Consider the following 113,045-nt stretch of genomic DNA (forward strand, 5'->3'; position numbering starts at 1 on the left):
GCAAGCTGAACGCGGTTTCCAGCGGCGGCAACCACGGTGATGACTCGGTGCTCGCAGCGCCAGCCGGCCCGGCCCCCGTGCCAAAGGCCTGCGCGATCGACGAGCCGGATTGCGAAGCTTGCCAATAAGCTGAGCCGCTCCTGGGCTTGAACGCCCCGGATTGAAAAAGCCCGATAGACCCCGACTGCATAGGGTTTATCGGGCTTTTTGGTTTCCTCATGTACACCCCGCTGGGCACCTCCAGACGAACGCCACATACCCGCCCTGCACTTGACTGGTGAGCCCACCGGCCCCTGACCTGATCAGTGGCGAGGCGGATATGGTGCACGCCTCATACGCGTTTTACGCATCGTTACTTGCGTCACGGCATGTTTTCCTGCGCCCACAAAAAAGCCCCTCTTACGAGGGGCTTCTTGTGGAGCATGACCGCATCAGGTCATCTGGATGATGGTCTGCATGATGGTGCTCTGGGTGGAGATGGTCTTGGCGTTCGCCTGATAGTTGCTCTGGGCCTTGATCAGGTCCACCAGCTCGTTGGTCAGGTTGACGTTGGAGTTCTCCAGGGAGTTGGCCACGATCGAACCCAGCGTACCGGATTGCGGTGCGTCGTAACCCGGCTGGCCCGAGGCGAACGTCTCTCTCCAGGCGGTGCCGCCGGATGGCTGCAGGCCCTGCTCGTTGTTGAAGCTGGCCAGAGAGATCTGGCCGATGGCCTTGCTCTGCTGGTTACTGAAGGTGGCGAACAGCACACCGCTGCCGTCGATCTTCAAGCCGGTGATCTGGCCAGTGGCATAACCGTCGGTGACCGGCGGGTTACGGTAGCTGGCCGAGTTGTACTGGGTGATGTTGGCCATGTTGACGGCAATACCGCCGGCATTGGCAGCCGCACCGTTAGGCGTCCAGACACCATTGACCAGGCCGCCCGGCTTCCAGGTGGAAATAGTCAGGGTGGTATTGGACGTTGTGGCTGGCGGGGTGACGATCCCGGTGAGCTTGCCGGCGGTGTCAAACGACAACGTCGAGGCTACGGGCGCCGTGGAACCGGTGCCGCTGATCGGGGTGCCGTCAGGGTTACGCCCGTCAATCAGGGTGTAGGAGTTCCAGGTGTTGGAACCGGTTTTCACCAGGTACTGCACCATAGGATGCGCATTGCCCTGCGTATCGTAGAGCGTGGTGGAGTATTGAGTGTTGAAGCTGTCCGTCTTGGTCGGATCAAATGGGTGCAACGTCTGATCGATCGGCAGCTCGGACGAGTTCAGGTTACTGGTGGAGTCCACTTTGCTCGAAGCCTTCGGCGGCAGGTTCGACAGGTTCAATTGCAGGTCGGTCAGGCCGCCCTTGATGATCTTGCCGTCAGCATCCGCCGCATAACCCTGCAGGCGCGAGGTACCGGTGTTGTTGGTGATGTAGCCGTCCTTGTCCGCACGGAAGGCGCCGCTGCGGGTGTACTCCAGGGAGCCGTCGGTACCCTTCTGCACGAAGAAGCCGCCGCCCTGGATCGCCATGTCCAGGATGCCGCCACTGTTGTTGACGTCGCCCTGGGTGAACTGCTGGGACACTGCCGCCAGGTTCACACCGTTGCCGATGCTGTTCTGGCCGGTACCCAGTTTGGAGGCCGCGTAGATATCCGCGAATTCCGCACGGGACGATTTGAAGCCAGTGGTCGCGACGTTGGCGATGTTGTTGCCGGTCACGTCCAGTTGTTTGTTGGCCGCATAGAGGCCGCTAAGGCCGATGTTAAAAGACATGTTTCTCTCCCTCTGCCGTATTTAGCCGGCTCTATGTACCGATAGTCTGAATTTGCGACAGCTTGATGCTGCCCATGCCGCCCGCCAGGTTCAGCAGCATTTCGCCGCCGGTCTGGCTCAGGGTCACGCTCGTTACCGTTGCCGGCAGCGACGTGGCCAGGGCAACCGCATCGCCCGCGTCGTTCTTGGTGGTGGCATTGAAGGTGTAGGTGCCGGCTGGGGCGACCGCGCCGTTGTCGTCCTTGCCATCCCAGATAAAGCTCTGGTTGCCGGCAGCCTGGGCGCCCATATCGAGGGTGCGCACCACGTTGCCGTCCTTGTCGGTGATCTTGACGGAGACGTTGCCCACCGCCGAAGTCACCGCCACCGAACCGGTCATGCTCTTGCTCGTGTCCACGGTGGACTTGTCGGTCTGGATGACCACCGAACGCCCTACCAACGACGACGCTTGCAGTGCTTGCGACGAGCTGAAGTTGCTGGAGATCGCGTTGACCGAGTCGTTCAGGGTGTTGATGCCTTCCAGGCTGCTGAACTGAGCCAACTGGGCCACGAACGCACCATTGTCCTGGGGCGACAGCGGGTTCTGGTTTTTCAGCTGGGTCACCAGCAACTGCAGGAACGCATCCTTGCCCAGCGACTGGCTGCCTGTCGCCGCCTTGGTAGCGCTGTTAAGACTGCTGTTGTCCGTTGCGGTCTTGACCTTGGAATTGAAAAGGTCCTGGACTGCCGAGTTGTTTGACGTATCAACGATGGCCATTATTTGGCGCCCCTTATCACTGACCCAGGGTCAGGACCTTCTGCATCATGGTTTTGGCGGTGTTCATCATTTCCGCGTTGGTCTGGAACGAGCGGCTGGCGGAAATCATGTCGGCCATCTCCTCGACCACGTTGACGTTGGGGTAGTAGACATAACCCTTTTCGTTCGCGGCGGGATGGTTAGGCTCGTAACGTGCTTCGAGGTTGCTCTGGTCTTCGACCACGCCGAGCACCTGCACACCCTGGCCGGCGGCGTCCTGGTTCTGGAACAGCGAATCGCTGCCGCCGCTCTGGCCGCCCTGGAACATGGTGGCAAATACCGGGTGGCGGGCGCGGTAGGTCTGGTCAATGCTCGAAGACACGGTCTCGGCGTTGGCGATGTTACTGGCGACGGTGTTGAGGCGCGTGGTTTGAGCGCTCATGCCACTACCGGCAATATTGAAAACACTGGACAGGGACATGGCTTACTCTCCACGCAGGGCTGACATCAGCCCTTTGAATTTGCTGTTGAGCAGGGTAAAGCTGGCCTGGAAGTTCACCGAGTTTTCGGCATAGGCCGATTGCTCCAGCTGGGCGTCGACGGTGTTCTGGTCGATGGATGGCTGCATCGGCGTGCGATACAGCAGCGACTCGTCACCACTGCTCAGGCCTTGCGCTTCAATATGACGGCTGTTGGTCATGTTCAAGGCGAAGGTGCCGTTCTTGGTCTTGTCCTGCTGTGCTGCGAGCACGGCGGAGAAGTCCAGGTCCCGAGCCTTGTAGTTCGGGGTATCGGCGTTGGCAATGTTGTTGGCCAGGACTTCAGCGCGCTGGGCGCGGAAGCCCAGGGCTTGTTCATGGATACCGAGCGCTTTATCGAAGCTGATGCTCATGGCGGAAACCTTTAGGCTGACCTGCTGTGCGTTAACAGGGTTATAGCAAGGTGCATGCCAATCTTGTGAAAGCCCGGATATCAAGGGGTTGCGGGGAGCTTGCCGACGGCAATGCCAGAAAAGCGGCAACCGTTTTCCGCGTGACGCCAGTAAAGCGGCAATGGGGAGTTGCCGCTTTCTTCAACTTTGCCGCAAAAAAAATGTAGGAGGGGGCTTGCCCCCGATAGCGGTGTATCAGTGATAGATACATCAACTGAACCACTGCTATCGGGGGCGAGCCCCCTCCCACATTCTTTATTACTTGGCCTGGTAGATGATCCCCGGGCTGCACTGCACCATCTGGAAATGATCGGGCAGGCCGTTCAACGCTTCGGATGCACCGAGGAACAGGTAACCGCCGCGCTTGAGGGTGCCGTGGATACGCAGCAAGATGTCTTTCTTCACTTCGGCAGAGAAGTAGATCAGCACGTTGCGGCAGAACACTATGTCGAACTTGCCCAGGCTGGCGTAGCTGTCGAGCAGGTTGAACGAGCGAAACTCCACTCGGTTCTTGATCGGCGCCTTGACCGCCCAGCGCCCCGCCCCTTTCGGGTCGAAGTAACGTTGCAGGCGCTCCTGGGACAGGCCACGCCCCAGGGCCAGGCTGTCGTACTCGCCGGTCTTGCAGTTGGTGAGCATGGTGCCGGATAAATCCGTCGCCACAATTTGCGCACCGGCCTTCAGCTGGCCCATGTTGGTCCGCTCGAATTCATCGATGGTCATCGAGATCGAGTACGGTTCCTGCCCCGAAGAACAGGCTGCCGACCAGATGCGCAAGCGCTGGCCCGGGCTGGCCTTGATAGCCTCCGGCAACACTTTGCTCTTGAGCACCTCGAAGGGGTATGTATCGCGAAACCACAGGGTTTCGTTGGTGGTCATGGCATCGACCACCATTTCCTTGAGCCCACTGCGCGGCTGGCCCTGGATCCGCTGGACCAACTCACCCAGGGACTTGATGCCCTGCTGTTCCATCAGCTTGTTGAGACGGCTGGATACCAGGTATTGCTTGTTTTCACCAAGCAATATGCCACAGGCTTTTTCCAGGAAGACCCGGAACTGTTCGAAATCCAAATTACCCGTAGACAAAGATACCGCCTCTTAAATCGTGTGACCGCCAGGGAAAAAGCCCCTAGCCGTGATCTGCTGCCTTGATCCGGTCGACTACCCGGGATGCCAGGTCATCAGGGCGGAATTTGGCCAGAAAGTCGTCGGCACCGACCTTCTTGACCATCGCCTGATTGAATACGCCCGACAACGAAGTATGCAGGATGATATGCAATTTTTGCATGCGTGGATCGTTACGTATCTCAGCCGTGAGGGTGTAGCCGTCCATTTCCGGCATCTCGATGTCGGAGATCATCATCAAGAATTCTTCTTCAGGCTTCTTGCCTTCATCGACCAGCTTGCGCAGGTAATCCAACGCCTGGCGACCATCATTGAGCGCCACCACGTCCACGCCGACGGTTTGCAGGCAACGGGTCACCTGCTTACGCGCCACCGAAGAATCGTCCACCGTCAGTACGCGCAAGGAAATCGCCTTGTGCGCGGTATCGGCGTCCACCACACCGACCGAAATCGATTCAGAGGTGGGCGCCACTTCGGCGAGGATTTTCTCCACGTCGATAATTTCTACAAGCTGGTTGTCCACCCGCGTCACTGCCGTGAGGTAGTGATCGCGACCGGTGCCCTTGGGTGGCGGATGAATTTCTTCCCAGTTCATGTTGACGATGCGTTCCACCGAGCGCACCAGGAAACCCTGGGTCTTGGTGTTGTATTCGGTAATGATCACAAACGGGTTCTCGCGATCCTGCAGACCGGACGACCCTGTCGCCAAGGCCAGGTCAAGAATCGGGATGGTCGCGCCACGGATGTTGGCCACGCCACACACCACCGGACTGGACTTGGGCATGATCGTCAGCTTGGGGCACTGCAGCACTTCCCGCACTTTGAACACATTGATGCCGTATAGCTGCTTGCCGTCCAGACGAAACAGCAACAACTCCAGGCGATTCTGCCCTACCAGCTGTGTGCGCTGGTTTACTGAATCCATTACACCTGCCATGCCCAGACTCCTACGCTAAAACCTTCGGGGGTACGACGCGTACCCAATACTAAACGGCACGAGCTTTGCTATTTATTGGCTATGGACATTAAAACGACAGTTTCCCGACGCCTTCGCCTCCCACGCAGCCGCAGATTGCTCTGCGTCTCGATGGCGTTGCTTGCCTTGAGCCTGGGAACCACGGCCCGCGCAGATAACGTCACCTTGCCTGATCTACTTATCGGCGTCACTCAAGGCTTTCTTGAGTTCACTGTAGAAGATTATCTGGCGACCACCCAGACACCTGGGCGCTATGAAATCCAGGTCAACCAGCTAGACCCGCGCTTGCGCATGCCAATGTGCGACAAGGAATTGACAGCGTCCCTGGAAAGCCCCGCACAGCCTATCGGCCGTGTGACGGTGAAGGTTCGCTGCGAGGGCGCCGCGCCCTGGACCGTGTTTGTGCCAGCGCAGGTCAAGTTGTTCCGCGATGTCGTGGTGGTGGTAAGACCGTTGAAACGCACTGGCATCATCGGTTTCGAGGACGTGGCCTTGCGTGAACGCGACATCAGTTTGATCAACCAGGGCTATCTGACGTCGGTCGATCAGGCCATCGGGCAGAAACTTACCCGACCAATGGTCACCGATCAGGTCATTACCCTGGTCCATCTGGAGCAGGCCGAGGTGGTTCGCAAGGGTGACCAGGTGGTAATTTCCGCGAGCAGCGGCGGCTTGAATGTGAAAATGCCGGGTGAAGCGCTGTCCAACGGAGGCATGAGTGAGCAGATACGCGTCAAGAACCTCAACTCCAATCGTGTCATCAAGGCACGGGTGACAGCCCCCGGACAAGTCGAGGTTGCTTTATAGATCACTGGAATAGGACGCCAGCTTTTCCTACACTGTGTGCCAGATGTTGCGCGTGCAGGTTTATTGTCAATCGAGCCTAAAGTTTGTCCGGGTATGGCCGAAAACATGGCAAGCGTCCAAATACCCAGAGGTTTTTAATTATCATGGTCATCGATTTCAGTCGTTTGAATAACTCCCCGGCATTGCCAGGCACTACGCGCACCAGCGGCACCAAGGACAGCGTAGAAGCCAAGGCCCAGCCTCTGCCTGCCAAGACAGAACAGGCCAGCGCCAGCCAAAGCGGGGAATCCGTATACCTGAGCAATGAGGCTCAACAGTTGCAGAAGGTCACTGACTCGCTGCGCGACCAACCTGTGGTCAATAAAGCCCGCGTGGCCGAATTGAAACAGGCTATCGCCGATGGCAGCTATAAAGTCGACAGCAACCGTGTAGCCAGCAAGCTGCTTAACTTCGAAGCCGAGCGCTAGGCAAAGGCCTGCGCAGGGCTTTTGGACGCTTAAAACCAAGGCCAGCCATGCACCACGACGAAACCTTGCTTCAACTGATCATTGATGATCTGGCGCCGACGCAACAATTGCTCGAGCTGCTGAAAGAAGAGACCCTGGCCCTCTACGGCCGGGATATGCCGCTGCTGGAAGATATCCTGGCGCGCAAACAGTCGCTGATTGTCCTGCTGGAACAGCATGGCAAGAAGCGCAGCCAGATTCTCACCAGCCTGGGCCTGCCGGCCGATCACGACGGCCTCGCCCAACTGGCCAGCCACTCCTCGGTCGGCGATCAACTGCTGGCCCAAAGCAAAGAACTCAACCAATTGCTCAGCCAGTGCCAGGAAGTCAACCTGCTCAACGGCCAGTCGATCCAGCTTCAGCAAGCTACGACCGCCAACCAGCTGCGTATACTCCACGGCGGTGAGCCACCGGCGCTGTACAACGCCCAAGGCTCTACCTCACGCTTGGTCAAACCAAGCACCCGCAGCCAAGCCTGACGCCCGTTTTCGGCACAGCCTATCCAAGGCCCGCCACATACTGGCAAAATGCCGGTTCTTGCGTGTAGTCGTATTTTGTCTGGAGATGGAAGAACCGTGTTCAACGCCCTTAATGCGGAAGATGCTCCGCAGCCACCCAAGGTGCTCACCACGCCTCTGGAAATCGCCGGCACCTTGCGAATGCTGCAAGAAAGCCATGATCCGCTGATCATCACCTTCCACGAACGCAGCCAGCGCTTCCAGAGCTACCTGGTCGATGTCGATCGGGACAGCAAGACCCTGGCCCTGGACGAAATGATCCCGCGTGATGGCGAACGCCACCTTGAGAATGGCGAACCCTTCCGCATCGAAGGCTTTCACGACGGCGTACGCGTCGCCTGGGAAAGCAATGGCACCCTGACCATCAGCGAAAAAGATGGCCATCGCATCTACACCGGCGCCATGCCGGGCGAGGTGGTCTACCACCAGCGCCGCAATGCCTTCCGCGCGGCACTGAAGCTGGCCCAACTGGTCAATATCGAGCTGGGCGGCGAGAAACTCAAGGCCCCGGTCAGCGGCAAGCTGCTGGATATTTCCGCCACCGGCTGCAAATTGCGCTTCGAAGGCGATATCTCCGAACGCCTGCAGTTGGGCCAGGTCTACGATCGCTTTATCGCTGCCCTGCCGTTCGGCAGCATGACCACCTCCGTCGAACTGCGTTACCTGCATTTCGAAGAGAAGATCAACACCACCTTCGCGGGCGTGCGCTTCCACAACATGAGCGGCCTGGTACAGCGCCAGGTCGAACGATTTGTGTATCAACTGCAACGCGAAGCGCGACGCTTCGACAAGGACGACGACTTCTAAGTGTGAAGATCGCGACAAAAAAACGGGCAGACCCTTTCAGGATCTGCCCGTTTTTGCTTTCAGGGGCGTGCCCTGCTCAGGTCATGGGGGTGCTCATCCGGACCTATAGGTTCTGGCGGTCCTTCGAAAGGCGGCTCATCTGTCGGTGGTACCGAGTCGACTTCAGGCTCAGGCTCAGGCTCAGCAGCAGCTGTCTGCATCTGCTCTTGCACCACTTGCTCATCGACCCGCGGGTCAAGTGCAGCCACCAGCGGCGAACTGGACATGCTGTCAGGCATGGCCACGTGCTGCAGGGGCGCATCATCGACCTGATGCAGGTTGGTCACGGCTTTAGGACGGATACGCCACACCAGGATCAGCGCACACAGGCTGAAAAACGCGTACAGCATCTGACTGCCAAATAGTTTCATCACTACGCCAGCCAGCAACGGCCCGATACTGGCGCCGACCCCGTAGGTCACCAGCAACATGGCTGTCAGCGATACCCGCCGATCACCTTCAACGTGATCGTTGGAAAACGCCACCGCCAGCGGGTACAGACAGAACTGCACCAACGAACACAGGAACCCGGCCACGAACAGCACCTCCAACGGCACCTTGCTCAGGATGGCCAACGGTAATGCCGCAACCGCCAGACACAGGGCGAAGCAGCGAATCAACAACGCACGATCATAGCGATCTGACAGCCAGCCCAACGGCCACTGCACCACCAAACCGGCAAAAATGCAGCTACCCATGAACAGACCCACCTGCTCGGTAGTCAGCCCCTGCTGGGACGCATACAGCGGCGCCAAGCCGTAGAACGAGCCAACGATCAGCCCCGCCCCCAGCACCGTACTCAACGACTGCGGTACCCGCTTGATAAAGAAGCGCGGCTCCATCGGCGCCGGATGCAGCGGCGCCGGGTGAATACGCCGGGTCATGGCCACGGGTACCAGGCACAGGGCAAAGCACAGCGCCACCAGCATCAATAGCTCAAGGCCCAGCTGGGGATGCATCACCAGGATCAGTTGGCCCAACACCAGGCCCAGGTAGGACGCGATCATATAGCCACTGAACACCACGCCACGCTGCCTGGCGTCCGCCTGCTCGTTAAGCCAGCTTTCGATAACCATGTACTGGCACATCATCCCCAAGCCCACGATGACCCGCAGCACGATCCAGGCCGGCAGCCAGTCGATCAGGCCATGGCCCAGCACGGCTGCACCGACAATGCCCGCACAGGTGGCGTAGGCACGAATATGCCCCACCCGGCCAATCAGGCGATGCCCGATCTTGCCGCCCAGCACCAGGCCGAAATAGTTGGCCGCCATCAAGGCACCCACCCATAGGCTGTCGACATGGTCAGCCGCCAGGCGCAACGCGAGGTAAGTACTGAGCAGGCCGGAGCCGATCAGCATCATCAAGGAGGCGAAATAAAGGGCTCGAAAAGATTTCCAGATCTGGCGCATCGGCGTTCCGAGCGGCTCCTTGCAGTGAGGGTCAGGGCTACCGGCATGATAGTCCTGGGTTGTTGGGTCCGGACAGGCGCTACGCGCTGTTTCCGAGGATTATTTTGTTTAAATTGATTGGCAACAGCTCTGACGTTGCCGGGGGGCGTGCGAGGTACACCGTTAGCAAAAATACACGACGCACCTGCTGTGAACCTCGATCAGCGGCAAGGTTCGACCTGAGTTTGAAAAGACTCTACGCGCACAAAAAAGCCCCGCCAGCGTTCACTGTGCGGGGCTTTGAATCTGGTGTCCCAGGGCCGGTTCGAACGGCCAACCTTCCCCTTAGGAGGGGGATGCTCTATCCAATTGAGCTACTGGGACAAATGACAGCCGTCGCAGCGATGGGCGCTGCGACGGACGGCGTGCATGTTAACGGCCAAGGTCGGATTTGTCATGTCGTCCGTGGGCTTTTTGAGTGTAGGCGCATGCCTGCCAGAAAGAGCAGGGTTTTGCCTCGTAAAACCAGGGTTGCCGAAGCCATCGTGCAAAATGCACTACCCCAAAATGCCAGCATTGCAATTTGCAACCCTCAGCCCCCTAAAAATAGCCTCAAACCATTGATTTAATTGAAATAATAGTTTGGCACGGCATCTGCAATACTTCTTCGACAAAATCCAATTTGGCCCAGTCACCGACGGAGAACATGACCATGAACAGTGCCCTTCTGTTAGCCCTCAATACCGTGGCCCTGGCCGTATTGGTGATGTTCCACTTCCAGCAGTCGCCGACTACCGACGACGACGCCAAGGTGAGCCAGGCCATTCCACACCACCTGCAGCAACGCCCGCAATTGGCAGTGATGACGGCCAACCCGCAATCACCGGTTCGCCTGGCCCAGAGCACACAGGCAGCACCTGCATCCGAACACTGGGTATTCTGAGGAAGCCTTCATGTCCAAATCTGCCTGGCTGTTTCTGTGCCTGACCCTGGTAACCGGTCTGCTCGGCCTGGAAACCTCCTCCCAAGACGGCCAAACCATCGCCTTCATCGCCAGCGCCATGTTCGCCGGATGCCTGGTTCTGACCCTGATTGTGGGCCGCCGGATCAAATTCGATCCCGTGCTGCGCTGAAGCATCGCTCGCCTGCGTTTCGCCCTACCTTATGTCGCCTCGCCTAGTAAATCGGCAAATTGCCACTAGTCTTAAGATTAGGGGCAAAAGGCCACATTGCTATAGGATGTGCGCCCTCAAACCCTGTTGCGGCCTAGGCCTGCGGGAAGATCGCCGAATCTGATCTTCTGCAGGAAAGTTTTCCAACCAGTCCGCAAAAATGCAAATCAGTGCTGGCATAAAGCCTTTAGTCAGTTCAATATTTGTCACAGAATTGACGCCAAGGAACTGGCAAATCTGAGGCATGATGCGGCCTCTTTGCAATTCAGGTTGAACTTTGGTCGTGAGCCTTGTCTTAACACTCATCTTGCGGCCAATTCCAAAAACCGCTCCCCTGAACTAACCGGTTAAATATATGCGCCCATTGAAACAGGCAATTTATTCCAGCCGTACGGCTGACAAGTTCGTCGTACGTCTGCCAGACGGAATGCGGGAACGCATTGCCGAGGTGGCTCGCAATCATCACCGCAGCATGAACTCCGAAATCATCGCGCGCCTGGAACAGAGCCTTATTCAGGAAGGTGCGTTGGGTGAAGAGTTGAGCATGCGCCTGGACAGCCCAGAGCTGTCACTGCACGAACGCGAACTGCTGCAGCGTTTCCGTCAGCTCTCCCACCGCCAGCAAAATGCTCTCGTCTCACTTATTGCACACGATGTCGAGGCGGCCGCAGAAGCCGACTGATCTACCCCTGAAAGCCGAAGCCAGCCTTGTGCTGGCTTTTTTTTGCCTTGAATTTGGGAAGGGGATTATTGCTGGAGCAAACTGGCTTGCGCTGGAAGGGGAACAAGCCCCCTCACTACAACAAGCCAGCCAGGAAGGCGATCAAAGCAGGAAGATGGTTGCCAACCCCAGGAAGATGAAGAAACCACCACTGTCAGTCATGGCGGTAATCATCACGCTGGCGCCCATGGCAGGATCGCGCCCAAGGCGTGCCAGGGTCATGGGGATCAACACGCCCATGAGGGCAGCCAACAGCAGATTGAGGGTCATGGCGGCAGTCATCACCACCCCCAGGGACCAACTGCCATACAGCATGTAGGCCACAATACCAATCACCCCGCCCCACACCACGCCGTTGATCAGCGCTACCGCCAGTTCCTTGCGCATCAGGCGTGAGGTATTGCCGGTGTTCACCTGGTCCAGCGCCATGGCGCGCACGATCATGGTGATGGTCTGGTTGCCGGAGTTGCCGCCAATACCCGCTACGATCGGCATCAGTGCCGCCAAGGCCACCAATTTCTCGATAGAGCCTTCGAACAACCCGATCACCCTTGAAGCAATAAAAGCGGTAATCAGGTTGACGGCCAGCCAGGCCCAGCGGTTACGCAATGAACGCCAGACCGACGCAAAAATATCTTCCTCTTCACGCAGACCCGCCATGTTGAGGACTTCGGTTTCACTTTCCTCACGAATCAGGTCGACCATTTCATCGATGGTCAGACGACCGATCAGCTTGCCGTTCTTGTCGACCACCGGGGCAGAGATCAAGTCGTAGCGCTCGAACGCCTGGGCTGCATCGTAGGCATCTTCGTCCGGGTGGAAACTCACCGGGTCGCTGGCCATGACATCGGCCACTTTCTTCTCTGGGTCGTTGACCAGCAGGCGCTTGATCGGCAGCACCCCCTTGAGAATGCCTTCGTAGTCGACCACGAAGAGCTTGTCGGTGTGGCCTGGCAGTTCTTTCAAGCGACGCAGATAACGCAATACCACTTCCAGGCTGACGTCTTCGCGGATGGTGACCATCTCGAAGTCCATCAGGGCGCCGACCTGATCCTCGTCATAGGACAACGCAGAGCGCACTCGCTCACGCTGCTGGCCGTCGAGGGCCTCCATCAGCTCATGGACAACGTCACGGGGCAGCTCAGGCGCCAGGTCAGCCAGTTCGTCGGCGTCCATCTCCCTGGCTGCGGCCAGGAGCTCGTGATCGTCCATGTCGGCGATCAGGGTTTCGCGCACCGAATCGGATACTTCGAGGAGGATGTCGCCGTCGCGATCAGCCTTGACCAGTTGCCAGAGGGTCAGTCGATCGTCCAGCGGCAAGGCTTCAAGGATATAGGCGACGTCGGCAGAGTGCAGGTCATCGAGCTTGCGCTGCAATTCGACGAGGTTTTGCCGGTGAACCAGGTTTTCGATGCGGTCGTGATTCGGACCTTCCTGGCGGTGCGTGAGGTCTTCGACCACGCGCTGGCGCTGCAGCAGCTCGATGACTTGAGCCAGGCGATCCTGCAGGCTTTCTTGTGTTTTCTTTACTTCTACTTCGGTCATAGGCGAACTCCACTCCCAGCAGCGGGGCACGCCGGAAGGATCAATCAGTCAATTCATGATTGGTAAAACGGGATACTGAGTAACTACTGGGTAAGTCCATGGAGGTATTCCATAAGCCCCGGCGGGGCTGACGGGCGCAATGATACACCGCCCGGCCATTTTTAACGTCAAAAAACTGGAAAGAACAAGCGCTTGCGAGTCAAAGCTCAGCATTAGCCGCATCTATGAACTGCGACGACGCAGCCCGGGAGGAAAACACATGGGGCTGGAGAAAAAGAACACATTCCACATAAACCCCAGACGGCAAAAAGCCCGCACTAGGCGGGCTTTTTGTTTGTATGGTGCACTCGACAGGATTCGAACCTGTGACCGCTCGGTTCGTAGCCGAGTACTCTATCCAGCTGAGCTACGAGTGCAGATTGTGTTTTTAGACCAGATCACAACTGGTTGAAGCCGAACCACCTGCATTACTGCAACTGACTCTTAAATGGTGCACTCGACAGGATTCGAACCTGTGACCGCTCGGTTCGTAGCCGAGTACTCTATCCAGCTGAGCTACGAGTGCATTTGTTGCCGCGCATTATAGGCCGTTCAATCTCTATGTAAAGCGATTTTTTCGAGTAATTTCAACAACTTACCGATAAATCCAGATTGCAACGTACTAAGCAAATAATGGCGGAGAACGGGGGATTCGAACCCCCGACACCCTTTTGAGGTGTACTCCCTTAGCAGGGGAGCGCCTTCGGCCACTCGGCCAGCTCTCCGCAACACGGGGCGTATATTAACCACGTTCATCCCCGTTTGCAAACATAAAAAACGATAAAAATTAAAGGCTTGGTTCTTCGTCCTTCTCTTTCTTGATCCGCAGGTAGATTTCCTCGCGGTGGACCGCTACCTCTTTCGGAGCGTTAACCCCGATACGCACTTGATTGCCTTTGACGCCGAGCACGGTCACGGTGATTTCGCCATCACCAATAATCAGGCTTTCTGCGCAACGACGAGTCAGAATCAACATACCTTTCTCCTCACGCATTTCAGTTCAGGAACAACAGTCTGCAAAAAAAAGGCATTCGACCTACAACCAAAAGGCCGTAGCCCTACCTGCCTAAGTATTGTCGAGCACAGGTAAAAGAACATGGGCCCGACAAAAAAATGAAAGGCGCGGTAAACCGCGCCTTCCTGGCATTGCATCACTCGCCCTGTCGGGCCGGAGCGTCCAGCTCAAAAGCGGTATGCAGTGCGCGTACAGCCAGTTCCAGGTACTTCTCTTCAATCACCACCGAGACTTTGATTTCCGAGGTGGAGATCATCTGGATGTTGATGCTTTCCTTGGCCAGGGCCTCGAACATACGGCTGGCAACGCCGGCATGGGAACGCATGCCCACACCTACGATCGACACCTTGGCGATCTTGGTATCGCCGACCACTTCACGCGCGCCGATCTCGCTCGCGGTGTTCTGCAGGATACGTTCGGCCGCATCGTACTCGTTGCGGTGTACGGTGAAGGTGAAATCGGTGGTGTTATCGTGCGAAACGTTCTGCACGATCATATCGACTTCAATGTTCGCGCCGCTGATAGGCCCGAGGATCTTGAAAGCCACGCCCGGGGTGTCTGGCACGCCACGGATCGTCAGCTTGGCTTCATCGCGATTGAAGGCGATGCCGGAAATGATCGGCTGTTCCATGGATTCCTCTTCATCAATAGTAATAAGGGTGCCCGGACCCTCTTTGAAGCTGTGCAATACGCGCAGCGGAACGTTGTACTTGCCGGCGAATTCCACCGCGCGGATCTGCAACACCTTGGAACCGAGGCTGGCCATTTCCAGCATCTCTTCGAAGGTGATCTTGTCCAGGCGCTGGGCCACGGACACCACGCGCGGATCGGTGGTGTAGACGCCATCCACATCGGTGTAGATCTGGCATTCGTCAGCCTTCAGGGCTGCGGCCAGCGCTACGCCGGTGGTATCGGAACCGCCACGCCCGAGGGTGGTGATGTTGCCCTGCTCGTCAACGCCCTGGAAACCGGCGACAACCACGACACGCCCTTCCTTCAGATCAGCACGGATCTTCTGATCGTCGATCTGCAGGATACGCGCCTTGGTGTGCGCGCTGTCGGTGAGGATGCGCACCTGGCTACCAGTGTAGGACACCGCCGGCACGCCACGCTTATTCAGCGCCATGGCCAGCAACGCAATGGTGACCTGCTCGCCGGTGGACACGATCACATCCAGCTCGCGCGGCAGTGGTTGTTGATCGCCACTGATTGCCTTGGCCAGATCGATCAGGCGATTGGTCTCGCCGCTCATGGCGGACAGCACCACCACCAGGTCATCGCCGGCATCGCGGAATTTCTTAACCTTGTCGGCAACCTGCTCGATTCTTTCGACAGAACCGACCGAGGTACCTCCAAATTTCTGTACGATCAAAGCCATTTCTAAGCCGCCTCAGCCCGTAAAGGGGCGCCCAATAAACCAATCTTCCAGCAACCGAGCGAGCCCATGACTAGACCATGGGCCCGTTACCAGCGCCTTAAATACCTGCCTCGACAAACGGCACGGTCAGGGCCAGGGCCGCGTCCAGGGCACCAGCGTCTACACCACCGCCTTGCGCCATGTCCGGACGACCACCGCCCTTCCCGCCCACTGCCGCAGCGGCTTGCTTCATCAAATCACCGGCCTTGAGTTGACCGGTCAGGTCCTTGGTTACACCGGCAACCAGAACGACCTTATCCTCATGGACACTGCCGAGCAGGATCACTGCGCGGCCGAGCTTGTTCTTCAACTGATCGACCAAGGCCAACAACGCCTTGCCATCCTGACCGTCCAGGCGCGCTGCCAGGACTTTCACACCCTTGACGTCCAGGGCGGAAGCAGACAAATCGTCACCTGCCGCGCTGGCAGCCTTGGCTTGCAACTGCTCCAGCTGTTTCTCCAGCACGCGGTTGCGCTCGAGCACGGCGGACAGCTTGTCGATCAGATTGTCGCGGCTGCCCTTGACGAGCGTAGCCGCTTCCTTGAGTTGTTCTTCAGCCGCATTGAGATAGGCCAGGGCCGCAGCACCGGTCACCGCTTCGATACGACGTACGCCCGATGCCACACCGCCTTCGCTGATGATTTTCAGCAGGCCGATGTCGCCCGTACGGTTGACGTGGATACCGCCACACAGTTCCACCGAGAAGCTGCCGCCCATGCTCAGTACACGCACGTTGTCGCCATACTTCTCGCCGAACAGCGCCATGGCCCCCTTGGCCTTGGCGGTCTCGATATCGGTTTCTTCGGTTTCCACCGGGGTGTTCTTGCGCACTTCGGCGTTGACGATGTCTTCCAGGGCCTTGATTTGCTCCGGCTTGATCGCTTCGAAGTGGCTGAAGTCGAAGCGCAGGCGCTGGCTGTCGACCAACGAGCCCTTCTGTTGGACGTGCTCGCCCAATACCTGGCGCAGTGCAGCATGCAGCAAGTGAGTGGCCGAGTGGTTCAGCGACGTGGCGTGACGCACATCGGCGTCCACCTGGGCGTCCACTGGCGAACCGACGATCAGGCTGCCCGACGCCAATACACCGTGGTGCAGGAAGGCGCCGCCGGTCTTGGTGGTATCGCGTACATCAAAACGACCGGAGGACGCTTTGAGGAAACCGCAGTCGCCAATCTGGCCACCGGACTCGGCGTAGAACGGCGTCCGGTCCAGGACCACCACGCCGTCGTCACCTTCGTTCAAGACGTCGACCGACTGGCCGTCCTTGTACAGCGCAACGACCTTGGCCGCACCGCTGGTGGCCTTGTAGCCGGTAAATTCGGTGGCCACGTCAACCTTGACCAGGCTGTTGTAGTCCATGCCGAACGAGCTGGCGGAACGCGCGCGCACACGCTGGGCCTCCATCTCACGCTCGAAGCCTGCCTCGTCCAGGGTCAGGTTACGCTCACGGGCGATGTCGCCGGTCAGGTCCATCGGGAAGCCGTAGGTGTCATAGAGCTTGAACACCACGTCGCCCGGCACCACGCTGCCTTGCAGGCCGGCGAGGTCTTGCTCGAGGATTTTCAGGCCCTGCTCCAGGGTCTTGGCGAACTGCTCTTCTTCAGCCTTGAGCACGCGCTCGATGTGCGCCTGGTTCTGCTTGAGTTCCGGGAATGCATCGCCCATCTCGGCAACCAGGGCCGCGACGATCTGATAGAAGAAGCTACCGCTGGCGCCCAACTTGTTGCCGTGACGGCAAGCGCGACGAATGATACGGCGTAGCACGTAGCCACGGCCTTCGTTGGACGGCAGCACGCCGTCGGCAATCAGGAAGCCGCAGGAACGGATGTGGTCAGCCACCACTTTCAACGACGCCTGGTCTTCATTGGCACAACCAATGGCCTTCGCAGCCGCGGCCAGCAGGCTCTGGAACAGGTCGATTTCGTAGTTGGAATGAACGTGCTGCATCACCGCACTGATCCGCTCCAGGCCCATGCCGGTATCTACCGACGGCGCTGGCAACGGATGCAACACACCATCGGCGGTGCGGTTGAACTGCATGAACACGTTGTTCCAGATTTCGATGTAACGGTCACCGTCTTCTTCCGGCGAACCCGGTGGGCCACCCCAGATATCGGCGCCGTGATCGTAGAAAATCTCGGTGCAAGGACCGCACGGGCCGGTATCGCCCATGGTCCAGAAGTTGTCGGAAGCGTACGGCGCGCCTTTGTTGTCGCCGATACGCACCATGCGCTCAGGCGGCACACCGACTTGCTTGGTCCAGATGTCGTAAGCCTCGTCATCGCTGGCGTAGACGGTGACCCAGAGCTTTTCCTTCGGCAGTTTCAGTACGCCGGTCAGGAAGGTCCAGGCGAAGTTGATCGCATCCTGCTTGAAATAATCGCCAAAGCTGAAGTTGCCGAGCATTTCGAAAAAAGTGTGGTGACGGGCGGTGTAGCCGACGTTTTCCAGGTCGTTGTGCTTACCACCGGCGCGCACGCACTTCTGGCTGCTGACGGCACGGGTGTAGGCGCGTTTTTCCTGGCCCAGGAAGCAGTCCTTGAACTGGTTCATCCCCGCGTTGGTGAACAGCAGGGTGGGGTCGTTGCCTGGGATCAAGGAGCTGGAGGCGACACGGGTGTGACCTTGCTCTTCGAAGAAGCGAAGGAAGGCTTCACGGATTTCTGCGCTTTTCATTAGGTTCTTCCACGGAGTCTGCGGCCAAAGGCCAGTGCGCAACATCATCAGACGGAGCGACGGCAAAGGGCCGCATTATATCGGCCCTTTGCCGGTGGTACAGCGTGTTTATGTGATAGAAACAGTCAATTAGACGGTCTGCACGCTCATTTGCGCGAAAACTCGACGAATGTTTGCACGACCTGCTCGATTTGCGCCCGGCTGACATCCAGATGCGTGACCATGCGCAGACGCGGTGCGGCGCTCAATTTGACCCCGCGTTCAGCGGCAAAGGCTTTCAAGGCTTCGGCCCGCTCACCGATCTGTACGTAGACCATATTGGTCTGCACCGGCTCCACGGTATAACCGGCCTTGCGCAACTCCTCCCCCAGCCATTGCGCATTGGCGTGATCGTCGGCCAGGCGCTGCACCTGGTGGTCCAGCGCATACAGCCCCGCCGCCGCCAGGGAGCCGGCCTGGCGCATGCCACCGCCGACCATCTTGCGCAGGCGCCGCGCCTTGGCGATCAGCGCCGTGGAACCACACAACACCGAGCCAATCGGCGCGCCGAGGCCCTTGGACAGGCACACCGACACCGAATCGAAGTGCCGCGTGATCTCCCGCGCATCCACCTCCAGCTTGACCGCTGCGTTGTAGAGGCGCGCGCCGTCCAGGTGCAGGGCCAGGCCATGTTCACGGGTAAAGGCCCGGGCTTTCGCCAGGTATTCCAGTGGCAGCACCTTGCCCTGCATCGTGTTTTCCAGGGCCAGCAGGCGGGTGCGGGCGAAGTGGAAATCGTCGGGCTTGATCGCGGCCAGCACCTGGTCCAGGTCCAGGGAGCCGTCCGCCTGGACTTCCAGCGGTTGCGGCTGGATCGAACCCAGCACCGCCGCGCCGCCGCCTTCGTATTTATAGGTGTGGGCCTGCTGGCCGACGATGTATTCCTCGCCGCGCTCACAGTGCGCCATCAACGCCAGCAGGTTGCTCATGGTGCCGGTCGGGACGAACAACGCCGCAGGGAACCCCAGGCGCTTGGCCAGTTCGGCCTCCAGGCGGTTGACGCTGGGGTCTTCACCGTAGACATCATCGCCACTGACGGCGCTGGCCATCGCGTCGAGCATGCCGGGGGTGGGTTGGGTCACGGTGTCGCTGCGCAGGTCAATCACGGTCATGAAACAGGCCTCTGGCGGATTGGATAAGTCCCTTTGTGAGTGATTACTGCGGGCAAAGCCACGGAATATCAAGCCCCACTCGCATTCAATCGAATACCAACCAAACAAACCGATATAGGTTATCGATACAGCGATCGTGCAGTTTTTGAAAAACCATGTTAAAAACTCTCCGCCGCCAGGGTTCTGGTGGCAACGTTCTCAGGGCGGGGTGCAATTCCCCACCGGCGGTAATTGCGCGCAATGTGCATAGCCCGCGAGCGCTTGGCGCCTCGAACTGCTCACGCAGGACGGCGACAAGGTCAGCAGACCCGGTGTGATCCCGGGGCCGACGGTCATAGTCCGGATGAAGAGAGAACGGGATTGGCACCTAAGGGCCGCACGCTGACCGCATGCCTGCATGACTCAGCGGTTCGTACCCTTAAATCCCATTCGATTCATAACGCCCTGTTTTTTTCTTAAACAGGAGTCAGAACATGCAACCCACCGCAATCGACAGCAAAAGCAAAAACCACCACGGCGAGCGCGTCGCGTTTATCCAAGCCTGCTGGCACAAGGATATTGTCGACCAATCCCGTAAAGGCTTCCTCGCCGAAATGATCGCCCTGGGCTACCAGGAATCGGACATCGACTTCTTCGAAGTCGGCGGCGCCTTTGAAATGCCCCTGCACGCCAAACTGCTGGCCAAGACCGGCCGTTACGCCGGTATCGTCGCCGCCGCGCTGGTGGTGGATGGCGGCATCTACCGTCACGAATTCGTCGCCCAGTCGGTGGTCAGTGGCCTGATGCAGGTACAGCTGGAAACCGAAGTGCCAGTGTTCTCGGTGTCCCTGACCCCGCATCACTTCCATGCCGGCAGTGAGCACCACACGTTCTTCTACGAGCACTTCGTACACAAAGGCCAGGAAGCTGCGCGCACTTGCGCCGACACCCTGCACAAGGTGCGTGCGATCCGTCGCAGTGAGCCGCGGGCCCTAGCGGTCTAAGCAACACTGCAAAACAAAATGTGGGAGAGGCGGTGCGACGATTCGACTTGCCCCCTCCCACATTTGGATCCGGATACGCCTTGAGACCTATGCCAGGCCCACGTCCGTGGTCGGCACAATCAATATCCCTGCCCGCAAGCCATTCTTCACCTTCGGGTTGGGGAAGATGATGCGTGCACCCTCCTCCTCGATCACCCAGCGGGTCTTGGCGACGTCTTCGGCCAGCAGATAACCCTTTTCCAGTTCCGAAAAGTTTTCCACGTCCGCCGGCAGGTGCAGCAGGAACGCATCGCTGTGCTTGATGACTTCCCGCGACACGGCGAACAGTTTCAAGCCGTCCAGGCTGTCAGTCTCAGGCTCGCTGCCTTCGATGATCTGCGTGAGGCGCAGCTCCAGGCGGGAAACATTGACGCCCTGGTTCTGCCCGAACGGCCGCGCCTTGCCCAGCTCCAGGGTGAAGGCTTCGGCACCGAGTTGTTCGTAGGTAAAGGCAGTGAAGGTGATCGAGGTCTTGTTCTGCAACAGCACCGCCTGCATGCCGGCAGCGCTCAAGCGGGCCAGTTCGCGCCGCGAGTGCTGGCGCCCGTCCTTCCATGGGTAAAGGGCGAACTGCTCGATCTTCGAGCCGCGAATCGCAGTGTGCAGGTCGTAATGCAGGCGCGAACGGCCAGGCACGCTGAAAAAGCTGCGGGCCAGTTGCTCCAGCTCGGCGGCACGCATGGCCTCGGGGCCGATGTTTTGTTCATGACGGCCGTTGAACAGCCGGTTGACGTCCAGTTCGAGGTAACGTTCACCGCGGCGCATGGCCTCGGGGTTGCCGAACAGGAACAGAATACGGGTGCGGGGCTTGATCTGCCCACGGGCAATGCCATGCAACAGGCGGTCGAGCAATTCGATCGGCGCGGTTTCGTTGCCATGGATACCGGACGACAGCAGCAGGTCGCCGCCGTTGTCGCGGGCTTGCGGCGGGCGTACTTCGAGTGCGCCCTCGCTGAGCCAGCGCATCTGCACGCCGTCGACAGTCAGTTGAATTTTTTGCGCCGGTTCGCGACCGGCGAGGGTCAGTTCAAGCAGTTTGCCGAGGGCGAGCATACGCAGCTTCCTTAGTGGTTGCAGCCTGGGCCGTGGACGTGATCGTCATCATCACCTTCAACGTCGGCCGGTTCCATTTCCAGTTGCAGGCTCATCAGGTTGGTAGCCAGTGGGCGCATCAGCAGGTTGGCGTATTCGGAGTCGCCTTCTTCCACATCCACACCGATCAGCAGCTGGCCACGGCCGTCGTGCTGGATCCAGATTTCCTTACCCTGCCAGACCACGGCGACGCGGGTGCAGGAGGTTTCCAGCTGGGTGCCGTCGGTGTCTTCAAGGATCAGTTGCAGGGTGTCGGTGCTCATAAATAACTCTCAGCCGTACGGCGTTAATTGATCTGGAAAGGATAAACCGAGCCCAGTTTAAGGATTTGCGTCAGTTCATCCAGTGCCGTCCGGCACTCAAGCAGCAATTGCGGGTCAGCCAGGTCGGTTTCGCGCAGGCTGTCGCGGTAGTGCTTGTCGACCCATTGGGTCAGTGTGTCGTACAACGGCGCGGTCATGATAACCCCTGGGTTCACCGCTGCCAGCTCGGTTTCGTTCAACGCCACGCGCAAACGCAGGCACGCCGGCCCACCGCCATTCTGCATGCTTTGCTTGAGGTCGAAGACCTTGACTTCGCGAATCAACCCACCGGACGCCGTCAGGCCTTGCAAGTAGTGCCATACGCGCTCGTTGGCGCGGCATTCTTCGGGCACGATCAGCAACATCGAGCCATCGGCGCGGCTCAGCAGTTGGCTGTTGAACAGGTAGGAACGCACGGCGTCCTCGACACTGACCTGGGCGCGCGGCACGCAGATGGACTGGAAATTGCCGCCCAACCGGCCCAACTTGCCCTGCAACTCGGCAAGCATCTGCTCGGTATTGAGGAACGCATCCTCGTGGTAGAACAGCACTTCGCCGTTGCCCACCGCGATCACATCGTTGTGGAACACGCCGGCATCGATCACGGCCGGGTTCTGCTGGGCGTAGACCACGCCTTCATCTTTCAAACCGTGCAGCCGCGCAACGGCTTGCGACGCTTCCAGGGTTTGACGCGCCGGGTATTTCTGCGGGGCGGGGTAACGGCTGTCGAACGCGCTGCGGCCGTACACGAAAAACTCCACACCGGCCTGGCCATAGTCGCGGCAAAAACGCGTGTGGTTGGCTGCGCCTTCGTCACCGAACTGCGCCACGGCCGGCAGTGCCGCGTGGTGGGCAAAGTGTTTCTGGTCAGCAAACATCGCCCCCAGCACGCGGCTGGTCGTGGGGTGTTCGATGCTGCGGTGGTATTTGCAATTGAGGTTGGCGGCGGTGAAATGCACGCGGCCATCCGCAGTGTCGGCGCTCGGGCTGACGGTGGCGGCATTGGCCACCCACATGCTCGATGCCGAACAACTGGCCACCAGCAGCGGCATGGCGTGCTTGGCCGCCTGCTCGATCACTTGGGCGTCGCTGCCGCTGAAACCGAGGTTGCGCAAGGCGGCCACGTCCGGACGTTCCTGAGGCGCGAGCACCCCTTGCACGAAGCCCATGTCCATCAGCGCTTTCATCTTCTGCAAGCCCTGCAACGCGGCTTCCTTGGGGTTGGAAGACTGCTGGCTGTTGCTCTGGGACGCGACGTTGCCGTAGGACAAACCGCCGTAGTTATGGGTCGGCCCCACTAGACCGTCAAAATTGACTTCATAGGATTTCATCGGCGAGGCTCCACGAACATCTGTTTTTATAGGCTTCAAAAGTCTTCAACACACCACAAATCCAGTGTGGGAGGAGGCTTGCCTCCGATAGCTGACTGTCAGTTGATAAATCAGATGACAGACACACCGCCATCGGGGGCAAGCTCCCTCCCACAGTCAGATCAGTGTGATGCCGGGGGTTAGCGTGGCAGGCACCACCAGGCTCGGGGTCTCCAGCGACGCCACCGGGTACGCGCAATAATCCGCCGCATAATAGGCACTGGCGCGATGGTTGCCCGACGCCCCTACCCCACCAAATGGCGCGGTACTGGCGGCGCCGGTCAGCTGTTTGTTCCAGTTGACGATCCCGGCACGGCTTTCCAGCCAGAATTGCTGGTAACGCGCTTCGGAATCGGACAACAAGCCAGCGGCCAGGCCGTACTGGGTGTTGTTGGCTTCGGCAATCGCCGCGGCGAAATCAGCGTAGCGGATCACCTGCAACAGTGGGCCGAACAGCTCTTCATCTTCGCGCTCGGTCACCCCGGTGACGTCGATGATGCCCGGCGTCAACAAGGCGGCCTGCTCCTGGGGCTGGGTCATTTCCAGCAGGGCCACGGCACCATTGGCCAACATCAGCTCCTGGGCTTGCATCAAGGCTTTGGCCGCCGCCAGGGAAATCACCGAACCCATGAACGGCGCGGGTTGCTGGTCGAAGGCACCGACGCTGATCGATGCGCTGACCGCCACCAGGCGCGCCAGCAACGCATCGCCCCAGGCGCCTTCGGGCACCAGCAGGCGACGGGCACAGGTGCAGCGCTGGCCGGCGGAGATAAACGCCGACTGGATAATGGTGTAGACCGCCGCGTCCACATCGGCCACTTCATCCACCACCAGCGGGTTATTGCCGCCCATTTCCAGGGCCAGGATCTTGTCCGGACGCCCGGAGAACTGCTGGTGCAGATGGTTGCCGGTGCGGCTGGAGCCGGTGAAGAACAACCCATCGATGCCTGGGTTGGCCGCCAACGCAATGCCAGTTTCCCGCGCACCTTGCAGCAGGTTGAGGACGCCCGCCGGCAAACCGGCGTCGATCCAGCATTGCACGGTCAGCTCGGCGACTTTGGGGGTCAGCTCGCTCGGTTTGAACAATACGGTGTTACCCGCCAGCAGGGCTGGGACAATATGCCCGTTGGGCAAGTGACCCGGGAAGTTGTAAGGGCCGAACACCGCGACCACGCCGTGGGGCTTGTGGCGCAATACGGCGGTGGCGTCGCCCAGCGGGCCGCTCTTCTCGCCGGTACGCTCGCGGTAGCTTTGTACCGAGATGGCGATCTTGTTGGCCATGCTGGTGACTTCGGTGGCCGACTCCCACAGCGGCTTGCCGGTTTCTTCGCCGATGCAGCGGGCGATTTCATCGGCGCGGCTTTTCAGGGTATTGGCGAAGGCCTCAAGCACACTGATGCGTTCCTCCAGCGGGCGCCGGGCCCAGCCCGGAAACGCCTGGCGCGCCGCCTGCACGGCGGACTCAACCTGTTCGACGCTGGCGCCATTGCCGGCCCACAGCACTTGCTGGGTCACCGGGTTGCGCGATTCGAACAGCTCACCCTGGCCTGCCAGCCAGCTACCTGCGATATACAGCGAATTCATTATTTCGACTCCCGAGCAGCAGACAACGGTACGGCACGCACTTGATCACCCACTACCAGTTGCAGGCGCTTGGCGGTCAACGGATCCACCACCAGGGTGCCTGCCGCCAGGCGCGCCGGTGCGGCGGTGATGCGGCAGTCTTCGCGCTTGCGGTTATGGATCAGGAACGGCGTGGCGTCGTCACCTGGCGTGCCAATGGCCAACACCAGGGACTGGCTGTCGCGCACCGCACGAATCTTGCTGGTTTCACACTCCACGGCCGGGCCGGCGTCGAAGATGTCGACATAGCCCTGGTAGCTGAAGCCTTCGCTCTTGAGCATGCTCAGGGCCGGCTCGGTGTCCGGGTGGACCTTGCCGATCACGTTGCGCGCGTCTTCGGAAAGGAAGCAGCTGTACAGCGGGAACTTGGGCATCAGCTCGGCGATAAAAGCCTTGTTGCCCACGCCAGTGAGGTAGTCGGCCTGGCTGAATTCCATCTTGAAGAAATGCCGGCCCAGGCTTTCCCAGAACGGCGAACGCCCGGCGTCGTTGGACACCCCGCGCATCTCGGCAATGATCTTGTTGCCAAACAGCTGCGGGAATTCAGCGATAAACAGCAGGCGCGCCTTGGCCAGCATGCGGCCATTGAGGCCAGTGCGGTAATCGGCATGCAGGAACAACGAGCACAGTTCGGAATTGCCGGTGAGGTCGTTGGCCAGGAACAGCGTCGGGATCTCACGGTAGATATTCAGTTCCTGGGAGGCGCTGACGGTCAGGCCCACACGGAAGTTGTACCAGGGCTCACGCAGGCCGACGGCGCCAGCGATGGCGGAAATCCCCACTACGCGGCCTTCGTCGTTTTCCAGCACGAACAGGTAGTCGGCATCGCCGCGCCCGGCTTCGCCGCGAAAGGTTTTTTCCGCCCAGCCGACCCGGTGGGTCAGGCGCTCTTCGTTGGCCGGCAAGGTGGTCAGGCCGGTGCCGGTGCTGCGCGCCAGATCAATCAGGGCCGGTAAATCGCTGCTGCGTACGGGACGAACGATCATGCTATCTCCTCAAACGGGCCGCTTTGCAGCCACCCGCGAAACTCTATTTATACCGCTACCAGGCGCACACTCGCGCCGTCGCCGACACCCAGGGCTTCGGCCGCGGCCAAGTCCAGGGTCACCGGTTTGCCGGGGGCGTAATCCAGTTCCAGCATCACCGCGCGGTAGTCCTGCAACTGGCCGTTGCTCACCAGGTACTGGCGGCCGACGCCCTTGACCATTTCACCGATCTTCACCGGCACCACACGGCTCTGGGCGATCGAGCGAATCCCCGAGACCCGTGCGTGCAACGTCGGGCCACCGTCGAAGATGTCGATGTAATGGTCGGTCTCGAAGCCTTCGCGCATCAGGATGTCGAAGGTGATCTGCGCCCGCGGGTGCACCTGGCCCATGGCTTCCTGGGCTTCGTCCGGCAGCAGCGGTACATAGATCGGGTAATGCGGCATCAGCTCGGCGAGGAAGGTGCGGCTTTTCAGCCCGCACAGGCGCTCGGCGGCGGCATAGTTGAGGTCGAAGAAATTGCGCCCGATCGCATCCCAGAACGGCGAGTCACCGTTCTCATCGCTGTAGCCGACAATCTCGGTCACCACCGAGTCGGCAAAGCGCTCGGGGTGGCTGGCAACGAACAACAGGCGGCCACGGGAATTGAGTTCCGACCACGGCGAACCGACCAGCTCGGGCACCACGTAGAAGCTGGTGAGCAGGCTGTTGCCGGTGAGGTCGTGACACTGGGAAAGCACGTGGATCTTGTTGTGAATCTTCAGCTCACGGGAGGCGTGCACGAAGGTTTCGTTGCGAAAGCTGTAGAACGGCTCCGAGTAGCCGGCCGAAGCGACGATGGCCGAGCAGCCCGCCAGCTTGCCGGTCTCGGTGTCTTCCAACACAAAGAAATAGCTCTCTTCACCGTTGAAACTGACCTCGGCCGCGAAAGACGCTTCGCTGGCCGCGATCTTGTCACTCAGGCGTTCGACATCATCCGGCAAGGAAGTGACACCAATCGGGCTGTCCGCAGCCAGACGCTGTACCTCGCCCAGATCAGCCATTTGCGCGGGGCGCATCACCAGCATGGTGTCACTCCTTAACTCGAAAACTCATAGGGAAAAAATACCGGACAGGTCAGGAACACCACCTATCCTCTTGTGGGGCAAATTTCAATGTGGGAGGGGGCTTGCCCCCGATAGCCGTCTTCCAGTTGTTGCATCAGTGACTGATACACCGCTATCGGGGGCAAGCCCCCTCCCACATTTTTGACACGGTCCAGCCAGCAAAATGTGTCGCTATCAGGCTTGGGTCAGGGTTTTTACCGCACGTTCGAAGCGATCCAGGCCTTCGTTGATGTCCGCCTCGTCCACCACCAGGCTCGGCGCGAAACGCACCACGTCGGGGCCGGCTTGCAGGATCATCAGGTTTTCTTTCTCGGCCGCGTTGAACACGTCCTTGGCCTTGCCTTTCCAGGCGTCGCTCAACACGCAACCCAGCAGCAGGCCGAGGCCGCGCACTTCGGTGAAGATGCCGTACTGCTTGCCGATCTGTTCCAGGCGCGCCTTGAACAGGTCGTGCTTGGCGTTGACGCCAGCCAGCACTTCAGGCGTGTTGATCACATCGATCACCGCCCCCGCCACCGCACACGCCAGCGGGTTGCCGCCGTAGGTGGTGCCGTGGGTGCCGACCACCAGGTGCTTGGCCAAGGCTTCCGTGGTGAGCATCGCGGCAATCGGGAAACCGCCGCCCAGGCTCTTGGCACTGGTGAGAATGTCCGGCACCACACCGTAATGCTGGTAGGCGAACAGGTGGCCGCTGCGGCCCATGCCGGTCTGCACTTCGTCGAACACCAGCAGCGCGTCGTGGGCGTCGCACAGTTCGCGGGCGCCTTGCAGGTAGGCCAGCTCGGCCGGCAGCACGCCGCCCTCGCCTTGCACCGGCTCCAGCACCACGGCGCAGGTCTTGTCCGACACGGCGGCTTTCAGCGCGGCCAGGTCATTGAACGGCACATGGGTGATGCCGGTGATCTTCGGCCCGAAGCCGTCGGAATACTTCGACTGGCCACCGACGTTCACGGTGAACAGGGTACGGCCGTGGAAGCTGTTCAGCGCGGCGATGATCTCGTACTTCTCGCTGCCGAAACGGTCGAACGCGACACGACGGGCCAGCTTGAACGCGGCCTCGTTGGCTTCGGCGCCGGAGTTGCAGAAGAACACGCGCTCGGCAAAGGTGGCGTCGATCAGCTTGTGCGCCAGGCGCAGGGCCGGCTCATTGGTGAACACGTTGGAGACGTGCCACAGCTTGTTGGCCTGTTCGGTCAAGGCACCGACCAGCGCCGGGTGGGCGTGGCCCAATACGTTGACCGCGATGCCGCCGGCAAAGTCGATCAGCTCGCGACCCGCCTGGTCCCACACGCGGGAACCTTTGCCACGCACGGGGATGAAGGCAGCAGGTGCATAGTTGGGCACCATCACCTGGTCGAAATCGGCACGTTGCACCGGGGCTTGCTCAACGGACATCGGAGTCTCCTGAAGAGGAACGCCTGCCTGGAACTGGCGGGCGATGCAGGGATTGTAAGGACAGTTTTCAGTGCGGCCTTGTCGCCAAGCGACAACTTCTTATAGCGCCAACCCGCGATTTTCGCGGGTTTACGCCAATGCGACAAATAGCATCGCAATGGCGCAGTTTAAACGCTGGCGCGTCACAACGGCAGATGGTCAAGCCGGATAGCTGCAACGTAACGGGCGGCCGGTTATCTATCTACCCCCGATGGGCCCACCGAAATTGGTCTGCTCTCACGCCTGTTCATCACACCAAGGCGTCCCCCCCATGACCCAACCGACCTCATCCCTTCAACTCCCGGACCTGGCGGTTTATCGCGACCCGCACATGGACATCCTCACGCAGGCCGTTCCCGACTGGCTGCCCAACCTCTCCCCAGCCAGACGCACTGCGCTGAGCAACGTCCAGCCGGACCTCCCCGCGTGGTACAAAACCGCCACCCCTGAAGCCCATGACACCCTCAAAACCCTGGTGAGCGCTGCCTGGAAGGCGAAGACCGCGGTCGATCAGGCCATGGGCAACCTGAAGTCGCCGCAAGACTTCGCCGCCCCATTGCTCCAAGCGCGCCTCAAGCAACGCTTTGGCGTTGAGCCAGATGTCAGCGCCACCTACTTGCGCCTGTACATTCCCCAAACCATCCCCTGGTTCCCCGTTCGCTCGGGGGCGGCAAGAACCTGGACCGTTTCACTGGTAGACGCCGCCCTGCACAACTTTGAAGCGGGCGAAGTATTCGAAGCGTCATCCGGTTTCATCACCCAGCCCACCCGTACCGGTCAATTCGACAGCCTGCCTTCTCTCGACGCGCACATCGCGGTCGATCAGTTCACTGCCCTGTGCCGGGAACTGGACATCGGCGCCCAGTACCAGCGCTACCTTGAACAATTCTTTGATTTCAAAAACCCGGTGGCCGCAACCCGCCTGCGATTGAAGCTCAAGCAAAGCCAGGTGGCGGACTTGAGCGTCGCGTTGCAGATGGCCCGGATGAAAGGCGATCTGCCTGACGATCAGTCCTTCATACGCTTGCAACGCCTGCTCAACACCGACGACAGCCACAGCACCTGCTACCCGCTGCTGTGCTACAGCCTGAGCATCATGTCGACCACGCTGACCGGCATCGTGCTGTTTGCCGAAAACATTGGCAGTCGTCACCCGGTAGGTGTGATCGCCTATATCCCGGACGACCCCTACGCACCGCTCAAACAGTACCCCACACTCGCCGACTTCATGAGCGCATTGGGCAACCACCTGCGCAACGCCGAGTACCAACAGTTCTTCAGCCGCTTCGTCAATCACGAAGAGCGCGGCCCCTTCTTCGCCGACCTCAACCGCCGGCTCTCCAAGGTCACCTGGCACCCGCACACTCACGGCGACCCGCTGCCGTCCTGGCGTGAGACCCCCATCGACCATCCACACCTGGCGTTCCGCGCCAGCGGCATCAGCGGGGACCTGTTCAGCCACCTGTTCCAGGCAACGCTCAGCAAGGTGTTCAACGATGCCCGCGCCATGGCCGTGTCCACGGCAAGCGTCGATCAGAAAGTACGCTGGGAGCGCTGGGCCATCGTGCAAAAAGTCGCGTCGGCGATCCTGCAAATCGCAGCGTTCATCGTCGCCCCATTTGTCCCTCCCGTGGGCCTGCTGATGCTCGGCTACAGCGCCTATCAAATGCTCGACGACGCCTTTGAATGGATCATCGACTGGGCGGTGGGCGACGTGACCGAGGCATTCGGGCACTTGTTATCGTTCGTGGAGCAAGGCGTGGAACTGGGCTTGTTCATCGCCGGCGCGCCCATGGCCGCCGGCGCCCTACGCGCCTTGCTGCCCTCCGAAGCGGTGAAGTTTTTCAACCGCCTCAAGCCCGTCATGCTGCCCAATGGCAAGGCTCGGCTCTGGAAACCGGACCTCGCGCCCTACGCCCACGATATCCAACTGCCCAGCCACGCTTACCCCGGCCCAGAAGGGCTGCATCCCCATAACGGTAAAGATATCCTGCTGCTGTCGGACAAACCCTTCGTGGTACTGACGGATCCGAAGACCCAACAGCCCTACCTGAAACATCCCACCCGAACCAACGCCTACCGCCCGCCCCTGCTGACCAATGGCAAAGGCGCCTGGCTGAGCGAGCTGGATACCCCCTTGAGTTGGGACAGCGCCACGCTCATGAAACGCCAGGGGCCGAAAACGGCCGGGCTCAACGATGAACAACTGGCCATGGCTCGTCATATCAGCGCCATCGACGACGGCGCCTTGCGCAAGATGTACGTCAACCAGCACCGACCGCCCCCGCTGCTGACCGATACCCTTGAACGCTTCCAGATCGACCGGGCGCTGCAGGACTTCATCGACCAAATGAACAGCGATGACCCAGCGATTTACAAACGGGCCGATGCGCAAACCCAACTGCACCTGCTTGCCAACCTGAGCCTTTGGCCAAAAGCCAAGACGTTGCGCTTCCTCGATACCCAGGGCAAAACGCTCTGGGAACTGCCCGGTGAAAAAAACGCCAGCGTGGTGCAAGTACATGAAGCCCAATTGAAAAACGGCGACCTGCTGAAAACCTTGCTGGAAGCGCTGGACGAACCACAACGCAAAACCTTGTTGGGGGAAGCGTTCGGTGATCCGGTCACCTCCATGTCCAATCGGGCGCTCAAACTCAGGAAAAAACTGGGCGCACTGGCCCAATCGCATCGCCGCGAGTTGTTCGAGACCCGCTACCTGCTGCTCGATAAACCGGGCAACCCGCGCCAGCAAACATTGATCGACAACACGCCAGGCCTGCCACTCAGCGCAGCCGACGCCCTGCTGGAGAGCGCCAGCAGCACAGAACTCAAGGACGTCGACCAAGGTACCGTCCCGGCGCGCTTGACCCAGCTGGCTCAAGCGCTGCGCGACGAGGCACAGGTCAACCATGCCTATGAGGGCCTGTATCTGGATTCGACGGACGACCTGGGCACCCATCGACTGGCCTTGCACTCCCTGGAGCGACTGCCTGGCTGGTCAAAAAAAATACGCCTTGAGATACACGACCAAACCGGCATCCTCATGGATGCCATCGGCCCACCGAAGGCACGGATCAAGCGCACCCTGGTACGTTCCCCCGAAGGGCGATACACCCCCCAAGACAGCCGCGGCCCACTGTCTGGCGAAACAGACCTGTACACCGCACTCCTCCAGGCCCTCCCGGATGCCAGGCGCGACGCCCTGGGCCTGCACATCGGCCAAGGCCCGGCACTCAAGCAGGCATTGCGCAAGCATGCCTTGGAACGCCAACCCTTGCGCAGGCTGCTCGGCGCCCAGCCGGCCCACCCGCCCGCCGATAGCCGCACCCACCTGCGCTTGCTGGGCATGGATGCCTACCCGCCAGCGCCTGCGGGTCCGGCCGCACAACCCGACCTGCGGGGCATGGCACGGGAACTGTTTCCCGCCCACACCGACGAACAAATCGCCGATCTGATCGAGGACCTCAACAGACGTCCGGGCGGGGCCATGCCGATCTTGACCGCGCTACGCCTGGAATACCTGCAACTCGATCTCGACCTGGCCGCCTGGGTAGCCGACACCCCCAGGTACTCCGCCGACGCGGAGGTGAATATCAGCCACCAGGCACACAACGATGCGCGGCAAAATCGCCGCCTTTTCCGGCAGGCGCTGCTACGTGGCTGGCGCCGGGAAACCGAGGTTGACGCATACTTCGCCCCTCCTGCCCGTAACGGCCAGATGCTCAAACTTCCCTACCCCCTTTCCGGGGAGCTGCCGGCCTTGCGGGCAAACTTCGAACACATCTCCTACCTGGAACTCAAGGGCGATCAAACGGCCCTGAACGTCGATAGGTTTTTGCGCAGTTTCCCCAGGCTGCGTTACCTCAGCATCAGCAACGCTCAGTTGGGCGACCTACCGTTGGCCATCAACACCTCGCCCACCCTCAACACCTTGATTCTCAGCGAATGCAACATCACCCTGACGTCCGCGAGCCTGGCCAGGCTGACCGCCATGAACGCGCTTCGGACCCTGGACTTGTTCAATAATCCGCTGGAGCGGGTTCCCAGTGTCGAGAACATGGTTGACCTGCAGTTTCTGGACTTGTCCAGCACGGGCATATCCGCGATGCCTGCCGGCTTGCTCAGCCGACCGGCGCTGGAACTGGCGGTGCTCTCCAGCAACCAAATCACTCAAGTGCCGCCCGCGCTGTTTGAGCTGCCGGCCGATACCACCAAAACGTTCGACCTCTCCGACAACCCGCTGTCACGAGCGACCCTGGAGCAGACCAAGACCTACTACCAACGCACGGGCATCTATTGGGGGATCGACGCTTCAGACGTGGATATCCGCCAAGTCAAATCGCTGTTCCCTGACTTCAGCGTGGATGAAGTCAACCGCTTTATCTTTGGCCTGCCCGGGAATCTGGAAATGGGCCAGATCGAATTGGCACGATTGGAAACTGAATACGCGGGCCTGTCCGACGGGCTCGACACATGGGTCAGGCAAACCACGCTGCCCGAGGAGCAAACCCGGCGACAAGCGTTCAAACAGACACTCCAAGCCTGCTGGCGTCGGGAGGGCGAATTGGATGAGCAGAGCCTGCAGGTCATCCCCACTTACACCCTGGAAAACTCGCAACCCTTCGAGGGAGAATTCCCCCCTCTCAACAGCACGTTCAACCATGTATCGTCGTTGCGCCTGCAAGGGTCGGGGGCGCCGTTTCCGTTGCAGTCGCCACTGTTTTTCAAAGGGTTTCCTTCGCTCAACCATCTGGCTATCGAGCACTACGGGCTCAGTGATATCCCCGATGCGGTGTTCGATCTCCCCCAACTCTCGTCATTGCGCCTGCCCCACTGCCGCCTCACGCTGTCAGCCGAGAGCGCCGCATCACTCGCCACACTGGCCAACCTGGAGGAGCTGGACCTCAGTCATAACCCACTGGCTCGGTTCCCGGACTTTGCCCTGCCTCCCAGGCTTACCCGCCTCAACCTTCAAAAGACGGACCTGACGCAAATCCCCTCAGGCCTGCTGACCTCCGTCGAACGCAAGCGCATCGACTTGAGCGACAACCTGATCACCCAGGTTCCCGAGGTAGCGTTCACCTTACCCGCAAACGTAACGGCGGCATTCGACCTCTCGCGCAACCCGCTGTCCAGGTCGACGCTGATGCAGATCAAACGCTATTGCCAGCGCACCGGCGAACATTTCCAGGCCGACGCGCCCACGCCAATGCGCGACAGGATCAAAGTGCTGTACCCCACCTTTGCCGAAGGTGAAGCCAATCGCTTTTTCTTTGAGCTGCCAGGCGGCCTGGACGAAGCCGCGCCAGCGCTTGAACGCCTTGAGGCCGAATATGAAAAACTGCGCGCCGATCTCCAGCAATGGGCGCTGGACACTCCCCAGCGACACCCGATTCTGGATGTGCCCCTGGATGAGCAAACACGAGCACAGGATCAACTCAATCGCATGGCCTTCAAGACATTACTTGAAGACGCCTGGCGCCGCGAAACCGAACTGGATGACAACAACGGCAGCCTTGAGGTCACCCACAGGCTGGGGTTCGACGCCCCGATCCTGGGCGAGCTGCCAGAACTGAGCGCACGCTTTGACCACATATCGTCCTTCGAGCTCGATGGAGAGGGCACGACGACCCGGGTCGATGGCCTCCTCAAGTGCTTTCCCAAACTCAAAAGCCTGACCCTCTGCAAGCTCAGCCTGGGCACGATTCCACCCACGGTGTTTACACTGACCGGGTTGAATACCCTGAGCCTGACCGAGTGCGCTATCGGATTAACCCCCATCAGCGTCGACGCGCTGTCAGGGGTCACGAACCTGATGTATCTGGACTTGAGCGAGAACATCCTGGGCATCCCCCCCGATGTCAGTCACCTGACCCAACTGGAGTCGCTGTACTTGCAAGACACCGAGATCAGCGAACTACCACGAGGACTGTCCGCCTTGCCCGAGCTGCGCACCCTGGACTTGAGCGACAACCTGATCGAAGTGCTGCCCGCCGACTTTCTGGAACTGGCCTCGCCACTCGACCATACATCCGATTTGAGCGGCAACCCCTGGTCGGCGCAAAGCCTCAGCTACCTCAGGCAGTATTACCTGCAAACCGGCAACGACTTGGCAGTTGCACAGGCCCGCCTGGACACGCAGGGCAACCCGCTGGTCAGGCCCGCTTCGCCGGATAGCATGGAGGAATGAGGCGCGCCTGATCAGCCGCGCTCAGACGGTACCGACGACAACTCGAAAGGGCTGCTGCTGCGCCGTTGGTTGCGGTCTTCGCGAGGGGTGGCGCCGAAGAAGTTGCGGTAGGCGCTGGAGAAATGCGGCCCCGAGGAGAAGCCGCAGGACAGGCCGATCTGGATGATCGACTTGCTGGTTTGCATCAACATCTGGCGAGCCTTGTTCAGGCGCAGTTCCAGGTAGTACTGGCTGGGGACGCGGTTGAGGTATTGCTTGAAGATCCGCTCCAGTTGTCGTCGCGACACGCACACATGCTGGGCGATTTCATCAGTGGTCAACGGCTCTTCGATATTGGCTTCCATCAGCAACACCGCCTGGGTCAGCTTCGGATGGCTGGAACCCAGGCGGTTTTGCAACGGGATACGCTGGCGCTCGCCACCTTCGCGAATGCGCTCCACCACCAGTTCTTCGGAGACCGCACCGGCCAGCTCGGCGCCGTGGTCGCGGGCCAGTACCGCCAACAGCAAGTCAAGCACCGACATGCCACCGCAGGCGGTCAGGCGATCACGGTCCCAGTCGAACAGATGGCTGGTGGCGATGACCTTGGGGAAGCGCTCGGCGAAATCGTCCTGCCAGCGCCAGTGCACGGCGGCACGGTAGCCATCGAGCAGGCCCAGTTGCGCCAACGGGTAAACGCCGGCCGACAAGCCACCGATCACGCAACCGGCGCGAACGAGCTGCTTGAGCGCGGTGCTCAGTTGCGACGCGATCACGGTCGGCGGTTCGTCCGCCAGCAGGAACAGCTTCTGGAAGCCTTCGAGCTTGCCGGCCCACGGCTCGCCTGGCAATTGCCAGGCACCCTGGGTTGGCGGCTCGGCCAGCAGAAACGAGAGTTCGTAGACCACCTCCGGATGCACCCGTTGAGCAACGCGCAAAGCCTCCTCAGCCAGCGCAAGCGTGAGTGCTTTTGTGCTGGGCCAAATCAGGAAACCAATTTTGTGGGCGGTCATGGAGTGCTATCCGAAGCCTGTAACAGTAATAAAGACAAAGGCCAATGCTAGCCCGTAAACCAACACAAAGCTTAAAAACGATGAAGACCTGCTTTCCTGTAGGAGCGAGCTTGCTCGCGAAAAACCTGAGAACCCCACGGGGTATCAGGCTTCCCGCGTTACCGTTGACGATCTTCGCGAGCAAGCTCGCTCCTACAGGGGGGAGCAGCGGCCTTGATTATTTCAAGCTGCCGGACAAGAACTGCTGCAACCGCTCGGACTGCGGGTTGACCAGTACTTCCCGCGGGTTGCCGCGCTCTTCCACGATGCCTTTGTGCAAGAACACCAACTGGTTCGACACTTCACGGGCAAAGCCCATTTCGTGGGTGACCACCACCATGGTGCGGCCTTCCTGGGCCAGGTCCTGCATCACCTTGAGCACTTCGCCCACCAGTTCCGGGTCCAGCGCCGAGGTAGGTTCGTCGAACAGCATCACCTCCGGCTCCATCGCCAGGGCACGGGCAATCGCCACGCGCTGCTGCTCACCGCCAGACATATGGCCAGGGAACGCATCCTTACGATGGCCCACGCCCACCTTGGCCAGGTAATGCTCGGCTTTTTCACGGGCGTCTTTTTTCGACATGCCCAGCACATGCACCGGGGCTTCCATCACATTTTCAAGCGCTGTCATGTGCGACCACAGGTTGAAATGCTGGAACACCATCGACAGGCGCGAACGCATGCGTTGCAGTTGCTTGGGGTCGGCGGCCTTCATGGCGCCGTCCTTGTTGGCCACCAGTTTCAGCTCTTCGTTATTGAGCAGGATCTTGCCGGCGTGGGGTTGCTCCAGCAGGTTGATGCAGCGCAAAAAGGTACTTTTGCCCGAACCACTGGAACCGATGATGCTGATCACATCACCGGCCGCGGCGGCCAGGGACACGCCTTTGAGCACTTCATGACTGCCATAGCGTTTATGCAGGTCTTGGACTTCAAGTTTGTACATGCGGTCGGTTCTCACAAAAACAGGTGGTCAGTCGTTGAGCAAGCGCCCGTGACGCAGCGCTTCGCGCCCCGCCACCTTGGCCAGCCAGAAACCCGCTTGGGCATAACGTAGCCGTTCAACGGCAAACAACACCCCCGAGGTGCCCGCGCAGATCGTGCTCACGCGGTCTTCCAGGGGATCAATCACTTCAAAAATCGGCTCGCCCTTCTCGATCCAGTCCCCGGCTTTACGCAGGTAACTGATCACCCCGGCGTGGGGCGCGAACAGCAATTCGGTGCCTTCGAAGGGCACGCCTTCGCACGGTTCGTGTTGCGGCGCCGGCCATTCGCCCTGGATCAGGCCTTGTTCGGCGAGAAACGCGAGGATGCCTTCGGCGTGGAAGATCGCCTCGTCACGCCCCGTGTCCGCCTGGCCGCCCAACTCCAGGGTGGTCGCCAGGCAGGCCAGCGGGATCTGCGCCTCGGGGAAGGCACGAGACAAGCGCAACCACGGCAACGAGCAGGCTTCATCAAACGAGCTGCCACCGGAATCTTCCGCGAGCAAACCGACTTTCACATTCAAGTGCGCCGACAACGAACGCCACTGCGGCCAGTGCTGGGGCAGCGCGTACATGTGCAGCGCGGCTTCGGCGTCGCAGTGCAGGTCGAGGACGATGTCGGCGGTGCAGGCGTGGCCGAGCAGGATGCGCTGCATGCCTTGCAACTGGCTGCTCGGATCAGGCAAGGCGTTGAGCGCATCGGTCATCGCCTGGCGAATCATGCGCACATTGGCGTGAGGATCATCCCCCAGCCTACCTGTGAGCAACTCCGCCACCGGCTCGCTCAACTCAACGAAATCGCGGTTGAAATTCTTGCCGCTGCCCACCTCGAAACGGCCCTGGTGGCTGCCTTGTAACAGTTGGCCCAAGCCCATCGGGTTGGCCACCGGCACCAGCTCGATCACGCCGTTCAAGGCACCTTGCCGTTCCAGTTCGGTGAGGCGTTTTTTCAGCTCCCAGGCCGCACGCATGCCGGGCAACTCATCGGCGTGCAGGCTGGCCTGGATATAGGCCTTGCGCTCGCCGCCGCCGAAACGGAATACGCTCAGTTGGCGCTCGCAACCCAGGTGACCCCAGGGCAACAGGTGATCGATGCGTTCCATATCAGTGCTTCCGTGGAGCCAGGTAGCTCAGCCAGCGGCGCTCGGCCAACTTGAACAGGCGCACCAGGATAAAGGTCAGGCACAGGTAGAACGCGCCAGCGGTGATATAGGCTTCGAACGGCAGGTAGTACTGCGCGTTCACCGTGCGTGCGGCACCGGTGATGTCGATCAGGGTGACGATGGATGCCAGGCTGGTGGTCTGCAGCATCATGATCACTTCGTTGCTGTACTGCGGCAGTGCGCGGCGCAGGGCCGATGGCAACAGGATGCGGCGGTACAGCTTGTAGCGCGACATGCCCATGGCCTTGGCCGCTTCAATCTCGCCATTCGGAGTGGCCTTGAGGCTACCGGCAATGATTTCGGCCGTGTAGGCACTGGTGTTGATTGCAAAGGCCAGGCACGCGCAGAAGGTGGCGCTGGACAGCAGCGGCCACAGGAAGCTCTCGCGTACGGCTTCGAATTGGGCCAGCCCGTAGTAGATCAAGAACAGCTGCACCAGCATCGGCGTGCCGCGGATCACGTAGGTGTAGAGCCAGGCAATGCCGTTGACAATCGGCTGCTTGGACACACGCATCAAGCCCAGGGGCAAGGCGGCGAGCAGGCCGAAGAACAGCGACAAAGCCAGCAATTTCAGGGTGGTCACCAGGCCGCCGAGGTACAGCGGCATGGCCTCCCAGATGACGTTGTAGTCGAAGATCATAGATCAGCCGCCCTTACGCCTACCGAGTAGCGCTTCTCAAGATGACGCAAGGCCAGCAACGACACGCTGGTGATCACCAGGTACATCGCCGCCACTGCGAGGAAGAAGGTAAAAGGCTCGCGGGTGGCATCTGCCGCCTGCTTGGCCTTGAACATCATGTCTTGCAGGCCCACCACCGAAATCAGCGCGGTGGCCTTGGTGAGTACCAGCCAGTTGTTGGTAAACCCGGGGATCGCCAGCCGGATCATCTGCGGCACCATCACCCGGAAAAACACCTGGAAGCTGCTCATGCCATACGCAAGGCCGGCTTCGGCCTGGCCCTTGGGGATGGCCATGAAGGCGCCACGGAAGGTTTCCGAGAGGTAGGCGCCAAAGATGAAACCCAGGGTGCCGATACCGGCGGCCAAGGGGTTCAAGTCGATATAGTCGTCATAGCCGAGCAACGGCGCGACGCGGTTAAGCAAGTCCTGGCCGCCGTAGAAAATCAGCAGGATCAGCACCAGGTCGGGGATCCCGCGGATCACCGTGGAGTACAAGTCACCCAGCCAGGCCAACCAGCGCACCGGCGACAGGCGTAACGCGACCCCGATCAGACCCAGAACAATGGCCAAGGCCATGGACGACAAGGCGAGCTGAAGCGTCAACCATGCGCCATCGAGGATGACGGCCCCGTAGCCTTTCAACATGATTCAGGTCCTCGAAAAGGGGGATGAAAAAATGGCGCAAACCGCAGGAATTCTGTTGCTTGCGCCATTTCGGACAGACAGCTGCGATGAATTACTTGGCGTCAGCGCCGTAAATATCGAAGTCGAAGTACTTGTCCTGGATTTGCTTGTACTTGCCATTGGCGCGGATCGCGGCAATAGCGGCGTTGATGCGCTCCAGGTTTTCCTTGTCACCCTTGCGTACGGCAATACCTACGCCGTCGCCGAAGTATTTGACGTCGGTGAAGGCTGGGCCCACGAACGCGTAGCCTTTGCCGGCGTCAGTCTTCAGGAAGCCGTCCTGCAGCAGGGTTGCGTCGGCCACGGTACCGTCGAGGCGACCGGCAGCCACGTCCAGGTAGATTTCGTTCTGGGTGCCGTAAGGAACGATGGTGGCGCCTTTAGGCTCCAGGACTTCCTTGGCGAAACGGTCATGGATCGAACCGCGCTGCACACCGATCTTCTTGCCTTTGAGTTCAACCAGGCTGTCGCTGACCGCAGTGCCTTCCTTCAACACCAGGCGCGCTGGGGTCAGGTAGTAGCGGTTGGTGAAGTCCACGGACTTCTTGCGGTCTTCGGTGATGGACATGGACGACAGGATCGCGTCGATCTTGCGCACTTTGAGCGCCGGGATCAGGCCGTCGAACTCCTGCTCGACCCAGGTGCACTTGACCTTCATCTCTTCGCACAGGGCGTTGCCGATGTCGTAGTCAAAACCGACGATGCTGCCATCCGGCGCCTTCGAGGCAAACGGAGGGTAAGCCGCTTCGATACCAATTTTCAGAGGCTTGCCTTCAGCGAAAGCCTGCATGGACAGCACGGACAGCGCCAGGGCGCCCAACAGCACGAGTTTCTTCATCTTGGGACTCCATCGGTATAGGGCAAAACAGCAGTATGAGCCATGGCCCACGATGCGACTGAGTGAAACCGAATAGCGGTGCTGCGTCCTACGCGGGCTACACCTGCGACGACGAGCGAGTGATCGGCATTCTAACGACAGGCCGGAAGCCGATATTTCCTCAATGCGACAACAATTTACAGAAGCACCGAGAAAGCGGTTCCAGCACATTGACAGCCTCTGAATTTTATGCAGAGGCAAAAGACATTAAACCTATTGATACTGCAAATTGCGGGCCTATTATTCGCAAACCCTTCTGGCACGGCAAGTCTGGCGTTTAATCTTATTTCTGGGGGTGTCTAAAACGCGGTTTTTCAGGGCATGAGCGTAGCCCTTTGCCTCATGTTCGAGCATAGGGTTACACATTTAGAGGTGACAGTAACATTCAGAAACGTCCTACCAGGGAAACCGATATTTATTTGACTGGTGGAGATCCAAATGTGGGAGGGGGCTTGCTCCCGATAGCGGTAGTCAGTCACTTATTTGTGAGCTGACCCGGCGCTATCGGGGGCAAGCCCCCTCCCACATGGGATCCTCAGTGGTTTTGAGAGACCACAAAAAAAGCCCCACTCGGCATGCACCGAATGGGGCTCTTTCCCACCTACCCCGCGTTACGCGGCGTTCATGGTCTTGTGCGTCTCGATCAAATGCGCCACCACACTCGGATCAGCCAAGGTGGAAATATCCCCCAGCCCGTCGTACTCGGCCGTGGCAATCTTGCGCAGGATACGCCGCATGATCTTGCCCGAGCGCGTCTTCGGCAAGCCCGGTGCCCACTGGATCACATCCGGCGAAGCGATCGGGCCGATTTCCTTGCGGACCCAGTTCTTCAGCTCCAGACGCAGGGCTTCGTTCGGCTCTTCGCCGTTTTTCAGCGTAACGTAGACATAGATGCCCTGGCCCTTGATGTCGTGCGGCACACCCACCACCGCCGCTTCCGCGACTTTCGGGTGAGCAACCATGGCACTTTCGATCTCGGCGGTGCCCATGCGGTGGCCAGACACGTTCAACACGTCATCCACACGGCCGGTGATCCACCAGTAACCATCTTCATCGCGACGGGCACCGTCACCCGTGAAGTACATGCCACGGAAGGTCTTGAAGTACGTGTCGACGAAACGGTCATGGTCGCCGTACAGGGTACGGGCCTGGCCTGGCCACGAGTCGAGAATCACCAGGTTGCCTTCGGCAGGACCTTCGATGATGTTGCCCAGGTTGTCCACCAAGGCCGGTACCACGCCGAAGAACGGCCGTGCCGCCGAACCCGGCTTGAGCGCATGGGCGCCTGGCAGCGGGCTCATCAGGGTGGCGCCGGTTTCGGTCTGCCACCAGGTATCGACGATCGGGCAACGGGATTGACCCACGTTCTTGTAGTACCAGTCCCACGCTTCCGGGTTAATCGGCTCACCCACCGAACCGAGCAGGCGCAGGCTGCTGCCATCGGCGCCTTCGCAGGCGGCGGTGCCGGAGGCCATCATTGCGCGGATCGCGGTCGGTGCGGTGTAGAGGATATTGACCTTGTGCTTGTCGACGATCTTCGCCACCCGGGTGATATCCGGGTAGTTCGGCACGCCTTCGAACAGCAGCGTGGTCGCGCCATTGGCCAGCGGGCCGTAGACGATATAAGTGTGGCCAGTGACCCAGCCGACGTCGGCGGTGCACCAGAAGATTTCGCCTGGGCGGTAGTCGAACACGCGCTCGTGGGTCAGGGCCGCGTACAACAGGTAGCCGCCGGTGGTGTGCTGCACGCCTTTAGGCTTGCCGGTGGAGCCGGAGGTATAAAGGATGAACAGCGCTTCTTCGGCCCCCATCTCTTTTGGCGCGCACACGGTGCCCGCAACTTTCATCAGGTCTTCGTACCAGATGTCGCGATGCTGGTTCCACTTGATGCTGCCATTGGTGCGCTTGCACACAATGACTTTCTGGATGCTGCTGGTTTCCGGGTTGGTCAGCGCGTCGTCGACGTTGGCCTTCAGCGGAATTTTCTTACCGGCGCGGATGCCTTCGTCAGCAGTGATCACCACTTTCGACTTACAGTCGATGATGCGACCGGCCAGGGCCTCCGGCGAGAAGCCACCAAACACCACCGAGTGGATCGCCCCGATGCGGGCACAGGCCAGCATGGCGACCACCGCTTCAGGGATCATTGGCATATAGATAGTCACCACGTCGCCGCGGTGCACATCCTGGCCACGCAGGGCGTTGGCGAACTTGCAGACTTCTTCATGCAGCTCGCGATAGGTGATGGTGCGGCTCTCGGCAGGGTCATCGCCCTCCCAGATGATCGCTGCCTGGTCGCCACGCTCGGCGAGGTGACGGTCCAGGCAGTTGTAGGAAACGTTCAGGGTGCCATCAGCGAACCACTTGATGTCGACATGGTGATCGTCAAAAGAGGTCTGCTTCACCGCGGTGAAAGGCTTGACCCAGTCAAGGCGCTTGGCTTGCTCACGCCAGAAACCATCGGGGTTGACCACCGACTGCTGGTACATGGCCTTGTAGGTCGCCTCGTCGGTCAGCGTGTTGGCGACTGTTTCGGGGCGAACGGGGTACAGGGAAGCCGCACTCATCTTTCTTACCTCGGTGACATAGTTGTTGTTGTATGGCCCAGTTGTAGCCGGGGTGGGCCTATAGAACCATTCGACGATGGTAGTAACAAGACCCTACAAATTGCCCTGCTATCCCTCTACGGGCCTCTGGCCCGCGGCCTGCGTGGCTTGGCTGCCTGATGAAAAAACCTTTACCACGGGATTGTTACAAAAACCGCCAATAGTGTTTATCAAAAGCACGGGTATATGAATATAACCTGCGGGCCTAAAATCAACTCCGCCAACAAGGCACTGTGATTAACAACGTAACAGCCCCCACGAAGGCACGTTAATCCGAACTTACCAACCCTAAGTTACACACGTGGCCTCACAAAGGCCCCGTGACCCCTTTCGCCCTGAAGAAGGTAAATAGAGAAATGAAAGCTTTATTAGTTATGGCCCTCAGCAGCTTGTGCGCCACCGCCGCCCTGGCCGATGAGGCCCCGACTGAGCTGGCCGGCCAGAAAGCCCCGATTGTCGAGGACTACACCTACAGCACCAAGCTGGACGTGGCCAAAGTATTGTCCATGAGCACTATTCCAGAAGTTTGCGAAGTGGTACCGGTAAAAATGGAATATGAAGATTCCCAAGGTCAGCGCCACATTCTTAATTACAAGGTTATGGGCAATGGTTGCTCTAACGGATAAACACTTCGTTAGTTCAATTTGAACTTGATCTTGTTTGCCGCAAGAAATCGTTCTTGCGGCCAAGAACCGGCCTTTGACCCCCCGCAGACCAAATGTGGGAGGGGGCTTGCCCCCGATAGCGTCATCCGACGCACCTCTATTACGCTATTACCCCCTACGCCCCGCCCCCTGCATCCGCCCCGCAAAAAGCCACTCATCGCCCCTCAAAAAAAACCAACCCCAGCAAAGCCTTGCAAACACACGCTTTGGCCGAAAACCACGCCATTGCGGCCCTCCTCCGAGACCATCCGCCGCAACACAAAGTCGAATTTTTCCCTATAATGCGCGGGTAAATCGGGCCTGCAATATCCCTTTACACTGGGATGAAGAGCCAGACCTGAGCCTGCGCTGGAGCATGCACCTGTCGCTCCGCCTCTCAAGCCTCACGCAGAGCACCCGTGACCCTATTCCGTTTAATGCCTGCGCCAGCGGTTGCAACAAACGATTCCTTAAGATCCACCGCGGCCCGAGGGCCGTGTGAACACCCAACCATCCGGTTTCACACGGGCACCTTTGAGCCCTCACGCAGGAGACGACACGTCATGCTGAGCTGGGACGAATTCGACAAAGAAGAAGACGGCGAAGTAGCCACCAAAGGCGCCAACGCCGGCCACGCCACCGAAGCCAACATGGACCGCCTCGACGGTGCCGGCGCCGCTGCCGCCATCGAAGCCCGCGCCGTCACCGCCAGTGACTCCGCCGCCATCGTGCGCGCCAAGGCGGCCCTGGACAAACTCGACGTCGCCGAAGGCCTCGCCGAACTCGAAGGCGCTTCCGCCCGCGTCGCCGTTGACGAAAAACGCATGATCAACTGCCGCGCCGACCTCAACCAACTCGTGCCCTTCAAGTACGACTGGGCCTGGCAGAAGTACCTCGACGGCTGCGCCAACCACTGGATGCCGCAAGAGGTCAACATGACCGCCGACATCGCCCTGTGGAAAAACCCCGAAGGCCTGACCGACGACGAGCGCCGCATCGTCATGCGCAACCTCGGCTTTTTCTCCACTGCCGACTCCCTGGTTGCCAACAACCTCGTCCTGGCCGTGTACCGCCTGATCACCAACCCGGAGTGCCGCCAGTACATCCTGCGCCAGGCCTTCGAAGAAGCGATCCACACCCACGCTTACCAGTACTGCATCGAATCGTTGGCCATGGATGAAGGCGAGATCTTCAACATGTACCACGAGATCCCATCGGTGGCGAAAAAAGCCGCCTGGGGCCTGAAGTACACCCGTTCGATCTCCGATCCGAAGTTCGAAACCGGCACCGTCGACACCGACAAGGAACTGCTGCGCAACCTGGTCGCCTACTACTGCGTGCTGGAAGGCATCTTCTTCTACTGCGGCTTCACCCAGATCCTGTCCATGGGCCGCCGCAACAAGATGACCGGCGTCGCCGAACAGTTCCAATACATCCTGCGCGACGAGTCGATGCACCTGAACTTCGGTATCGATGTGATCAACCAGATCAAAATCGAAAACCCACACCTGTGGGATGCCGAAATGAAGGAAGAAGCGACCCAGATGATCCTGCAAGGGACGCAGCTGGAGATCGAATATGCGCGCGATACCATGCCGCGCGGTGTGCTGGGTATGAACGCGGCGATGATGGAGGATTACCTCAAGTTCATCGCTAACCGTCGCCTGTCGCAGATTGGCTTGAAGGAAGAGTACCCAGGCACGACCAACCCGTTCCCGTGGATGAGCGAGATCATGGACTTGAAGAAAGAGAAGAATTTCTTTGAGACCCGGGTGATTGAGTATCAGACGGGTGGGGCGTTGAGCTGGGATTGATTCCTTAACACAGCAACACCAAGAAGCCCTGACTTGTTCGGGGCTAATGAGATGGTCACCCCCACACCCTGCGAGGGCTACGCTTTCGCAGGGTGTTTTGTTTTTGGAGGCCATCATCATGAGCGAGTCAGCACTGATCGGGATCGATCTCGGCAAACATAATTTCCACCTTCTGGGCCAAGACAAATCGGGCCGCGAGGTGTTTCGCAAAAAGCTCTCGCGAGCGCAGATGATGCGGTTCTTCGGCAACTTGCCGAGCTGCGTCGTGGTAACGGAAGCCTGTGCCGGCTCTCACTTCATCGCCCGTCAGCTTGCGGCGATGGGGCATACGACCAAGTTGATTTCACCGCAGTTTGTCCGCCCTTTCGTCAAGGGCAACAAAAATGACTTTATCGACGCAGAGGCCATTTGCGAGGCGGCTTCCCGTCCGTCCATGCGCTTCGTTACGCCTAAAACCGAGTCTCAGCAAACCCTGTCTGTCCTGCATCGCATGCGCGAGTCGTTGGTGCATGACCGCACCAAGACAGCCAATCAGATGCACGGTTTCCTGCTGGAATTTGGCATCAGCCTGCCCAAAGGCTCAGCCATCATGAAGCGTTTGGCAGCTGTTTTGGCCGAGCATGAGCTGCCTGTGCGGCTGACAGTGCTGTTGCAACGCCTGCACGATCACTTCGTTTACCTGGATGAACAGATCAAGGAACTGGACAAACAACTGGCTTGCCAGCTGGCCGACGATGATCTGGGGAGCCGTTTGCTTAGCATGCCGTGTGTCGGTCCGATCACCGCCAGCCTTCTGGCTGTAGAAATGGGCGATGGCAAGCAATACCGATGCAGTCGCGATTTTGCGGCTTCAGTGGGCTTGGTGCCGCGACAGTACAGCACGGGCGGCAAAGCCAATTTGTTGGGGATCAGCAAGCGGGGTGACAAGCACCTGCGGCAACTGCTGGTGCAATGCTCCAGGGTTTACATGCAGAGGCTGGATCATCAGAAGGGGGCTTTGGCCGACTGGGTGCGAGCGCTGCTGCGCCGACGACACTCGAATGTGGTGGCCTGTGCCCTGGCCAACAAACTGGCGCGTATCGCTTGGGCGATAGCGGCTCACCATGCGCAATATGAAGCAGGGCCAGACGCCTTGAACGCCTGACCCTGCGGTTGTTGCAGTACCACAATTCACCCTTCAGGTTTTGCGATAGCTGAACAACGGATGACGTGAACGGCCTACCGGCCTGGCGAAGATCCTGACATAAAAATCGGCTTCAGAAGCCGACGGGCTTTTAAGGATCGTCAGGCGCGACTCTCATCGTGGCGCTGGGGCAAGCCCCAAACAGACGCCGGATAGATTTAAGCAAGCCAACCACATCGCCCGTTAATCAGTATTGCAAAAATGGGGGGGACCATAGATTTTTTATGCGAGTTCACTGACGCGGAGCTTGCAGCTGCGGTCGAGCCCTAAAAGTCCGCGCCTGGGTACTGAAAGAAGCCAAGGGCATCTGCGAAGGCTGCGGCTCTAACGCGCCGTTCGAGGTCGACGGCTTGCCATTTCTTGAAGTACATCACGTCAAGCACCTCGCCCAGAAGGGTTCGGATCGCATCACCAATGCTGTAGCCTTGTGCCCCAATTGCCATCAGCGTTGTCACCGGTCGACTGACCGGGAGGCTTTCACCGAGGGGCTTTACGCCAAGGTCGGAAGATTGGCACGGGAGTAAACTCCTGCTGTCACACCTGATGCACACTCAAAAAAATACTAGATAGGACCGAGGCCAACCCGTGAACCCAGACATGCTCGAAGCCGGCCCCGCTGACGCCAAAGTACTTTCCGTCTTTGACTTCGACGGCACCCTGACCCACCACGACAGTTTCGTGCCCTTCCTCAAGTTTGCCTTTGGCCCTGGCGAGTTTTATGGCCGGATGGTCAAGCTGGCGGTGCCTGGGCTGCGTTTTTTGGTGCGGCAGATCAGCCGGGATGAGTTGAAGGCGCAGTTGATCCGCACCTTTATGACCGGGGTGGAGAAGACGTGGGTGCAGCAGAAGGCCGAGGAGTATTGCCAGCGCAATTGGGCGCGGTTGATGCGCCCGGCGGGGGTGTTGTCGGTGGAGCATGAGTTGGGCTCCGGGGCGGAGGTCACGTTGTGTTCAGCGTCGCCGGCGTTGGTGTTGCAGCCGTTTGCGAATCGGCTGGGGATCAAGTTGATCGGGACTGAGCTTGAGGTGGTCGACGGGGTGTTGACCGGCAAGCTCACCGGGAATAATTGCCGCTGTGAGAATAAGGTGCTGCGGCTCGAGGCGGTGTATGGGGACCTGGGGGAGTATCGGCTGCGGGCCTGGGGCGATACACGCGGGGATCGGGAGCTGCTGGCGGCGGCGCAGGATGCGCATTTTCGGCATTTTCATGCGAAGAAGAAAAAGCGGGCTCGGTTGCAGCGATGATGCGGGTAATGGGGATCGGCTGGAACACCGAGTCGATGCCATCGGTGCCTCGCTAAAGCTCGAGACCTCCCACATTTGATTTCTGTGATCCGGTAGATCGGCGTTTGTCGTGAACGTTATGTCGTGGCTTTGAGGTCTACGCCCAGGGCGGTGGCAAAGGCTTTTACCAGCGGACTTCTTGGCGCGTTGTGGCGCAGGATCAGGTTGAAGACGGTGCTCAGGTGCACGTGTTCCGGGCACAGTGCGCGTAGGCGCCCTTCCCTCACCAATGGCGCGGCGTAGTGTTCCGGCAGGAAGCCGAGGAAACGACCGGTGAGGATCAGGATAGCGACGGCTTCGACTTGCGAGGCCGAGGCGGACTGGCTGTCGTAATTGACGAAGGTGGCCTTGTCGCGATGGATCGCATACCGATGGTTGACCACTTCATATTGGCGCAGCACCTCGGGGGTAATGTCGTTCGCGGTGAAGAGCGGATGTCCTACGGCACAGTAGGCGTGGGCCTTTTCTTCGTAGAGCGGGAAGTAGTCGAACTCTTCGCGGCGCTGGTACACGGGGACGATGCCGACAATCAAGCGCCCTTCCACCACACCGCGTTCAACTTCGTCCAATTGCGAGGCATGCAGGCGTAATCTTATTTTTGGTGATTGGCTATGTAAGTTGCCAAGCGCGGCAATCAGCGGTGAATTAACGTCGGAGACAGTGTTATCAATAACGCCCATACTAAGGTCGCCGATGAGTTCATTTTGCGCCGAACTAAGCTTGTCTCTGAAACTGTCTACCGAGGTAAATAACTCGATGGACGCTTGATACACCAACTTGCCTTCTTCGGTCAGCCCGAAGCCTTCTCGGCCCCGTGTGCACAGGCGCATGCCGATGCGGATTTCCAAGTCGGAGATCTGTTTGCTGATGGCCGCCAGGCCCACGTTCAGCTCGTTTTGCGCAGCGCTGAAGCCGCCAGCTTCGACCACGGCCATAAATACCCGCAGCAGTTTGAAGTCCAACCCACTGAGTTGCAGGGGCGGTCTTGTGCCGGGTTTTGGCGGTAGGTTTCCAGAAGTGGAAAGTGGAGTTTCCATAATACGCGTTGACCTCAAGTGCCATATTCAACAGGCTTCAACCCAATCCTTGAACATAGCCAGGCGGCGATAATGAACATAAACATCCGCCCTTGGCAACCTTGAATACGGCGCGCCAGACGCTGATTCAGTTTAGTTGAAAACCTTTTTTTACTGCCTCCGACTCTTCTAAAAACAAGCGTGAGGAATACCCATGTCCCAGCCCACCGACCGCCTTTGGGGCGCTCGTTTCAAGACCGGTCCGTCTGCTGCGTTGGCCGCATTGTCCCGTTGCCCTGAGCGCTATTTTCGCCTGACGCCCTACGACCTGGCCGGCTCCCGTGCCCATGCCCGTGAGTTGCAGCGCGCCGGTCTGCTGGATGAATCGGAGACCTTGCGCACCCTCGAGGCCCTGGACCGCATCGGTGAAGACTTCGCCGCCGGCCGCCTGCATCCCACCCTGGATGACGAGGACGTACACACCTTTATCGAACGCGTCTTGACCGAACGCCTGGGCGCATTGGGCGGCAAGCTGCGCGCCGGGCGTTCGCGTAATGATCAAACCGCCAACGATCTGCGCCTTTTCCTACGCGACCATGCGCGCACCATCACCACCGAGGTGTTGGGTCTGCAGCAGGCGTTGGTGGAACAGGCTGAGCAGCATGTCGAGAGCATCTGCCCCGGCTTTACCCATTTGCAGCAGGCGCAACCCATCGTGTTCGCCCATCACTTGCTGGCCCACGCGCAGTCGATGTTGCGCGATGTCCAGCGCCTGGTGGATTGGGATGCGCGTACGGCGTTGTCACCGTTGGGTGCGGCGGCGATGGCCGGCTCGGCGATTGCGCGACAGCCGGAACACTCAGCCAAGGAAATGGGCTACACCGGGCCGTGCGAAAACTCGATCGATGCCGTCGCCAGTCGCGACCATGTGGCGGAGTTCCTGTTTGTGGCGGGCATGCTCGGAGTGAATATTTCGCGGCTGTCGGAGGAGTTTTGCCTGTGGTCGTCGCGCCAGTTTCGTTGGGTGGTATTGGACGATGCCTACGCCACCGGCAGTTCGATCATGCCGCAGAAAAAGAACCCGGACATTGCTGAATTGGCCCGGGGCAAGGCTGGGCGGTTGATCGGCAACCTGACCGGGCTGATGTCGACGCTCAAATCCTTGCCGCTGTCGTACAACCGCGATTTGAGCGAGGACAAACACAGCGTGTTGGACAGCGTGGACACCTTGCTACTGGTACTGCCAGCGATGGCCGGGATGGTCGCGACCATGAAGGTCCAGGTGGAGGAGCTGCGGCGCCAGGCGACGATGGGCTTTACCTTGGCGACGGAAGTGGCGGATTGGTTGGCCACCCGTGGCGTGCCGTTCAAGGAGGCCCATGAGATTACCGGCGCCTTGGTGCAGGCCTGCGAGAAGCATGAGATTGAGTTGTGGGAAGCCTCGCCGGCAATGCTGGCGGAGGTGGATGCGCGGTTGACGCCAGAGGTGCGCGATTGCCTGACCCTGGAAGCGGCGATTGCGGCACGCAGTGGACGGGGTGGGACGGCGCCAGAGCGGGTGCGGGAGCAGATTGGGCGGTTGAAAACGGCATTGGCTGCTCAGCAGCAATGGGCCGACACCTACACCGGTTTCAGAATTTGAACACCTTCACCTTGTAGGAGCGAGCTCGCTCGCGAAGAACCCAGGAACACCGCGGGGCATCAGGTTTCCCGCGTTATCGTTGACGATCTTCGCGAGCAAGCTGGCTCCTACAGTGGAAGGCTGTGTACAGCATTTGGAGTAGAACCATGAACCAAACCCCGGCCGAGCGCTTGGAAGCTGAGCGTAAGTTGTCCGAGAACCAGTTCGATATCACGCAGTACGAGCACGTGCCACGTCGCTATTACGGGCGGATGTTTTTTGCCACCTTGATCGTGATCGTGTTGGCCGCGCTGTTGCGCGCGTTTGCCAATGGCCAAATCGAATGGTCCTACATCGGTCAGTTCCTCACGTCTGAGGCCATCATTTGGGGCCTGGTGAATACCATCGTCATGTCGATCCTGGCGATGGCGCTGGGCGTGGTGATCGGGGTGATCACGGCGATCATGCGCATGTCGGCCAACCCGATCCTGCGTTACGTGGCCATCACCTACACCTGGCTGTTCCGCGGTACACCGCTGATTTTGCAGTTGCTGCTGTGGTTCAACCTGGCGTTGATCTTCCCGGTGATCGCGATCCCCGGCCTGTTCAGCATCGACACCGTCGACCTGATGACGCCATTCGTGGCCGCCCTGCTCGGCTTGAGCATCAACCAGGGCGCCTACACCGCCGAGGTGGTGCGCGCCGGCCTGCTGTCGGTGGATACCGGCCAGTACGAAGCGGCCAAGTCCATCGGCATGCCGAGCCTGCAGGCGCTGCGCAGGATCATTCTGCCGCAGGCCATGCGGGTGATCATTCCACCGGTAGGCAACGAGTTCATCAGCATGGTGAAAATGACCAGCCTGGCCAGTGTGATCCAGTACTCGGAGCTGCTGCACAACGCGCAAAACATCTACTACGCCAACGCCCGGGTCATGGAGCTGCTGATCGTCGCCGGCATCTGGTACCTGGCGGTGGTGACTGTTCTTTCATTTGGTCAAAGCCGCCTCGAGCGTCGTTTTGCCCGCGGCGCCGGCAAGCGTTCGTAAGTCTGGGTTGAGGAGATTTGCCCCATGAGAAGCATCGTCAAGGCCGTCAACCTGAACAAGTATTACGACCAGTATCACGCGTTGCGCGACATCAATATCGAGGTCGAGCAAGGCGAAGTCATGTGCATCATTGGCCCGTCGGGCTCGGGTAAAAGCACCCTGCTGCGCTGCGTCAACCAGCTGGAAAAAATCGACAAGGGCGGCCTGTGGGTCGACGGCGAACTGGTGGGTTACCGCGTGGTCGGCAACAAGCTGCATGAGATGAATGAAGTGCAGATCGCGCGCCAACGCCTGGCCACCGGCATGGTGTTCCAGCGCTTCAATTTGTTCCCGCACATGACCGTGTTGCAGAACATCGTCGAAGGCCCGTGCCAGGTGCTCAAGCGCTCGCCCAAGGAAGCCACGGAGGACGCCCTGGAGTTGCTCGCCCGCGTTGGCCTGGCGGACAAGCGCAATGCCTACCCGGTGGAATTGTCCGGTGGGCAACAGCAGCGTGTGGCGATTGCCCGCGCGTTGGCGATGCGCCCCAAGTTGATGTTGTTTGACGAACCCACCTCAGCCCTCGACCCGGAACTGGTAGGAGAAGTGCTGTCGGTGATGCGCGATTTGGCCACCACCGGCATGACCATGATCGTGGTCACCCATGAGTTGGGCTTCGCCCGCGAAGTGTCCAACCGCATGGTGTTTATGGATGCAGGCCAGATTGTGGAAGCCGGCAGCCCTGAAGAAATTCTAATAAGCCCACAAAACCCGCGTACCCAAAGCTTTATTTCTGCCGTTCGCACTTAACTAAAAAACTAACGAGAACGCCCCCATGAAAAAATTGTTCATCCCAACGTTGCTCGCAGGCCTGATGGCCTCCACCGGTGTATTGGCGGCATTGCCGGCGGCAATCAAGGACAAGGGTGAGATCAGCGCGGCCATCGTGCCGAACTACCCGCCGATGGATTTCAAGGACCCGGCCACCAATAAGCTCACCGGCTTCGACTTCGACCTGGGCAACGCCCTGGCCGAGCGCCTGGGTGTGAAGATCAAGTGGCAGGAAACCGGCTTCGAGCAAATGCTCAGCGGCTTGACCACCAAGCGCGTGGACATCGTGCTGTCGGGCATGAGCGACACCGCCGAGCGCCAGAAATCCGTGACGTTCATCGACTACTTCACCAGCGGCCCGCAGCTGTACACCCTGGCCAAGCGTGAAGAGATCAAGGAACTGACCGACCTGTGCGGTAAAAAAGTCGGCACCAGCCGCCGCACCACCTGGCCGTCGGAAATTGCCGCGTGGAGCAAGGAAAACTGCGAAGCCGCGGGTAAGCCCGCCATCGTGGTGATCGGCACTGAAGGCTCGGCGGATGCGCGGGCACAGTTGCAGCAGAACCGCCTGGACGCGGCGATGCAGGGCAGCGAGACGATTCCTTATTTGATGTCGTTGGACAAGGGCAAGTACAAGCCGGTGGGCCTGGCGATTTCCAAGCAGTTCACCGGGCTGGGGATCGAGAAGAGCAACACCGGGCTGGTCACGGCGATCAGTGAGGCGTTGCAGGGCATGATCGATGACGGGACCTACGGCAAGATCCTGAAGAAGTGGGATCTGGAACAGGGTGCGGTCGAGAAGATCAGCATCAACGCCGGCCAGTAACCCGTCCCCACTGTAGGAGCGAGCTTGCTCGCGAAAAACCCGAGAGCACCGCGGGCAATCGGAAAGCCCGCGCTATCGTTGACGATCTTCGCGAGCAAGCTCGCTCCTACAGAACACCAAGGCACCTGACAAGGACATCCGCCCCACCGTGGCCACCTACTCCCTGGTAATCCGCCGCCTGATGATTTGCTCGGTGACCATCGTGGTCAGCCGCGCCATGACCAGCCCACTGCTGGCGCTGCTGCTGAGCACGCGCCTGGGCCTCAACCAGCAGGACATCGGCCTGCTGATGGGCATCGCGGTGTTTATCGCCACACTGCTGGGCCTGTATGGCGGCTACATCATCGACCGCCTGGAAAAGCGCAAGCTGCTGATCCTGGCCATGCTCTCCAGCGCCATCGGCTTTCTGTTACTGACGTTTGCCAGCAACCTCTACCTCACCACCCTGACCCTGGTCATCACCGAAGCAGCGTCAGCGCTGTTCCTGATCGGCTCCAAAGCCATCATCAGCGAGAACCTGCCGGTGGGCGATCGCGCCAAGGTGTTTTCCCTGCGCTATACCCTGACCAATGTCGGCTACGCCACCGGCCCGATGGTCGGCGTGGTGATTGCCGGCCACATGCAACTGGCGCCCTTCCTGATCGCCAGCGCGATTGCCTTTGGCAGTGTGCTCCTGATGATCGGTATCCCGCCGACGCAACGGGATGACAGCCACAGACCCTTGAGTTTTCTCAGTACCCTGCGCACCTTGCGCAGCGACCGCACGTTGATTCTGTTCACCAGCGGCAGCCTGCTGAGCACTATTGTCCACGGGCGCTATACGTTGTATCTGTCGCAGTTTCTGCTGGTGGCCTACAAGCCGGCCGAGGCGCTGAAGATTCTGTCGGCGGTGCTGGCGTGTAACGCCATGACCGTCATCGCGATGCAGTACCAGATCGGGCGGTTTCTCAAGCGTGAGCAATTGCGCTACTGGATCGTGCTGGGCACTTTGCTGTTCATGCTTGGGTTGATCGGCTTCAGCCTGGCCGACAGCTTGCTCACCTGGTGCCTGGCGATGTTTGTGTTCACCCTGGGCGAGATGATCATCTACCCGTCCGAGTTCCTGTTTATCGACACCATCGCCCCGGATGCCCTGCGCGGCAGTTACTACGGGGCACAGAACCTGGCCGCGTTTGGCGGGGCGATGAGCCCGGTGATTTGCGGGTATTTGCTGATCAACGCGGCGCCCACCAGCATGTTTTATGCCCTGGGCGCACTCACTGCCCTCGGCGGCACCCTGTGCTTCCTGAGCGGACGCCGCGTGGCGGCCAGCCCGCACATTTGATCGCTGCCACGGCTGATATTTGCGTAATATCCGGTTATCCCTCTCACGGACCCGAGCCTCATGAAATTCGACACGGCCTACAGCGTGAGTCTCGACGACAAGCTATCGATCTACGACGTACGAGAGCTGAACTTCGACGAAACCGCCGCGTACGACTCCGACAAGGACCGTTTCCTCTGCCCCAACGACGCCTGCCGCGCAGCCTTTGAAACGGGCAACGTGCTGGGCACGTACAACGCCAAGAACGTCAACTACCAGCGCACCCCGCATTTCAAGAACACGCCCAGCACCGAGCATATCGAGGGTTGCCGCTATGCCAGCAGCCACAAGCCGGCGGCAGGCGAAAGCGACGACGCGCGCGAGGACAACTTCCCATCGGAATTTGTCCTGACCCGGCGTACCTACGCGCGCATCACTCCGGTCGTCGACGCCGAGGGGCAAGCCCCGCAAGCACCCGCGCAAACACCTTCAGGCCGCCCCCCCGCAGCCGTCAGCGCCAGCGACGGCACCCCGGATAAAACCAGCGTGTTCGCCCACCCGGTGGAATGCTATGTGTCGAATATCGACCACAAGGATAAGCTCAAGGCGATGCCGCTGAAGATCGGCGAGCACAGCGCGACCTACTGGGCGTTTTTCAAGAAAATCGAGTACCTGCAGGACAACCACGGCCTGATCTACTGGGGCAAGATCAAAGCGATCAAGGACTACACCAGCAGTTTTCGCATCGACTTTGAAAAAAAGGTCTGGCTCGACAAGAAGCCCTATTCGGTCAACGTCTACCTGAGCAAGAAACTCATCGAGAACTACCGCAAGCGCAAGGCGTTCCTGGAGCAGATCAAGGCCGCGGCCAGCAGCGAACGGCCGCTGTATTGCTTCTTCTACGGGGTGACGCCGGCGCTCAAGCAAGTGCCGAGCAAGAAAAACCCGGAACAGACGTTCGGGGTATTCAGCGCCAATATCGAGAACCTGGACCACCTGATTATTCGGGAAGTGCCGATGCTGGAATAGCAGGTGGTTAAGAATCCAGTTGATGAGCGGTCGAAACAACTGTACAAAAACACAGTATAGTTTGCCTTCCCCGTCGAACCCTGGAGACAACCCATGTCCTCTCTGGCAATGAGCTCTTTCGTAGAACAGCAGATCGTCCTGCATCAATTCACCGCCAAGCACAGCGTCCAGGCCCGCGTGATGCTGGGTTGGAGCCGCGAAGACCTGTCCCGTCAGGCCGGCGTGTCGGTGGCGGCGATTCAACAATTCGAGAACAACGGCGACGTGGACGATGAAACCCGCCTGACCCTGGCGTTTCGCCTGGAGGCGGAGGGGCTGGTGTTTTTCCCTGGGTTTGCGCCGGGGTGGGGGATGAGGGCGCGCAGGTTTGAAACCGCACCCGCCGAGCCGGCCTCTAAAGGCATTATGTCGCGGCTGATGGGCTCAACTGCGGCAGCAATCGAGCCACCAACGCCTCAACCGAATGGTGCGTAGAGTCCAGGCGGGTCAGCCATGGAGTCGCCCCAGTCACACAGCGATTTAGAGGCCGGCGGTTTGCTCTTGCAGCAGGCCGATACGCTCATCCCGTGACCGGGCGACCGTGAACGCTGAATGCACCGGGCCTGCAATTGCAGCACCCAATGCATCCTGTATCACGCGGGGGTCAGGTTCAGTGGTTGGCGGTCATCTCAACCCCGCCATCGGTCATCGGCGGGGCGGGAGAGAAAGGCGTACCGGGGGTGAAAGCCGGCTCCCTGATCGCCTGCGACACCTGCTCATAGCCATGGGCAACGGACAGTAAGGTGGCCTCGCTGTTGCCCGAACCATAGAAATACAGCGCCGTAGGCATGCCTTCATCATCCATGCCGCTAGGGACTGAAATGCCTGGGTAGCCCGCGGCAGCAGTGAAGTAATAGTTATGGGACAGGAAATTCGACACGATGGCGTCGAGCTTGTGTGCCTTCAACGGGTTATCAATCGTTTGCTGGAAAATCGGAGTAATGGCCTCCCACAGGCTGTCGAGCTCCTCCTGCGGCACCTCCAGGGTGTTGATGAGTTCCAGAAGGTTCTGGTCCGGCTCGCCCGGCAGCCCGTTGCGTTTATTGAATGCGATCAGCTCCGATAGTGATTTGACCGGCAGGCCTTGCCTTCCCGCCAAATAGTCCTCGAGCTGTTTTTTAACGTCGGTAAACAACGCTTCGTTGTAGTCCCGGTAGTTGTCATCAGATATGCCTTCGTCCATTGGCCCCACTGGCACCAGGGTAGCGCCCTCGGACTTGAGCCGTTCAATCGCGTCCTCGAAGTGTTTTCTATCCGCGCGCTTCGCGGGGTCCTTGGCCTCCTCCGGCGTCAGCTCAGGCAATGGTGTGTAGCCAATGCGCTTGCCTTTCAAGGCATCTGGCGTGAGGCCCTCGGTGTACACGGTGGTCTCAGTCATGGCGTTGAGTGCCTCCGCCGCGTCACGCACATTACGTGTAAAAGTGCCCACCGAATCCAGGCGCGTACTGGTCATGACGCCCTCCGTGCTGACCAGGCCGGCAGTGGTTTTCATGCCGAAAACACCGTTATAGGCGGCCGGAGCAATAACCGAACCATTGGTCTCAAGCCCCAATGCCAGCGGAACATGCCCTTGGGCCACCGCCACCGCCGAGCCAGAACTCGACCCTGCCACCGGGCCACCAAGCCGATGAGGGTTGAGCGTCTGCCCACCTCGGGAGCTCCACCCATCTGCCGGCGCTTCGGAGCGGAAGTTGGACAATTCGCTCATGTTGGTTTTACCCACAATGACCATGCCTGCTTTCAGCAGCTGGTCCACGACCTTGGCATTTTTAGTCGCCGGCGCGCCCACCAGGGCTTTTGAGCCAGCACTCGTCTGCATATTGCCTTGGGTTTCAAACACATCTTTGAGTGCCACGGGGACGCCATGCAGATAACTGCGCACCTGGCCGTTGGCACGCTCCTGATCGAGCGCCTTCGCCTCATTCCTGGCGTTGCGGTTGATTTCTAAAAACGCGTTTCCCCCCTGGAGCCCCTGGTCAATATTGGCGATCTGCTTCAACGAATCCTTCACCAACGACTCTGAAGTGACCCCTGAGTGATTGGCCATATCCGCTGACATTTCATGGGCGCTCTTGTATCCCTGCCCAGGCTGTGTAAATGCCCGGTAAAGGTCGGCAGCCCATCCCCCGGACGAAGAAGGTATGAACATAAATTCCCCTCGATTGGACGGAACGTGCGAGCTATCGATTGATAACCCGGTACCAGTCTAAAAAGGGCGGTGCTTTCGTCCCCCAGGGTAAATCTTGCAGTCTCGTCCGATTACTCCACCCAAGGTGTGGGCTGTAAGGTGGCCGGTTCCTGTAACAGCAGGCGGTAGCTCTGTGCCAACGCCCTCACGTGATCACGCATCCAGTGGGCGCTATAAAACCAAAGCCTGTTGCCTTCTTCCAGCGGCTCGAAAAGCCCCGGGTAGCCACTTCTGCACGCGGCATGAAACGCGGCACTTCGCCCCTCGGACACCAGGGCATCAAGGCGATTCTCCGTCACGTGTCGATCGATTTCGTTGTGCATGCTGAATTGAAGGCTGTCGTCCACCTGCTCCGCGTCCAGCGCCACCAGTTGCGCCCCCGCCTGGCGCAACTTATCCAAGGCGCGAGCGAAGGAGGCGCTGTGTTCAGCGGGTTCGTATGCATCACCCCGTACATAGCGCCCGGCATACCCTATGCGCCAACCGGTCAATGCCGGTGCCGGGGTAAAAGCACTGTTGTTCAGTACCAGGGGGACTTCCACCATCACCGGCCCCGATGGGTCGACGCCACTTAACGCACTGAGCGATAACGCCGGGTCGCGTACGGTTTTCATCAGCGGGCCCGGCACGTCAAACCGGGGAGTGGGGACGCCGGTTCCCGCAGGCTCAGGTGTGTGAGCAGCGGCACCGAACGTGATGCCGCCCGCGCTGCCGCTCGGTGCATCAGTGGGAGGAACGGAGGGCGGGCAGGTCGCGCCCGAGGGTAACGCTTGCCCCGTTGGGCATGGCACGCATGGGCGCCAGTACTTCCTACACTTGTCTTCCATCAGAACCTGCCCCGAGAAATGAAATTCCCAGGGATCATCGCACCGTCGTCCGGCGCTTGTCGCAACCTCGAAACACCCTGAAAATTCCTTTTTCCAAGTGCGCCGACGTTCAGCCCACGGCGTGTTCCTCAACCGCTTGCGTCTCGACATCCAGCCACCACGCATGACCGCGTTCAGGCATGCTCAAACTGAACGCCTGGCCCATCGGCGGCGTGGTAATCGACACATTGCGCTCCCATGCCAGCGCCATGATGCGGTCGAAGGGTTCGTGCCAGGCATGGAACGCCAGGTCGAAGGTGCCGTTGTGAATCGGCAATAACCAACGGCCCTTGAGGTCAATGTGCGCCTGCAAGGTTTGCTCAGGTTGCATGTGCACATGGGGCCAGTCGACGTTGTAAGCACCGGTTTCCATCAGGGTCAGGTCGAACGGGCCGTAATGTTCGCCGATGCGCTTGAAGCCGTCGAAATAGCCGGTGTCGCCACTGAAAAAGATCCGACGCGCGCCGTCGATCATCACCCAAGAGCACCACAGCGTCTGGTTACTATCAAACAGGCCCCGCCCGGAAAAATGCTGTGCAGGCGTGGCGACCAAATGAATGCCGCCGACCTCCGTGCCCTCCCACCAATCGAGCTGCCGCACTTTACGCGCGTCCACGCCCCATTTGACGAGGATATCGCCCACGCCCAGCGGCGCCAGGAAGGCAGCGGTCTTGTCGGCCAACTGGATGACAGCCTTACGGTCCAGGTGGTCGTAATGGTTGTGGGAAAGAATGACCGCTTCCAAATCAGGCAGTTCTTCAAGAGTGATAGGGGGCTGATGGAAACGCTTGGGGCCAGCCCAACTGAAGGGTGACGCGCGCTCGGCGAACACCGGGTCGGTCAGCCAGAACTTGCCGCGCATTTTCAGCAGTACCGTGGAATGCCCCAGGCGAAATACGCTGTGGTCGGGGGCGGCGGACAGTTGCTCGCGGGTCAGCGGTTGCACCGGGATCTGCCCTACTGGCCGCGTGGTGCGCGGCTTGTGAAAGAGCATCTTCCAGAAAATACCCAAGGTTTTGGCAAAGCCGGCGTGCTGCACGGGGGCGCCGTTGCTGAAGCTTCCCGGAGCCTGTTCGGCAGGCTTGCGGGCGACGGGCGCGGGGTCGAGACGGGTTGAGATCGTGGCCATTCCAGAGTGACTCCTACAGACCGCTCATAAGTTACACTGCACAGTGTAGTTTCAAGATTGCAACAAAACCCGGAGCAAGTAAACTACCGAGTGTAATTTTCCTCCTAGAGCCGATCACTGCCCATGACTGCCCCCCAGCGCCTCACCGACCGCAAACGCGAAGCCATCGTGGCCGCCGCCATTGCCGAGTTTCGGGTCAACGGGTTCGAGGTCACCAGCATGGACAAGATCGCCGCCACCGCCGGAGTCTCCAAACGCACCGTATACAACCATTTCCCCAGCAAGGAAGAGTTGTTCGCCGAAATTCTCCACCAACTCTGGGCCAGCAGCGTCGCCCAGCTCGACGTCAGCTACGCCAGCGACCGTCCGTTGCGCGAACAATTGCGCGAGTTGCTCGAAGCCAAGATGAAGATGATGTCGGACGCCAATTTTCTCGACCTGGCCCGGGTTGCCATCGCCGCCACCATCCATTCACCGGAACGCGCCCAGGACATGGTCAACCGCCTGAGCAAACGCGAAGAAGGCTTTACCCAGTGGGTGCGCGCCGCCCAGCAAGACGGCCGACTCAGTTGCAGCGACCCGGCCTTCGCCGCCCACCAGATCCAGAGCCTGCTCAAGGCTTTCGCGTTCTGGCCACAGATCACGCTGGGCCAACCCACCCTTGATGCAGCCAGCCAGGCCAGGGTAATCGAGTCGGCCATCGATCTTTTCCTGGCCGGTTACGAAATCACTGCACAGCGCTGAAGCACTGGCCCCTCCCCACTGTTGCATAAGCGACATCCCTGGTCGTTTTTCGACGATTCCTGCACGGTCTCTCCACAAATGGCCTGGAAGGACACTGATTATTCCCACAGGAATAACTGACAATATTCACCGGACTTATCCGATCAACGGTTAATCGGGCAAACGTGCGTAGCCGTGTCAGTGAAAAACAGCTGAACCAGGAATTTATGGAAAACAGACGAGGCAAGGGGCTTTCATTTGCCAAGCGAATCTACAAGCCAAGGATCATCGGCCTGGGCATCGGTTGCATCAGCGTCATCGGCGCGCTGTATCCACTCACGATGCCGGGCTGGGTATGGGCGTTCCTGCTGTTCAATGGGTTTGCCTGGGCCCATGTGGCATATCAGCTGTCGACCCGCTCCCAATTCCCCTACCAGGCCGAACAGCGCAACCTGCTGTATGACTCCCTATCGGGCGGCTTCTGGGCCGCGGCCACACAGTTCACGCCACTGACAGCCGTGACCATCCTGTCGATGATGACCATGAACAACGTCGCGGCCGGAGGCCTACGCCTGTTCCTGCGCGGCCTGCTGGCACAAGTGGCGGGGGCGTGTGTGGCCTGGGCGCTGTTCGGCATCCGGTTCAACCCCGATGTCAGCCTGCTGCAGGTCTACACCTGCCTGCCGATGCTGACCCTCTATCCCATGGCCATCGGCATGGTCTGTTATCAACTGGCGATCAAACTGGCGGAACACAAACGTGCCCTCAGTGCCTTGAGCCGCACCGACAGCCTGACCGGCCTGCTCAACCACGGTTCATGGAAAGACCTGCTGCACCTCAAGTTCCATAAGTGCCAGTTGCAGCAAAGCCACGCCACCATCGCCCTGATTGATATCGATCACTTCAAGCAGATCAACGACACCCACGGGCATATCATCGGCGACGCCGTGTTGCGGCAATTGGGCCTGGAGCTGCGGCGCCACCTGCGCGAAAACGACCTGGCCGGCCGTTACGGTGGCGATGAGTTCTGTGTGATTCTTCCACAAATGTCGTTGAACGAAGCCGCGAAGGTCATGGAACACATGCGCGAAACCTTCAGCCGTTATCAGAACCCGCTGATCCCCGAATTGCGCGTCAGCCTGAGCATCGGCCTGGCGGACTTCCAGCCGCTCTTCACCGATGCCGCCATGTGGCTGAATGCGGCGGACCGAGCGCTGTACACAGCCAAAGATACCGGGCGCAATCGCGTCAATGTCAGCAATTACTTGATCGCCCATTCCGCCTGAAGACCTGATGCGGCAGCCCGTCTGACTGCCGCGACACCCCCGAATAGATAGCACAATGCCGCCATCCGTCCGCTAACCCAAAAAAGGCCCTGCCCTGGGTCGAACTTCTGGTCAGGCTGATCACTCTGAACCGGTTGTTCCACCCCGCTGTCGGCACAAGGAAGCTGACAATGAGCACGTCAACCGTGAGGCTAAGCGCCCTACGGAGGCAGGCGCATATTCATGGATACCCCAAGACGCTTGCTTACCCGAGCACCCGAACATGCTATTCAACGCGCATAAAAAAACCATCGACCTCCTGCAACATACCGTCGCGCAACAGGCCAGCCTGCTGAACGCCATCGAGCGCTCCATGGCAGTGATCGAATTCGACCTGCAAGGCACCGTGTTGCGAGCCAACGAGAACTTCCTCAAGACCTTGGGCTATCGCGCCGAGCAGATCGAGGGCCAACCCCACCGCCTGTTCTGCACCCCGGCATACGTCCGCAGCGCCGAGTACAACCAGTTGTGGTCGGACTTGCGCAACGGTCGATTCCAATCCGGCACCTTTGAACGGGTGGGCAACGCCGGCCAGTCGGTGTGGTTGGAAGCCAGCTACAACCCGGTACGCGACGACGCCGGCAAAGTGATCAAGGTGGTGAAGTACGCGATGGATGTCACCCCGCGCCTGCAGGCCGAGAGCGAAGCGGATGCCAAACTGGGCGCTATCGACCGCTCCATGGCAGTGATCGAGTTCAACCTCGACGGCACTATCATCACCGCCAACGACAATTTCCTGCAGCGCATGGGTTACAGCCTGGCGCAGATCCAGGGCAAGCATCACCGCCTGTTCTGCAAACCGGAGTTGGTCAACAGTTCGGCCTACAGTGAATTCTGGCAACGCCTGAACCAGGGCCAGTTGTTCAGCGGCCAGTTTGAGCGCGTCGATAAAAACGGCCAGACCGTCTGGCTGGAAGCCAACTACAACCCGGTACACGACGCCAGTGGGCGCCTGTGCAAAGTGGTGAAGTTCGCCTCCGACGTCACCGCCATGGTGCAACAGCACGCCGCCGACGCCGCCAGTGCAGCCCAGGCGTACCACATCTCCCTGAACACCCGGGACATCGCGGAAAAAGGCGCCGAAGTGATCCAGCAATCCGCCACTGGCATGCGTGAGATTGCCGCCGACATTGACGGCTCGTCGCAACTGATCGCCAAACTGGGCCAGCGTTCGCAGCAGATCACCGCCATCGTCAACACCATCCGAGGCATCGCTGACCAGACCAACCTGCTGGCGCTCAATGCGGCAATCGAGGCGGCGCGGGCGGGTGAACAAGGCCGTGGCTTCGCGGTGGTGGCCGACGAAGTACGGCAATTGGCGGCGCGCACCAGCGGCTCGACGACCGAGATCTCCAGCATGATCGCGATGATCCAGGACGAGACCCGCCAGGCTATCGACAGCATGGACGGCACGCGTGACCGCGCCGCCCAGGCTGTGGAGTTGGCCAACCGCGCCGGCACGGTGATCCTGCAAATTCGCGAAGGCACCAGTGAGGCGGTACAGGCAGTGAGCGCTTTTGCCAACGAACGCAGCGCCCACTGAATCGGCTCTGGGTTATTCATACGTCAGACAGGTCGCCAGGACTATAGTGAACGCCCGTCTTACCGTTGATGACCCGAGCCCACCATGACGCCAGATAAGCCTGAAACCACCCCCGTCGACCATCGACGTTTCCACCGGCGCCACGATCACCTGGCGCCGACCTTCGGCAACGACACCTTTGCGCTGAAGGCCGAAGCCTTCGCGCGCTTCTTTGGCACGCCGACCTTCCTCGGCGCGCAAACCGCGATCGTGATCTTGTGGGTGGCGCTCAACGTCAGCGGCATCACGCACTTTGACGTATACCCGTTCATCCTGCTCAACCTGGCGTTCAGCCTGCAATCGGCCTATGCCGCGCCGCTCATCCTGCTGGCCCAGACACGCCAGGCCGCCCGCGATAAAGCCCAGTCCGACGCCGACGCGCAGCACCGGGAAGCGCTGGCCGTGGCCAACGCCGAGCGCCAGGCCGAGGCCGCGCGGACCACCAAGCAACTGCTGGAACTGCTGGAACAGAACACCCGCCTGACGGAAATGACCAAGCAACTGACCGAGCGTATCGAGACCCTGACCTGCGAAATGCATGAGCACTTTGTGCGGAAAACCTAGCGCCCCGGCAACCGCAGGTGCTTCCCCAGCTCATCAAACAGCGTCACCACCGAACGCAACGCCCGGCAATCGGGACGCGTGAGCAGCCATAGCGCCGTGTCGTGCCCTGCCAGCACAGGGCCCAGCGGTTGCAGGTCGCCACCCAGCAGAAAGTCCGGCAACGCCGCCACGCCCAACCCCGCCCGCACCAGCTCGGTGACCGACAACATGCTGTTACAGCGATAACTGGGGCGCACGCCTGGCAAGTGCGCGCGGCGCCAGGCGACGGTGGGGTGATCGGGCAAAAAGTCATCCGGTGCGATCCAGGCCAGGTCGGCCAGGTCACGTCCTGCATGTCGTCGTGCAAAATCGGCGCTGGCACACACCCGATACGTCACGCTGCCAAGGCAGCGTCCTACCAGGTGTTCGGGCGGGGTCTTGGTCAAGCGCAGGGCGATGTCGGCATCGCGGCGGCTGAGGTTGGCGAAATCGTTCGAGGTGCTCAGTTCCAGGGTCAGTGCCGGGTAGTCCGGCATGAACTGCGCCAGTGCCGGCAGCAACAGGCCTTGCAGCACTGAGTCGGTGCAGGTCAGGCGCACCGTGCCGCTGATCACCTCGCCGCCCTGTTCCACGCCAATCCGCGCCGCTTCCAAGGCCTGTTCGGCGCGCTCGGCCTGCTGCGCCAGGTGGCTGGCGAGGCTGGTGGGCAAGTAGCCAGCACGGCTTTTCTCGAACAAGGTCTGGCCCAGCGCGGCCTCCAGGCGCCGTACTGCGCGGAACACCGTCGACACATCCACCCGCAGCAACGCCGCCGCGCGCGCCAGCGTGGCGCCGCGCACCAAGGCAAGGATCAGCGACAGGTCGTTGTAGTCGAGTCGATAGTGCGTGGCTGCATTGAGCATATGGGGAAATGCCAATATTGATTGCGTGAGCGCCAATCTATAGTGCGCCTCAGGACACCACAAGCCATGGGATGCACCCGATGAAAACCACCGCCCTGCACCTCGCCCTGATCGGCGATTACAACCCCGACGTTATCGCCCACCAGGCGATTCCCCTCGCCTTGCAACAAGCCGCCGACACATTGGGCCTGAAGGTTCACGTGCAATGGCTGGAGACGGACACCCTTGGCCCCCATCAACCGTTGCAGGGTTTCGATGGTTTCTGGTGCGTGCCTGCCAGCCCCTACCGCGACACCGACGGTGCGCTACGGGCGATCCGGTTTGCCCGCGAGCAACGTCGGCCGTTCCTCGGTACCTGCGGCGGTTTTCAACACGCAGTGCTGGAATACGCCCGCAACGTGCTGGACTGGGCCGACGCCGAACACGGTGAACTGGCGCCGAAGGCCCGGCGCGCAGTGATCACGCCACTGAGTTGCGCTCTGGTCGAGGCCTCTGACACGGTGCGCCTGGCGCCCTACACGCGCATCGCCCAAGCCTACGACAGCCTCGATATCGAGGAAGGCTATCGCTGCCGCTACGGCATCAACCCCGAGTTCGCCGACGCGCTGCTGGAAGGCAACTTGATTGCCAGCGGGCATGATTCGGCGGGCGACCTGCGCGCGGTCGAGTTGCTGGATCATCCGTTCTTCGTCGCCACCCTGTTCCAGCCGGAACGCGCGGCGCTCAAGGGCATCACGCCGCCCTTGGCGATTGCGCTGCTGAAGGCTTGCCAGGAGGTCTCGGCATGATCGCCAACACCCCCGTCCCGCCTTATTACGCCGTGATTTTCAGCTCACTGCGCACCGATGGTGATCACGGTTACGGCGAAGCCGCCGCCCGCATGCTGGAACTGGCGCGCGAGCAACCGGGTTTTCTCGGGGTGGAATCGGCCCGGGAGGATGGCCTGGGGATCACCGTGTCGTACTGGCGCAGCGAGGCCGACATCCTCGCCTGGAAGCAGCAGGCCGAGCACCGGGCAGTGCGTGAACAAGGACGCGCCACCTGGTACTCGGCGTTTCAGACAAGGGTGTGCAAGGTGGAACGGGCCTACGCATTCCAAGGCCAGTAACCTTCGTATCGCCTGGTTCTCTGAGGGGGCGGGCTTGTTGTGGCAATCGGGCCTGTTGTGGTGTGGAGGGCCTACTGTGGCGAGCGGGCTTGTTGTGGCGAGCGGGCTTGCCCCGCGTTGGGCTGCGCAGCAGCCCCAATTAAGAACGCTGCAGTGTGTCAGGCAGCTCTGGGGCTGTGTTTTGGGGCTGCTGTGCAGCCCAACGCGGGGCAAGCCCGCTCGCCACAACAAGCCCGCTCACCAGAGAAAGCCTGCCCACCACAACAAGCCCGCTGCCACGAAAAGCTCGCTTACCGCTTATGCCGTCTAGCTCACCAGGCTGCGTAATGCGCTGATCTGCGGAATCTCCACGCGCCGCATATACACACGCAGCGGTTCGCTGATGTTGATGCGGTCGTCGATATTCTGGTCCAACAGCAACTGGATACGTTCGCGCGACAGCGTCATGGTCTGCTCAGGGGCCGGCAACCAGACGAATTCCGCGGTAGGAATGATGCCGTCATCGGCCACGTCCATGCCGAAGGAGTCTTCGCTGAAACGTACGATGTATTGGCCGGTCTTGCGGTTCAGGCCGACAAATCCGCGGAGTTGATCGGCAGCCTGGCAGATAAGCTCGGAGGTGATGCGCATGGTAAACCTCACTGAAAAGTCCCACAGGGACTGGAAAGATGGTTTACACGCGTGGCAGAAAGGACTGCCCTCTAACGGGGCAGTTCGCAGCAAGAGTACTGCAATGTATCGCAAAAAAACCGAGAAAATTGGCGCGTGCGCACGTTAATGTCGGTTTGGTGATAGCGCCGTTCGCAATCAATTGTTAAAAAGGAGGCCTTCTCAAAGCTACCTCCACGAAAGGATTTCGCATATGCCTGTCACGTTTACCAACGGCCCGGCGCCCGCCACCCTAGGGGGCGTGCTGCTCGCCCTGATGCTCGGCATGGCCCCTGTACAGGCTGCCGACCCGATCAGCCCGGCTGAATTGGCAACTAACGAAGGCATTCCCCACCCCGCCGTGATCGCCCACCGTGGCGCCTCCTACGACGCCCCTGAATCCACCGCCGCGGCCTACAAGGTGGCGCGAGACCTGGGCGCCGACTACCTGGAAATGGACCTGCAGCGCAGCAAGGACGGCGTGCTGTTCGCCTTGCACGACAACAACCTGCAACGCACCACCGACGTGGCCACCAAATTTCCCGAGCGCAAGGACGCCCCGGCCAACGAGTTCACCTGGAAAGAACTGCAAACCCTCGACGCCGGCAGCTGGTTCAATGCCGCCTACCCGGATCGCGCCCGTCCCGGCTTCGTCGGCCTGAAAATCCAGAGCCTGGACGACATCATCAAGATCGCCGAAGGCAACCCGCAGCACAAACCCGGCCTGTACATCGAGACCAAGGAGCCCAAGCAATTCCCCGGTATCGAAGCCGACCTGAAGAACAAGCTGCTGGACAAAGGCTGGCTGAGCTCCGCCGGCTCCAAGCTGGGCAAGAGCAACACCGGCGTCGGCCAAGGCAAGGGCCGCGTGGTGTTGCAAACGTTCGAGACCGCCAGCCTCAAAGAGCTGCAGAAAGAAATGCCGAACACCCCGAAGATCCTGCTGTTGTGGGTGGGTGAAGGCAGCATCGAGCCTAAGTCCAAAGTCACCTTCGCCGAATCCGGCGAGCCGACCAAGGCGGCCTACTACGCCAAGCAAGAGCCGAAAGACTTTGCCGAGTTCGAAAAGTGGGTCGACGAAGCCAAGAGCCTGGGCGCCATCGGCACGGGCCCTTCGGCCGAACTGACGGCCCACGGCGACCAGAGTTACACCGACCTGGTCAAGCCTGAAATGAACAAGCTGACCCACGACAAGGGCCTGCTGGTGCACGTCTACACCGTGGATGAGCCCGTGGACTTCGAGAAAGTGATGAAAGCCGGCGTCGATGGCATCTTCACCAACCGCGCAGCCGAACTGCTGAAGTTCTACAAGCGCTGGCCGTCGTCCAGCGTGCAGGACCTGCTGAACGACTATAAGTACTGAGTGAGTCAGTTTGCCATTAAGGATGAGTTAAGTTGCGCTGGTTAATCTGGCGCCACTTAAACAGCTCAACAAAGAAGGACACACACGATGAAAACCCTGACTGCCCTGTTCGCCGCCACTGCCCTGACCCTGACCGCCGGCCTGGCCCAGGCGGATGTTCGCCCGGATCACATTGAAGGCCTGCTCAAGTCCGGTGCCGTGAAGCCTTTCGAGCAACTCAATGCCGCCGCGCTGGCCAAGCACGCAGGTGCCAGCATCACCGACACCGAGCTGGACCACAACAAAAGCGGTGTACTGGTCTACGAAGTCGACCTGACCGACACCGCCGGCAAGAAGTTCGAAGTGAAACTCGACGCCAAGACCGGCGCCGTGTTGGAAGACAAACTCGACACTTGAGTCAACCCTTGAAAAAACCGCGCCACCTTTAGGTGGCGCGGTTTTTTTATGGGCGTTCATCCATCTACCTGCTGGTCACTGCCCTTCATCGCCGCAACCATGACGGCCCGGAGCCGCTCAGCGCGCAGAGGGCGCAAGGCCGTTTCAGCCTGATCAGGCGCTCAGGCGCGCCGTCACCTCGTTCAACTCGCCGGACAAGCCGCGCAAGTTGTGGCTCGCCGCTTCGGTGCGCTTCACGTTGTCGAGGTTGGTCGTGGCCACGGTGGTGATCTGGGTGATATTGCGCGAAATGTCTTCGGCCACCGACGTCTGTTCCTCGGCCGCCGTGGCAATCTGACGGTTCATGTCGCGAATCGCTTCCACCGCCTGGGTGATGTGAGCGAGCATCGCGCCGGCCTGGGTGACTTTTTCCACGCTGTCATCACTGCACGACTGGCCCGTGACAATCGCCTCGGCCGCATCCACCGCACCGGTTTGCACGGCCTGGATAATCTGGTTGATCTCGATGATCGACGCCGCCGTGCGTTGCGCCAGGCTGCGCACTTCATCAGCCACCACCGCAAACCCACGCCCCGCCTCGCCCGCCCGTGCCGCTTCAATCGCCGCGTTAAGCGCCAGCAGGTTGGTCTGCTCAGCGATCCCGCGAATCACTTCCAGCACTTTGCCGATGCGCACACTGTCGGTTTCCAGGCGGCGAATGATCGTACCGGTGTTGAGGATTTCATCGCGCATCTGGCCGATGGTGGCGATGGTGACTTTCATCACTTCGCCGCCCTCGCGGGCTGAATGGTCGGCCTCATCGGCCGCGCGCGAAGCACTGGCGGCGTGGCGCGCCACTTCCTGCGCGGTGGCCGACATTTCGGTCATGGCCGTGGCCACCTGGTCGGTGCGATTGAATTGTTCATGGGTGCCGGTCGCCATCTGCCCGGCGATCGAGTTCAACTCGCCGCTGGCGTTGACCAGATCGGTGGCACTGCGTTGCAGGCGGCTGAAGGTTTCGGCCAAAAAGTCGCGCAAGGTATTCGCAGCAGCGGCCAGGTGCCCCAGTTCGTCTTGACGGCGGCTGGCGACGCGCTCGGCAAATCGACCATGGCTCAGTTGGGTCACGTAGTCGATCAGGCCACGGATCGGCAGGATCAGGTTGCGGTTGATCAACCACAGGCTGAACAAACCAATCAGTACACCGGACAGCAGCATGATCGCCAGGCCCACCAGTACCGTGCGTTCGGCATAGGCGCTGATGGCCTGGGATTGCTGGGTGCCTTGGGCCCGCAGGTCGCTGACCAGGGCGCTCATCTGCTCACTGGCGGAGCGGTCCACGCCCTTGACCGCCGTATCACCGGCGACCGGGTCGGCACCCGCGGCCACATAGGCATCACGGCCCTTCTGATAGGCGACGCCGAGTTGCTGGTGTTCCTGACGCAGGGTTTCAATACGCCGGCTAAGGGCCGGGTCGCTGTTGGTCTGGGTCACCAGCCGCGTCAGAATGCCTTGGACATCGCGCTGCCGGTCCTGGAATTGGCTCCAGTACTTCTCCAACTCCTGAGGCTGCTTGCCGCGCAACAGCACGTTTTTCCATTCCTGCACCTGCACCTTGAATTGCAGGTTGGCTTCATCGATCAACTGTGAGGTCAGCAACGGCCCTTCAAGCAAACTGCGATAGCTCTGTACCCCGCTGGAGAGGAAGTTGAAACAGGCCAGGGCAATCAAAAGCATCGCCAACAGGCTGCCACCGAGCAACGACAGGATTTGTGCTCTCAAAGAAGTTCGCAAAAGATTCATTGGGGGGAATTCTCGATACAAAGAAAATAGGGTGCATGCACGCCTCAACTTCCCTGTCATAAAAGGCACGCCTGGACGTAGGGTGCTTATGTGCTGGATCGGCTGTCCTAGACGCTTCTTGAGCCTATCGGACCGATGGTCAAAAAAGTGTCTTAATTATGCTCGCCCCCTTCAAACGGTCACAAAACTGTCAAATATCCTTGCAATGATTCGCCCACGCGAACCTGTGAAACGTCCTACAGGCGCTTTCTTTGCGAGCCGCCATGAACCACAGCATCGACCACAGCCACCAGGATCCTGATCTGTTTGGCTTGCTTTACGGTTTTCGTTTTCGCCCCGGTGAAAAGGGTGAGCAGATTGATTCAGCCACGGCCTTGCAAGCATTACAGCAACCGGGCGACCCGGAAGAATTCCTCTGGCTGCACCTGAACCTGGCCCACGCCGCGTGCGAGCGCTGGATGCAGGCGCATCTGGATTTACCGGAAGAGTTCTTCGAAGCCTTGCACGAAGGCTCGCGCTCCACCCGTATCGAGCACGTCGACTCGGCCTTGCTGGCGGTGGTCAACGACGTGGTGTTCAACTTCAGCAGCATGGTCTCGTCGGATATTTCCACACTGTGGGTGTGCGCCCGCAGCCGGCTGTTGATCAGCGCACGTCTGCAACCCCTGCACTCGGTGGATAAACTGCGTTCTTCGGTGAAGGCCGGCGAACGCTTTCGCTCGCCCTCGGAGCTGCTGGTACACCTGCTGCGCGACCAGGGCGAAGTGCTGACGCAGATCGTGCGCAAGACCAGCATCAGCGTCGACCATATCGAAGATCAGCTACTGTCCTCGCGCCTGTCCACCAACCGCGCCGAACTGGGGGCCGCACGCCGGGTGCTGGTGCGCCTGCAACGCTTGCTGGCGCTGGAGCCCGGCTCGTTATTGCGCCTGCTCAACCGCCCACCGCAGTGGCTGCAAAAGGAAGACGTGAAGGAGCTGCGCAAGTCCACCGAGGAGTTCGCGCTGATCATCAACGACCTGACGGCCCTGGGTGAGCGGATCAAGCTGTTGCAGGAAGAGATCGCCGCCAACCTCAACGAACAAAGCAACCGCACGCTGTTCACCCTGACCGTGGTGACCGTGCTGGCATTACCGATCAATATCATTGCCGGTTTTTTCGGCATGAACGTCGGCGGCGTGCCGCTTTCCCAGGACCCGGAGGGCTTCTGGATCCTGGTGGCGCTGGTCGCGACCTTCACGCTGATCGCCGGGCGCTGGGCGTTCCGCAAATTTTCAAACTGAAATGCTATCAATCACGCTGAACGCCCGGCATCTAGGGCTGTTGTGGCGAGCGGGCTTGTCCTAATGCCGTTCAGTTAAGCGTACATCGCCTTCTGTAGGAGCGAGCTTGCTCGCGAAAAACGTCAACGATAACGCGTGTTTCCTGAGTGAACGCGGCGCCTGTGAGTTCTTCGCGAGCAAGCTCGCTCCTACAAAAAAGCCTTAACTGAACGGCATTAGGGCTTGTCCCGCGTTGGGCTGCGTAGCTGCCACAGTCAAGAAGAACGCGGTGTATCAGCCACTCCGTGGCGGCTGGTTTTGGGGCTGCTTCGCAGCCCAACGCGGGGCAAGCCCGCTCGCCACAGGGCGATTTGTCAGGGGCTGAAAAGGTGCGTAGGTACCCATCCCTCCCAGATTGGCTCCCCTGCGTTTTATAGACCAGCGGCACACCCGATTACCTAAACAATGACCTGCGGCAGCATCGCTGTAACATTCTGCAACGAACATGCACGACATCCTCACAACACTGGATGCTCCGGCATGGCCACCCCTTCCCTGACTGCCTCCACGCATACGTCATCGATTGATACCCAACCCCGGCTCGACAAGAAACCCGGCCTGCTGACGGTGATCATCTTCTTTGCCGTGCTCGCCATGGGCCTGTTGTTCACCGCCTACAGCCTGATGCGCGACATGCACGAACTGGGCACCGTCGTTACCACCTGGACCCCGTTTCTGCTGTTGGGCGTGGCACTGTTGATCGCCCTGGGTTTCGAGTTCGTCAACGGTTTCCACGACACCGCCAACGCCGTGGCCACGGTGATCTACACCAACTCGCTGCCGCCGCAATTTGCGGTGGTGTGGTCGGGCTTTTTCAACTTCCTCGGCGTGCTGCTCTCCAGCGGCGCGGTGGCGTTCGGCATCATTGCCCTGCTGCCGGTCGAGCTGATTTTGCAGGTGGGTTCCTCGGCCGGTTTCGCGATGATCTTCGCCCTGCTGATCGCGGCGATCCTGTGGAACCTCGGCACCTGGTGGCTGGGGTTGCCGGCGTCTTCATCCCACACCCTGATCGGCTCGATCATCGGTGTCGGCGTGGCCAACGCCCTGATGCACGGGCGTGACGGCACCAGCGGCGTGGATTGGAGCCAGGCGATCAAGATCGGTTATGCCCTGCTGCTCTCGCCGTTGATCGGCTTCGTCTTTGCCGCACTCTTGCTGCTGGCCCTGCGTGTCTTCGTGAAAAACCGTGCACTGTACAAGGCGCCCAAAGGCGACACCCCGCCGCCCTGGTGGATTCGCAGCATGCTGATCGTCACCTGCACCGGTGTGTCGTTCGCCCACGGCTCCAACGATGGGCAAAAAGGCATGGGCCTGATCATGCTGATCCTGGTTGGCACCTTGCCGATGGCCTATGCGCTGAACCGCACCATGCCCGCCGAACAGTCGTTGCAATTTGCGGCGGTGGCCGAAGTGACCCAAGTGGCGCTGATGAAAAGCGCGCCGCAGGCGCTGGCCGGCGACCCGCGGCCGATCCTGTCGACCTATGTGACTACCAAGCAGGCCACGCCCGAGCTGATCCCGGCCCTCGCCGCCCTCGCCGGCCAGATCGGCGATGAAGTCAAAGGCTACGGCTCCCTGGCCAAAGTCCCCGCCGAAGCCGTCGGCAACGTGCGTAACGACATGTACCTGAGCAGTGAAACCATTCGCCTGATGGACAAGGACAAGGTCGGCCATTTCGACGCCGATACCCAGGGCAAGCTGCAACTGTTCAAGCAACAGATCGACAATTCCACCCGGTTTATTCCGCTGTGGGTGAAGATCGCCGTGGCCATCGCCCTGGGGCTTGGGACCATGGTCGGCTGGAAGCGCATCGTGGTGACCGTGGGCGAGAAAATCGGCAAGACCCACCTGACGTACGCCCAGGGCGCCTCGGCCGAGACCGTGGCGATGCTGACCATCGGCGCCGCGGATATGTTCGGGTTGCCGGTATCGACCACCCATGTGTTGTCGTCCGGGGTGGCGGGGACCATGGTGGCCAATGGCGGCGGTTTGCAGATGAAGACCATCCGCAATTTGCTGATGGCCTGGGTGTTGACGTTGCCCGCGGCGATTGTGCTATCCGGTAGCCTGTACTGGCTGTTTACCAAACTCTTCTGACACACCATCGATGCACAATGTGGGAGGGGCGGTGCGACGATTCGACGTGCTCCCTCCCACATTTGGACGTGTGCGGTGTCAGCTGTTGAAGAGCCCGGCCATCGCCTTCAGCCGTTTCTTGTACATCCGCCGCGCCTCCAGCGCCTCTTCCAAGGTCACCGCCACAAACCCCGCCCGCTGGTTCGGCTGCATCTGCCCGATCAGGTCCAGGTCGGCACTGATCACCGTGCCGATCATCGCGTAACCACCGCCGGATACCGCATCGCGGTGCAGCACAATCGGCTCCAGACCGGCCGGTACCTGGATCGAGCCAATGGGGTAGCAACTGTCGACGATATTCGACGGGTCAGACCCGGCCCCAAACGGCTGCTCCCGTGGCTGGAAGCTCAAGGCACTGCCGCCCTTGAAGCGATAGCCGATGCGGTCCGCTTCGGAACCCACCGTCCACGGTTCGGCAAAAAAGCTGCTTTTTGCCCCATCGCTGAGGCGTTCGTAATACAGCCCCGGCACCACGCGCAAGGTCACATCGCCACCGACCGAACGACGCAACGCCATCGGCAAACTGTTGCCCGCCCGCCCCTGTCCGCTGGCTGGGCCGATGGGCAATTCATCGCCGGCCTGCAAGCGCCGCCCATGGAACCCACCCAGCGCGCCGAGGGTGTAAGTGGAACGGCTGCCGAGCACCACCGGCACGTCGATCCCCCCGGCGACCGCCAGGTAGGCCCGGGCGCCCGCCTTCGGAAATTCAAAGCGCAACACCTGCCCCGCGCGTACAAGGAAGGCGGTGTCCTGATGCACCACTTCGCCGTCCAGGCGTGGCGACATCAGGGCGCCGCTGATGGCCACCAGCGCGTCCTGTTGAAACGCCAGTTCGGGGCCGATCAACGTGCATTCCAGCCCCGCCGCGCCGACCGGATTGCCCACCAAGTGGTTGGCCGCGCTCAACGCGTACTGGTCCAGCGCGCCCGACGGCGGGATGCCCAGGTGGTAATAACCTTCACGGCCCAGGTCCTGTACGGAGGTGGCCAGGCCGGGTTTGAGGACCTTGATCATGCCAGCGCCTCCTGCAGGGTTTTCGGGTAGCCGATGGGGTCGGCGAGAAACGCATCGAGGGAAAATTCCACCGGGCGGATGCGCAAGTCGAAACGCCCAGCGTCCACCTCGGCGACGGCCAGGTCGTAGGCTGTGCGGTCGATGGGTTTGAACTGCACGATATCGCCGGGGCGGAAGAACACCATGTGTTCCTGAAGGTAAGCCAATTGCTGCGCCGGGTCGTAGATCGGCGCCGGGGTTACGCCGAACATCTGATAACCGCCGGCGCCGCGTACCGAGTAGATGCAACCGAAACAGCCACCGTGGCCAAGGGTCAGCTTTGGCGTGTCGGTACGCGGGCGCAGGTACTTGGGCACCTGCAATTGCCGCGCGCGCTCGACCATCTGGAACATGAACGGCAAGCCCGCGACAAAGCCGACCATCGACACAAACCACGGCGCGCCACTGTGGGCGGCGATAAATGCGTCGACATCCGCCAGGCCATTGATGCGCGCGGCGTACTCCAGGTCGGTGCCGCTGGGGTCCTGGTGGCGATCGCGAAAACGCATCAGGGTTTCATGGGTCCAGGGGTCGTTGTACAGCACCGGGATTTCGATGATGCGCGTGTGCAAGGTGCGTTCGGCCACCGCCTGGGCTTCGGCGCTTTGCACCGCGTCGAGCAGCACATGGGGCGCGATGCGGTCGGGGTCGAAGCGAATCTGGAACGAGGCATTGGCCAGGCATACATCCAGCACGCCATCCAGGGCCAGGCGCTCCACGGCGCGGGTCACGGCCATGCCCTTGAAAAAAGCCTCCAGGGACATGCTGTCGCTGACCTCGGCAAACAGGTGTTCATCCGCGCCGAAGCTGTAGCGGATTGGGGATGTTTCAGCCATGTCTGTTCCTCTTGGAATCATTGTAGAAAGGCAGGCAAAAAAAAAATGATCTGTGGCGAGCGGGCTTGGTGTGTGAGCGAGTCAGTTGTGGCAAGCCCTAATGCCGTTCAGTTAAGCGTACATCGCCTTCTGTAGGAGCGAGGGGGACGCCTAGTTCTTGCTCGCGAAAAACGTCAACGATAACGCGTGTTTCCTGAATGAACGCGGCGCCTGTGAGTTTTTCGCGAGCAAGCTCGCTCCTACAAAAAAGCCTTAACTGAACGGCATTAGGGCAAGCCCGCTCGCCACATCAAGCCCGTTCACACACCAAGCCAACTGCCACACCCAGCCTGCTCACACCTCAAGCCTGTTCACCACAGCAAGCCCGTTCACTACCGCTATGCCAGCCTGGTCCAACGCTTCACGGGTGGCTTCCACCAGTTCCAAGGCGCCGGGGGTGTCGCTGTGCAGGCAGATGGAGTCGAACTCAATAAACAGGTCTTCGCCTTCTACGGTCCGCACCAGCCCCGTCTGACACGCACGCAGGACGCGGGCTGCGACAGTGGCCGGGTCCAGCGCACGTACGTGGCGGGTAAACACAATGGAGCCCGTGAGGTCGTACTCACGGTCGGCATAAAACTCGCGCACCACCGGCTGCCCCAGCTCCTTGGCCACGCGCCAGATCACCGAATTGGGCATGCAATACAGCAGCAACGTTGGCTCGATGATTTGCAGGTTTTGTACCAGCAGCCGCGCGGCTTCTTCGTCGCGGGCCAGGTGCATGTAGAGCGCGCCGTGCGGCTTGATATGTTGCAGCGTCACACCCTGGGCACGGGCGATTTCACGCAGGGCGCCCAGTTGGTAGAGCATGTCGTCGACCAGCTCCTGGGCCGGCGCCTGGATATGCCGACGGCCGAAGCCCACCAGGTCACGAAAGCCGGGGTGCGCACCAATAGCCACCCCCAGTTGCTTGGCGCGCGCGACGGTGCGACGCATGGTGCCGGGGTCTCCGGCATGGAAGCCGGTGGCGATATTGGCCGAGCTGATGTAGGCCATCAGTTCCGCGTCAACGCCGTCGCCAATGGTCCAGGGGCCGAAGCCTTCGCCCATGTCTGAATTGAAATCCACTGCCTGCATTGAGGTCGCTCCGCCAAAAGGTGATGCTCGAAAGTAGGCTGCGGCTTGACCCCTTGGGAAGATCTATTATCAGATGATCTATCTTCTGAAAATCAGATAAAGCTATGTCCCTGACCTTGCGCCAAATTCGCTATTTCGTCGCCACCGCCGAAATCGGCCAGATTTCCCAGGCGGCGATTCACTTGAACATCTCCCAGTCTGCCGTGACCACGGCGATCAAGGAGCTCGAAGCCCTGCTCGGCGTGCAGTTGTTCGTACGCTCGGCCCAGGGCATGAGCCTCACTGACGCCGGGCGGCATTTTCTCAACCGTGCCTATGTGATTGTGCGCAGTGTCGACGACGCACTGAACAGCCCCCTGCCCGACTACCGCGCCAGCGGCGTATTGCGGGTGGCAGCCAGCTACACCGTGCTGGGGTATTTCCTGCCGCACCACTTGCAACGCATGGAGCACTGGCATCCGGATGTGAGCATCGAGGTGTTCGAACAAGAGCGCCAGGCCATTGAGCAGGGCCTGCTCGACGGCCGGTTTGATATGGCCGTGGTCCTGACCGCCAACCTCACCCACCCGGACATCGTCTCGGAAATTCTCTTCAATTCGGAACGCCGCCTGTGGCTGCCCAGCCATCACCCATTGTGCGAACGTGGCGCCGTGAGCCTGGCAGATGTGGCCCGCGAGCCGTACATCCTGCTCACCGTCGACGAGGCCGAACACAGCGCCATGCGCTACTGGGAACAGGCCGGGCAAACGCCCCAGGTGCGGCTGCGCACCAGCTCGGTGGAGGCGGTGCGCAGCATGGTCGCCAACGGCAGCGGCGTGGCGATCCTGTCGGACCTGGTGCATCGGCCCTGGTCCCTGGAAGGCAAGCGCATCGAAACCCTGACCGTGACCGACCCGGTGACGCCCATGAGCGTCGGCCTGGCCTGGCACCGCGAACGGGCGTTTACCCCGGCGATGCAGGCGTTCCGCGATTACTTCCACGACGCGTTCCTGGCGCCGCAGCAGCTGTCGGCACGGCGTTAGAGTTGGTCTTGCAGGGTCGCGGCCAACCAGTCCATGAACACCCGCACCCGCAGCGGTAAATGGCGCTGCCCGGCATAGAGCAGAGACACGTCCAACGGCGGCGCCGGATAGTCCGGCAACACCGCCACCAACTCACCACTGGCCAACGCCTGCGCCATGCCCAGGGCCGGCACCTGGATGATCCCGAAGCCGCCCAGGCAGGCCGACGTGTAGGCATCGGTGCTGTTGACCGTGACCCGCCCGGCCATGGGCAGGCGGTGCACCTTGTTGCCCTGCTGGTATTCGAACCCCATCGAGCGCGAACCCAGCGGGCGCACGTAATGCACCAGGTGGTGATCGGCCAGGTCGGCCAAGGTCTTCGGCACGCCGTAGCGTTGCAGGTAGGTGGCGCTCGCACAGTTGATCATCGGCAGGCTGCACAACCGCCGCGCCACCACGGACTGGTCCGGCTGCGCGCCCACGCGCAGCACGCAATCGAAGCCCTCGGCGAGCAGGTCGACCTGACGGTCGGTGCAGCTGATTTCCAGCTCGATCAACGGGTGCGCGTCCATGAAGGGCGGCAGGCGCGGCAGGATCAGGTCACGCGCCATCACGTTGGGCAGGTCCAGCCGAATACGCCCGGCCAGTTGTGCTTCCTCCTGGCGAAACAGCCCTTCCAGTTCCTCCATGTGCGCGAGCAGATCCTTGCTGCGCTCATACAACACACGCCCGTCCTGCGTGGCTTGCACCGTGCGCGTGGTGCGTTGCAGCAACCGCGCGCCGAGCAGTTCTTCCAGCGCCTGCACATGCTCGGACACCGTCGAACGCGGCAAGCCCAGGCTCTCGCCAGCGCCGGTGAAACTCGACAGTTCGGTGACGCGTACGAAGGTGCGCAACAGTTCGAGTTTGTTCATGGGATTGTTCGCCTGATCCGACCAGTGATTCCGATTCACTGCTGTTTATCACGTTATAGGCGCACAAATACACTGTGCGCCACCATCCCATCCAGAGGCATTCATCATGACCCGCAAAATCGCATTGATCACCGGCGCCAGCCGTGGCCTGGGTAAAAACGCCGCGCTGCACCTGGCGGCGCAAGGCGTGGACATCATCGGCACTTACCACAGCAAAGCGGAGGAAGCGCAGGCTTTGGTCGCGCAGATCGAACAATTGGGTGGCCGCGCGGCCATGCTGCAACTGGATGTCAGCCAGAGCGCGAGCTTCAGTCAGTTTGTTGGCGAAGTGGCTGGCGTGCTCAAGGATGTGTTCGCACAGGAGCGCTTCGATTTTCTGATCAATAACGCGGGGATTGGCATTCACGCCAGCTTTGCCGAGACCACCGAAGCCCAGTTCGACCAACTGGTGGCGATCCAATTCAAGGGCCCGTTTTTCCTGACCCAGCAGCTGTTACCGTTAATCCGCGACGGCGGCCGCATCCTCAATGTGTCCAGCGGCCTGGCGCGCTTCAGCCTGCCGGGTTACGCCGCCTACGCGGCCATGAAAGGCGCGATGGAAGTGCTGACCCGCTACCAGGCCAAGGAGCTGGGTGCACGTGGCATCAGCGTCAACATCCTGGCCCCGGGCGCCATCGAGACCGACTTCGGCGGCGGCGCCGTGCGTGACAACGCCAGCCTCAATGCGATGGTCGCCAACAACACCGCTCTGGGCCGTGCGGGCCTACCGGATGATATCGGCGGGGCGATTGCCAGCCTGCTCGCCGACGGCAGCCACTGGATCACCGGCCAGCGCATCGAGGCGTCGGGCGGCATGTTTCTGTAGGAACTTCTCGCGCAGCACGTCATAGCCCCAGTGATACACATAGGTGTACGGCAGGAAAAACAGCAGTACACCTATGTCGAGGATAAACGCCTGCACCGGGCTGATATTCAGCCAGGCGGCAATCAGCGGCACACACACTAGAATCAAGCCCCCTTCAAACATCAAGGCATGCAGCCCCCGGGTCCAGGCGTTGTTGGCCAGGTGCCAGCGCGTCTTGAGGCGGTCGAACAGGCCATTGAAAATCACGTTCCAGGTCAGCGCCAACAGGCTGATCGCCAGGGTGACCATGCCCATTTCCAGGGCCGGTTTATCCATGATCCACGCCAGCAACGGCGTGCAAATCAACAACGCCAGGGCCTCGAAACCAATGGCCTGGCACACACGTTCAGTAATCGACTTGGTAGGGTTCATAACCCGGCTCCGTGAGTGACGATGGTTGCCATCATTACCCCTTGGCTCGATACTTCATAACCAATAACCATCGATCAAGGCGATAGTCATGGCCTCTAACGAAGTGTTGCAGGCATTTGTCCAGGCGGCGACCCAAGGTTCGTTCTCGGCGGCGGCGCGCAAGCTCGGCAAGAGCCAGTCCACTGTCAGCGCAGCGGTGGCGAGCCTGGAGATTGATTTGGATGTGGTGCTGTTTGACCGCAGCAGCCGCAAGCCGACACTGACGCCCGCAGGCCATGTGTTGTTGCAACGCGCCGAGCAGGTGCTGGAGGCCAGCAGCCGGCTGGAGTTGGCGGCGAGTCAGTTGGCCCAGGGGTTGGAGCCGAAGCTGAGTATCGCCATGTCCGATACCTACCAGTCCGACCGTTTCGAGGTCGCCCTTAGCGCGTTTGAACAACGCTACCCGGACCTTGAGCTGGAATGCCTGATCGCCGAATGCGAAGACCTGATCGCCCTGGTCCAAAGCGGGCGGGCGCAGATCGCGTTTATTGAACAACAGGACGTGTATCCGCCGGACCTGACCCGCGCGCCGGTGGACGAGCGCACCGAGATTGCCCTGTTCGTGTCACCGAAGCATCCGCTGGCGGGCCTCGATACCCTCACGGCGCACGCCCTGCAACAGCACCGCGAATTGCGCCTGGCAAGCATCATCAACCCGAACGAAACCCGCGCCAACGGCCGCTTCTGGTCGGCCCCCAGTTATCTGATGCTGCTGGAGATGGCCCAGTTGGGTTTCGGCTGGGCGCCGATTCCCCGCTGGCTGGTGGAACGCTTCGGTGGCGGGCAACTGGTCGAACTCAAGGCACGCGGCTGGCCGCGTTCGGTGGCCGTGGATGCACTGTGGTCCCGTCACCATCCTCCGGGGCCGGCGGGGAGTTGGTTGTTGGGGAAGATGTTGGAGTGAGATCTCCCAGACAATGAAGATCACATGTGGGAGGGGGCTTGCCCGCGATAGCGGTGGGTCAGTCACCTAATACAGTGACTGACACCCTGTTATCGGGGGCAAGCCCCCTCCCACATTTGGATCTTCATTGCTTGGGGGAATCGAGTTCGGCCAGGCGGTGTTCGAGGAAGCGTTTTTCAGGGATCTGCTGGGTCAGTGACAGGGCGGTTTCATAGGCCCTGCGGGCCTCTTCCACCCGTCCCAACTGCCGGCAAAACTCGCCCCGCGCCGAATGCGCCAAGTGGTAATCCTGCAACTCCCCGCGCGCCAGAATCGCCTCCACCTGCTGCAAGCCCGCCAACGGTCCATCGCGCATGGCCACCGCCACGGCGCGGTTCAATTCAATGACTGGCGAAGGCACCGCCCTGAGCAATACATCGTAGAGCCCAATAATCTGCGGCCAATCCGTTTCCCCGGCGCTGCGTGCCTCGGCATGCACCGCCGCAATCGCCGCTTGCAGGCAATACGGGCCAAAACCCCGCTGGGTCAGTGCCTGTTCCACCAGCGCGCAACCTTCAGCCATCAAGGACGTATCCCACAACGAACGGTCCTGTTCATCCAACAGCACCAGTTCGCCGCTGGCCGAGGTGCGCGCGGCGCGGCGGGATTCGTGGAGCAGCATCAACGCCAGCAAGCCCAGGACTTCCGGTTCGGGCAGCAATTGGGTCAACAAGCGACCGAGGCGGATGGCCTCACGGGTCAGGTCTTCGCGGGTCAGGTCCGCGCCCATGGACGCCGAGTAGCCTTCGTTGAACACCAGGTAAATCACGCGCAGCACACTGTCCAGGCGTTCGGGTAATTCGGCCAGGGACGGCACCTGATAGGGAATCTTCGCCTCGCGGATCTTGCCCTTGGCCCGCACGATGCGTTGGGCGATGGTGGTGGGCGTGGCCAGGAAGGCGCGGGCGATTTCTTCGGTGGTGAGGTCGCAGACCTCACGCAAGGTCAGCGCCGTCTGGGCGTCGGCCGCCAACGCAGGGTGGCAGCAGGTGAAGATCAGGCGCAGACGGTCGTCTTCCACGTCTTCCTCACTCCAGTCAGCGGCTTCCAGTGCGTCGGCCTGCGCCTGCAACAACGGGGTAAACCGGGCCTGGCGGCGCAGACGATCGATGGCCTTGAAGCGTCCGGTCGATACCAGCCAGGCGCGTGGGTTGCTCGGCACACCGTCTTGCGGCCAGCGCTCGACCGCGACGAAGAACGCCTCGTGCAAGGCTTCTTCGGCGAGGTCGAAATCCCCCAGCAAACGGATCAGCGTGGCGAGGACGCGCCGGGACTCACTGCGGTAGATCGCCTCGATGGGAGGCGTCAATCGCGCATGCCCTGGGTCACCAGCGCCACCAGGCGGTCCAGGCTCTGGCCCCAGCCGTCGTGAAAGCCCATGGCTTCGTGGGCCTGTTTGTCTTCAGCGCTCCAGTGCATGGCGCGAGCGGTGTAGAGGGTCTTGCCGTCTTGCTCCTCAAAGGTGACTTCAGCGCTCATGAACGGCTTGCCCGAAGGTATCCAGCCCGGCATGAAGGCATCGGTGAACACCAGGCGGTTGGGCGCGTCGATCTCCAGGAACACGCCCTGGGTCGGGTACTCGCTGCCATCCGGTGCGCGCATCAGGGTGCGGAACAGGCCACCAACCCACAGGTTCATTTCACACTCGGGGGTGGTCATGCCGTGGGGCCCCCACCATTGTTGCAACAGGGCAGGTTCGGTCCAGGCGCGGAACACACGGCTGCGTGGCGCATCGATCACGCGGCTGATGGACAGCTCAAATTCGGCAGGTTGCTTGGGCATGGGATAAACCTCCTGAGTCTTAGGGTTGTTGGAGTCAGAGATTCAATTCGCGCACGGGGCGCACTTCCACACTGCCGACCCGAGCGGCCGGAATGCCACCGGCCACCTGGATCGCTTCATTCAAGTCCCGCGCCTCGATCAGGTAGAACCCGGCGAGCTGCTCCTTGGTTTCGGCAAACGGCCCGTCGGTAATCGACAGCTTGCCATTGCGCATGCGCACGGTGGTGGCCGTGCTCACCGACTCCAGCGGCTCGGCGGCGAGCATGCGCCCGCTGGCCTGTATCGACTGGGCGTAGGCGAGACACTCCGGGTCTTTGGGGCTGTCTGGCGAAGTGTGCAACAGCTGTTCATTGCTGTAGATCAGGCACAGGTATTTCATGGCGTTCTCCGTTTTCGCAACGACTGACTATAGTTCGCGGCGCTCAAGGTTTCAGGTCGAACAGTGCCGTGCCGCTTGCCATGTCGAACGGCGCCGACCAATGCTCATGCACCACCTTCCAGTCGCCGTTAAAACGTTGATAGCCGGCCGTCACCCGCATCCAGCAGGCCTTCACTTCACCGTCCGGCCCGGCGCCGCCGCAGTGGGCCAGCCAGTGGGCGAATGCGCTGTCCTGGGACTCGACGATACGCAGTTCGTGGAACTCGAAAATGCCGGGGCCGGGGCAGTGTTCCATGCACGCTTCCCAGTGCGCACGGTAGGCCGCCTTGCCTTTGAACTGCAGAGCGCTCACGGCATCGAACGAGACGATATCGTCGGCGTAATAGCTGACAATCTTATCGATATTCCGGGAAAGTACGGCTTGCTTCCATTCTTCGATCAGGGTGTTGATTGCGGTACTCATGGCGATACTCCTTCGGGTTGGAAAATCAAGGAAGACACCCTTAGTCGAACGGCCTCCGGGCAAATCGACAGCCCGTTGAAAAATAATTTCGTGCCGCACAAAACCGCTAGACTGCGCCCTTCTTTGCAGCCGTTCGGACGCCCCGATGCAAACCCGTCTTGTCGCCTACGAGGCGCTGAATGCTGTGCAACAACAGCAAGTCGGCGCCCTCGAAGTTCATCCTGAGCAGTTGCCGTTTTGCGGCGACATGTATTGCGCACTCAACACCCTGCTGGTCAACCCAAGCCCAGGCGTCAAAGGCTTTGCGCTGCTGGCCGACGAGCGTCCGGTGGCGTTCCTCCTGCTCAAGCGCCCGCCCTGCCTGCCGCACTGGGCGGATGAACACAGCGCCACGCTGCATGCGCTACAGGTGGATCGGCAGCAGCAGGGCCGGGGCTTTGGCAAGGCGTGTTTGCAGGCGCTGCCGGCGGCGGCGATACAGGCGTGGCCGCAGATCAAGGCGCTGGAGTTGTCGGTGGACACGGACAATGTAGCGGCGATGGGGCTGTATCTGGGCGCCGGATGGGTGGACAGCGGGGAGGCGTATCAGGGGCGGGTTGGGTATGAGCGGAGGTTGAGGTGGGTGTTTGGTCGATGTGGTGTTGGCCTGCTTTAAATGTCACGTATAGATAACTTACCCGATAAAAAGTAATGAATATGCGACATGAATACTTCAGTTATCGCTCAGCAACCCGACAGCCAAGTTCGCGCCATGCGTCTTAACCATGGCTCTGCCGAGGGGCTGCGCAGCAGCCCTATTCAGCGCTGCCGCATTCTTCCGGGTGAACCGCAGCGGTAGGTTTTGGGGCCGCTGCGCAGCCCAACGCGGGGCGAGCCCGCTCGCCACAGAGGGACGTGTTCAGCCTGCCGGTTACCTGAGTTCCACGGGCAACCAGATCTCCACCGTCCCCGTGCCCTTGCGTACATCGAAATCCGCGCTGTAGCGCTCGAAATCCGCCCCGGCCACCTTGTAGCCCGAGTGCGGCAACCACTCGAACATGATGCGCTCGTAGGTCTGCTCCAGTGCCTGCACCGGGCCATAGTGCGGGAACACGGCGTAGTGGTGCGCAGGCAGTTCGACGAACTCGAAGTTGCTCGGCACATCGCCTTTGGACGGCACTTCCACCCCCGCCATGTAATCGAACTCACCGTGGCTGGGGTTATGGCAAACGCCGTAGGACACACCGTCGACGCGTTTCTTGATGTGTTTTACGCTGTCGTCAAACACGCCCCACAGCTTGGGGATATCGCCCGCCGTGGCCTTCGAATAACGCCCTTGCACCCCCGCGATTACCAGGGCTTTGCCGTCTTTCATGCGCGGCTCTAACGGTTGTGTTATCTGCTGATCCATCTGAACAGTCTCCTTCTTATGAGGGAACAAACCCATATCGAGTATAGGGGTATATCCGCGCTGTACTCCATGCAGAAAATTTCCCTACGCATCTGGACAACTGGCCATCATCGACCGTATTGTCTGCCCCGCAGGCCACCGCAGTGGCCAACGTCGCTCGGACGGTTCCGGGCGCTTACGTACTCCGAGGCAACAATGGCCGACCAAGGTTCGCCGCGCCGCTTTGCGCGCATCGATCGACTCCCCCCTTACGTGTTCAATATCACTGCCGAGCTGAAGATGGCTGCGCGTCGGCGCGGCGAAGACATCATCGACTTGAGCATGGGTAACCCCGACGGCGCCACGCCTCCCCATATCGTGGAGAAAATGGTCACCGTCGCCCAGCGTGAAGATACCCACGGCTACTCCACCTCCAAAGGCATTCCACGTCTGCGCCGGGCGATTTCACGCTGGTACAAAGACCGCTACGACGTGGACATCGACCCCGAGTCGGAAGCCATCGTCACCATCGGTTCCAAGGAAGGCCTGGCGCACTTGATGCTGGCCACCCTGGACCAGGGCGACACCGTACTGGTGCCCAACCCGAGCTACCCGATTCATATCTACGGTGCCGTGATTGCCGGTGCCCAGGTGCGTTCGGTGCCGCTGGTGCCCGGCGTGGACTTCTTCGCCGAGCTGGAACGGGCGATTCGCGGCTCGATCCCCAAGCCGAAGATGATGATCCTGGGCTTCCCGTCCAACCCCACCGCGCAGTGTGTGGAGTTGGATTTCTTCGAACGGGTGATTGCGCTGGCCAAACAGTACGACGTACTGGTGGTGCATGACCTGGCGTACGCGGACATTGTCTACGACGGCTGGAAAGCCCCCTCGATCATGCAGGTGCCTGGGGCAAAGGATATTGCGGTGGAGTTTTTCACCCTGTCCAAGAGCTACAACATGGCCGGCTGGCGTATTGGTTTCATGGTCGGTAACCCGGAACTGGTCAACGCGCTGGCACGGATCAAGAGCTACCACGACTACGGCACCTTTACCCCGCTGCAAGTCGCCGCGATTGCGGCGCTGGAAGGCGACCAACAGTGCGTCAAGGACATCGCCGAGCAGTACCGCCAGCGCCGCAATGTGCTGGTCAAGGGCCTGCATGAACTGGGCTGGATGGTCGAGAACCCGAAGGCGTCAATGTACGTCTGGGCGAAGATTCCCCAAGCCTATGCCGCCATGGGCTCGCTGGAATTTGCCAAGAAACTGCTGCAGGAAGCCAAGGTGTGCGTGTCGCCGGGGATCGGCTTTGGTGAGTATGGCGATGACCATGTGCGCTTTGCACTGATCGAGAACCAGGACCGGATTCGCCAGGCGGTGCGCGGAATTCGCGGGATGTTCCGGGCGGATGGGTTAGTACCGAAAACCGGCGCCTGACTCGGTCAACATGTGGGAGGGGGCTTGCCCCCGATAGCGGTGGGTCAGTCACCAGATGCAGTGATTGACCCCCTATATCGGGGGCAAGCCCCCTCCCACATTTGATTGGGTTTTCACCCTGGCCTTGTGGTGTGTCTGTTAGACCACCAACGACAGCAACATGATAAAGATCAGCGCCACCACCGACAGGATGGTTTCCATCGCCGTCCAGGTCTTGAATGTCTCGGCCACGGTCATGTTGAAGTACTGCTTGACCAGCCAGAAGCCAGCATCGTTGACGTGAGACAGGATCAACGAGCCCGCCCCGGTCGCCAGTACCAGCAGCTCGCGGTTGACCCCTGGGATCATCCCCACCACCGGCACCACAATGCCAGCACCCGTAATGGTCGCTACGGTCGCCGAACCCGTCGCCACACGAATCACCGCCGCCACCAGCCACGCCAGCAAAATCGGGTTGATCTGCGCGTTGACCGCCATATGGCCGATCACGTCACCCACACCGCTGGTCACCAGCATCTGCTTGAAGCCACCACCGGCACCGATGATCAGGATGATCGCGGCGGTCGGCGCCAGGCTGGCGTCGAGCAGCTTGAGGATTTGTTTGGAGTGGATACCCTGGCGATGGCCAAAGGTGTACAGCGACAGCAGCAAGGCCAGCAGCAAGGCGCTGATCGGGTGACCGATCATGTCCATCCAGTTGCGCACCACGTGGCCTTCGGCCAGGGCGATGTCGGCGAAGGTTTTCAGCAGCATCAGGAACACCGGCAGCAGCACGGTGATCAGGGTGATGCTGAAGCTCGGCAACGTCTTGTGCTCCGACTCGCGGGCCAATTGGTCGACCAGCTCCTGGGACGGGTTGCCGGGAATGTACTTGGCAATGAACGTACCGAAGATCGGGCCGGCAATGATGGCCGTCGGCAGTGCGACGATCAGGCCATACAGGATGGTCTTGCCGATATCCGCGCCAAACACGCCGATGGCCAGCAGTGGACCCGGGTGCGGTGGCACCAGGCCGTGCACCGCCGACAGGCCGGCCAGCAACGGGATACCGATCTTGATCAGCGACACGCCGGTACGGCGCGCAACGATAAACACCAACGGGATCAACAGCACAAAGCCGATCTCGAAGAACAGCGGAATGCCCACCAGGAACGCGGCGAACATCATGGCCCACTGGACCTTTTCCTTGCCGAAGGCGCGGATCAAGGTCTGGGCGATCTGATCGGCACCGCCGGATTCAGCCATCATCTTGCCGAGCATCGTACCCAGCGCGAGGATGATGCCGACAAAGCCAAGCACCCCGCCGAAACCGTCCTGGAATGCCTTGATGATCTTGTCCACGGGCATACCCGAGGTCAGGCCGAGGAAGCCGGCCGCGATGATCAGCGCAATGAACGGGTGAACCTTGAACCGGGTAATCAATACGATCAGCCCGATGATGGTAACGACTGCATCTAACAGCAGGTACGACTCGTGGGACATGCCAAACATGGGGGGTCTCTCCTGTTTGTTGTTGTTATTAAAACGGGTGTTGAATTTCCTGCCGGGGATAGCGCTATCTTGTCCGGCAAAAAATTATCGGGTTGGTTCAAAACCGTGTTGCAGCCACCAGGCGTTGGTCTGCTCGGCCAGCGCCTCGACGCTGTCTTCGCTGGCGTTTAGAGCCAGGGTCAGGGGCTCGCCCTTGGGCGATTCAAGGGTGGCGAACTGGCTGTCTATGAGGCTGGCCGGCATGAAATGGCCGGGGCGATGGGACACGCGGTCGGCGGCGACTTCACGGGTCAGTTCCAGGAATACAAAGCCCAGGCCAGGCGCGGCTTCGCGCAGGTGGTCACGGTATTTCTTTTTCAGCGCGGAGCAGGTGAGTACCGGGTGTTCACCGGCTTTGAGCGAGCGGCGCAGTTCATCGCACAGGATGTCGAGCCAGCCGGCGCGGTCGTCGTCGTTGAGGGGGTGGCCGGCGCTCATCTTTTCGATGTTCGCGGCGGGGTGAAAGCTGTCGCCTTCAATGGCCGTGGCACCGTTCAGGCGGCACAGGGCCTCGCTGACGCTGGTCTTGCCACAGCCGGCAACACCCATGATGACCAGGGCGGTAACAGGTTGACTCATGGAACACCTCAGGACGCAGATAGCGCTACCTTTGCACGCTGTAAGGCGAGTGCAAAAACAGGCTTTTCCCGCGCCGTCTTGTCATTTTTATGGAGTGACGCGTGCATCCGCTCCAATCATTTGAACCGGATCAGGCAACCCAAAGTTCAATAATTTGCAGCCTTTTGGAGACAGCGCTACCTTAGTGCCTCGATTTTTGTTTGGCAAGCCGCCTGATGACCTCTAAGAACGATAAAAATACCCGCACCACCGGTCGCCCTACCCTCAATGAAGTCGCCCGCCTGGCCGGCGTCAGCCCGATTACCGCCTCGCGCGCGCTGCGCGGCATCAGCACCGTGGCCACCGAACTGGTGGAAAAAGTGCAGCGAGCCGCCGCCGAACTCAACTATGTGGTCAACCCCGCCGCCCGTGCCCTGGCTTCGGCCCAGAGCCATTCGGTGGTGGTGTTGGTGCCGTCGTTGTCCAACCTGCTGTTTATCGAAACCCTCGAAGCCATCCATCAGGTACTGCAGCCCAAGGGGTTCGAAGTACTGATCGGCAACTCCCATTACTCGCGCGATGAAGAAGAAAACCTGCTGCGCAACTACATGGCCTACCAGCCACGGGGGTTGCTGCTGACCGGGTTCGATCGCACCGAAAGCGCGCGACGGATGGTCGAGGCCAGCAATGTGCCCTGTGTGTACATGATGGATCTGGACCCGAATGCGGGCGTGAACTGCGTGGGTTTCTCGCAGTTGGCCGCAGGTGAAACGGCAGCGGCGCATTTGCTCTCCCGTGGGCGCAAGCGCCTGGCCTATATCGGTGCGCAACTGGACCAACGTACCCTGCTGCGCGGCGAGGGTTTCCGCCGGGCGTTGCAACAAGCAGGGCTGTACGACCCGGCGCTGGAACTGCTGACACCGCGCCCTTCCTCGGTCGGCCTGGGTGGCGAGCTGTTCCTGCAATTGCTGGCGGCGCACCCGGATGTGGACGCGATCTTCTTCGGCAACGACGACCTGGCGCAAGGTGCGCTGCTGGAAGCCCTGCGCCATGGCATCAACGTGCCGGAGCGCGTGGCCGTGCTGGGCTTTAACGACCTGCCAGCGTCGTCTTTCATGGTGCCGCGCTTGAGCAGCATCAGCACCCCCAGGGAAGCGATCGGTCGACGTGCGGCGGAGCATTTGTTGACGATCATGGCGGGTAACAAGATCGCCAAGCCGGTAGTGGATATGGGGTTTGAATTGCAGGTGCGGGAAAGCACGTAGGACGCCTGTAGGATGAGGCTGACATTGCGGTAAGCGCCTTGCCCGGTTGCCTACGCTTACGTCAGAATCCGCCGGCTTGTGCGCTTGAGGGGTGATCTTTAAGGTTTGCCGGTCGCTGAATTTCTCGGTGATCGGGTTTAGTAGCCTGAAGCTCTCCACACATATGCATAAGCCAACCATGGTGGCTGTGCGTAGGGCGCCTTCGGGTGCGCCGGGTTTGTGTGGGATTACCGGTCTACTAACCTGCGTACAGCTGCCACCCATTCGTTTAGTAGCGATTAGGGTGTTGGCACAGCCAGGTACTTCAACCATGCAAAGCGTCAATCCCCCGACTACGCTGTTCACGCTCATCCCCGATGTCCCCACCGAAACCCTGCTGATCAACAGCTACGAAACCGTGTGCTCCGTCAGCACCTTGCTGCTCGACCTGTCTGATGACCTTACCGGCAAACACCGTGATGTTGCCCTGGCCATTCACCAATTGAGCGAACTAAGCGTGTTGCTGGTGGGCAAAGCCATGGACCAGCACGCACCACGCTGCTAAGGCCCTACTGGATAAAAATGTGGGAGGGGGCTTGCCCCCGATTTCAGTGGGTCAGCTACAGACAGGCTGACTGACTCACCGCTATCGAGGGCAAGCCCCCTCCCACATTTTTTAACCGTGCCTACTTGGCCCCTGCTAGATTAACCACTCTCCACCGCCAGGAAAGCACCATGGGACACTCACTGAAAATCTTGGGCCGTACCTCGTCGATCAACGTGCGCAAAGTCCTGTGGACCTGCCAGGAACTGGGCATAGACTACGTGCGCGAAGACTGGGGCATCGGTTTCAAACCCACCCAATCCGCCGAATTCCTGGCCCTGAACCCCAATGCCCAAATACCGGTACTGATCGATGACCACGGTGTGCTGTGGGAATCCAACACCATCTGCCGCTATTTGGTGAACCTCTACCAACGCCACGACCTGCTGCCCATCGAACCCGCACCGCGCGCGCGGGTCGAGCAGTGGATGGACTGGCAAGCGACCGAACTCAACCCGTCCTGGGGCTATGCCTTCCAGGCGCTGGTGCGCAATAGCCCCGACCATCAGGACCCGCAACGCATCGCAGCCGGCGTGCAGGCCTGGAACGACAAGATGGGGCTGCTGGAACAACAGTTGGCTAAAACCGGCGCCTACGTGGCCGGCGATGATTTCACCCTCGCCGACATCCTGATCGGCCTCTCGGTGCATCGCTGGCAGATGACGCCCATGCAGCGGCCGCCCTACCCGGCCATTGCGGCGTACTACCAGCGGCTCAGCCAGCACGCCGGCTTCAAGACCTTCGCCCTCGACGGTCACAATTAAGCACAAGGACGAGCACGTGAAAGGATTCAACGTACTGCTCACCGGCGCTTGCGGCAGAATCGGCAAGACCTTTTTCGAGGCTTCGAAAGACCGCTACCGTTTCACCCTCACTGACCGCGTCGCGCCGGATTTCGACCTGGGTGACCACCGCTTCGTACACGCCGACCTTAGCGACCGCTCCACCCTCACCGCCCTGCTCGAAGGCATCGACGTGATCGTGCACCTGTCGGGCATCCCCCACGCCAGCGCGTCGTTCGAGGAGTTGCTGCCCAACAATATCCTCGCCACTACCTACCTGTTCGAAGCCGCCGTGGCCGCAGGCGTGCAGCGCCTGGTATTTGCCAGCAGCGCCCAGACCATCGAAGGCTACCCGGTAGACCGCCAGATCACTCCCGGTATGCCCGTGCTGCCTGCCAACCTGTATGGCGTGAGCAAATGCTACGGCGAGGCGTTATGCGGTTATTACGCAGCGAAAACCCCGCTATCGACCATCGCCCTGCGCATCGGCGCCTTCGAATTCCCCGAGGCCCATGACCTGCGCAACGCCCGCGACCTCAGCGCCTGGCTTAGCCCCCGTGACGCGGTGCAATTGCTGCAACGTGCAGTGGAAACAGCCGGCGTCAAACACCTGATCGCCCATGGCATCTCCAATAACCGCTTCAAGCGCCTGGATTTAAGCGAAACCACGCGCGTGCTGGGCTATCAACCGGTGGATGACGCGTTCCAGGCCTTTGAAATTCCGATCACCTTCTGAGCACACGCCATAAAACCTTGAAACACCACGCCGACGCGCAATAAATCAGCGAATCGGCGTGCCATCGCGGGCAACTTCACAAGCGGCGATTTCCGTTAGCAGGCTAAGATTCCACTTCACTGCCCCTGGAATCTGCCCCATGTCGACACTCACTGCCTCTGCCACGGACGGCATCGACCCGGTCCGTGCCGCCCATATCAGCGCGCGCATCGACCGCCTGCCGGCTGTCGCCAGTATCTGGCGCCTGGTGGCGCTGCTGTCGATTGGCGGTTTTTTCGAGCTGTATGACCTGTTCCAGACCGCCTACATCAGCCCGGGGCTGATCAAGGACGGCATCTTTGCCACCGGCAGCGGCGGTGTATTCGGCTTCTCCGACCAGGCCGCGTTCGCCTCGGCGACCTTTCTTGGCCTGTTCCTCGGGGCCAGCCTGCTCAGCCCCATCGCCGACCGCTTCGGGCGCCGGGCGATCTTCACCTTCGCGTTGATCTGGTACACCGTCGCCACGGTGTTGATGGGCATCCAGACGTCCGCCCTGGGCATCATCTGCATGCGCTTCCTGGTGGGCATCGGTCTGGGCATCGAGCTGGTCACCATCGACGCTTACCTGTCGGAACTGGTGCCCAAGCGCATGCGTAGCTCGGCGTTCGCCTTTGCGTTTTTCATCCAGTTCCTGTCGGTGCCGGCGGTGGCCTTGATGTCGTGGTGGCTGGTGCCCCAGGCGCCGTTCGGCGTCGCCGGCTGGCGCTGGGTAGTGCTGTCGAGTGCAGTGTTTGCGCTATTTATCTGGCAACTGCGCAAGCGCCTGCCGGAATCACCGCGCTGGCTGGCGCAGAAAGGTCGTTTCGGCGAAGCCAGTGCGATCATGGACAACCTCGAAGCCCGCTGTCAGAAGGATTACGGCCAGCCGCTGGATGAGCCCGAACCGGAAACCGTCAGCGTGCAAGGCAGCGGCCGCTTTGCCGATATCTGGCAACCCCCGTACCGCCGCCGTGCGTTGATGCTGATTGTGTTCCATGTGTTCCAGGCCATCGGTTTTTTCGGCTTTGGCAACTGGCTGCCGGCGTTGCTCTCGGGCCAGGGTGTCAGCGTGACCCACAGCTTGCTCTACGCCTTTATCATCACGCTCGCCTACCCCTTGGGGCCGTTGTTGTTCGTGAAGGTGGCCAACCGCTTTGAAAACAAATGGCAGATTGTTGGCTCGGCCATGGGCGCGATGATCTTCGGTAGCCTGTTCGCCCTGCAGACCACGGCGGTAGGGTTGGTAATCTGCGGGGTGATGATCACCTTCTGCAATGCCTGGTTGAGCTTCAGTTATCACTCGTACCAGAGCGAACTGTTCCCGACCAATATCCGCGCGCGGGCGGTGGGGTTCTGTTATTCGTTCAGCCGCTTGTCCACGGTGTTCAGCAGCCTGTTGATCGGTTTTATCCTCGAACACCTGGGCACTCCGGGCGTGTTGGCGTTTATCGCCGGCAGCATGTTGATCGTGATGATCACCATCAGTTGGTTCGGACCGCGTACGCGCAATCTGGCGTTGGAAAATATCGCCCACTGACGGCAACGATTGGCCGTCGACGGGACAACTATTGCCGCGACGGCCGTGCGCGCCCCAGTAAAACCGGGGTGATGCTGCCCGGCACGCTAATTGCTCCTCATGAGGCACCGTACATTTCCCCAGGTGAACCATCATGCTGGTTAACAACAACACTCAAGCCGTATCAACCGTCCAACAGCTCAAGCGACCCGATATGGACCCCGCCAACGCCGCTGCCAGCACGCTATACAGCGGTGCCCTGCAAGCGGCGCAGCAAAGCGTGACCGTGCCAGTTGTACAGAAGGCACTGGACAAGGCCAACGATCGCATCGACGAAGCCTTCGCCAAGACCCGTGTGCAGTTGCAAGCGAGCACGGCAGCCACTCCGGCGACCACGGATGTACCCGCCGCCGGTTCCACCACCAGCAGCGCACGCGCAGACTTCACCGATTACATGAGCAAAACCCCGGCCGAACGTATCCGCGAGCAGTTACTCAAGGAGCAAGGGTTGACCGAGGAACAAGTGCAGGCCATGCCCCAGGAAAAACAGGATGCGATCGCCAAGCAGGTGGCTGAGCGCGTGAAAGTACAACAAGAGCAGCAGGTAGCGGCGAAGACCGCGGCGCCCCAGGCACAGTCGGTGAAAGACACCCTCGCGGCGATCTAAGCAACCGCGCAAGGCAAACCCTGTCTGCGACTTGGCGCTGTCATACAGCAAACCGGCCCCCTGATGGCAAGCGGGCCGGTTCCCGATCGCTGAGTGTCAGTCTCAACCTTGGGCGACTGATCCATCGCCCCCTGGTGGATTCAAGCGCATCAACGTTCAGCCAGCATCTTCAACAACGCGGCGGCGGCGGCCGAAGGTGGGCGGTTGGGTGAACCGACCAGGGCAAACTCGCGGTACCGCGGCGCTGTCAGCGGCATCACGCGTAAACCCTGGCGCTCGACCGGCAGGGCCATCTCCGGCACCAGCGTCACGCCAACGCCTTCGCGTACCAGGCTGAAGGCGCTGCTCCATTCGCGGACTTCCACGCGGATATCGCGCAGGGTCAGCCCTACCGCGGCGCCCAGGCTGCGGGCATTGGCGCTGCAACCACCGGTGGCAAGCACGAAGGCTTGTTCGAACAGTTCCTCAAGACTTACGCTTGCATCGGCCGGGCGTTGTGCCAGTGGATGGTTCGTCGGCAGCACTGCCATCCAGCAGTCACGGCCCAATATGGTGGCCTGGCGCTCGGGCTTGGGGTTGAGCACCACGCCCAGGTCGATCAGGTCGGCCTCGAGCAGGGTCAGCACCTCGTTATCGGTAACATCCAGGGTGGTGACGTCGATACCGGGATATAACTGGCGGAAACGTTGCAAAAACGGCGTCAGAAAGGTCGCGAGCACCATGGGGAAACTAGCGATGCGAATCGTCCCCCGCAGCATGGGCCTGGCCTCATCCACAGTACTGCGAATCGCCTGCAAGGCCCCGAGCATCACCCGCGCCTGCTCGATCACACTCAGCCCCAGGGCGGTGGGCAAGGTCTTGCGCGGCTCGCGGGTAAACAACTGAGCACCCAGCGTCGCCTCCATGCCAGCCATGGCCTGGCTGGCGGCGGACTGGGTCATGCCGACATGTCCGGCGGCGGCGGTGATGCTGCCGTGATCGGCCACCGCCACCAGCAGGCGCCAGTGCATCAGGTTCATCATGACAGTCGCTGTCCTTATGGCAGGGATCCGAAGGTTTAATTTTACGCAAGGTGCCACGGCGGTGAGACTGGCGCAAATTCAACGGAGCTGTCACAGATGAAACTGTATTTCTTCCCCAATGCCTGTTCCCTCGCCCCCCATATCGTGCTGCGCGAATTGGCGCTTCCGTTCGACCTGGTGCGCGTGGATAACCAGGCCAAAACCACTGCCGATGGCCAGGACTTCCTGCAGATCAACCCCAAGGGCTATGTGGCAGCGCTGCAACTGGACAACGGCCAGGTGTTGACCGAAGCCAGCGCGATCCTGCAATACCTGGCCGACCTCAAACCCGACGCGGGCCTGGCCCCGGCCAATGGCAGCTGGGAGCGCGTGCGCTTGCAGGAGTGGCTGAATTTTATTGCGACTGAAATTCATGGTGGGTTGGCAGTGTTTTTCAACAATGCGATTCAGGGCGAGGTCAAAGCCTCGTTCCAGGCCACGCTGTTCAAGCGCTTCGCGGTGCTGGTGCAGACCCTGGAGCACCAGGATTACCTGTTAGGCGCGCACTATTCGGTAGCGGATGCCTACCTGTTCGTGGTGCTGCGCTGGGCGGGGTTTCACGCCATTGATCTGGGCAAGTGGCCGGCGCTGGCGGCGTTTCAACAGCGGGTGGGCGAGCGGCCAACGGTCATCGCCGCGCTGGCCGCCGAAAATTCATGATCTGAAATAGACGCCAGTGTGGCACCGGCTCGCCTGCAATGACGGGGGGGCTGCATGCGGCACAGAGGCCGTGCGCTGTTCCGGTAGAGGGGGCGTGCGGCAGCTCAGAGCAGGTGTTTCCTGCTCTGTGCAATGAGGCGGGAAAATCTGGCAGATCATTGGGTTATAAGTTTGTCACTCAGTGACCGAACAGACCTGTGTCGGTTTTCTTGGCTTTCTTGTCGGCGCGTTTTTCGTCGGCGGTTTTTGCCGGTTTCTTCTTCGCGGCTTTCTTTGAATCCATACCTTTGGCCATGATGCGTGCTCCACTTACAGGGGATGTAACACTGGGTATACCACCTATTGCCCTACAGAAGGCGCTTATAATCCCCGGCCCGTGATTACGCTGCCTGAAGACCATGCCCGAGTTGACCATCGATCTGCTGGCAGAGCCCCTGTGGCCGCTGCTGAACAAGTTTTATCGCAGCCACCAGTCGTCGATGAAGGCGCTCAAGGGCGGACGTCTGTGGGTGGCGCGCCGCCGCGAGATTGTCGCCGGCCTGTGCCTCACGCCCGTGGTTGGCGGGCAATGGTTGACGGGCGTGTTTGTCGACCCGGCGTATCGCGGCCAGGGTCTGGCAGCCCGCTTGATCGGTGCGGCGGTGGCAGATGTGGAAGGCACAGTGTGGCTGCTCTGTCATCCGGAGCTGGAAGGCGTTTATCAGCGCATGGGCTTTACCCAGGACACGCTGTTGCCGCAATCCCTCAGCGAACGACTGGTGCGCTACAAGCGTAACAAGCCGATGATTGCGATGGGCTTAGAACCTTTGGTGAGGTCGACCTCGGATAATGTGTGATCGGCCGACACTGGGCCCATGCTAGCCTCGACGGCACAGAAGCCCTCTACAGGATGATCATGAAAACGACGCTTGCAGCTCTGTCCCTCACCGCCCTCCTCGCGCCAACCTTCAGCCTGGCCGCCGACGCGCCGATTACCGCCAAGCAATACGCCAGTGTGCTGGCCGGCAGTTGGCGCGACCCGGCCAACAGCGCGCGTGACGTCTATCGCCATCCACAGCAGACACTTGAGTTCTTTGGCCTGGGCGCCCAGCAGAGGGTGATCGAGATCACCCCAGGTGGCGGCTGGTACAGCGAGATTCTCGCACCGCTGCTCAAGGACCACGGGCACTACATCGCCGCCGTGCAGGCCCCCAGTGTGAGTGCCTACGCGCGCACGTCGGAAGAAAACCTGAAAAAGAAATTCGCCGCCGACCCGGCGCGCTATGCCAAGGCTGAAGTGGTCGAGTTCGATCCCAAGGCCCCGGTGTTCGGCAAACCCGCTTCGGCGGATGCCGTGCTGACGTTCCGCAATGTGCATAACTGGGTGTTGGCCGATACCGCCGAGGCCACTTTCAGCGGGTTCTACAAGGTGTTGAAACCGGGTGGCGTGCTGGGGGTGGAAGACCATCGCGCCAAGGACGGCGCAAACCTTGACGCCATCAAGGACAGTGGTTACCTGACCACGGCGCAGGTGGTGAAGCTGGCGACCGATGCTGGGTTCAAACTGGCCGGGCAGAGTGAGGTCAACGCCAACCCGAAGGACACCAAGGACTATGCCGGCGGCGTCTGGACCTTGCCGCCGACGTTGAAGCTGGGCGAGCAGGATAAGGCCAGGTATGTGGCGATTGGCGAATCGGACCGGATGACGTTGCGGTTCGTCAAACCAGCCAAATGATCTGACTCACCGCCGCCCCCATGTGGCGGGGGCAAACCAGCCCCTTCCACAGGGATTTGTGGGTATCGGCGAGGTTATTCGTCGGCCGTCGGATCCATGTCCGGGAACATCACTTCGATAAACCCGAACTTGCTGAAGTCGGTGATCCGCGACGGGTACAGCCGGCCGATCAGGTGGTCGCATTCATGCTGCACCACGCGCGCGTGGAAGCCTTCGGCGATACGTACGATCGGCTCGCCCTTGGGGTCGAAACCTTCGTAGCGAATCTGCTGGTAACGGTCTACCGCGCCACGCAGGCCGGGCACGGAAAGGCAACCTTCGTAGCCCTCTTCCAGTATCGGGCTCAGCGGTGTGATCAACGGGTTGATCAGGATCGTCTGCGGTACGGCCGGGGCGTCCGGGTAGCGCTCACTGCTCTCGAAACCAAAGATCATCAGTTGCAGGTCGACGCCAATCTGCGGTGCGGCCAGGCCGACGCCGCCGACGTGTTCCATGGTCTGGAACATGTCGTCAATCAATTGCCACAGCTCGGGGCTGTCGAACATTTCCGGCGGGACCGGTGGCGCGATACGCAGCAGGCGTTCGTCGCCCATTTTCAGGATTTCACGGATCATCGATCAGACTTCGTCAGGGGTGGGCTTGGAATGGTCTCGGCCGAGGCCAGAGACGTGCTGTTTCTCACTCACGTGGGTGTGTGCATCGAATGCCTTTTCGCCGGGGTCCTTGCCTTCGGCGGACATGTGTTCGATCACGGCATTCATCTCCGCACCGAGCAACAACACGGCAGCAGAAATATAGAAGTACAGGAGCAGGACAATGATTGCACCGATACTGCCATACATGGCGTTGTAGTCGGCGAAGGTCTTGACGTAGTAGCCAAAGCCCAGGGACGCGACGATCCACACCACCACCGCCAGCACGGAACCTGGGGTAATAAAGCGGAATTTCTGCTCGACGTCGGGCATCACGTAGTACATCAGGGCCACAGCGAACATCAGCAGGACCACGATCAGCGGCCAGCGCAGGATGGTCCACAAGGTGACCACGAATTCCTGCATACCGATTTGCCCCGCCAGCCACTCCATCACCTGCGGCCCGAGCACCATCAGCGCGGCGGCGGCCAGCAGCATGCCGGCGATGCCCACGGTGTAGAAAATCGACAACGGAAACCGCTTCCAGATCGGCCGCCCTTCGACCACGTCGTAGGCGGCGTTCATCGCGCTCATCATCAAGCGCACGCCGGCCGAGGCGGTCCATAGCGCAATCACGATACCCACCGACAGCAGGCCGCCCTTGGATTGCTGCAACTGGTCGATCACCGGGTTGACCTGCTCCAGGGCCTGGGGCGGCAACACCAGTTCCGACTGCAGGCGCAGCCAGGTGAAAAAGTCCGGCAGGTGCAGGAAACCGATCAAGGCAATGAGGAACAGCAGGAACGGAAACAAGGAAAACAGCATCTGGTAGGCCAATGCCGAGGCGTAAGTCGACATCTCGTCGTTGACGAATTCCTTGACCGTGCGCACCAGCACCGTGTGCAGCTTGAGGCCATCGAGTACCGGAAAAATCATAGCGTCTCCTTTCGCCGCAAAAAGGTTGAGTTCAGGGGCGACTCAGGGGCCGTTTTCTACATCAAAGTAGCCTATCTGGCGACTTTGAAACAATTTCAAGAATTTAGTTGCACCGCCGCACATAAAAACGGCCATCCGTGGATGGCCGTTGGGCTGAATGAACACCGCCAGCGATTCAGGTTTACTTGGTCGCTTTTTTGACGGCGTCCTTGGTGTCGCCGACGGCTTTCTGCACTTCGCCTTTCTTTTCCTGAATGACACCTTCAGCACGCAACTTATCGTTGCCGGTCACTTTGCCGACGCCTTGCTTGATGTTGCCGACAGCTTCGTTCGCGACGCCTTTTACCTTATCCGATGTGCTGCTCATGGTATGCCTCCGAAAGAACAATCAAGGGTTTTGGTCATTACCTAAAGATTGACCCGGGGCTGTTCGGCAGAGTTTCAATTATTTTTCGGTGGGCATTTCATCGCCATGCGCAGGTTTGGCTTTATGTTTTGCGGCCAACCCACGAGAATGCGCGGCACATTCAGGCTATAACGCTGAATAACAGATCCCGTAGGAAGGTTATGAAACTCAATAAAGCACAGGCCATCGCCCGCAGAAACCAGGAACTGGGCGGTGCCGTTCTCGGCGTCAACAACTGCCATTTCACCGACCTGGACCGCAAACGCAATATCTGGTGGTTCGACTTGCCGGTGGCGCGGATTGCCGTGGGCCAGTACGAGTGGATTCACCTGTTGATGCACAACGCCGAGACCGACCAGTTGCTGCACCTGAAGGTGCCGACGGTATTCCTGCGTGAAAAGCTCGAAGGGCTGGTGGTGCGCAATGCGGGCAAGCGCAAGCCGGAGATTACCCTGGAGCTGAGCGCGGACAAGGATTCGTTCCTGAAGGATGTGCGTCCGGCGGGTGCCGGTGTCAACTTCGCGCAGTTCGCCCTGTAGGAACGCGGTCAAAAAAAATGTGGGAGGGGGCTTGCCCGCGATAGCAGAGTGTCAGTCACTGAATCTGTTGACTTCACACCGCCATCGGGGGCAAGCCCTCTCCCACATTTGGGTTACGTTACTTTTTAAGACCGAGTTTCTTCAGCTCTTCATCGCGCAACTCACGACGCAGGATCTTGCCCACGTTGGTGGTCGGCAACGCATCGCGGAACTCCACGGCCTTGGGCACCTTGTAGCCGGTGACATTGGCGCGCATGTGCTCCATCACCTGGTCCTTGGTCAGGGTCGCCCCCGGCTTGACCACGATGAAGATCTTGATGTGCTCCCCGGATTTTTCGTCCGGCACGCCGATGGCCGCGCATTGCAGCACGCCCGGCAGGGTCGCCAGCACGTCTTCGAGTTCATTGGGGTAGACGTTGAAACCGGAGACCAGAATCATGTCCTTCTTGCGGTCGACAATGCGCATGTAGCCGTCCGGCTGGATGATCGCGATGTCACCGGTCTTCAGCCAGCCTTCGCTGTCGAGAATCTCCGCGGTGGCGTCTTCGCGCTGCCAGTAGCCCTTCATCACCTGCGGGCCCTTGACGCACAGTTCGCCGACTTCACCGAGGGCCAACTCGACGCCGTCATCGGTGATGACTTTGCACAGGGTCGACGGCACCGGAATGCCGATAGTGCCAATCTGGATGTTCTGGATCGGGTTGACCGTCGCCACCGGGCTGGTCTCGGTCATGCCGTAGCCTTCGCAGATGTTGCAGCCGGTCACGGCCTTCCAACGCTCGGCCGCCGCCAGTTGCAGGGCCATGCCACCCGACAGGGTGACTTTCAGTGCAGAGAAGTCCAGCTTGCGGAAACCTTCGTTGTTGCACAGCGCCACGAACAACGTGTTCAAGCCGACAAAGCCGCTGAACTTCCACTTCGACAGTTCCTTGACCATCGCCGGCAGGTCGCGCGGGTTGCTGATCAGGATGTTGTGGTTGCCGATCAGCATCATCGCCATGCAATGAAAGGTGAACGCGTAGATGTGGTACAGCGGCAGCGGGGTGATGAGAATCTCGCACCCTTCATTGAGGTTCGACCCCATCAGCGCCTTGCACTGCAGCATGTTGGCCACCAGGTTGCGGTGGGTAAGCATCGCGCCCTTGGCCACGCCGGTGGTACCGCCAGTGTATTGCAGCACGGCCACATCGCTGCTGGCCGGGCTGGCATCGTTGACCGGTTGGCCGTGGCCCTTGGCGAGCACCTCGTTGAACTTGATCGCCTTGGGCAAGTGATAGGCCGGGACCATTTTCTTCACGTACTTGATGACGCTGTTGATCAGCAGGCGCTTGAACGGCGACAACAGGTCGGCAACCTCGGTGACGATCACATGCTTGACGGCGGTCTTGGGCACGACCTTTTCCGCCAGGTGAGCCATATTGGCCAGGCACACCAGGGCCTTGGCGCCGGAATCGTTGAATTGGTGTTCCATTTCCCGCGCGGTGTACAGCGGGTTGGTGTTGACCACGATCAGGCCGGCACGGATAGCGCCGAATACGGCGACCGGGTATTGCAGGACGTTGGGCAGTTGCACGGCGATACGATCGCCGGGCTTCAAGTCGGTATGCTGTTGCAGGTACGCGGCGAACGCGCCGGACAATTCGTACAATTCACCGTAGGTGATTGTCTTGCCCAGGTTGCTGAAAGCCGGTTTGTTGGCGAAGCGCTGGCAGGACTGTTTCAGTACCGCCTGAATATTTGGATACTCGTCTGGATTGATGTCTGCAGCAATCCCGGCGGGGTACTTATCCTTCCAAAAGTCTACGTTCATGGAAGCCCACTCCTCAGCGACGCGAATTCATCATCGCATTTGATGCGATTATTATTGGTGTATGTTTTTTTAGGTGAGTCTGGCGCGTTCAAGCAGGCCGAGAGGTCACAAAGCGCGCCGAGAGTAGCAGCTTTGCCAAGGGCCGACTAGATCCAAAAGAGGGCCCTACAGTCATAATCATGACTGTCCTACAATATTTGGTCACACTCTAAACAAGGGTGAAATCACCCAGCAAAAGGCTCTGGAATAGGCCCTTCAAGGCGATAAACAGCAATGTGGGAGGGGGCTTGCCCCCGATAGCAATGGTTCAGCCAACACATTTGGTGACTGATACATCGCCATCGGGGCAAGCCCCCTCCCACATTGTCGAGCCCAATTCCAATCAGGCGATATCGCGCAACTCACGCCGCAAAATCTTGCCCACCGGTGTCATCGGCAACGACTCGCGCAGCACAATATGCTTGGGCACCTTGTACCCCGTGAAGTTGGTCTTGCAGTAGCTCTTCAACTCTTCAAGGCTCACGCCCTCGGCCCGCGCCACCACGAACAGTTTCACCGCCTCCCCCGTGCGATCGTCCGGCACGCCGATCACCGCGCAGTTGGCCACCGCCGGGTGGGCCATCACCACGTCTTCGATTTCGTTCGGATACACGTTGAAACCCGAGACAATGATCAGGTCCTTCTTGCGATCCACAATGCGGATGAAACCATCGGCGTCGATCACCGCAATGTCGCCGGTCTTGAGCCAACCCTCGGCGTCCAGGGTCTCGGCGGTGGCGACCGGTTGCTGCCAGTAGCCCTTCATCACTTGCGGACCTTTGATACATAGCTCGCCGCGCTCGCCCAGGGGCAACTCGACGCCCTCTTCATCAATCACCTTCATCGCCGTGGCCGGCACCGGGATACCTACGGTGCCCAGACGAGACTGCTTGCCATAGGGGTTGGTACTGGCAACGGGGGAGGTTTCAGTCAGGCCATAGCCCTCGCCGATTGTACAGCCCGTGATCTGCTGCCAGCGTTCGGCCGTGGCCTTGATCAGCGCGGTACCGCCGGAGTTGGTGAGCTTGAGGTGGGAGAAATCCAGGCTCTTGAAGTCCGGATGGTCCATCAGTGCCACGAACAGCGTGTTGAGCCCCAGCAACCCGGTAAAGCGCCAGTTCTTCAGTTCCTTGATAAAGCCGCCGATGTCGCGCGGGTTGGTGATCAGCACGTTGTGGTTGCCGGAGACCATCATGCACATGCAATTCGCGGTGAACGCATAGATGTGGTACAGCGGCAGCGGCGCGATCATCACCTCCTGCCCTTCCTTGATCAGCGGATGGCCATCTTCGCCAATCTGCGACATGCACGCGCGCACCTGCTGCATATTGGCCACCAGGTTGCCATGGGTGAGCATCGCGCCCTTGGCCAGGCCGGTGGTGCCGCCGGTGTATTGCAGCACGGCGATATCGTCGAGGCTCACCGGATGGCGGATCAGACCCTGCCCCGCGCCCATGCGCAACGCGCGCTTGAACGACACCGCACGCGGCAGGTGATAGGCCGGCACCATCTTCTTCACTTTGTCGACTACGGTGTTGACCAACCAGCCCTTGGCGGCGGGCATGAAGTCGCCCATCCTGGCTTCGATCAGGTAGTCGATCTCGGTATCAGTGCAGACCTCCTGCACCCGCGCCCCGAACAGATTGAGGTAGACCAGGGCACGAATGCCGGCGTCCTTGAACTGGTGGCGCATCTCGCGCGGGGTGTACAACGGGTTGGTGTTGACCACAATCAGCCCGGCGCGCAGCGCACCGAACACCGCAACCGGGTAGTGCAGCACGTTGGGCATCTGCACCGCGATGCGATCGCCGGGCTTGAGGTCTGTGTGCTGTTGCAGGTAGCCGGCGAACGCCGCGCTCTGGCGTTCAAGTTCGGCGTAGGTCAGCGTGATCCCCATGTTGCTGAACGCCGGACGGTCGGCAAAAGCCTTGCAGGAACGCTCGAAGACTTCGATCACCGACTTGTAGCTGGTGAGGTCGATGTCATTGGGGACACCCGCCGCGCGTTTGTCATTCCAGAAATCAGGTTGCATTATTCTTGTCCTCTTACCTGAGTGTGTCCGGCCGCTGCAGCTATAAAAAGCGTGCTGCTATAGAAAGCGGAGCTTTGGGGACGTTAGCAGTAATGGCCAAACAGGCAAATACAGAACTGAGCTTCATTAATTGCGTGAATCTTCCTACAAGGGCTTGCACAGATCAGCCGCAACCCTCGGGATGAGCTATACACTGCAACGACCCTGAGCAAAGGAACCGCCATGAACCACACCACCTTCTGGCTGACCGCGAATGACCGCAGCCGCCTGTACGTCAACCAGTGGCTGCCCGACGGCACGCCCAAGGCCCTGGTGATGCTGTCCCATGGCATGGCCGAGCACAGTGGTCGCTACGCGCGCCTGGCCCAGGCCTTGTGCGGCGCCGGCTACGGCCTGTATGCGCTGGACCAGCGCGGCCATGGCCGCACCGCTGACGAAGGTACGCTAGGGTTGTTCGCCGAGCAGGACGGCTGGAACAAGGTGGTGGGTGACCTGGCCAGTCTCAATCAGCATATCGGCCAGCACCAGCCGGGCCTTCCGATCATTTTGCTGGGGCACAGCATGGGCAGCTACATCGCCCAGGCCTACCTGCTGCACCACAGCGCCAGCCTGGACGGTGCGATCCTCAGCGGTTCGAATTTCCAGCCGGTGGCGCTGTATCGCGCAGCGCGAATCATCGCCCGCGCCGAACGCCTGCGCCAGGGCCCGCGCGGGCGCAGTGCATTGATTGAATTCCTGTCATTCGGATCGTTCAACAAGGCGTTCAAACCCAATCGCACCGGTTTCGACTGGCTCAGTCGCGACCCGGTTGAGGTCGACAAGTACATCCATGACCCGCTCTGTGGTTTCCGCTGCACCAACCAACTGTGGATCGACCTGCTGGGTGGCTTGCAGCAAATCAGCAAAGCGTCCAATCTCGCGCAGATCGATCCCGGCCTGCCGATCCTGGTGATGGGCGGCGAATGTGATCCGGTGAGTGAAGGCAAGCGTCTCAAAAGCCTGGCCAACGCATTGCGCGAGGCCGGCTGCCGGAACCTGCAACTGACTATCTACCCACAGGCGCGTCACGAAGTGTTCAACGAAACCAATCGCGACGAAGTCACAGCGGATGTGCTGACGTGGCTCGACCAGGCCTTGAGTTTGCGCAGGCCAGCCCGCTGCGAATAATTTTTCCTTTAAAATCATCCGTTTAAATTATCGATTAGCCACAGGATGCACCTTTAGATGACCCAGGTAACCAACACCCCGTACGAAGCCCTCGAAGTTGGCCAGACCGCCAGCTACAGCAAGACCGTCGAAGAGCGCGACATCCAACTGTTCGCCGCGATGTCGGGCGACCACAACCCGGTGCACCTGGATGCCGAATACGCCAAGGCGACCATGTTCAAGGAGCGTATCGCTCACGGCATGTTCAGCGGAGCGCTGATCAGTGCGGCGGTGGCCTGCGAGCTGCCTGGGCCGGGCACGATCTATATCGGCCAGCAGATGACCTTCCAGAAGCCGGTGAAAATCGGCGATACCCTGACCGTGCGTCTGGAAATCCTCGAGAAGCTGCCTAAGTTCCGCGTACGCATTGCCACCCGTGTGTTCAACCAGCGTGATGAGCTGGTGGTGGATGGCGAAGCCGAAATCCTCGCACCGCGCAAGCAGCAGGTAGTCACCTTGACCGAACTGCCGCCGATCAGCATCGGCTGATAGCCATTTCAGAGTCAGCACAATGCAAATGTGGGAGAGGGCTTGCTCCCGATAGTGGAGGATCAGTCATTGAAATATCGACTGATCTTCCGCTATCGGGGGCAAGCCCCCTCCCACAATTGTTACAGCGCAGGGCTTACGACTGAGCGCGAGCCTGGTTACGCAGGGCTTTCACCTGGTCGTGGTTACGTTGCACGCCGTGGAACTGACGTTCAACCAAGTCACGAATGCCCAGCAAGTTGTGCTTGTTGATCTTCTCGATGGCTTCTTTGTAAGCCTTCAACGCGTGGTCTTCACCGCGCTCGGCTTCGTTCAGCACAGCCTCTTCATCTTTACCGGTAACCATCGACTTCACGTCGACCCAGCCACGGTGCAGGGCACCGGCTACGCTACCGGAATCTTCTGGGTCACCGCCCAGGGCACGCACGGCCGTCTTCAGTTCGGCGGCGGCAGTGGCGCAGTCAGCGGAGCGCTTGGCAAACAGAGCCTTGAGTTCTGGGTGCTTGATATCTTCAGCGCATTCCTTGAAGCCTTTCTGGCCGTCGATGCTGGTCTCGATCAGGTCGTTGAGTACGGAGATGGATTCTTTGTTGATGTCGGTCATTTTTCAATTCCTTAGGCAGGTGAAGAAGGGTTGCCTTAGTGATTGCAGCGCCCGTGCCAGTTTTTTAGAAAATACTTTTATGTTTATTTTCAACAACTTAAAAATATTTGAACCATCTGTATGTACGTTATTTGCATGATCTGTCATTTGGCCTTCATGCAGAATGCCTGTATTTTCCAAGGTCTCGACGCAAACGCCTGAGCCTTCATGAACCCCGAAAAACTCGAACTGCTGATCACCCGCGAAATGCCCTTCGGCAAGTACAAGGGACGCATCATCGCGGACCTGCCCGGCCCGTACCTGAACTGGTTTGCCCGTGAAGGTTTCCCCCACGGCGAACTCGGCGGCCTGCTGGCCCTGATGCAGGAGATCGACCACAACGGCTTGTCCGAACTGCTGGAACCGCTGCGCGCCAAACACGGCAAACCCGCCCCTCGTCATTAGGAACCTATGCCATGCCATGGAATGCAGATAACGAAACCCACTGGCTGGCCATCGCCCAGCGCTATGCCCTGGAGCCAGGCCCGATCAACCTGGAAAACGGCTACTTCGGGCGCATGAGCCACGCGGTGCAAGCGCAGTACCTGGAGCACGTGGCGTTTATCAACCGCAGTAACGCAGTGCATGTGCGCCAGCGTTTCGAGCAGGGCGAGAACGAGACGATCCGCCGCCAACTGGCCGAGCTGATCGATGCCGACCCCGAAGCCGTCACATTCACCCGCAATGCCACCGAAGCGTTGCAGTCGTTGATCCGCAACTACAACCGCCTGCAACCGGGCGATCAGGTGCTGATCAGCGATCTGGAGTACGACACAGTGAAAGGCGCCATGCGCTGGCTGGCCGGCTACAGAGGGGTGGAGGTGATCGAAATGTCCCACGCTCATCCGGCCAGTTTCGACAGCTTGGTGCAGACCTATCGTGATGCGTTCGAGCGCTACCCGCGCCTCAAGCTGATGGCGCTGACCCACGTGACCCATCGCACCGGCCTGGTGATGCCTGTCGAGGCCATCGCCAGGGCTGCACGTGAGCATGACATCGACGTGATCCTCGACGGCGCTCATGCACTGGGCCAGATCGAGTTCAACCTCGTCGAGCTGGGCATTCAGTTCGCCGGTTTCAACCTGCACAAATGGATCGGCGCGCCGCTGACCCTGGGGTTTCTCTATATCGCCCCCGAACGCCTGGCTGACATAGATCCGGACATGGGCGAGTTCCACTACCCCGCCACCGACGTTCGTGCACGTACGTCGTACAGCACGCCAAACTTTCCGGCACTGATGACCTTACCCCTGGTGTTTGAAGAGCATCGCGCAATGGGCGGCGCGAAAGCCAAGGGCGCCCGGGTCAATTACCTGAGGGATTTGTGGGTGAGCCGGGTACGGCCGTTGCCGGGCATCGAGGTACTGACGCCGGACGATCCACGGCTGTATTGCGGGATTACGGCATTCAAGTTCATTGGCCGGGATCAGCAGGTAATGGCGGACCGGTTGCTCAAGGACTTCAACCTGTTTACCACCACGCGTGTCGGAGCGTCGTTCGGTACCTGCATTCGGGTGACGCCAGGGTTGCTGACGTCAGCGGCGGACATCGATGTGCTGGTCAACGCCATTACCGAGCTAAGCAGCGATTAAACGTGGGAGAGGGCTCAGTTTTTTGCAGGCAAAAAAAAGCGGTACACCGACCAAGTGCACCGCAAAAATGCCGTCAAGCACAGCAACAACGATTCGGTAAATCAGATCAGTCCAGCAGCGCCAGCGCCTCGGCGGTGACTTCCTGGATACGCGCCCAGTCGCCGTTCTTGACCCACTCCGGGTCAAGCATCCAGCTACCGCCCACGCACATCACGTTTTTCAACGCCATGTAGTTCTTGATGTTGGCCGGGCCAACCCCGCCGGTCGGGCAGAATTTCACTTCGCCGAACGGGCCGCCCAGGGCCTTGATGGCCGCTACACCGCCACTGACTTCGGCCGGGAACAGCTTGAAGCGACGATAGCCCAGGCCATAGCCTTCCATGATGCCCGAGGCATTGCTGATGCCGGGCAGCAGCGGAATCGGGCTGTGCACCGAGGCTTCCAGCAGGTCGCGGGTAATGCCAGGGGTGACGATAAATTGCGAGCCTGCCACTTCGGCCGCTTCAAGCATGTGGCGGTCGAGTACGGTGCCGGCGCCGGTGCACAGCTCAGGGCGCTGCTCGCGCAGGACCTGGATGGCCTTGAGGCCGAACTCCGAACGCAGGGTTACTTCCAATGCGGTCAAACCACCGGCGGCCAGGGCATCGGCCAGGGGCAGGATGTCCTGTTCACGGGCAATGGTAATCACGGGCAGGATCCGCGCCTTGGCGCAGAGGCTGTCGATCAGGGCAACTTTATCCGCCATGGACACGGTCGGTTGAGGGCTTTTCATAGCGGCTGATCCTTGGCTCATGGGCACCAGTAAATCTCTAAAGTAGGTTGCAAAAACGCGCGAATCGGCATGGCAGCAACGTCGTCACTGGCCAGCGCGGCGCTCAAGGTGGTCAATTTCGAACTGCCGGAGATCGACAGCACGGTGTAGTTGGCCGTGGCCAGCAGCGCGCGACTCATGGTCAGGCGCTGGTGCGGCACGGTCGGCGCCAGCATCGGCCAGCAACGGCGGGTACCGTCGGCCTGCAGGGCTTCGCTCAGGTTCGGGCTGTTGGGAAACAGCGATGCGGTGTGGCCGTCATCACCCATGCCCAATACCAGCACATCAATGGCTGGCAGTTCGGCCAGCAGGCGATCGGCCTGCCGGGCAGCGTCTTCAAGGTTGGCGGCGGCGCTGTACAAGCTGAGGAACTTGGCCTTGGCTGCCGGGCCTTGCAACAGGTACTGCTTCAACAAACCGGCATTGCTGTCGGCATGTTCCACCGGCACCCAACGCTCGTCGGCCAGGGTGATGGTGACCTTGGACCAGTCCAGGCCCTGCTTGGCCAGGTTCTGGAAAAACGCCACGGGGCTACGGCCACCGGACACCACCAGGGTCGCTTCGCCACGGGCACTGATGGCCGCGCGCAGTTGTTCGGCCACGTCATTGGCCAGGCCGTCCGCCAGCAGCGCGGGCGTACGGTACTCATGGGCAGTGACGCCCTGAGGCAGTTTCAATTCAGATATCGCCATACCATGACCTCCCATCCCGCGTGATCAGTGCAATCGAGCTCATCGGCCCCCAGGACCCCGCCGCGTACGGCTTGGGCGCATCGCCGGACTTCTTCCACCCGGCGATCAACTGGTCACACCACTTCCACGCGGCTTCGATTTCATCTTTGCGAACAAACAGGTTCTGATTGCCGCGCATCACTTCCAGTAACAACCGCTCGTAGGCATCCGGGATACGGGCGCTGCGGTAAGTGTCGGAAAAATTCAGTTGCAGCGGACCGCTGCGCAGTTGCATGCCCTTGTCCAGGCCCTGCTCCTTGGTCATCACCCGCAAGGAGATCCCTTCGTCCGGTTGCAGGCGAATGATCAGCTTGTTGCTGATCTGCAGGCGCTGCTCAGGGGCGAAGATATAGTGGGACGGTTCCTTGAAGTGGATCACGATCTGCGACAGCTTTTGCGGCATGCGCTTGCCGGTACGCAGGTAGAACGGCACCCCGGCCCACCGCCAGTTACGGATATCGGCGCGCAGGGCAACGAAGGTCTCGGTGTCGCTCTGGGTGTTGGAGTTCTCTTCTTCCAGGTAACCCGGCACCGGCTTGCCAGCGCTGTAGCCAGCGATGTACTGGCCGCGGACCACCTGGGTAGTCAGGCCATCCGGGCTGATCGGTGCCAGCGCCTTGAGCACCTTGACCTTCTCGTCGCGGATACTGTCGGCGGACAGGTCGGCGGGCGGGTCCATGGCAATCAGGCACAGCAGCTGCAACAGGTGGTTCTGGATCATGTCGCGCAGTTGGCCGGCCTTGTCGAAGTAACCCCAACGGCCTTCGATCCCGACCTGCTCGGCCACGGTGATTTCCACGTGGGAAATGTAGTTCTGGTTCCACTGGGTTTCGAACAGGCTGTTGGCGAAACGCAGGGCGATCAGGTTCTGGACAGTTTCCTTGCCCAGGTAGTGATCGATACGGTAGGTGCGGTTTTCCGGGAAAAACTGCGCCACGGCGTCGTTGACCTTACGCGAGGATTCCAGGTCCGAACCGATGGGTTTTTCCAGCACCACCCGGGTATTTTCCGCCAGGCCGACCTTGGACAGGTTCTCGCAAATCGCGCCGTACACTGCAGCCGGCGTGGCAAAGTAGGCAATCAGGCGTTGCTCGGTGCCGGCGATTTCAGCCAGGGCCACGTAATCGTCGGCTTTCATGAAGTCGACGTGAACATAGGTCAACCGCGCGAGGAAACGCTGGGCGACGCTCTCGTCCAGTTCCTTGCCGACGTACTTGCGCAGTTCTTTTTCGATATGGGCCAGGTGCTGTTGCTCGGAACCGGCTTCACGGGCCAGGGCCAGGATGCGCGTGTTGTCGTGCAGCAGCCCGGCGCCATCGAGTTGATAGAGGGCAGGAAATAACTTGCGCAGCGCCAGATCACCCAAGGCGCCAAACAGGGCAAAGGTGCAGGGTTCTACGGTTATCGAAGGCATGATGTTTGTTCTTTTATCAAGTTAAGCTACAAATACCTTTTTTCAAGGCATCACTCAAGGAAAAATGTAGTAATAACCACAACATTTTCCCGAAATACGCATTCCGAGTGGTGGTGTTCAGCTACCCTCAGTAGGATAGGCCACCGCAAAGGGCTACTCGTCGGTGAGTTGCCGCCCTTTATTTGCATCGTCGCCCGAAGGAAAGACTGAATGGACCGCGTGCGAAATCTTCTGGAACAGATCCGGAACCGCCTCGAAGAACTGAACAAGGCTGAGAAAAAAGTCGCCGAGGTCATCCTGCTCAACCCGCAGCAGGCGACCCGCTTCTCGATCGCAGCCCTCGCCCAAGCCGCCTCGGTCAGTGAACCGACGGTCAACCGTTTCTGCCGTTCGTTCGGCGTCAGCGGTTACCCTGAACTTAAATTGCAGTTGGCGCAAAGCCTGGCCAGTGGCGCAGCGTACGTCAGCCGCGCCGTGGAGGCCGATGATAACCCTGAGGCCTATACACAGAAGATCTTTGGCAGCGCGATTGCCTCGCTGGACGCCGCCTGCCAGGCCCTGGACCCGGCCTTGATCAGCAAGGCCGTGGATTTGCTGATCCAGGCCCGGCAGATCCACTTCTTCGGCCTCGGCGCGTCGGCGCCGGTGGCCATGGATGCGCTGCACAAGTTCTTCCGCTTCAACCTGGCGGTGACCGCCCACGCCGACGTGCTGATGCAGCGCATGATCGCGTCAGTGGCGCATACGGGCGAGCTGTTTGTGATCATCTCCTACACCGGGCGCACCCGCGAGTTGGTGGAAGTGGCGCGCATCGCCCGGGGAAATGGCGCGTCGGTGCTGGGTGTGACCGCCGAAAACTCGCCGCTGGCCAAGGCCAGTACGGTAAGCCTGAACATTCCGCTGCCGGAAGACACCGACATCTATATGCCGATGACCTCGCGGATCATCCAACTGACGGTACTGGATGTGCTGGCGACCGGCATGACCTTGCGCCGTGGCGTGGATTTCCAGCCGCATTTGCGCAAGATCAAAGAGAGCTTGAACGACAGCCGGTATCCGGTGGGGGATGAGTTCAACTAGGCCTGCCTTTGTGTTGGCTGTACTGGCCTTATCGGGGGCAAGCCCCCTCCCACATTCGACTGCATTCCCCTGTTGAAACCCGGTCAATTGTGGGAGGGGGCTTGCCCCCGATGAGGCCACCCGCAACACCGCTAAACGCCAGCCCTGGCCTGCAAACTCAAATGCGCCCTCTCCCCCGGCGCCAGGCTCGCCCCGGCCATCGCCGACTCCACACAGACAAACCCCGACGCCTCGTTGAAACTGACGCCCAATAGCGGCCGGCTGCCGGGATGCCATACGACGGTGTCGGCGCTGTCACCGGTGTCGATGCACAACTCGCGCTGCCAGGCGTGATCCTTGAGGTGCAATTCGCCCTCATGCTGGAACACCCGCTGGCATCCGCCATCTACCCGTAGTTCACCTTCCTGCTGGCAAACCTGGCGGTTGAGCTGGTCATAGCCTTGGGCCCCATCGAGTCCAGACAGCGCTATCTCACCGACGTTGCCGATACGCCAATAGGCATGCAACGCATGGCTCAGTTGGCACGGCAGTTCGTCCTGGTGCTCGGTGCTGAGGCGCAGTTCCAGGGCCTCGCCCAGGTGCGCATGCAGGTCGACCTGCCAGTCGCATAACTGCAACTGCCAATGCAGGCGTACGCCGTCGTCGTCGCTGGCGCTGTCGAGCAGCTTCCAGTCGATCAGCCGCGCCCAGCCATGGGAGGGCCAGGCGTTCTCGCTCGGGTGGCGTCCATACCACGGCCAGCACACGGGCACACCACCACGGATGGCGCCGACCTGCGGCCACTTGGCCGCGCACCACAGCCAGGGTTTCTGGCCGCGGGGTTGGAAATGCAGCAATTGCGCGCCCTGACGACTGAACACCGCCTGACACAGGGGATGGTCGATCACCAACACATCGCGCATCTGGAAGCGTTCCCAGGCAAACACCGGACGCTCGCGCAGGGATTTGAAAAAGCGTTGGAGCGGATGCTCATGCATGTGCCACGGTCCTGAATATCGTCACAGTGCCACCCAAAAAAAAGCGGATAGCCATGGCTACCCGCAAAATGCGCACAGAGAGAAGGAGCTTATCGCAACAGCGTTAGAACGTAGACTGAATTTTCAGGCCAGCCACCAGCGCGTTGTCGACTTTATCCACGCCGCCCGGTTGGACAACGTATTGCAGGTTGGGACGCACGGTCAGCCAGTTGGTGACGTGGAAGCCGTAGTTGATTTCGAAGTTGTACTCGGTTTCGCGAATAGGCGTGTACAGCGGATTGTCGTAATCACTCACACCATTGGCGACGTTAAGCAGTTCGGCGTTTTTCTTCACGTCATTGTTGACGTGCAGGCGCGCAGCGCCAATGCCGACGTCATCTTTTGGACGCGCGTCGAATGGGCCTTTGTACACCAGCATCAACGACTGGTAGTTATCGACCAGGTTGGTTTCCTTGTCGTGGAAGGTCGCGTTGGCTGCGATGTTCAAGCCACGGGAAGCGTCGCCGTTATGGGTGGTGAGTTGCTGTTGGGCAACGAACCAGTAGCCTTTCTTGCTGCTGCGGGTACGGAAGGCGGCGCCAGTGGTAGCAGCGTCGTTGCCGTTGACGTCTTCACGTACGTCCGCGGCATCGGCGGCGCTCTTGTAGTAACCCACACGGTATTCGCCCGGCAGGTTGTTAACCTTCGGCGACCAGACCAATTCCACCGGAATCACGGTACCTTTGGTGCCGCTGCCGCTGAGCTTGAAGCCGTTGCCGTGCTCCAGTTGCGATGGGTTCTGGTTGTAGGCACCGATTTGCGCATACAGCTCAGGCGTGATGTTGTACTTCACGCGGATCGCGGCCTGGGCAACCGGCCAGTTGTACCAGGTATTTACATAGTTACCCACTTGCGAGCCGCAGAACGACAGGTTCTGG

General features: G+C 60.2%; 108 protein-coding genes, 4 tRNA genes, 3 pseudogenes and 1 riboswitch (2 of these 116 only partly in view). Of the genes and pseudogenes, 53 read left to right on the forward strand and 62 right to left on the reverse strand.

The window, feature by feature from the left end; genetic code table 11:
• Positions 1-128 carry the 3' end of a ribonucleoside-diphosphate reductase subunit alpha gene (locus tag AB7933_RS25620; RefSeq protein ID WP_024076982.1) on the forward strand. The gene continues 2,770 nt to the left of window position 1, outside the view, so the window shows 128 of its 2,898 coding nt (coding positions 2,771-2,898); the start codon falls outside the window, past its left edge; its stop codon occupies positions 126-128.
• A 303-nt stretch (positions 129-431) separates the two neighbouring features.
• On the opposite strand, the gene flgE is transcribed toward AB7933_RS25620, so the two are convergent.
• The 6 genes from flgE to AB7933_RS25650 all read right to left on the reverse strand — a co-directional run bounded on the left by flgE (position 432) and on the right by AB7933_RS25650 (position 5,477).
• Positions 432-1,748, reverse strand: a complete 1,317-nt coding sequence (gene flgE, locus AB7933_RS25625; RefSeq protein WP_024076983.1) for a flagellar hook protein FlgE — start codon at positions 1,746-1,748, stop codon at positions 432-434.
• 31 nt (positions 1,749-1,779) lie between these two features.
• Entirely contained in the window at positions 1,780-2,505 is a 726-nt protein-coding gene (gene flgD, locus AB7933_RS25630) for a flagellar hook assembly protein FlgD (protein ID WP_024076984.1), read from the reverse strand.
• 16 nt (positions 2,506-2,521) lie between these two features.
• Positions 2,522-2,965, reverse strand: a complete 444-nt coding sequence (flgC, locus tag AB7933_RS25635) for a flagellar basal body rod protein FlgC (protein WP_024076985.1) — start codon at positions 2,963-2,965, stop codon at positions 2,522-2,524.
• A gap of 3 nt (positions 2,966-2,968) precedes the next feature.
• Positions 2,969-3,376 (reverse strand): flagellar basal body rod protein FlgB, encoded by a 408-nt coding sequence (gene flgB / locus AB7933_RS25640; RefSeq protein ID WP_003175633.1) that lies wholly within the window; start codon positions 3,374-3,376, stop codon positions 2,969-2,971.
• Positions 3,377-3,673: 297 nt separating this feature from the next.
• Entirely contained in the window at positions 3,674-4,501 is an 828-nt protein-coding gene (gene cheR, locus AB7933_RS25645) for a protein-glutamate O-methyltransferase CheR (RefSeq protein WP_024076986.1), read from the reverse strand.
• A gap of 43 nt (positions 4,502-4,544) precedes the next feature.
• Positions 4,545-5,477 (reverse strand): chemotaxis protein CheV, encoded by a 933-nt coding sequence (locus AB7933_RS25650; protein WP_024076987.1) that lies wholly within the window; start codon positions 5,475-5,477, stop codon positions 4,545-4,547.
• Positions 5,478-5,558: 81 nt separating this feature from the next.
• Here AB7933_RS25650 and flgA point away from each other — a divergent pair, with 81 nt between their 5' ends.
• From flgA to AB7933_RS25670, 4 genes are all read left to right on the forward strand, one after another.
• Positions 5,559-6,323, forward strand: a complete 765-nt coding sequence (gene flgA, locus AB7933_RS25655) for a flagellar basal body P-ring formation chaperone FlgA (protein WP_024076988.1) — start codon at positions 5,559-5,561, stop codon at positions 6,321-6,323.
• Positions 6,324-6,466: 143 nt separating this feature from the next.
• On the forward strand, positions 6,467-6,790 hold the full coding sequence (gene flgM, locus AB7933_RS25660) for a flagellar biosynthesis anti-sigma factor FlgM (protein ID WP_305452350.1): 324 nt from the start codon (positions 6,467-6,469) through the stop codon (positions 6,788-6,790).
• A gap of 47 nt (positions 6,791-6,837) precedes the next feature.
• Positions 6,838-7,308 (forward strand): flagella synthesis protein FlgN, encoded by a 471-nt coding sequence (locus AB7933_RS25665; RefSeq protein WP_024076990.1) that lies wholly within the window; start codon positions 6,838-6,840, stop codon positions 7,306-7,308.
• A gap of 96 nt (positions 7,309-7,404) precedes the next feature.
• Complete coding sequence (locus tag AB7933_RS25670; RefSeq protein WP_024076991.1) at positions 7,405-8,154, forward strand: flagellar brake protein; 750 nt, start codon at positions 7,405-7,407, stop codon at positions 8,152-8,154.
• Between the two features lie 59 nt (positions 8,155-8,213).
• Here AB7933_RS25670 and AB7933_RS25675 read toward each other — a convergent pair whose 3' ends face one another.
• A complete protein-coding gene (locus tag AB7933_RS25675) occupies positions 8,214-9,605 on the reverse strand; it encodes an MFS transporter (RefSeq protein ID WP_024076992.1) in 1,392 nt (463 codons plus the stop codon).
• Between the two features lie 286 nt (positions 9,606-9,891).
• A tRNA-Arg gene (locus tag AB7933_RS25680) sits at positions 9,892-9,968 on the reverse strand.
• 328 nt (positions 9,969-10,296) lie between these two features.
• Between AB7933_RS25680 and AB7933_RS25685 the strand changes: the two genes are divergently transcribed.
• On the forward strand, positions 10,297-10,527 hold the full coding sequence (locus tag AB7933_RS25685; protein ID WP_024076994.1) for a hypothetical protein: 231 nt from the start codon (positions 10,297-10,299) through the stop codon (positions 10,525-10,527).
• A 10-nt stretch (positions 10,528-10,537) separates the two neighbouring features.
• Positions 10,538-10,717 (forward strand): PA3371 family protein, encoded by a 180-nt coding sequence (locus tag AB7933_RS25690; RefSeq protein ID WP_024076995.1) that lies wholly within the window; start codon positions 10,538-10,540, stop codon positions 10,715-10,717.
• A 99-nt stretch (positions 10,718-10,816) separates the two neighbouring features.
• Here the strand turns inward: AB7933_RS25690 and AB7933_RS25695 are convergent, their stop codons facing one another.
• Complete coding sequence (locus AB7933_RS25695) at positions 10,817-11,002, reverse strand: hypothetical protein (protein WP_081329241.1); 186 nt, start codon at positions 11,000-11,002, stop codon at positions 10,817-10,819.
• A 109-nt stretch (positions 11,003-11,111) separates the two neighbouring features.
• Between AB7933_RS25695 and AB7933_RS25700 the strand changes: the two genes are divergently transcribed.
• Positions 11,112-11,438, forward strand: coding sequence for an Arc family DNA-binding protein (locus AB7933_RS25700; RefSeq protein ID WP_024076996.1), 327 nt, complete (start codon positions 11,112-11,114; stop codon positions 11,436-11,438).
• Between the two features lie 141 nt (positions 11,439-11,579).
• Here the strand turns inward: AB7933_RS25700 and mgtE are convergent, their stop codons facing one another.
• From mgtE to ltaE, 8 genes are all read right to left on the reverse strand, one after another.
• Positions 11,580-13,022: a magnesium transporter gene (gene mgtE / locus AB7933_RS25705; protein ID WP_024076997.1), complete on the reverse strand. Its 1,443-nt coding sequence runs from the start codon at positions 13,020-13,022 to the stop codon at positions 11,580-11,582.
• 339 nt (positions 13,023-13,361) lie between these two features.
• Positions 13,362-13,438, reverse strand: a tRNA-Arg gene (locus tag AB7933_RS25710).
• Between the two features lie 72 nt (positions 13,439-13,510).
• Positions 13,511-13,587: transfer RNA gene (locus tag AB7933_RS25715), tRNA-Arg, on the reverse strand.
• A 108-nt stretch (positions 13,588-13,695) separates the two neighbouring features.
• A tRNA-Ser gene (locus tag AB7933_RS25720) sits at positions 13,696-13,786 on the reverse strand.
• Positions 13,787-13,848: 62 nt separating this feature from the next.
• Positions 13,849-14,037, reverse strand: a complete 189-nt coding sequence (gene csrA / locus AB7933_RS25725) for a carbon storage regulator CsrA (RefSeq protein ID WP_003175645.1) — start codon at positions 14,035-14,037, stop codon at positions 13,849-13,851.
• A 175-nt stretch (positions 14,038-14,212) separates the two neighbouring features.
• Positions 14,213-15,454: an aspartate kinase gene (locus AB7933_RS25730; RefSeq protein WP_024076998.1), complete on the reverse strand. Its 1,242-nt coding sequence runs from the start codon at positions 15,452-15,454 to the stop codon at positions 14,213-14,215.
• 97 nt (positions 15,455-15,551) lie between these two features.
• Complete coding sequence (gene alaS / locus AB7933_RS25735; RefSeq protein WP_024076999.1) at positions 15,552-18,170, reverse strand: alanine--tRNA ligase; 2,619 nt, start codon at positions 18,168-18,170, stop codon at positions 15,552-15,554.
• A 146-nt stretch (positions 18,171-18,316) separates the two neighbouring features.
• The gene (gene ltaE, locus AB7933_RS25740; RefSeq protein WP_024077000.1) at positions 18,317-19,321 is read right to left on the reverse strand and encodes a low-specificity L-threonine aldolase; all 1,005 of its coding nucleotides are present in this window, start codon (positions 19,319-19,321) and stop codon (positions 18,317-18,319) included.
• Between the two features lie 190 nt (positions 19,322-19,511).
• Positions 19,512-19,681, forward strand: a riboswitch (FMN riboswitch).
• 113 nt (positions 19,682-19,794) lie between these two features.
• Here ltaE and AB7933_RS25745 point away from each other — a divergent pair.
• The gene (locus AB7933_RS25745) at positions 19,795-20,304 is read left to right on the forward strand and encodes a 6,7-dimethyl-8-ribityllumazine synthase (protein WP_024077001.1); all 510 of its coding nucleotides are present in this window, start codon (positions 19,795-19,797) and stop codon (positions 20,302-20,304) included.
• An 87-nt stretch (positions 20,305-20,391) separates the two neighbouring features.
• Here AB7933_RS25745 and astE read toward each other — a convergent pair whose 3' ends face one another.
• The 7 genes from astE to AB7933_RS25780 all read right to left on the reverse strand — a co-directional run bounded on the left by astE (position 20,392) and on the right by AB7933_RS25780 (position 28,217).
• Positions 20,392-21,396 (reverse strand): succinylglutamate desuccinylase, encoded by a 1,005-nt coding sequence (astE, locus tag AB7933_RS25750; RefSeq protein WP_024077002.1) that lies wholly within the window; start codon positions 21,394-21,396, stop codon positions 20,392-20,394.
• Between the two features lie 11 nt (positions 21,397-21,407).
• Entirely contained in the window at positions 21,408-21,698 is a 291-nt protein-coding gene (locus tag AB7933_RS25755; RefSeq protein WP_024077003.1) for a hypothetical protein, read from the reverse strand.
• Between the two features lie 23 nt (positions 21,699-21,721).
• Positions 21,722-23,068 carry an N-succinylarginine dihydrolase gene (astB, locus tag AB7933_RS25760; protein ID WP_024077004.1) on the reverse strand — a complete coding sequence of 449 codons (1,347 nt, stop codon included), beginning with the start codon at positions 23,066-23,068 and terminating at the stop codon, positions 21,722-21,724.
• Between the two features lie 156 nt (positions 23,069-23,224).
• Positions 23,225-24,694, reverse strand: coding sequence for a succinylglutamate-semialdehyde dehydrogenase (gene astD, locus AB7933_RS25765; protein WP_162163615.1), 1,470 nt, complete (start codon positions 24,692-24,694; stop codon positions 23,225-23,227).
• On the reverse strand, positions 24,691-25,716 hold the full coding sequence (gene astA / locus AB7933_RS25770; protein WP_024077006.1) for an arginine N-succinyltransferase: 1,026 nt from the start codon (positions 25,714-25,716) through the stop codon (positions 24,691-24,693). The genes astD and astA overlap by 4 nt, the downstream gene beginning before the upstream one ends.
• A 47-nt stretch (positions 25,717-25,763) precedes the next feature.
• The gene (gene aruF, locus AB7933_RS25775) at positions 25,764-26,783 is read right to left on the reverse strand and encodes an arginine/ornithine succinyltransferase subunit alpha (protein WP_024077007.1); all 1,020 of its coding nucleotides are present in this window, start codon (positions 26,781-26,783) and stop codon (positions 25,764-25,766) included.
• Between the two features lie 213 nt (positions 26,784-26,996).
• On the reverse strand, positions 26,997-28,217 hold the full coding sequence (locus AB7933_RS25780) for an aspartate aminotransferase family protein (RefSeq protein WP_024077008.1): 1,221 nt from the start codon (positions 28,215-28,217) through the stop codon (positions 26,997-26,999).
• Positions 28,218-28,527: 310 nt separating this feature from the next.
• On the opposite strand from AB7933_RS25780, the gene AB7933_RS25785 reads away from it, so the two are divergent.
• The gene (locus AB7933_RS25785) at positions 28,528-34,446 is read left to right on the forward strand and encodes a leucine-rich repeat domain-containing protein (RefSeq protein ID WP_024077009.1); all 5,919 of its coding nucleotides are present in this window, start codon (positions 28,528-28,530) and stop codon (positions 34,444-34,446) included.
• An 11-nt stretch (positions 34,447-34,457) separates the two neighbouring features.
• Here the strand turns inward: AB7933_RS25785 and AB7933_RS25790 are convergent, their stop codons facing one another.
• The 7 genes from AB7933_RS25790 to acs all read right to left on the reverse strand — a co-directional run bounded on the left by AB7933_RS25790 (position 34,458) and on the right by acs (position 42,429).
• Positions 34,458-35,438, reverse strand: a complete 981-nt coding sequence (locus tag AB7933_RS25790; RefSeq protein WP_024077010.1) for a GlxA family transcriptional regulator — start codon at positions 35,436-35,438, stop codon at positions 34,458-34,460.
• A gap of 217 nt (positions 35,439-35,655) precedes the next feature.
• Positions 35,656-36,420: an ABC transporter ATP-binding protein gene (locus tag AB7933_RS25795; RefSeq protein WP_003214336.1), complete on the reverse strand. Its 765-nt coding sequence runs from the start codon at positions 36,418-36,420 to the stop codon at positions 35,656-35,658.
• 27 nt (positions 36,421-36,447) lie between these two features.
• The gene (locus AB7933_RS25800) at positions 36,448-37,560 is read right to left on the reverse strand and encodes a succinylglutamate desuccinylase/aspartoacylase family protein (protein WP_024077011.1); all 1,113 of its coding nucleotides are present in this window, start codon (positions 37,558-37,560) and stop codon (positions 36,448-36,450) included.
• 1 nt (position 37,561) lies between these two features.
• Positions 37,562-38,260: an ABC transporter permease gene (locus AB7933_RS25805; RefSeq protein WP_024077012.1), complete on the reverse strand. Its 699-nt coding sequence runs from the start codon at positions 38,258-38,260 to the stop codon at positions 37,562-37,564.
• Positions 38,257-38,946, reverse strand: a complete 690-nt coding sequence (locus AB7933_RS25810) for an ABC transporter permease (protein ID WP_024077013.1) — start codon at positions 38,944-38,946, stop codon at positions 38,257-38,259. Before AB7933_RS25810 ends, AB7933_RS25805 begins: the two co-directional genes overlap by 4 nt.
• A 91-nt stretch (positions 38,947-39,037) precedes the next feature.
• Positions 39,038-39,823, reverse strand: coding sequence for an ABC transporter substrate-binding protein (locus tag AB7933_RS25815; RefSeq protein ID WP_024077014.1), 786 nt, complete (start codon positions 39,821-39,823; stop codon positions 39,038-39,040).
• 650 nt (positions 39,824-40,473) lie between these two features.
• Positions 40,474-42,429 carry an acetate--CoA ligase gene (acs, locus tag AB7933_RS25820; protein ID WP_024077015.1) on the reverse strand — a complete coding sequence of 652 codons (1,956 nt, stop codon included), beginning with the start codon at positions 42,427-42,429 and terminating at the stop codon, positions 40,474-40,476.
• Between the two features lie 395 nt (positions 42,430-42,824).
• On the opposite strand from acs, the gene AB7933_RS25825 reads away from it, so the two are divergent.
• The 5 genes and pseudogenes from AB7933_RS25825 to AB7933_RS25845 all read left to right on the forward strand — a co-directional run bounded on the left by AB7933_RS25825 (position 42,825) and on the right by AB7933_RS25845 (position 47,354).
• A complete protein-coding gene (locus AB7933_RS25825) occupies positions 42,825-43,094 on the forward strand; it encodes a DUF2790 domain-containing protein (RefSeq protein ID WP_069076866.1) in 270 nt (89 codons plus the stop codon).
• 581 nt (positions 43,095-43,675) lie between these two features.
• Entirely contained in the window at positions 43,676-44,926 is a 1,251-nt protein-coding gene (locus AB7933_RS25830; RefSeq protein ID WP_024077017.1) for a ribonucleotide-diphosphate reductase subunit beta, read from the forward strand.
• A 118-nt stretch (positions 44,927-45,044) separates the two neighbouring features.
• Positions 45,045-46,070 (forward strand): IS110 family transposase, encoded by a 1,026-nt coding sequence (locus AB7933_RS25835; protein WP_024074122.1) that lies wholly within the window; start codon positions 45,045-45,047, stop codon positions 46,068-46,070.
• Positions 46,071-46,378: 308 nt separating this feature from the next.
• A pseudogene (locus AB7933_RS25840) lies at positions 46,379-46,633 on the forward strand (HNH endonuclease); the annotation flags it as partial.
• A 73-nt stretch (positions 46,634-46,706) separates the two neighbouring features.
• Positions 46,707-47,354, forward strand: coding sequence for an HAD-IB family hydrolase (locus tag AB7933_RS25845; RefSeq protein ID WP_041161002.1), 648 nt, complete (start codon positions 46,707-46,709; stop codon positions 47,352-47,354).
• Between the two features lie 116 nt (positions 47,355-47,470).
• Here AB7933_RS25845 and AB7933_RS25850 read toward each other — a convergent pair whose 3' ends face one another.
• On the reverse strand, positions 47,471-48,430 hold the full coding sequence (locus AB7933_RS25850) for a LysR family transcriptional regulator (protein WP_024077020.1): 960 nt from the start codon (positions 48,428-48,430) through the stop codon (positions 47,471-47,473).
• A 193-nt stretch (positions 48,431-48,623) separates the two neighbouring features.
• Between AB7933_RS25850 and argH the strand changes: the two genes are divergently transcribed.
• The 7 genes from argH (at position 48,624) to AB7933_RS25885 (ending at position 55,518) form a co-directional block, all read left to right on the forward strand.
• Positions 48,624-50,051, forward strand: a complete 1,428-nt coding sequence (gene argH / locus AB7933_RS25855) for an argininosuccinate lyase (RefSeq protein ID WP_024077021.1) — start codon at positions 48,624-48,626, stop codon at positions 50,049-50,051.
• A gap of 146 nt (positions 50,052-50,197) precedes the next feature.
• Entirely contained in the window at positions 50,198-51,076 is an 879-nt protein-coding gene (locus tag AB7933_RS25860) for an amino acid ABC transporter permease (protein ID WP_024077022.1), read from the forward strand.
• 24 nt (positions 51,077-51,100) lie between these two features.
• Positions 51,101-51,865: an amino acid ABC transporter ATP-binding protein gene (locus tag AB7933_RS25865; protein ID WP_024077023.1), complete on the forward strand. Its 765-nt coding sequence runs from the start codon at positions 51,101-51,103 to the stop codon at positions 51,863-51,865.
• Positions 51,866-51,890: 25 nt separating this feature from the next.
• A complete protein-coding gene (locus AB7933_RS25870; RefSeq protein ID WP_024077024.1) occupies positions 51,891-52,712 on the forward strand; it encodes an ABC transporter substrate-binding protein in 822 nt (273 codons plus the stop codon).
• A gap of 148 nt (positions 52,713-52,860) precedes the next feature.
• Entirely contained in the window at positions 52,861-54,036 is a 1,176-nt protein-coding gene (locus AB7933_RS25875; protein WP_024077025.1) for an MFS transporter, read from the forward strand.
• A 60-nt stretch (positions 54,037-54,096) separates the two neighbouring features.
• Entirely contained in the window at positions 54,097-55,044 is a 948-nt protein-coding gene (locus tag AB7933_RS25880) for a hypothetical protein (RefSeq protein ID WP_024077026.1), read from the forward strand.
• A gap of 93 nt (positions 55,045-55,137) precedes the next feature.
• Positions 55,138-55,518 (forward strand): helix-turn-helix domain-containing protein, encoded by a 381-nt coding sequence (locus tag AB7933_RS25885; protein ID WP_024077027.1) that lies wholly within the window; start codon positions 55,138-55,140, stop codon positions 55,516-55,518.
• A gap of 175 nt (positions 55,519-55,693) precedes the next feature.
• Here AB7933_RS25885 and AB7933_RS25890 read toward each other — a convergent pair whose 3' ends face one another.
• From AB7933_RS25890 to AB7933_RS25900, 3 genes are all read right to left on the reverse strand, one after another.
• Complete coding sequence (locus tag AB7933_RS25890; RefSeq protein ID WP_024077028.1) at positions 55,694-57,142, reverse strand: amidase family protein; 1,449 nt, start codon at positions 57,140-57,142, stop codon at positions 55,694-55,696.
• A 200-nt stretch (positions 57,143-57,342) separates the two neighbouring features.
• Positions 57,343-57,885, reverse strand: a complete 543-nt coding sequence (locus AB7933_RS25895; RefSeq protein WP_236645993.1) for a hypothetical protein — start codon at positions 57,883-57,885, stop codon at positions 57,343-57,345.
• A gap of 322 nt (positions 57,886-58,207) precedes the next feature.
• Positions 58,208-59,266 (reverse strand): MBL fold metallo-hydrolase, encoded by a 1,059-nt coding sequence (locus AB7933_RS25900; RefSeq protein WP_024077030.1) that lies wholly within the window; start codon positions 59,264-59,266, stop codon positions 58,208-58,210.
• A gap of 123 nt (positions 59,267-59,389) precedes the next feature.
• Here AB7933_RS25900 and AB7933_RS25905 point away from each other — a divergent pair, with 123 nt between their 5' ends.
• The 5 genes and pseudogenes from AB7933_RS25905 (at position 59,390) to AB7933_RS25925 (ending at position 63,460) form a co-directional block, all read left to right on the forward strand.
• On the forward strand, positions 59,390-60,010 hold the full coding sequence (locus tag AB7933_RS25905) for a TetR/AcrR family transcriptional regulator (RefSeq protein WP_024077031.1): 621 nt from the start codon (positions 59,390-59,392) through the stop codon (positions 60,008-60,010).
• A gap of 206 nt (positions 60,011-60,216) precedes the next feature.
• Positions 60,217-61,275 carry a diguanylate cyclase gene (locus AB7933_RS25910; RefSeq protein ID WP_024077032.1) on the forward strand — a complete coding sequence of 353 codons (1,059 nt, stop codon included), beginning with the start codon at positions 60,217-60,219 and terminating at the stop codon, positions 61,273-61,275.
• 352 nt (positions 61,276-61,627) lie between these two features.
• A pseudogene (locus tag AB7933_RS25915) lies at positions 61,628-62,257 on the forward strand (PAS domain-containing protein); the annotation flags it as partial.
• Between the two features lie 165 nt (positions 62,258-62,422).
• A pseudogene (locus tag AB7933_RS25920) lies at positions 62,423-62,857 on the forward strand (methyl-accepting chemotaxis protein); the annotation flags it as partial.
• A gap of 84 nt (positions 62,858-62,941) precedes the next feature.
• On the forward strand, positions 62,942-63,460 hold the full coding sequence (locus AB7933_RS25925) for a DUF1003 domain-containing protein (RefSeq protein WP_024077034.1): 519 nt from the start codon (positions 62,942-62,944) through the stop codon (positions 63,458-63,460).
• Here AB7933_RS25925 and AB7933_RS25930 read toward each other — a convergent pair.
• Positions 63,457-64,341 (reverse strand): LysR family transcriptional regulator, encoded by an 885-nt coding sequence (locus tag AB7933_RS25930; protein WP_024077035.1) that lies wholly within the window; start codon positions 64,339-64,341, stop codon positions 63,457-63,459. The two genes, AB7933_RS25925 and AB7933_RS25930, sit on opposite strands and share 4 nt — an antisense overlap.
• Positions 64,342-64,421: 80 nt before the next feature.
• Here AB7933_RS25930 and AB7933_RS25935 point away from each other — a divergent pair, with 80 nt between their 5' ends.
• Both AB7933_RS25935 and AB7933_RS25940 read left to right on the forward strand, forming a co-directional pair.
• Complete coding sequence (locus AB7933_RS25935; protein ID WP_041161004.1) at positions 64,422-65,129, forward strand: CTP synthase C-terminal region-related (seleno)protein; 708 nt, start codon at positions 64,422-64,424, stop codon at positions 65,127-65,129.
• A complete protein-coding gene (locus tag AB7933_RS25940; RefSeq protein WP_024077037.1) occupies positions 65,126-65,449 on the forward strand; it encodes an antibiotic biosynthesis monooxygenase family protein in 324 nt (107 codons plus the stop codon). The genes AB7933_RS25935 and AB7933_RS25940 overlap by 4 nt, the downstream gene beginning before the upstream one ends.
• A 306-nt stretch (positions 65,450-65,755) precedes the next feature.
• Here the strand turns inward: AB7933_RS25940 and AB7933_RS25945 are convergent, their stop codons facing one another.
• On the reverse strand, positions 65,756-66,079 hold the full coding sequence (locus AB7933_RS25945) for a DUF2025 family protein (protein ID WP_024077038.1): 324 nt from the start codon (positions 66,077-66,079) through the stop codon (positions 65,756-65,758).
• A gap of 232 nt (positions 66,080-66,311) precedes the next feature.
• Between AB7933_RS25945 and AB7933_RS25950 the strand changes: the two genes are divergently transcribed.
• On the forward strand, positions 66,312-67,460 hold the full coding sequence (locus AB7933_RS25950) for a glycerophosphodiester phosphodiesterase family protein (protein WP_024077039.1): 1,149 nt from the start codon (positions 66,312-66,314) through the stop codon (positions 67,458-67,460).
• Between the two features lie 87 nt (positions 67,461-67,547).
• On the forward strand, positions 67,548-67,856 hold the full coding sequence (locus AB7933_RS25955; RefSeq protein ID WP_024077040.1) for a PepSY domain-containing protein: 309 nt from the start codon (positions 67,548-67,550) through the stop codon (positions 67,854-67,856).
• A 153-nt stretch (positions 67,857-68,009) separates the two neighbouring features.
• Here AB7933_RS25955 and AB7933_RS25960 read toward each other — a convergent pair whose 3' ends face one another.
• The gene (locus AB7933_RS25960) at positions 68,010-69,638 is read right to left on the reverse strand and encodes a methyl-accepting chemotaxis protein (protein ID WP_024077041.1); all 1,629 of its coding nucleotides are present in this window, start codon (positions 69,636-69,638) and stop codon (positions 68,010-68,012) included.
• A gap of 263 nt (positions 69,639-69,901) precedes the next feature.
• Here AB7933_RS25960 and AB7933_RS25965 point away from each other — a divergent pair, with 263 nt between their 5' ends.
• Both AB7933_RS25965 and AB7933_RS25970 read left to right on the forward strand, forming a co-directional pair.
• Positions 69,902-70,921 (forward strand): transporter, encoded by a 1,020-nt coding sequence (locus tag AB7933_RS25965; RefSeq protein WP_024077042.1) that lies wholly within the window; start codon positions 69,902-69,904, stop codon positions 70,919-70,921.
• A 519-nt stretch (positions 70,922-71,440) separates the two neighbouring features.
• Positions 71,441-73,057 carry an inorganic phosphate transporter gene (locus AB7933_RS25970; RefSeq protein WP_024077043.1) on the forward strand — a complete coding sequence of 539 codons (1,617 nt, stop codon included), beginning with the start codon at positions 71,441-71,443 and terminating at the stop codon, positions 73,055-73,057.
• Between the two features lie 78 nt (positions 73,058-73,135).
• On the opposite strand, the gene AB7933_RS25975 is transcribed toward AB7933_RS25970, so the two are convergent.
• The 3 genes from AB7933_RS25975 to AB7933_RS25985 form a co-directional block, all read right to left on the reverse strand.
• On the reverse strand, positions 73,136-74,110 hold the full coding sequence (locus AB7933_RS25975) for a biotin-dependent carboxyltransferase family protein (RefSeq protein ID WP_024077044.1): 975 nt from the start codon (positions 74,108-74,110) through the stop codon (positions 73,136-73,138).
• Positions 74,107-74,985 (reverse strand): 5-oxoprolinase subunit B family protein, encoded by an 879-nt coding sequence (locus AB7933_RS25980; protein WP_024077045.1) that lies wholly within the window; start codon positions 74,983-74,985, stop codon positions 74,107-74,109. Before AB7933_RS25980 ends, AB7933_RS25975 begins: the two co-directional genes overlap by 4 nt.
• 333 nt (positions 74,986-75,318) lie before the next feature.
• Positions 75,319-76,101 (reverse strand): 5-oxoprolinase subunit PxpA, encoded by a 783-nt coding sequence (locus tag AB7933_RS25985; protein ID WP_024077046.1) that lies wholly within the window; start codon positions 76,099-76,101, stop codon positions 75,319-75,321.
• A gap of 104 nt (positions 76,102-76,205) precedes the next feature.
• Between AB7933_RS25985 and AB7933_RS25990 the strand changes: the two genes are divergently transcribed.
• Complete coding sequence (locus tag AB7933_RS25990) at positions 76,206-77,123, forward strand: LysR family transcriptional regulator (RefSeq protein ID WP_024077047.1); 918 nt, start codon at positions 76,206-76,208, stop codon at positions 77,121-77,123.
• Here AB7933_RS25990 and AB7933_RS25995 read toward each other — a convergent pair.
• A complete protein-coding gene (locus AB7933_RS25995; RefSeq protein ID WP_024077048.1) occupies positions 77,120-78,016 on the reverse strand; it encodes a LysR family transcriptional regulator in 897 nt (298 codons plus the stop codon). The genes AB7933_RS25990 and AB7933_RS25995 overlap by 4 nt on opposite strands.
• Positions 78,017-78,122: 106 nt before the next feature.
• Between AB7933_RS25995 and AB7933_RS26000 the strand changes: the two genes are divergently transcribed.
• Positions 78,123-78,881, forward strand: coding sequence for an SDR family NAD(P)-dependent oxidoreductase (locus tag AB7933_RS26000; RefSeq protein WP_024077049.1), 759 nt, complete (start codon positions 78,123-78,125; stop codon positions 78,879-78,881).
• On the opposite strand, the gene AB7933_RS26005 is transcribed toward AB7933_RS26000, so the two are convergent.
• Positions 78,780-79,292 (reverse strand): multidrug/biocide efflux PACE transporter, encoded by a 513-nt coding sequence (locus AB7933_RS26005; RefSeq protein ID WP_024077050.1) that lies wholly within the window; start codon positions 79,290-79,292, stop codon positions 78,780-78,782. The two genes, AB7933_RS26000 and AB7933_RS26005, sit on opposite strands and share 102 nt — an antisense overlap.
• An 88-nt stretch (positions 79,293-79,380) precedes the next feature.
• On the opposite strand from AB7933_RS26005, the gene AB7933_RS26010 reads away from it, so the two are divergent.
• Positions 79,381-80,235 (forward strand): LysR family transcriptional regulator, encoded by an 855-nt coding sequence (locus tag AB7933_RS26010; RefSeq protein ID WP_024077051.1) that lies wholly within the window; start codon positions 79,381-79,383, stop codon positions 80,233-80,235.
• Between the two features lie 124 nt (positions 80,236-80,359).
• Here AB7933_RS26010 and AB7933_RS26015 read toward each other — a convergent pair whose 3' ends face one another.
• Genes AB7933_RS26015 through AB7933_RS26030 form a run of 4 tightly spaced genes read right to left on the reverse strand, consistent with a single transcriptional unit; the run spans position 80,360 to position 82,898 of the window.
• Positions 80,360-81,583, reverse strand: coding sequence for an RNA polymerase sigma factor (locus AB7933_RS26015; RefSeq protein ID WP_024077052.1), 1,224 nt, complete (start codon positions 81,581-81,583; stop codon positions 80,360-80,362).
• Positions 81,580-82,056 (reverse strand): SRPBCC family protein, encoded by a 477-nt coding sequence (locus tag AB7933_RS26020; RefSeq protein WP_024077053.1) that lies wholly within the window; start codon positions 82,054-82,056, stop codon positions 81,580-81,582. The genes AB7933_RS26015 and AB7933_RS26020 overlap by 4 nt, the downstream gene beginning before the upstream one ends.
• Positions 82,057-82,090: 34 nt before the next feature.
• Complete coding sequence (locus AB7933_RS26025; protein ID WP_024077054.1) at positions 82,091-82,435, reverse strand: YciI family protein; 345 nt, start codon at positions 82,433-82,435, stop codon at positions 82,091-82,093.
• Positions 82,436-82,478: 43 nt separating this feature from the next.
• Entirely contained in the window at positions 82,479-82,898 is a 420-nt protein-coding gene (locus AB7933_RS26030) for a YybH family protein (protein WP_024077055.1), read from the reverse strand.
• A 145-nt stretch (positions 82,899-83,043) separates the two neighbouring features.
• Between AB7933_RS26030 and AB7933_RS26035 the strand changes: the two genes are divergently transcribed.
• Positions 83,044-83,553, forward strand: a complete 510-nt coding sequence (locus tag AB7933_RS26035) for a GNAT family N-acetyltransferase (protein WP_024077056.1) — start codon at positions 83,044-83,046, stop codon at positions 83,551-83,553.
• 255 nt (positions 83,554-83,808) lie between these two features.
• Here AB7933_RS26035 and AB7933_RS26040 read toward each other — a convergent pair whose 3' ends face one another.
• The gene (locus AB7933_RS26040) at positions 83,809-84,288 is read right to left on the reverse strand and encodes a GyrI-like domain-containing protein (protein WP_024077057.1); all 480 of its coding nucleotides are present in this window, start codon (positions 84,286-84,288) and stop codon (positions 83,809-83,811) included.
• 195 nt (positions 84,289-84,483) lie between these two features.
• Between AB7933_RS26040 and alaC the strand changes: the two genes are divergently transcribed.
• The gene (alaC, locus tag AB7933_RS26045) at positions 84,484-85,701 is read left to right on the forward strand and encodes an alanine transaminase (protein ID WP_024077058.1); all 1,218 of its coding nucleotides are present in this window, start codon (positions 84,484-84,486) and stop codon (positions 85,699-85,701) included.
• A gap of 138 nt (positions 85,702-85,839) precedes the next feature.
• Here the strand turns inward: alaC and AB7933_RS26050 are convergent, their stop codons facing one another.
• Together AB7933_RS26050 and AB7933_RS26055 are read right to left on the reverse strand one after the other, a co-directional pair.
• Positions 85,840-87,192 carry a GntP family permease gene (locus tag AB7933_RS26050; RefSeq protein ID WP_024077059.1) on the reverse strand — a complete coding sequence of 451 codons (1,353 nt, stop codon included), beginning with the start codon at positions 87,190-87,192 and terminating at the stop codon, positions 85,840-85,842.
• 84 nt (positions 87,193-87,276) lie between these two features.
• Positions 87,277-87,810 carry a gluconokinase gene (locus AB7933_RS26055; RefSeq protein ID WP_024077060.1) on the reverse strand — a complete coding sequence of 178 codons (534 nt, stop codon included), beginning with the start codon at positions 87,808-87,810 and terminating at the stop codon, positions 87,277-87,279.
• A 212-nt stretch (positions 87,811-88,022) separates the two neighbouring features.
• On the opposite strand from AB7933_RS26055, the gene AB7933_RS26060 reads away from it, so the two are divergent.
• The 6 genes from AB7933_RS26060 (at position 88,023) to AB7933_RS26085 (ending at position 93,356) form a co-directional block, all read left to right on the forward strand.
• The gene (locus AB7933_RS26060) at positions 88,023-89,054 is read left to right on the forward strand and encodes a LacI family DNA-binding transcriptional regulator (protein ID WP_162163617.1); all 1,032 of its coding nucleotides are present in this window, start codon (positions 88,023-88,025) and stop codon (positions 89,052-89,054) included.
• A 310-nt stretch (positions 89,055-89,364) separates the two neighbouring features.
• Positions 89,365-89,598 (forward strand): DUF6124 family protein, encoded by a 234-nt coding sequence (locus AB7933_RS26065; RefSeq protein ID WP_024077062.1) that lies wholly within the window; start codon positions 89,365-89,367, stop codon positions 89,596-89,598.
• A gap of 170 nt (positions 89,599-89,768) precedes the next feature.
• Entirely contained in the window at positions 89,769-90,401 is a 633-nt protein-coding gene (locus AB7933_RS26070) for a glutathione S-transferase family protein (RefSeq protein WP_024077063.1), read from the forward strand.
• Between the two features lie 16 nt (positions 90,402-90,417).
• A complete protein-coding gene (locus AB7933_RS26075; protein ID WP_024077064.1) occupies positions 90,418-91,155 on the forward strand; it encodes an NAD-dependent epimerase/dehydratase family protein in 738 nt (245 codons plus the stop codon).
• 139 nt (positions 91,156-91,294) lie between these two features.
• A complete protein-coding gene (locus tag AB7933_RS26080) occupies positions 91,295-92,710 on the forward strand; it encodes an MFS transporter (RefSeq protein WP_024077065.1) in 1,416 nt (471 codons plus the stop codon).
• A 133-nt stretch (positions 92,711-92,843) separates the two neighbouring features.
• Positions 92,844-93,356: a hypothetical protein gene (locus AB7933_RS26085; RefSeq protein ID WP_024077066.1), complete on the forward strand. Its 513-nt coding sequence runs from the start codon at positions 92,844-92,846 to the stop codon at positions 93,354-93,356.
• A gap of 149 nt (positions 93,357-93,505) precedes the next feature.
• Here the strand turns inward: AB7933_RS26085 and AB7933_RS26090 are convergent, their stop codons facing one another.
• Entirely contained in the window at positions 93,506-94,378 is an 873-nt protein-coding gene (locus AB7933_RS26090; RefSeq protein WP_041161005.1) for a LysR family transcriptional regulator, read from the reverse strand.
• 96 nt (positions 94,379-94,474) lie between these two features.
• Here AB7933_RS26090 and gstA point away from each other — a divergent pair, with 96 nt between their 5' ends.
• From gstA to AB7933_RS26105, 3 genes are all read left to right on the forward strand, one after another.
• Complete coding sequence (gene gstA, locus AB7933_RS26095) at positions 94,475-95,077, forward strand: glutathione transferase GstA (protein WP_024077068.1); 603 nt, start codon at positions 94,475-94,477, stop codon at positions 95,075-95,077.
• Positions 95,078-95,475: 398 nt separating this feature from the next.
• The gene (locus AB7933_RS26100) at positions 95,476-95,913 is read left to right on the forward strand and encodes a GNAT family N-acetyltransferase (RefSeq protein ID WP_024077070.1); all 438 of its coding nucleotides are present in this window, start codon (positions 95,476-95,478) and stop codon (positions 95,911-95,913) included.
• Between the two features lie 59 nt (positions 95,914-95,972).
• Positions 95,973-96,791 carry a class I SAM-dependent methyltransferase gene (locus AB7933_RS26105; protein ID WP_024077071.1) on the forward strand — a complete coding sequence of 273 codons (819 nt, stop codon included), beginning with the start codon at positions 95,973-95,975 and terminating at the stop codon, positions 96,789-96,791.
• Positions 96,792-96,865: 74 nt separating this feature from the next.
• On the opposite strand, the gene def is transcribed toward AB7933_RS26105, so the two are convergent.
• The 3 genes from def to AB7933_RS26120 all read right to left on the reverse strand — a co-directional run bounded on the left by def (position 96,866) and on the right by AB7933_RS26120 (position 98,726).
• A complete protein-coding gene (gene def / locus AB7933_RS26110; RefSeq protein WP_305452371.1) occupies positions 96,866-97,405 on the reverse strand; it encodes a peptide deformylase in 540 nt (179 codons plus the stop codon).
• 3 nt (positions 97,406-97,408) lie between these two features.
• Positions 97,409-98,359 carry a YihY/virulence factor BrkB family protein gene (locus AB7933_RS26115; RefSeq protein ID WP_024077073.1) on the reverse strand — a complete coding sequence of 317 codons (951 nt, stop codon included), beginning with the start codon at positions 98,357-98,359 and terminating at the stop codon, positions 97,409-97,411.
• Between the two features lie 181 nt (positions 98,360-98,540).
• Positions 98,541-98,726, reverse strand: a complete 186-nt coding sequence (locus AB7933_RS26120) for a CsbD family protein (protein WP_024077074.1) — start codon at positions 98,724-98,726, stop codon at positions 98,541-98,543.
• A gap of 200 nt (positions 98,727-98,926) precedes the next feature.
• Between AB7933_RS26120 and AB7933_RS26125 the strand changes: the two genes are divergently transcribed.
• Positions 98,927-99,304 (forward strand): hypothetical protein, encoded by a 378-nt coding sequence (locus tag AB7933_RS26125; protein ID WP_024077075.1) that lies wholly within the window; start codon positions 98,927-98,929, stop codon positions 99,302-99,304.
• Positions 99,305-99,422: 118 nt separating this feature from the next.
• Here the strand turns inward: AB7933_RS26125 and fadD1 are convergent, their stop codons facing one another.
• Entirely contained in the window at positions 99,423-101,114 is a 1,692-nt protein-coding gene (gene fadD1, locus AB7933_RS26130) for a long-chain-fatty-acid--CoA ligase FadD1 (RefSeq protein WP_024077076.1), read from the reverse strand.
• A 382-nt stretch (positions 101,115-101,496) separates the two neighbouring features.
• Positions 101,497-103,185 (reverse strand): long-chain-fatty-acid--CoA ligase FadD2, encoded by a 1,689-nt coding sequence (fadD2, locus tag AB7933_RS26135; RefSeq protein WP_024077078.1) that lies wholly within the window; start codon positions 103,183-103,185, stop codon positions 101,497-101,499.
• 222 nt (positions 103,186-103,407) lie between these two features.
• Here fadD2 and AB7933_RS26140 point away from each other — a divergent pair, with 222 nt between their 5' ends.
• Entirely contained in the window at positions 103,408-104,352 is a 945-nt protein-coding gene (locus tag AB7933_RS26140; protein ID WP_024077079.1) for an alpha/beta hydrolase, read from the forward strand.
• 57 nt (positions 104,353-104,409) lie between these two features.
• Positions 104,410-104,880 carry a MaoC family dehydratase gene (locus tag AB7933_RS26145; RefSeq protein ID WP_024077080.1) on the forward strand — a complete coding sequence of 157 codons (471 nt, stop codon included), beginning with the start codon at positions 104,410-104,412 and terminating at the stop codon, positions 104,878-104,880.
• 136 nt (positions 104,881-105,016) lie between these two features.
• On the opposite strand, the gene AB7933_RS26150 is transcribed toward AB7933_RS26145, so the two are convergent.
• Positions 105,017-105,484, reverse strand: a complete 468-nt coding sequence (locus tag AB7933_RS26150; protein WP_024077081.1) for a ferritin-like domain-containing protein — start codon at positions 105,482-105,484, stop codon at positions 105,017-105,019.
• A gap of 207 nt (positions 105,485-105,691) precedes the next feature.
• On the opposite strand from AB7933_RS26150, the gene AB7933_RS26155 reads away from it, so the two are divergent.
• Entirely contained in the window at positions 105,692-105,928 is a 237-nt protein-coding gene (locus AB7933_RS26155; protein WP_003213031.1) for a DUF3820 family protein, read from the forward strand.
• A gap of 11 nt (positions 105,929-105,939) precedes the next feature.
• Positions 105,940-107,115, forward strand: a complete 1,176-nt coding sequence (locus tag AB7933_RS26160) for an aminotransferase class V-fold PLP-dependent enzyme (RefSeq protein WP_024077082.1) — start codon at positions 105,940-105,942, stop codon at positions 107,113-107,115.
• A 106-nt stretch (positions 107,116-107,221) separates the two neighbouring features.
• Here AB7933_RS26160 and AB7933_RS26165 read toward each other — a convergent pair whose 3' ends face one another.
• The 3 genes from AB7933_RS26165 to zwf are packed head-to-tail and all read right to left on the reverse strand — an operon-like array spanning position 107,222 to position 110,071.
• Positions 107,222-107,887: a bifunctional 4-hydroxy-2-oxoglutarate aldolase/2-dehydro-3-deoxy-phosphogluconate aldolase gene (locus AB7933_RS26165; RefSeq protein ID WP_025858441.1), complete on the reverse strand. Its 666-nt coding sequence runs from the start codon at positions 107,885-107,887 to the stop codon at positions 107,222-107,224.
• 17 nt (positions 107,888-107,904) lie between these two features.
• Positions 107,905-108,618 (reverse strand): 6-phosphogluconolactonase, encoded by a 714-nt coding sequence (pgl, locus tag AB7933_RS26170; RefSeq protein ID WP_041161006.1) that lies wholly within the window; start codon positions 108,616-108,618, stop codon positions 107,905-107,907.
• A complete protein-coding gene (gene zwf, locus AB7933_RS26175) occupies positions 108,605-110,071 on the reverse strand; it encodes a glucose-6-phosphate dehydrogenase (protein ID WP_024077084.1) in 1,467 nt (488 codons plus the stop codon). The genes pgl and zwf overlap by 14 nt, the downstream gene beginning before the upstream one ends.
• 219 nt (positions 110,072-110,290) lie before the next feature.
• On the opposite strand from zwf, the gene AB7933_RS26180 reads away from it, so the two are divergent.
• Positions 110,291-111,151: a MurR/RpiR family transcriptional regulator gene (locus tag AB7933_RS26180; protein WP_172831385.1), complete on the forward strand. Its 861-nt coding sequence runs from the start codon at positions 110,291-110,293 to the stop codon at positions 111,149-111,151.
• Positions 111,152-111,282: 131 nt separating this feature from the next.
• Here AB7933_RS26180 and AB7933_RS26185 read toward each other — a convergent pair whose 3' ends face one another.
• On the reverse strand, positions 111,283-112,128 hold the full coding sequence (locus AB7933_RS26185) for a D-hexose-6-phosphate mutarotase (protein ID WP_024077086.1): 846 nt from the start codon (positions 112,126-112,128) through the stop codon (positions 111,283-111,285).
• Between the two features lie 103 nt (positions 112,129-112,231).
• Positions 112,232-113,045 carry the 3' portion of a carbohydrate porin gene (locus tag AB7933_RS26190; RefSeq protein ID WP_024077087.1) on the reverse strand. It continues 533 nt past the right edge of the window, so only the last 814 of its 1,347 coding nucleotides appear in the window; its start codon lies beyond the right edge, outside the window; the stop codon is at positions 112,232-112,234.

Origin of the sequence: Pseudomonas gorinensis, assembly GCF_042015035.1 — a bacterium.
GTDB classification, from domain to species: domain Bacteria; phylum Pseudomonadota; class Gammaproteobacteria; order Pseudomonadales; family Pseudomonadaceae; genus Aquipseudomonas; species Aquipseudomonas gorinensis.

Bases quoted from the DNA above. Each gene is read 5' to 3' on its own strand.
- argH (WP_024077021.1), top strand. From the start codon at position 48,624: ATGTCCCAGCCCACCGACCGCCTTTGGGGCGCTCGTTTCAAGACCGGT.
- flgC (WP_024076985.1), bottom strand. From the start codon at position 2,965: ATGTCCCTGTCCAGTGTTTTCAATATTGCCGGTAGTGGCATGAGCGCT.
- flgA (WP_024076988.1), top strand. From the start codon at position 5,559: ATGGACATTAAAACGACAGTTTCCCGACGCCTTCGCCTCCCACGCAGC.
- AB7933_RS25695 (WP_081329241.1), bottom strand. From the start codon at position 11,002: ATGCCTCAGATTTGCCAGTTCCTTGGCGTCAATTCTGTGACAAATATT.
- AB7933_RS26030 (WP_024077055.1), bottom strand. From the start codon at position 82,898: ATGAGTACCGCAATCAACACCCTGATCGAAGAATGGAAGCAAGCCGTA.
- AB7933_RS25795 (WP_003214336.1), bottom strand. From the start codon at position 36,420: ATGTACAAACTTGAAGTCCAAGACCTGCATAAACGCTATGGCAGTCAT.
- AB7933_RS26120 (WP_024077074.1), bottom strand. From the start codon at position 98,726: ATGAGCAGCACATCGGATAAGGTAAAAGGCGTCGCGAACGAAGCTGTC.
- AB7933_RS25690 (WP_024076995.1), top strand. From the start codon at position 10,538: ATGTCCAAATCTGCCTGGCTGTTTCTGTGCCTGACCCTGGTAACCGGT.
- fadD1 (WP_024077076.1), bottom strand. From the start codon at position 101,114: ATGAACGTAGACTTTTGGAAGGATAAGTACCCCGCCGGGATTGCTGCA.
- AB7933_RS26140 (WP_024077079.1), top strand. From the start codon at position 103,408: ATGAACCACACCACCTTCTGGCTGACCGCGAATGACCGCAGCCGCCTG.
- AB7933_RS25810 (WP_024077013.1), bottom strand. From the start codon at position 38,946: ATGTTGAAAGGCTACGGGGCCGTCATCCTCGATGGCGCATGGTTGACG.
- AB7933_RS25755 (WP_024077003.1), bottom strand. From the start codon at position 21,698: ATGAGCACCGACACCCTGCAACTGATCCTTGAAGACACCGACGGCACC.
- AB7933_RS25950 (WP_024077039.1), top strand. From the start codon at position 66,312: ATGCCTGTCACGTTTACCAACGGCCCGGCGCCCGCCACCCTAGGGGGC.
- AB7933_RS26065 (WP_024077062.1), top strand. From the start codon at position 89,365: ATGCAAAGCGTCAATCCCCCGACTACGCTGTTCACGCTCATCCCCGAT.
- AB7933_RS25890 (WP_024077028.1), bottom strand. From the start codon at position 57,142: ATGTCAGCGGATATGGCCAATCACTCAGGGGTCACTTCAGAGTCGTTG.
- AB7933_RS26160 (WP_024077082.1), top strand. From the start codon at position 105,940: ATGCCATGGAATGCAGATAACGAAACCCACTGGCTGGCCATCGCCCAG.
- gstA (WP_024077068.1), top strand. From the start codon at position 94,475: ATGAAACTGTATTTCTTCCCCAATGCCTGTTCCCTCGCCCCCCATATC.
- AB7933_RS25825 (WP_069076866.1), top strand. From the start codon at position 42,825: ATGAAAGCTTTATTAGTTATGGCCCTCAGCAGCTTGTGCGCCACCGCC.
- AB7933_RS25965 (WP_024077042.1), top strand. From the start codon at position 69,902: ATGAACCACAGCATCGACCACAGCCACCAGGATCCTGATCTGTTTGGC.
- AB7933_RS25975 (WP_024077044.1), bottom strand. From the start codon at position 74,110: ATGATCAAGGTCCTCAAACCCGGCCTGGCCACCTCCGTACAGGACCTG.
- flgM (WP_305452350.1), top strand. From the start codon at position 6,467: ATGGTCATCGATTTCAGTCGTTTGAATAACTCCCCGGCATTGCCAGGC.
- AB7933_RS25935 (WP_041161004.1), top strand. From the start codon at position 64,422: ATGAAAACCACCGCCCTGCACCTCGCCCTGATCGGCGATTACAACCCC.
- astB (WP_024077004.1), bottom strand. From the start codon at position 23,068: ATGAAATCCTATGAAGTCAATTTTGACGGTCTAGTGGGGCCGACCCAT.
- AB7933_RS26070 (WP_024077063.1), top strand. From the start codon at position 89,769: ATGGGACACTCACTGAAAATCTTGGGCCGTACCTCGTCGATCAACGTG.
- alaS (WP_024076999.1), bottom strand. From the start codon at position 18,170: ATGAAAAGCGCAGAAATCCGTGAAGCCTTCCTTCGCTTCTTCGAAGAG.
- AB7933_RS26105 (WP_024077071.1), top strand. From the start codon at position 95,973: ATGAAAACGACGCTTGCAGCTCTGTCCCTCACCGCCCTCCTCGCGCCA.
- AB7933_RS25780 (WP_024077008.1), bottom strand. From the start codon at position 28,217: ATGTCCGTTGAGCAAGCCCCGGTGCAACGTGCCGATTTCGACCAGGTG.
- AB7933_RS25700 (WP_024076996.1), top strand. From the start codon at position 11,112: ATGCGCCCATTGAAACAGGCAATTTATTCCAGCCGTACGGCTGACAAG.
- aruF (WP_024077007.1), bottom strand. From the start codon at position 26,783: ATGCTGGTGATGCGCCCCGCGCAAATGGCTGATCTGGGCGAGGTACAG.
- zwf (WP_024077084.1), bottom strand. From the start codon at position 110,071: ATGCCTTCGATAACCGTAGAACCCTGCACCTTTGCCCTGTTTGGCGCC.
- flgD (WP_024076984.1), bottom strand. From the start codon at position 2,505: ATGGCCATCGTTGATACGTCAAACAACTCGGCAGTCCAGGACCTTTTC.
- acs (WP_024077015.1), bottom strand. From the start codon at position 42,429: ATGAGTGCGGCTTCCCTGTACCCCGTTCGCCCCGAAACAGTCGCCAAC.
- AB7933_RS26145 (WP_024077080.1), top strand. From the start codon at position 104,410: ATGACCCAGGTAACCAACACCCCGTACGAAGCCCTCGAAGTTGGCCAG.
- AB7933_RS26080 (WP_024077065.1), top strand. From the start codon at position 91,295: ATGTCGACACTCACTGCCTCTGCCACGGACGGCATCGACCCGGTCCGT.
- AB7933_RS25745 (WP_024077001.1), top strand. From the start codon at position 19,795: ATGCAACCCACCGCAATCGACAGCAAAAGCAAAAACCACCACGGCGAG.
- AB7933_RS26010 (WP_024077051.1), top strand. From the start codon at position 79,381: ATGGCCTCTAACGAAGTGTTGCAGGCATTTGTCCAGGCGGCGACCCAA.
- pgl (WP_041161006.1), bottom strand. From the start codon at position 108,618: ATGGCGATATCTGAATTGAAACTGCCTCAGGGCGTCACTGCCCATGAG.
- AB7933_RS26115 (WP_024077073.1), bottom strand. From the start codon at position 98,359: ATGATTTTTCCGGTACTCGATGGCCTCAAGCTGCACACGGTGCTGGTG.
- def (WP_305452371.1), bottom strand. From the start codon at position 97,405: ATGATCCGTGAAATCCTGAAAATGGGCGACGAACGCCTGCTGCGTATC.
- AB7933_RS25905 (WP_024077031.1), top strand. From the start codon at position 59,390: ATGACTGCCCCCCAGCGCCTCACCGACCGCAAACGCGAAGCCATCGTG.
- AB7933_RS25865 (WP_024077023.1), top strand. From the start codon at position 51,101: ATGAGAAGCATCGTCAAGGCCGTCAACCTGAACAAGTATTACGACCAG.
- AB7933_RS25960 (WP_024077041.1), bottom strand. From the start codon at position 69,638: ATGAATCTTTTGCGAACTTCTTTGAGAGCACAAATCCTGTCGTTGCTC.
- AB7933_RS26040 (WP_024077057.1), bottom strand. From the start codon at position 84,288: ATGGATCAGCAGATAACACAACCGTTAGAGCCGCGCATGAAAGACGGC.
- AB7933_RS26100 (WP_024077070.1), top strand. From the start codon at position 95,476: ATGCCCGAGTTGACCATCGATCTGCTGGCAGAGCCCCTGTGGCCGCTG.
- AB7933_RS25860 (WP_024077022.1), top strand. From the start codon at position 50,198: ATGAACCAAACCCCGGCCGAGCGCTTGGAAGCTGAGCGTAAGTTGTCC.
- mgtE (WP_024076997.1), bottom strand. From the start codon at position 13,022: ATGACCGAAGTAGAAGTAAAGAAAACACAAGAAAGCCTGCAGGATCGC.
- flgE (WP_024076983.1), bottom strand. From the start codon at position 1,748: ATGTCTTTTAACATCGGCCTTAGCGGCCTCTATGCGGCCAACAAACAA.
- AB7933_RS26090 (WP_041161005.1), bottom strand. From the start codon at position 94,378: ATGATGAACCTGATGCACTGGCGCCTGCTGGTGGCGGTGGCCGATCAC.
- AB7933_RS25870 (WP_024077024.1), top strand. From the start codon at position 51,891: ATGAAAAAATTGTTCATCCCAACGTTGCTCGCAGGCCTGATGGCCTCC.
- AB7933_RS25940 (WP_024077037.1), top strand. From the start codon at position 65,126: ATGATCGCCAACACCCCCGTCCCGCCTTATTACGCCGTGATTTTCAGC.
- astA (WP_024077006.1), bottom strand. From the start codon at position 25,716: ATGATCGTTCGTCCCGTACGCAGCAGCGATTTACCGGCCCTGATTGAT.
- AB7933_RS25995 (WP_024077048.1), bottom strand. From the start codon at position 78,016: ATGAACAAACTCGAACTGTTGCGCACCTTCGTACGCGTCACCGAACTG.
- alaC (WP_024077058.1), top strand. From the start codon at position 84,484: ATGGCCGACCAAGGTTCGCCGCGCCGCTTTGCGCGCATCGATCGACTC.
- AB7933_RS25930 (WP_024077035.1), bottom strand. From the start codon at position 64,341: ATGCTCAATGCAGCCACGCACTATCGACTCGACTACAACGACCTGTCG.
- AB7933_RS26125 (WP_024077075.1), top strand. From the start codon at position 98,927: ATGAAACTCAATAAAGCACAGGCCATCGCCCGCAGAAACCAGGAACTG.
- AB7933_RS25685 (WP_024076994.1), top strand. From the start codon at position 10,297: ATGAACAGTGCCCTTCTGTTAGCCCTCAATACCGTGGCCCTGGCCGTA.
- AB7933_RS25880 (WP_024077026.1), top strand. From the start codon at position 54,097: ATGAAATTCGACACGGCCTACAGCGTGAGTCTCGACGACAAGCTATCG.
- AB7933_RS25785 (WP_024077009.1), top strand. From the start codon at position 28,528: ATGACCCAACCGACCTCATCCCTTCAACTCCCGGACCTGGCGGTTTAT.
- AB7933_RS26155 (WP_003213031.1), top strand. From the start codon at position 105,692: ATGAACCCCGAAAAACTCGAACTGCTGATCACCCGCGAAATGCCCTTC.
- AB7933_RS26050 (WP_024077059.1), bottom strand. From the start codon at position 87,192: ATGTTTGGCATGTCCCACGAGTCGTACCTGCTGTTAGATGCAGTCGTT.
- AB7933_RS26035 (WP_024077056.1), top strand. From the start codon at position 83,044: ATGCAAACCCGTCTTGTCGCCTACGAGGCGCTGAATGCTGTGCAACAA.
- AB7933_RS26165 (WP_025858441.1), bottom strand. From the start codon at position 107,887: ATGAAAAGCCCTCAACCGACCGTGTCCATGGCGGATAAAGTTGCCCTG.
- AB7933_RS25980 (WP_024077045.1), bottom strand. From the start codon at position 74,985: ATGGCTGAAACATCCCCAATCCGCTACAGCTTCGGCGCGGATGAACAC.
- AB7933_RS25835 (WP_024074122.1), top strand. From the start codon at position 45,045: ATGAGCGAGTCAGCACTGATCGGGATCGATCTCGGCAAACATAATTTC.
- AB7933_RS25850 (WP_024077020.1), bottom strand. From the start codon at position 48,430: ATGGAAACTCCACTTTCCACTTCTGGAAACCTACCGCCAAAACCCGGC.
- AB7933_RS25885 (WP_024077027.1), top strand. From the start codon at position 55,138: ATGTCCTCTCTGGCAATGAGCTCTTTCGTAGAACAGCAGATCGTCCTG.
- fadD2 (WP_024077078.1), bottom strand. From the start codon at position 103,185: ATGCAACCTGATTTCTGGAATGACAAACGCGCGGCGGGTGTCCCCAAT.
- csrA (WP_003175645.1), bottom strand. From the start codon at position 14,037: ATGTTGATTCTGACTCGTCGTTGCGCAGAAAGCCTGATTATTGGTGAT.
- AB7933_RS25815 (WP_024077014.1), bottom strand. From the start codon at position 39,823: ATGAAGAAACTCGTGCTGTTGGGCGCCCTGGCGCTGTCCGTGCTGTCC.
- AB7933_RS25805 (WP_024077012.1), bottom strand. From the start codon at position 38,260: ATGATCTTCGACTACAACGTCATCTGGGAGGCCATGCCGCTGTACCTC.
- AB7933_RS25790 (WP_024077010.1), bottom strand. From the start codon at position 35,438: ATGACCGCCCACAAAATTGGTTTCCTGATTTGGCCCAGCACAAAAGCA.
- AB7933_RS25675 (WP_024076992.1), bottom strand. From the start codon at position 9,605: ATGCGCCAGATCTGGAAATCTTTTCGAGCCCTTTATTTCGCCTCCTTG.
- AB7933_RS25845 (WP_041161002.1), top strand. From the start codon at position 46,707: ATGCTCGAAGCCGGCCCCGCTGACGCCAAAGTACTTTCCGTCTTTGAC.
- AB7933_RS25830 (WP_024077017.1), top strand. From the start codon at position 43,676: ATGCTGAGCTGGGACGAATTCGACAAAGAAGAAGACGGCGAAGTAGCC.
- astE (WP_024077002.1), bottom strand. From the start codon at position 21,396: ATGCTCGCCCTCGGCAAACTGCTTGAACTGACCCTCGCCGGTCGCGAA.
- AB7933_RS25925 (WP_024077034.1), top strand. From the start codon at position 62,942: ATGACGCCAGATAAGCCTGAAACCACCCCCGTCGACCATCGACGTTTC.
- AB7933_RS26150 (WP_024077081.1), bottom strand. From the start codon at position 105,484: ATGACCGACATCAACAAAGAATCCATCTCCGTACTCAACGACCTGATC.
- AB7933_RS25945 (WP_024077038.1), bottom strand. From the start codon at position 66,079: ATGCGCATCACCTCCGAGCTTATCTGCCAGGCTGCCGATCAACTCCGC.
- AB7933_RS25910 (WP_024077032.1), top strand. From the start codon at position 60,217: ATGGAAAACAGACGAGGCAAGGGGCTTTCATTTGCCAAGCGAATCTAC.
- AB7933_RS25900 (WP_024077030.1), bottom strand. From the start codon at position 59,266: ATGGCCACGATCTCAACCCGTCTCGACCCCGCGCCCGTCGCCCGCAAG.
- AB7933_RS26085 (WP_024077066.1), top strand. From the start codon at position 92,844: ATGCTGGTTAACAACAACACTCAAGCCGTATCAACCGTCCAACAGCTC.
- AB7933_RS25730 (WP_024076998.1), bottom strand. From the start codon at position 15,454: ATGGCTTTGATCGTACAGAAATTTGGAGGTACCTCGGTCGGTTCTGTC.
- AB7933_RS25990 (WP_024077047.1), top strand. From the start codon at position 76,206: ATGTCCCTGACCTTGCGCCAAATTCGCTATTTCGTCGCCACCGCCGAA.
- AB7933_RS26055 (WP_024077060.1), bottom strand. From the start codon at position 87,810: ATGAGTCAACCTGTTACCGCCCTGGTCATCATGGGTGTTGCCGGCTGT.
- AB7933_RS25665 (WP_024076990.1), top strand. From the start codon at position 6,838: ATGCACCACGACGAAACCTTGCTTCAACTGATCATTGATGATCTGGCG.
- ltaE (WP_024077000.1), bottom strand. From the start codon at position 19,321: ATGACCGTGATTGACCTGCGCAGCGACACCGTGACCCAACCCACCCCC.
- AB7933_RS25895 (WP_236645993.1), bottom strand. From the start codon at position 57,885: ATGAAAACCGTACGCGACCCGGCGTTATCGCTCAGTGCGTTAAGTGGC.
- AB7933_RS25955 (WP_024077040.1), top strand. From the start codon at position 67,548: ATGAAAACCCTGACTGCCCTGTTCGCCGCCACTGCCCTGACCCTGACC.
- AB7933_RS26000 (WP_024077049.1), top strand. From the start codon at position 78,123: ATGACCCGCAAAATCGCATTGATCACCGGCGCCAGCCGTGGCCTGGGT.
- AB7933_RS25970 (WP_024077043.1), top strand. From the start codon at position 71,441: ATGGCCACCCCTTCCCTGACTGCCTCCACGCATACGTCATCGATTGAT.
- AB7933_RS26005 (WP_024077050.1), bottom strand. From the start codon at position 79,292: ATGAACCCTACCAAGTCGATTACTGAACGTGTGTGCCAGGCCATTGGT.
- AB7933_RS25985 (WP_024077046.1), bottom strand. From the start codon at position 76,101: ATGCAGGCAGTGGATTTCAATTCAGACATGGGCGAAGGCTTCGGCCCC.
- flgB (WP_003175633.1), bottom strand. From the start codon at position 3,376: ATGAGCATCAGCTTCGATAAAGCGCTCGGTATCCATGAACAAGCCCTG.
- AB7933_RS25800 (WP_024077011.1), bottom strand. From the start codon at position 37,560: ATGGAACGCATCGATCACCTGTTGCCCTGGGGTCACCTGGGTTGCGAG.
- AB7933_RS26020 (WP_024077053.1), bottom strand. From the start codon at position 82,056: ATGCCCAAGCAACCTGCCGAATTTGAGCTGTCCATCAGCCGCGTGATC.
- AB7933_RS26185 (WP_024077086.1), bottom strand. From the start codon at position 112,128: ATGCATGAGCATCCGCTCCAACGCTTTTTCAAATCCCTGCGCGAGCGT.
- AB7933_RS26025 (WP_024077054.1), bottom strand. From the start codon at position 82,435: ATGAAATACCTGTGCCTGATCTACAGCAATGAACAGCTGTTGCACACT.
- AB7933_RS25650 (WP_024076987.1), bottom strand. From the start codon at position 5,477: ATGGCAGGTGTAATGGATTCAGTAAACCAGCGCACACAGCTGGTAGGG.